Genomic DNA, 105083 nt, shown 5'->3' with positions numbered 1-105083 from the left:
CGCTCGCTACAGCGCTATCGAGGGCGCGCTCGCGAGCGGCTTCGCTACCGCCGAGCTACACCACCTGTAGGGACGCGACCCTCCTCAATTTCGCGCCATTCGGTAGCAACCGCCACCAATGCCGGATTTCGGACCTTGGTGAGCGAAACACTTGTGGCTGTATCTTCAGGCGGACTTCCTATGCGGCCAGCTTTTTGGCCTTGACCTTGAGGTTGACGATCAATCCATCCTCCGACCAGTCATATGCGATCGAGCCGCCAAGCTGGCCTGATACGCTTCGCGCGACCAGTTTGCTCCCGTAGCCTTCTAACCTGCTAGCTTCGACCTCCGGTCCGCCTCGTTCAGTCCAGACAATATTCACGTCCTCGTCGCGCTCGTGGAATGGCAGTCGCCGCCCCCTCGCCAACTCCCATGCGGGGAACCGCTACGCGAATGCGGCCGCTGAATGCTCCCATGTCTTCATATGGCGAGAGCAGAACGGACAGCAGGTCGCCCAGCAGCGCTGCCCGCCCCTGGTGACCCGGAAGCGGGCGCACAAGGTCGTGCGCCCGTCCAAGCGACGTTAGTCGCGTTGTGAGCTCTTTCGCCATTTCGGTGGCCGTGGTCGTGGACCGGGAGGTAATCTGGGTCAGTCAAATCGTCACTGTGAGGGGCGCTTGTCTTAAAGTCGGAACGTTTCGCGAACGCCCGAGTTTACTGCTCGGACTGCCCGCATCCGCGGGTGGCAAAAAAGGTGAAGAATGAGAACGATCAGCGGACTTTATGATACCTATGAACAGGCCACCCAGGCAGTCGAAGCTCTGGAGTATGCCGGGGTTTCAAGCAGCGACATCAGTCTTGTTGCACCGTCCGGAAGTGGGTCGGCAGAGATGCAGGATGCGGACGGCACAGTAGCCGGCGCGAGTGTTGGCGCTGCCGTCGGAGGTGTTGGGGGCCTGCTGGCCGGACTTGGCGCGTTTGCCATTCCGGGCATCGGTCCGGTTGTCGGCGTGGGGTGGCTGGCGACTACCCTGATTGGTGCCGCGGCCGGCGGAGCGGTGGGCGGCTTGCTCGGTTCCTTAACCGACGCAGGAATTGATGAGCACGACGCGCATGTTTACGCCGAGGGTGTCAGACGGGGGAAGACCTTAGTGATTGCCCGCGTTGATGAAGCTCAGGCGGATGCCGCGCAGGCCATATTGGGACAGGCGTCGGATGCAGCCGCACTGAGGCGCGAGTTTGAAGCTGACGGGTGGGCTGGCTTTGATGAATCGGCCGATCCATGGGATGAAGATGCTCGCAGCGAATATCGACGTAGTCAGGACGAAGATCCGATCATCACCCCGTTCCCCCGATAAGGCTCAAACGGAGCGTGAAGCCTGCCTCGTTATTGAGGCAGGCGTCCCCCGCTCCTCCCACATTGTGCCCGCCATCACTGCTGGGTCAAAGCACCGCGTTCCGGGCCTATTGCAAACTGGTGGGTCCTGTACGGTTCGTCGTTGGCTGGATCGTGAAAAGGACATGTTCCGTGGCCGGTTCCTCGACCATGGCGCCACTTCCCCAGCCGGGGCGTACCGGTGGCAGGGGTTGCGTAAAACTGTGGCCGGCCCAAGCTAATCGGCCAAATGAACAGGAGCCGTGATCCTGACCGGAGGCGGAACGCCCGCGGCTCCTAAAGTTGAGCTCTCATCCAGCTCGCGATCCAGTCAGTGAATTTTTCACTGAGCGGTCGACTTTGCCATTCCTGAAGACTGATCTGCCGCGACCGTTTAAGATCGTCCTGAAAGATCGCAATCTGTTCGGCGGCGAACTCCTCCCCGTAAATATTGAGGTTAGCCTCGTCGTTGAGCCGTAGCGAACGCTCGTCGAGATTGGCCGATCCCATGGTTACCCAAGCGTCGTCTACGATCACGAGCTTGGGGTGATACATAGTCGGCTGGAATTCATGTATCCGCACACCGGAACGCAGCAGGTCGCCCCAGAAATAGCGCGAACTTTTCCGCACGATCGGCACATCGGTGTTCTCGCTGGGAACTATGATGTCGATCTCGACGCCGCGTGCCCGAGCCGCAAGCAACTGTGCGAGAGCAACATCATCGGGCACGAAATACGCCATGCCGATCCGGATGTGGCGTTCCGCCGCCGCCAACGCCATCAGCATCATCTGATGCATTGATACCGAACCTTCGGGCTGCCACGAAATGACGACCTGCGCCCCTAAAGAGCCGCCCTCGTCCTGGGCCGGGTAGAACTTGCTGCCCTGCAAGACCTCGCCCGTCGCTTCCAGCCAGTTATCGGCAAACGCCGCCTGCATTGCAGACACTGCCGGGCCGGTGACGCGATAGTGAGTGTCACGCCATTCGTCGGCGTTGCGTGCGTCACCCAGCCACTCGTCGCCAATTCCAACTCCGCCGGTGAACCCGACAGATCCATCAACGATGAGGAGCTTGCGGTGCGTGCGATTGTTCACCCGGTCGAGGGTGTACCAGTGGAGCGGCCGAAAGCGGTGAAACGAAACCCCGGCCTGCTGCATGATGTCGATGAGGCGTTGGTCGAACGGAATGCTCCCCACCCAATCGACGAGGACGCGAACTGGTACGCCCTCCCGCGCCTTGTCGGCGAGAGTGTTGGCGAAGCGCAAAGCGATCTCTCCGGACCAATAGATGTAGGTTTCAAAGTTGACCGAGGACCGCGCTTCCCTGATTGCGCCGAGCATGGCCGGGAATATCTCATCGCCGTTTACAAGCGTTTCAACGCCATGTCCCCGGCGTACTTCGCCGCCGTAGACGGCCTCCATGGTCTCAAGGAACTGCGGGTCGGAAATGCCATAGGTATGTGGAATGCGTTGGCGTACTGCATGCTGCTCGGGAATGAGGTTGAGCGTAAGGACCAGCAACACGAAACCCAGGACGACCCCTATGGGAAGGCGAATGTCGAGCAGCCGTTTCACCCATCCCCCTTTAACTGCACGTGCATCCGCCGCGGAGCGCGGTGAAGCGCGCCTGCTTGCCGTTGGTCGAAATCCCCGGTCATGCGCAACTAATGACAACACAATGCAGTTCGAGAAAAGCGTCCTGTGAAATGACGAACAGTCCTGTTCGTTCCCGGTTTGTGATGCAAACGATTGCGGAGTGATGCGAACGGGCGAGCGAAGTAGTTCGCAAATTGCGCCAGCAATGGACCTCGTCGGGGGTGAGGGCTTCGCCGTCGACGCGAGCCGCGCGGCGGGTGCGGTGATGCAGACCGACTTATGCCGGGCAGACGGTGCCGGTGGTCGACCCTGTTAGCGGCTCATTTTTCCTGGCGCAGATTTTTGTCGCGTTGCTCGGCGCTTCCAATCTGACCCTCGCCTTTGCCAGCTCCAGAAGCTGCCCGACTGGATTGACGGCCGACCGCTTGGTACCCCGAAATGATGGAACAAGTATTGGAGCGGCGGGTTATCAGTGGCCTCCGACACGGCGAGGCTTCTACCAACCCGGAGACGAACACAATGGCAACCACGAAGAAGGCCGCAAAAACGGAAACGAAGAGCCTGGAAGACCTATTCCTCGACGGCTTGAAGGACCTGTATTACGCAGAGAAGAAGATCTTGAGGGCGCTGCCAAAAATGGCAAAGGGAGCAGAATCCGAAGAGGTGACGGCGGCTTTCGAGAAGCACCGCGCCGAGACCGAAGGCCAGGTCGAACGCCTCGAACAGGTGTTCGAACTCTTCGGCAAGTCCGCTCGTGGCAAGACCTGCCCAGCCATTGACGGCATTCTCGAAGAGGGCTCGGATATCCTCGAAGAATACAAGGGTGCTCCGGCCCTGGACGCTGGCTTGGTGGCAGCAGCCCAGGCGGTCGAGCATTACGAAATCGCCCGCTACGGCACCCTCATCGCGTGGGCGGAACAGCTTGGAAAGCCCGAAGCGGTGAAGCTCCTGAAGGCCACACTCCAAGAAGAGACAAAAACAGACGAAGCGCTCTCCGCCCTTGGCGAGCGCGGTGTGAACGAACGCGCATTGCAACAGGCTGCATAACCTGCGGAGGGGGTTGGCCTCGGCAAAGCTTGCGCCGCCAACCCCACGGGTTCTGCGCCTACAATTCAGACCGCCACATCATGGCGAGAGTGTCAGGTTATTGGTATGTCGGAGACCTATCCCCTAACCTACTGACCAATACAAGAAGCGATCTGCGACATCATCGTGATCTCGCGTGTTGCGGCTGCTTCTAAGTTGTGTGGCCATTGCTGCGCGGTTTGAGCATGAGAGCCAACGCAGTAGTTCGGAACAAGAACGCGCAGGAAACATTGTTCCCCGCTTGATCGCAATGCCAATACTACTGGAAGATCAGGCTACCTCTGAAAGGAAGCGGCGTGCCGCCAGCTGAGGTCATCGTCAGGCACGGACCAACTCCGCGTGAGTTCTGGATTGGTCTTGGCCGCGCCTTCGCCGGAGCGTTGATCTTCGCCGTACCGGTGCTGATGACCATGGAAGCCTGGGCGCTGGGCTTTCACCTTCACCCATTGCGGCTCGCCCTCTTGCTGGCTGTCACTTTGCCAATGCTGGTGTTGCTGCACAAGTATGGAGGCTTTCGCCAAACGGTGATGCTCGGTGACCGCATCGCCGATGCTTTTGTCGCCATTCTTGTGGCCACTGTCGCGGCTACTGCGGTGCTCTTTATTTTCGGCATCGTGACCGTCGAAATGCCGCTGCGGGAGGTGATTGGCAAGATTGCGGTGCAGGTTGTCCCAGGCAGTCTCGGAGCATCTTTGGCTCGCGCCCAGCTTGGCCCGGGCTCGTTGGAGGAGGAGCAGATTCCGGAGCCCGGCTACGCCGGAGAACTGTTCCTGATGGTGGTCGGAGCGTTGTTTCTATCGGTGAACATCGCACCGACGGAAGAGGTCGTCCTCATCGCTTACAAGATGCACCCTTGGCAGGAAATCGCTCTGGTGGTGGCAACCCTCGCTCTCATGCACGCCTTCGTCTATGAGTTCGAATTCCGCGGCTCGCACAGCCCCGAGCCAGGCGCTGGGTTCCTCAGCATCTTCTTTCGCTATGCGATCGTCGGCTATGTCCTGGTGATGCTTGTGAACCTCTATATCCTTTGGACGTTCGGCAGGACCGATGGCGTCGGGTTTTCGGAGACACTCAGTGCAGTCGTGGTTCTCTCGTTTCCAGGCGCACTCGGGGCGGCGGTTGCGAGGCTCATCCTGTGACAAAGAATTCCGCAAAGGGCGACAAGCAACAAAAGCAGCAGTCCGACAACAAAGGAATAACACGGAAACCAGGGACTTCGGTCACGGAGTGGATAGTCGCGGGTATAAGCTCCGTAGCCCTGCTTGCCGTGCTCAGCTATCTTGTTCTCGATGGCTTGAGCGGGCGCAACGGGACCGCCCAGATCGTTGTGCTGCCGCTCGAGGTCGCCGCCACCGAGGGCGGCTACGTGGTCGAGTTCGCCGCCGCCAACCGCGCGGGACAGTCAGTTGCTGCTGTCGAGATCAAAGGTGAACTCCGTAGCGGCGACGAGGTCGTCGAGGAGAGCAGTGCTACGCTCGATTATATCCCACAAAAATCCCAGCGGAAGGGCGCGTTGATCTTCCGTCGCAATCCCGAGGCTCATGACCTGCGTCTCTTTGCCAGTGGTTACAGTGAGCCCTGACCGGCCGGGGTACCGGCTGCGTGCCATAGCCTTCGGCAGCCGCACTCACCGTTTCGGATGCCGTGCGCATCCACTTGACCCGCACAGCGAATGAGGGCGCCTTTGCCGCTTGAGCTTGTCAGCAACAGCAATGCCCATGATGCCTGGTTTCGCGCGAAAGTTCTGCAGGGGCTCAAGGATACCCGGCCTGACGTCGACGACGCCGACGACGCGGTCTATTTTGCTTAACGGCGGACGGCAGGTCAGGCTGCGACGTGTGGCCTCGCAAGTTGAACGTCCGCTGTCGCTTTCCCTACGCCGCAAGCAGCCATTCCGCTAACGGCCCCACTCCAGCCATTCGCCACGTCGTCACTAACCTCAATCGGCGCGATCCCCATCGAAATCTGGAGAGCGAACGGCGGCCCAGGTTTTTAATAGGCGTGTCTTTGAGCTCGTTCATGGCTTCGCCCATTTTTCGCAGCGCAGTCGCCCTGCAAATGTGCGATCTTCTGCACGACACTCGGGTTTTGACGTGCGCTTCCCGCGGCAACTGAAACTGTGACCGGTCGCTGATGTTTTGGCCCGATCTTTCGCGAAGGAAGCCAACGACTGGTAGGCCTTGGAGAATCATGGCACGCTGGAGAAATAGGCGTTGTTAGCCCCTAGATACTCGACCCTCTAGGTCCTCTGGTTCTGGCCGGTGGAACAGGCTCAGAAATGGTTTGGCGGACTTAACGTCGTTCGATTTCATACGTAGGCGGCCATTGAAATTATTGAATTTTTTGCTCTGTCAGTTACGCAGTTTGTTACACAACACATTCCAGCTAAGCTGAATCGGAAGGATTCGTTTGTTATCCGCGGCTGCCGGGGGCGTCGCGTCGTCGTGGCCGACCATATGACCATGGCAAATTGCGACCTGCCCCACTCAACTTTCATCCAGCGGCGATCCGTGACCAACTCGATACGTTGCTGGACGAGGCTGCGCGTTCGAAGATGACCTTGCGCGAGGCCATGGCCTTCTTTGTGTCGCGGAGATCGCCCGGCGCAACGAGCGGCGCATCTCCATGTCGAGCAAGCTCGCGTGCGCGAACTGGATGGCTTCGACTTCGATGCCCATCCATCGCTGGATCAGGGGCAGATCAGGGAGCTGGCTACCTGTCGCTGGATCGCCTCTGGCGACACGGTTCTGTTCCTCAGTCCGCCGGGCATGGCAAGCAGAGCGGAAGCTCAACGAGCAAAGATCTGATGGCTGCCATGCGGAGGACTTTGCAGGCATCTGTGAGCCCTACAAAGCACCATTGGGAAGGGAAATCATGGCTTTCATGAAGGTCACGGCATTTCCGACCAGAAAGACTCGATCTTCGGTCAATTCACAATCAAGCCATCCGCCTCGTGCCGACGCCTGAAAAGCCATGAGCCTTTTGCGCCCTAGCCGCTCCCCCCAGTAAGGAACCAGCGTGGCATGAATTGACCCGGTGACTGGATCCTCGGGAATGCCGGCTCCGGGGGCAAAGTAACGGGACACGAAATGCGCTCGCCCGTTGTCGGCTTCCTGCCCCGTCACGACAAGGCCCACACGTCCGAGGCGAGCAATCGAGGCAAGGTCAGGGACAAAGCTACGCACAGCATCCGCGCTGCCGAGATCGGCGAAGATGTTCTCGAAGTTTCGGAAGATGCGGACAGGTGGATTGTCGAAAACACGTGCGATTTCTGCGGGAAGCGTCTCCAATGGCTCCGGGGGCAGACGGGGAAAGTCCAGTCGGTAGCCATGCGGGCCTTGTGTAACTCGCAACTCGCCGACGCGCGTGTGAAAGATAAGCGGAGCTTCGGCCTTGGCCTCGGTCAGTAACACATGCGCGGTTGCCAGGGTGGCATGGCCGCAGAAATCGACCTCATGCGCCGGAGCAAACCACCGCAAATCCCACGCGCCATCCGACCGCGCTTTGGCGAAAGCGGTTTCGGCAAGATTGTTCTCTTGGGTGATCGCAAGCATCAGGTCATCTGGCAGCCAGTCGTCGAGCACCAGAACGGCAGCAGGGTTCCCCGCAAAAAGCCGGTCGGTAAACGCGTCTACCTGATACATGCGCATGGGGACATCCTCGTTTCAGACGGCCGACCTTTTAATTCCGAGGAGCCCTCATCTGCCAGCCGGTCAATGGCAGCTGTGGGTCCATCGCGTCGTCCCATCGTATCGGTTGTCAATGGCCGCAAAGGTCCGAGAGCTGATTTAGGCTTCCGGCGGGTCGTGGTCGCGGCAGCCCCTTCGCCTCTTGCTACCCTCGAGGCGGATCAACGCGCTGTCCGCCTCTTCCGCCTCCTTGGATTTTACAGGTCCCGCCGCGGCGGCACTTCGCTACCGACCGTCACCGCTCGGCAAGGGCTCGTGCCAAGAGCTCGCCGGCCTGACCGGCGGCCTCAAGCCCCCGGCGTGTGCCCTCCAAGTCGGCGGCGTTCTCTTCCTCATTCAGTTTCCATGCTCCCTCGAGGCGCTCGACGCGAAATTCCAGACCGACAATGCCCCGCATCATGCTGTCGATATATTTTTGCGGCGCATCCGACACGCTCCAGGGCGCTGTGCGCGTGGCCTCGTGCCGGTCGGTCAGGTCTTCAACCTGGCGGCGCAGCCAGGCCCTATCCTCAATCGCGGTCAAGGTTCCGTGCGCGTGTATGGCGATATAGAGCCATGTGGGAACGACCTTTCCCGTCCCGCGCTTGGTCGGATACCACTGCGGCGACATGTAGGTGTGAGGGCCCTGAAAAATCGCGAGACTGGCGCTGGCCTCTGATACCCGCCAATGCGCGTTGGCACGCGCGACGTGGGCCGCGAGGACCAGGCCTCCATCCGGAGCCTGCCGCGCGATGGTCGGCACATGCGTGGCCTCGATGCCTGCAGGCGTCGGCGTCACGACCGTGGCGAAGCCGATCTCGCGGATCGCGGCCAGAAGCACATCGGGGCGGTCTTCGACAGATAGACGGGGCCGGTACATCTTAGTTTCTCTCGACTGCGCGGCTTAGGCAGGGGGTGGTCGTATTCAACCCAGCGATTTCGATCTGGGCATTAGGGCACAGCGCCTCAATCACTCCGGTCAGTTGCGCCCCTGCGGCCCTCAGCCGCTCCCCAGGCATGGGCTCGAGCGCTTCGAGCACAAGCCAAAGGGAGCGCGAAGCGGTCGTCACCATAGTCCGCCGCCCCTGCCGCCAGTTCCAGCGGCGGCAGGTGACTCCGGCGTCATCGCACCAGACGACTTCGCCCGGCTCAGGATGCTCGGTGACCGGTTCGCCTTGTTGAACGGTGTCGAACGGCTCGGCCCCCGTCGCGATCAGAAGTCTCGGAAGACCCCGATAGTGGTCGAGGTCTTCACCCCCAACCGGAACGCCGTAGAGCACGCTGACGGCGTTGTAGGCATCGACCAACGGGGAAATCCGTGGCAATGAGCCATCCTTGCGTATCCGCTTGAGAAGCGCCGCAGCCGAGCAGGGTGTTCGATTAGCGTTTGCACCGAGGGCCCTGTAGGCTTCGGCCCAAGCTGCAAGATGCGCATCCCGTTGGGCATCGTCGCCAAGCGCGGCATGTTCCGCTGCCGCGATCACGTCGGCGAGCGCCGGGGCCTGCGGCACGTCGACTTCCGCGTTTCGCACGACGATGCTCAGCAAGTGAAAGTTCGGGTGTCGGGCGTAAATCTCGGGGGCGATCATGGGCGTGAAAGACATGGGCTGCTCCGTCCTGCGGGAAGGTTCTGCGTTGCGGTTCATTCAGGGCGAAGGGAGCGACTTCAAATAGCGAATGCTGCGTCCGGCACTCACCGCCTGCGCTGCATGCGCGATGGCGTTCGCGTCGAGCCCGTGGTGACGATAGAGTTCTGAAATCGTGCCGGTCTCGCCGAAATGCTCGACCCCCAGGGCCTTGACGCGATGACCGTTCACACCGCCGATCCAGGCAAGCGTAGCGGGGTGACCATCGATCACGCTGACGATCCCGCAATCGCGCGACAACGGCGCCAGCAGGCGCTCGATGTGGCTCGTCGCGTCCTCTGTTCCGCACTGCCGGGCACGTTCCGCGGCCTGCCAGCCCGCATTGAGCCGATCAGCGGATGTAATCGCCAACAGCCCGACATCGCGCCGGTCTTCCGCCAGAAGACCCGTCGCGGCAATCGCTTCCGGCGCGACCACGCCCTGGTAGGCGATGATAACGCTGGCGTTCGGTCCGGGCGGGCGCAGCCAATAGGCACCGTTGACGATGTCGCGCGCCAGCTCCGCACCCATGTCGCGATGAGGCTGCTCCAGCGGCCGGGTGGACAGGCGCAGATAGACCGATCCGCCCGTCTGATCACGCAGCCACGTCGTTTCATCGGGATCGCCTTCGCCGTTCCGCTGCATGTAGTCGAAGGCGAAACGCATGATCACCGCGAGCTCATCCACGAAGGCCGGCTCGAAGGCGCAGAGCCCGTCCTGTGCCATGCCGATCAGCGGCGTGCCGATCGACTGGTGCGCTCCTCCTTCGGGGGCGAGGGTCACGCCGGAGGGGGTGGCGACCAGCAGAAAGCGCGCATCCTGGTAGCAGGCATAGTTGAGCTGATCGGCCCCGCGGTAGATGAACGGATCATACACAGTCCCGATCGGCAGCAACCGCACGCCATTCACGGAATGCGACAGCCCCAGCGCCCCGAGCATGATCATGAGATTGGATTCGGCGATGCCGAGTTCGATGTGCTGCCCCTTGGGCCCGAACTCCCAGGTGTAGGTTGAAGGGATACGCTCGGCCTTGAAGGTATCGGCCATGCTCTCGCGAGCGAAGAGTCCGCGTCGATTGACCCAAGGGCCGAGATTGGTCGATACCGTGACGTCCGGGGAGGTCGTGACGATGCGCTCGGCGAGCGGCGTTTCATTGCGCGCAATCTCGTTCAGGATCTGGCCGAAACCCATTTGCGTTGAGACCTGCTTGCCCCCCTGTGCCGGCGCGGGCAGCGCCTCGGGAACCGGAACCCCGGGCGCAGTGAGCCGGCGCTGGCCCTCGCTGAAGAACGGCGCTTGGGCGATGAAGGCCTCTAGTTCTGCCGGAGGCAACGTCGCCGCGGCCCATTTGTCCCATTCCTCGCCGGGCCGGACTCCCATCCGCTGGCGGAAGCCTTCCATCTGGGCGGGCGTCATCTGGCCGGCATGGTTGTCCTTGTGGCCGGCCAGCGGCAAGCCGTAACCCTTGATCGTGTAGCAGATGAAACAGACCGGTCGGTCATGCTGCGAGGCCGCCTCGAAGGCTTCGAGAAGGCTCGGCAGGTCGTGGCCGCCCAAGTTGACCATGAGCGCCTGCAACTCGTCGTCGGAACGGCGTTCGATTAGCTCGGTGACCGGCCCCTGATCACCAATCTCGTCGAGCAGCCGCTTCCGCCAGGCCGCACCACCCTGAAAGGTGAGCGCCGAATAAAGCTGGTTGGAGCACCGCTCGATCCAATCGCGCAGCTTCTCCCCTCCCGGTTCGGCAAAGGCGGCCTGCTGGAGGGAGCCATGGCGAAGGATCACCACTTCCCAGCCGAAGTTCTTGAATATCTGCTCGAACCGCTGCCAGAGACCTTCGCGGATGACCGCGTCGAGCGACTGACGGTTGTAGTCCACGATCCACCAGCAGTTCCGCAGCCCGTGCTTCCAACCCTCGATCAAGGCCTCGTAAATGTTGCCCTCGTCCATCTCGGCGTCGCCGATCAGGCTCACCATGCGCCCCTCGGGCCGACCCTTCATCCAACCGTGAGCGGACACATAGTCCTGCACGAGGGAGGAAAAGAGCGTTTGAGCGACCCCCAGGCCCACCGAGCCGGTCGAGAAATCGACATCGTCCACGTCCTTGGTCCGCGAGGGGTAACTCTGGGCGCCCTTGTAGCCGCGGAAGTTTTCGAGTTTCTCGCGCGTCTGATTCCCCGACAGATACTGAATCGCATGGAAGATCGGCGCGGCATGAGGTTTGACCGCCACCCGGTCCTGCGGACGCAGCGCAGAGTAATAGAGCGCAGTCATGATCGTGCCGAGAGAGGCGGAGGAGGCCTGGTGGCCACCAACCTTGATCTCGTCGCCTTCGCGGACGTGGTTGGCATGGTGGATAGTCCATGCGGCAAGCCACGAGACGCAGCGCTCGATCTGGCTGAGATAGGCGAACTTCGATGTCATCCAAGTCTCCGCAACTGATGCGTCGTACCGGTGCTTGCGGATAGGGCTGTCTTCACAGATCGAGTCTCAGCACGCCGGTTGCGCGCGATATACATGGGATAAAACGATGAGTCCGAGCCTCCTTGGACAGGACAGCATCCCGATGGAGCGGCTGCCCTTCCAGAATTCCGCATTCGCAGGTTCCGCAAACCCCGTTCTCGCACGACGCTATGAGCAGTACGCCGGCGGCGCGCAGCGCTGCCAGTGCCGAGGTATCGGCCGCGACAGGAACGACTGTCCCATCGCGGAGGGTGATCGTGAAAGGTTCGGGTGGCGCACCGTCCTGCTGCGGCGGCTGAAAAGCCTCGAAATGCACGGCTCCTTCCGGCCAGTGCGCGCTCGCCCGCTCCACGGCCGCCATGAAGCCCGGTGGACCGCAATAATAGAGCTGTGCGTCGGAGGAACGCGTCGATAGCAAGGATTCAAGATCCTGTCTGGTGTCCGGTTCGTCGTCGAAATGCAGCCACACAGTGTTGTCGTCGAGCTCCCGCTCGATGACCGACAACAAAGGCATGAGTGCTCGGCTGCGGGTGAAGTAATGCAGCTCGTACGGCTTGCCTTGCCGCTCCAGGGCGCGCGCCATTGCCAGGATCGGGGTGATCCCGATGCCTCCCGCCAACAGCACGGTTGGCCCTTCGCGTGGGGCAAGCGGAAAATGATTGCGAGGAGCAGAAACCGGGAGCGTGCATCCGACGGCCACTGCCTCGTGGATCCACGCCGAGCCGCCGCTACCAACGTCTTCGCGCTTCACCGCGATCGTGTAGCGGCTCAGATCTGTCGGATCGCCGCAGAGCGAATACTGGCGAACTTTCCCATCAGGCAAATGAATATCGACGTGAGAGCCCGGTTCGAACGGCGGCAGCAAAGGCTTGCGCGTGTGTTTCAGGTCGATGACCAGGACGTCGCCTGGCTCCTTGCGGGCGGCGGTCACGGTCAGTTTCATGATGATGCGGGGCGAGGCCATATCGATTTACTCGTCAACTGGAAGAATCGGATCACCGGGGCGGATCACGCCGCCAACCTCGATCGCGCAGTTCAGGCCAGAGCGGTTCAGAAGCCCCTCGTAGAGACCGGGAATGCCGAGCAGTTGCTCGATATACTTGCAGGGAAAATTCATCCGCGCCGCCCGCAGGACGGTTTCCCCGATCCGGAAACGCTTGCCGACCAGATGCCCCAACGGTACGCCGCGCGTTGTCAGGTTCCGCCGATGATCTTCGGGCGCGAGCTTGGCCTCGAAACCCGGAATCTTGGGCTCGCCCTGTGCAATGGCTTCCAGGACTTCGACCTCGATCAGCGTCACTTCGCGCACGTCGGGTTTCGGAGAGTAGGTCCCCGTGCCAAGATAGTATCGGTCCCCAACAATGCCGCGCCCCGCAACGAGTTGTGCCTCCATCAACTCTTCCATCTCGTAGGACGCCGCAGGTGCGACATGGATGTGGAGCAGCGTTCCTTGCCACGTCATGCTTCTTCGCCCTCCATGACCGCAGTCGCGGCGTCCAGCTTCCAGCCGGATCTGAGGATATCCTCGAGATGTCCGTTCGCCATGTTTGCTTCCGCGCTCCGGGGGCAGGGTCGCAGCCTGATCCGGCAAAACCTCTGCCCGGGAACTGGCCTGACTGACAGAGCCAGTTTTTGCGATTTTGCCTGATCCAGTCAGCAATCCCGCAGATCGCCGAACGTCATAAGTCAGGCCCGTTTCGCCGTGCCGGCCGACACCTTGCGTGCAGCCGAAGTGTCCGGAGAGTTCCTTCTCACCCGTTCGACAGCGTCCGTGAGGAATCGAACGCCGTTCTCGATTTGCCGTGTGGTCAAGGCGGAATAGCCCATCACCAGTCCGATCCGGTCGGCGCGGCCTTCATCCGTTTCGCCGTAGAGCGGCGATATTGAATGGACACCCACGCCTTCTCGTCGCGCCTCTTCAACCAGCACGTCCTCCAATGACCGACGGAGGTCCTTGAACCAGACGACGACATGCAGCCCGGCATCAGCGCCTTCGATGACGATGCGGTCTGCGAACGCGCGTCGAAGGGCGGCGAGCAGGGTCTCTCGGCGCTCGCCGTTCAGACGGCGGACGCGGCGCACATGGCTTTCATAGCCGCCGCTCTCGATGAGCGAGGCCAGGGCCTCCTGCTCCGCCACCGGAGAATGCCTGTCCAGAAGCTGCTTGGCCGTCGCGAAGACGTCTTGCAATTCCGGCGGAACCACGAGGTAGCCGATGCGCAGCATCGGCGACAGCGTCTTGGAGATCGTGCCTAGATAGATGACGGAACTGCGGTCCTCCAGCTTGTGCAGCGGGGGCACCGGACGAATGTCGTAGCGGTACTCGCCATCGTAGTCGTCCTCGATCACGTAGGCGTCGTTGCGCCGGGCCCATTCGAGGAGCTGATACCGGCGCGAGACCGGCAAGACGCCGCCGAGCGGAAACTGATGCGACGGCGTGACATAGGCCAGCCGCGCCGTGATCCCCTCAAGCAGCTCCGTCTTCATCCCATCTCCATCGACGGCGACAGAAACAGGCCTCGCGCCTGTGCTGGCAAAGACCTGGCGCGCCATCCTGTAGCACGGGTCCTCGACCACGAAGCTGTCGGAAGGATCGAGCAGCAAGCGCGCGCAAAGGTCGAGACCCTGCTGCGAGCCGCTTGCGATGATGATCTGCTCGACCTCGCAGCTTAGGGTTCGGGCGCGCCACAAATATCCCTGCAGCGCCTGACGCAGGCGAGGCGATCCGCGCGGATCGTCATAAGCCAGGCGCCCAGGGCGTTGCGACATCGCCGTGTTCATGGCGCGCTTCCACATCAGCGCCGGAAAATCGGACGGCGAGAGGTCGCCATAACGGAAATCCACTTTCAACCGGTTGGGCAGGTAATCCGGCCAAGGCGAACTGGCCCGCAGTCTCTCGCCGTAGGCGGAAAGATGAATCGGGCCGGCGCGTTTTGAGACGGTGCTGCTCGCCTGGTGACCGATCAGCGAAGATGCAACGCGAGGTCGTGCGCCTTGACGGACTTCAATGAAACCTTCTGCGGCCAACTGCTCGTAGGCGACGGTGACAGTCGTTCGCGAAACGCCGAGTTCATTTGCGAGGCCCCGCGACGACGGCAACTGACTGCCGGTTTCATAAACACCGCCAAGAATCTGGTCTCGAAGCGCCATGTAAATCTGGCGTGCACCCATCGCGTGCACACGGCCAGCGGAACCGGGATCTTGAGACTGGACCATTTCAATCATCGCCAACTGGACATTTCATATAAACCAGTTTGAGCGCATTCTGCCGAAAATCCAAGAGGACACCACAGACCGATGACCCGCACGACCGATCAAACAAAAATGTATGCTCCGGAGCGGTCGCAGAGCGACGCTGACCTCGGCTTCGCCACCCGCGCAATCCATTTTGGCTATGATCCGGTCGGATTTTCGAACGCAGTCCAGCCTCCAGTCTTCCTGACCTCTACATACGGCTTCGAGAGCGTGGCGGCTAATGAGGCTGCAGCCGCGCTCGGCGGCAAGCTCTATGCTCGCGAATACAATCCGACGACGGAAATCCTTGAAAAACGGCTCGCCAATCTCGAAGGAGCTGAAGCAGGGCTGGTCGTCGCCTCGGGGATGGCGGCTTTCGGCACGCTGATCCTGTCGCTGCTGTCCCAGGGGGACGAACTCATCGTCCACAAGACCCTTTACGCGAACACGCTCGCCATGGTCGAACAGGCGGTCCCGCGTTTTGGGATCAAGGTCGTCGCGGTCGATCTGTCCGAGCCAAACAATCTCGATGGCGCGATCACCGACCGCACCCGGCTTGTTTTCTTCGAGACCCCGGTCAACCCGCTGAGCCGCATCCTCGACATCGCCGAAATCGCCGAACGCGCCCACGCGCGCGGCGTAAAGATCGCGGTAGACAGCACCTTCGCCTCGCCCGCGCTCCAGCGGCCGCTGGAACACGGGGCAGATATCGTGATCCACTCGCTGACGAAGTATATCAACGGCCACGGCGATGCTCTCGGCGGGGCGGTCTTGGGTGACGCGAAAACACTCCACACGCTGCACGAAACCGGTCTGCGCTATATCACCGGTGCAGCACTCTCGCCCATGTCAGCGTTCATGATCCTGCGCGGGCTGAAGACGCTGACGATCCGCATGGAACGCCACAGTGCCACCGCGCTGACCGTCGCTCAGGCGCTCGAGGTTCACCCGGCTGTGGCGTGGGCGAGTTACCCGTTTCTCGACTCTCATCCCGATCAGGCGATTGCCCGAAAGCAGATGTCCAAAGGATCAGGCATGTTGGCTTTTGGCCTCCACGCAGGGTTCGAGGGGGCGCGCCGGATGATGGATCGGCTCAACCTGATCACTCGAGCGGTCAGCCTCGGTGATGCTGACAGCCTCATCTACCATCCGGCCAGTCTGACACGTGCCCGTAAAAGCATCCGCAAGGATGCTCATCTTGCCGATGGCGTCGGCGAGGATCTCATGCGTCTCTCGGTCGGTCTGGAAGACGCTGAAGACCTGATCGTCGATCTGAGGCAGGCGCTGGACGTGCTCAGATAAGCGGGTCCCATCTCGCTTCCAACAATGGCTCTCATGCAGAAATCTGGAGCAACGCAATGGCATTCCTGAGCGGGCTTTCCGCATTCCCCATCACGCCGAGTGATCGTGACGGCCGCATCGATACAAAGGCCCTGCGCAAGCTGGTTACACGGCTTTGCGCCGCAAAGGTCGATTCCATCGGCCTTCTCGGCAGCACCGGCACCTACATTTACCTCACGCGCGAGGAGCGGCGACGGGCCCTTGCCGAAGCTTTGGACGAAGCCGGTGGGCAGACGCCGATCGTGGTGGGCGTGGGCGCGCTGCGCACCGACGAGGCGGTAAGGCTTGCGCAGGACGCCAAGGCCCTCGGCGCTGCCGCGGGGTTGCTTGCGGCTGTCTCGTACACTCCGCTCACCGATGACGAGGTGTTCGAACATTTCTCGGTCGTGGCGCGCGAAGGCGGCCTTCCGATTGTCATCTACGACAATCCCGGAACGACGCATTTCCATTTCACTCCGACGCTTGTTGGCCGCTTGGCCAAGGTGCCGGGGATCGTCGCCATCAAGAATCCAACCGACAAGAGCGATGCGATCGACAGCCATCTGGCCGGGCAGAGGAGCATCGTGCCGGAAGGCTTTTCGATCGGCTGCAGCGGCGATTGGAATGCCACCGAAGCCATGATCGCCGGAGCCGACACCTGGTACAGCGTCCTTGGCGGCATCCTGCCTGAGGTCTGCATAAAGATTGTCAGATCGTCGCAGGCGGGCGATGCGGCCGAAGCACGCCGCCTCGACGCCGCATTGACGCCAATTTGGGATCTCTTCAAACAGTTCTCCAGCCTTCGCGTCGTCTATGTGCTCGCCGAATTGCTCGACATTTGCCGCGCCGAACCTCCGCGCCCGGTCCTGCCGCTCTCTGCTGTAGCAAAGCGTCAGATCGTCGAGGCGCTGGAACGCCTGCCGGCGGGCACTGCTCGATGAACCGCGAAACCGGCCGACAGTGAAGGAACCGTCATGTATGTACCCCCACATTTCGACGAACCCAGCCAAGAGGCTCTCCACGATCTGATCGAGACGAGCGCCCTCGGCGTATTGATCACCCATGGCATGAGCGGGCTCGATGCCAATCACGTTCCCTTCGAACTCAACCGGGCGCAGGGAAGGCACGGCGCTCTGCACTGCCACGTCGCTCGTAACAACCCAGTCTGGCAGGACGTCTCGACCGGCGATGAGGTACTCGTCGTGTTCCGCGCGGCCGACGCCTATATCTCGCCGCAATGGTATCCGAGCAAGCAGGAGTTCCACCGGCAGGTGCCGACCTGGAACTACCTCGTTGCACATGCATACGGACGGATCACCGTCCGTGACGACGAGAGCTATGTCCGTCACAATGTCGCCAGACTGACCCGCAGGCACGAGGCGGCCCACGCTGTCCCATGGAAGATGGGTGACGCGCCTCGGGATTTTATCGACACAATGGTCAAGGCGATCGTCGGGCTCGAGATCGAAATCACCCGTCTAGTGGGCAAGGCCAAGCTCAGCCAGAACAAAGAACCGCGCGACATTCGCAATGCCGGCGAAATGCTGAACGCCCAAGGCGACCGGAGCGTCGGTCAGGCGATGCTTGCAGCCGCTGCCCGGAAGTCCGAACAGGGCTGAGGAAGTTTGCCCCATCGCATCGTGACGAATGTCAGTGAAGCCCTGCTGGCCGCGGAGACCCAATGATGCAAGCCGGCCAGCGCGCTGCCCCGAGCGGCGGTGCGAGCGCAGGAACATCGCACGGCGAGCACAACGGCCCAGAATGCTGAGCGGCGCAGACCCATGGCTGCCGGCGGTTGACACCTCCGAGCAGCGAACCGATATCGCCGCACCACCCACGCCAGTCATCGGGGCTCGTGCGATGGCGCGCACGTGACCGTCTGTTCGGTTGAAAACCTGCTTGACATCATCGCCCAGAGGAAGCCGTCTCGATCCGCCGGCCCTTGTGGTCAGACGAGCACCGGAAAAAGCCACCTTTTCACGGACTGACCTCCAATTCGCGCAACTATCTATGGGAAGCAAATTTTTCGATCAGCCATGCTCCAGCGGGACCTAGGGCCTTTTCCTTCCTGTAGGCGATAACCAATGGGAAGCTTGGCATCAAATCAGAGCCCTCCCAGCTTTCTGGTCTCAGCTCGATCAACCGTCCGGCGGCAATATCCCCCTCAACCCGTGACCGTGGCATTGAACCCCAGCCGACGCCGGCGAGGATGAGGTCGTATTTCGTCTGAAGGTCGTTGACGCGCCACCGGTTGGCTGCATGCACGCCATAGTCTCGCCCACTGTCAACTTGGGGAGCTGGGCTAATAACCAATTGGGTGTAGTCCCGCAGGATCGTTGCGCTGAATGGCCCGTCAATTTTGCCAAGCGGATGCGTTGGTGCCGCGACCGGAACCAGATCGATCCGCCCGCACACCCGCCGCTCGAATTCATCAGGTTGGCGCTCAGCAAGCAAACCCAGGTCAGCTGTTCCATCGCGTAAGGCTTTGGCCGCTGCATCGAAGGTTTCGGTCAAGATGCGAATTTCGACGAAAGGGAAAGCCCGGGTGAATTCCCCAAGCACATGGCTCAGCAGCGTCGCTGGTGCGTAGGAGACAATTGCAAGGGTGAGTTGTGCCTCGAGCCCCTTTGAAATTCCTTGCGCCTGGTGCCGCCAATCTGCGACATCGTCAAGGATTCGCCGCGCGCGCGGTACCAAGGCTTTGCCCGCATCCGTGAGAACCGGACGATAGGCGGAGCGATCAAAAAGAGGGAACCCGCTCTGTTCCTCCAATTTCTGAATGGTGTAGGTGATCGCTGATTGCGCCCGGTTCATTCGCCGAGCAGCTGCGGCAAAGCTGCCTTCTTGGACGACCGTGACGAATACCAGGAATTGGTCGAGGGTGAGTGCGTCCATAGTCATGCCCAAAGATCTGAACGTTTTTCAGAGACGATCCAAGATTCTCACGGTTCAAAATTCTGATGCCGAGTGCGAGTGGCTTCGAGGCCACCTGCCCACAACTCTGCCAGTCGTCTTTGCCTTTGCCTCCGTTGATTGTTGGCCAGGAGCCTCACAAAGAATGGTGCCCGCAGTTCGTCGACATAAGGACGATTCCGCCCGGAACGCCATGAACGGTACCAGCTACTATATCAGTTTATTTGAATGACTACACCGAATTTTAATCACTTTCTTTGGTGGTGTGGCGATCTAAAATCACTCCAACAGGCAGGAAAAAATGCGCCAGCCCGACGTATGTGCTGCTCCCTGCTTGCTCCCCCGAGAGGTGGTGCTTTTCAGCCTATGGAGTTATCAGATGTCAAATACCTTGAGTTTTGCGCCTACACAGCCAGCAGGGAAGCCGCTGAGAGCCGGGCTGTGGGTCGCCCAACTGCTCGTTTTCACGTCCTTTACCCTGTTTGGTGGCATGAAGCTGTTCATGCCGGTCGATCAATTGGCGGCAATGTGGGTCTGGCCCGGCGCTGTGCCCCCATGGTTCCTGCACCTTATGGGTCTCATCGACATTGCGGGTGGATTTGGCGTGCTTTTGCCTGCGCTAACTCGGATTCAGCCACGCCTCACCGTTCTGGCTGCACTCGGTTGTGTGCTGCTGCAAATCGCAGCAACAATCTTTCATTTATCGCGAGGTGAAGCCTCGGTCGTGCCGCTCAACATCATCCTGCTCGCCCTTTCAGCGTTCATTCTGTGGGGCCGCGGTAAGAAAGCTCCCATCCCGCCGCGCGGATGAGAGTCCGAGAGAGTGAAACCGCAAGCTGTCCTATTGCTGCGCCATCATGTCCGGGGTGGCTGACTCCTCGCACCCGGAGTTGAAACCTCAGGAGAGGCGCGCCAGCCAAGTGCGGGCGCGCATTACAGTCCTGAAGTCCTCCAAAACTACGCAGCGCTGGATCTCTTGCCGGCCCCGGCTTCTTCCTGCCGGTGCGCGTCCTGTCGCGCCTGTTTAGACGCCTCCTCCTGGAAGAACTGCAGGCCGCCTATGAAGCGGGCAGGCTGAACTTCTTCGGCGAGATCGCCGATCTTGCGGAGCCCGCCGATCAATCGGCGGCTTGCCGAGGTCCGCCGCCGTGAGTGCAGCGGTTGCCGCGGGTTCGCCAACGGGGTTCTGGCGCATGTCAGGACACCCGGCGGTCCAACAAGCCCTGCGCATACTAATTCGACGAGTTCCGTCTTCCCGTCTCTATGTCTCCGCCCAAGCTTAATTCGGTCGACCCGCCTTGGTACGTGACCCGTATGCCCGGCAGCGGGGGAGGGGCGCCGCCGTGAGGCGTCCGCCATCCGATCAATGTCGGATTTCCGACGGTGTCGGGTTTCCGATTGGACAGAAAATCCTCTAACTCATTGTTTTAATAAAAATTTCGTCTCTGGCACGGTCCATGCGTGGGGGTCTCCGAACGCATCAGCGAGACGCCGTCCCATGATCATGCTCACCGAAAATGCCATCGCCGCAGAGAAGACCGCGCTCTCGGGTCCGCCAGGCCGGCGGAAGGCCGAATACAGGACCTGCACAGGGATAGGGCCGCTTCCGTCGCGGCCGGGAAACAGCCATTCTTACTGTGGGGGCAGCCGCCGGTAGCCCCGTAAGATGCGCCCGACAGCATCACATAGCGGTGCGTGCCAGACCCGGATGACGCCGGCCCGCTGTCGATGTCGCCGACCTTGAGACCGACGGCTCGGAGGCGCGCAGGCCTTTGGCTTACTCGCACATCCGGTCGGACCGCGGCTCGAGAATGCCCGCGAGGGGGAGTAAGCCCAATGGCTATGGCCGATATTCGCCGCGAGCATGCCGCTAAGTTTGGGAAACACCTATAGGAGCAAGACAAGTGGAGTTCTCTTGCGTTGGGGTCGGAGCCGGGCCGTCTAATTTGAGTCTTGCGTGTCAGATACACGAAGAAATTGGGCAAGGGGCGCTGTTCCTGGATCGGCAGGTCGACTTCCGCTGGCATCCAGGCATCGCATTCGATTCCTCGGAGCTCCAGGTCAGCCACTTCAAGGATCTGGTCACGCTGGTGAACCCGCGATCAGCCTACACTTTCGTAAACTACCTGTATGAGAACGGGCGTCTGTACCACTTCCTGAACGCACAGTTCGACGCCGTGCTCAGAGCTGAGTTCGAGCAATACCTGAACTGGGCCTTCCACAGGAACCCACTTGTCCGTGGCGGCGAGAGGGTGCGCGAAATCCGCTTTGACGGCGAGTTTCGGGTGAGGACGGATAACGCGGTTCTCGGCGCCAGAAACGTCGTGGTCGGCATTGGCAAGCAGGCGCAAATTCCGCCTCAGTTTCAGGGCTGGACTGGACGCAACCTGTTCCACTCATCCGTTTTGCTGGACATCCATCCTGAGGTGCGGAAAAAGCATGCCTGCGTGGTTGGCGGAGGCCAGTCGGGAGCCGAGGTGCTGCTGCACCTTGTCGGCCTGCCGAAAGAACGGCGGCCTCAATCGATTACCTGGGTCTCGCAGCGCGAAAACTACCTGCCTCTCGACAACAGCCCGTTCACAAACGAGTTGTTCATGCCCTGCTTTTCGGATCGTTTCGCGGCGATGAGCGAGTCGCAGCGCAAGCTGTTCCTCCAGCGTTTCGTGCTTGCCTCGGACGGCATTTCGGAAAGCACGTTGCGCGCGATCTATCAGGCGCTGTACCGCCACGCATTTCTCGAGCCAAACCGATGCGACATCACACTGCGGCCGGGTTGCAACGTTTCGCGCTGCATCAACGCCGGCGCGGGTCACAGGCTGACCCTGCAGCACGGCATCGAGGTTGAACAAGTCACGGCCGACATCGTCATCCTGGCCACCGGTTACGAGAACGCGGTGCCAGGCTTCTTGGAACCGATCGCGGACCGGCTGGAACAGATCGACAACGAGTTGGCTGTTCGCGAGGATTTTTCGGTGTGCTGGGACGGACCGCGTGAAAGACGCATCTTCGTACAGAACGCGAACCTTGGGCAGCGCGGGCTCGCCGATCCGAATCTTAGCCTGCTGGCCTGGCGCGCGCGCCGCATCCTCGACAGCCTTCTACGGCGCGCGCCATGCGCGAACCCCGAGCATCCTGGCTTCATCAGCCGTACCTCCATCGAGAGCTGGCCCGACCCCGTGGCCGAAGAAATGGGCAGCGGGATATGACTCATCGACTACTGATCATCGGCGGTGGCATCCAAGGAATGATGTCCGCCTCCGATGCGGCGAAGGCCGGAGCCTTCTCCGAAATCATCGTGACTGAACAAGCCTTTGGACCAATCGGCGCATTGCATTATTCTGGGGGCGTGCATTTCCCCTATCTGACGCGATGATCGACATGCATGCGCAAGCAAACAGTCCTCTCGACACTCCTAGCAGGCTGTTGAAAAAGTGCCTCGCAGCGAGGCTGTGAGCGTGATTCAGTGTCTGCGGAAAGATTCGGAGAACGAGGCATGCGCGGCGGCGACGAACGGTCTGGCGAACTGTTCAGTTATGTTGATCTCGAGGCTCGGGTGCGGCGCGATCATCCGTTGCGCCGCATTCGGGCGATTGTGAACGAGGCGCTGGCAGCGTTGGAGCGGGACTTGGCGGCGCTGTATTCGCCGATGGGGCGGCCTTCGATCCCGCCGGAAAAGCTGCTGCGAGCGATGCTGCTACAGGCGTTCTACTCGATCCGCTCGGAGCGGCTTTTGATGGAACGGCTGGAATACGACCTTCTGTTCCGCTGGTTCGTCGGCATCGGCGTCGATGACGCGGCCTGGGACCATTCGGTGTTCTCAAAGAACCGCGACCGGTTGCTGGAAGGTGATATCGCGGCGAAATTCTTAGGCGCAGTGCTGGCGCAGCCCAAGGTGAAGAAGCTTCTGTCTACGGACCACTTCTCGGTCGATGGCACACTGATCGAGGCGTGGGCATCGATGAAGAGCGTCAAACCGAAGGACGGCCCAAGCGGTGGTCATGGCGAGCCGCCGGCTGAAGGGGGCGGGCGAAACGCGGAAGCGGACTTCCATGGCCACAAGCGCTCCAACGACACACATGCCGCGACCACCGATCCGGATGCCCGGCTCTATCGCAAGGGCAAAGGCAAGGAGGCCAAGCTGTGCTTTATGGGACATGGCTTGATGGAGAACCGCCACGGCCTGCTGGTCGACGCCTGCCTGACACTGGCCGACGGACATGCTGAGCGGGTGGCCGCACTGCACATGATCGAACCTCGAGCGGAGCGGCCACAGGTGATCACGCTCGGCGCCGACAAGGCCTACGACGCGGAAGACTTCGTCAATGAGCTGCGCTCGATGAGGGTGACGCCGCATGTAGCGCAGAACACGAGCGGTCGCAGTTCCGCGATCGACGGGCGCACGACGCGGCATGGCGGCTATGCCGTCAGCCAGCGCATCAGGAAGCGCATCGAAGAGGCATTCGGTTGGATCAAGGTCGTAGCCGGCCAGCACAAGACCAGGTTCCGCGGTCGCGACCGTGTCGGATGGGCCTTCACCTTCGCAGCCGCTGCCTACAATCTGGTGCGACTGCCGAAGCTGCTGGCGGTGCCAGCATGAGCGCGCCCGCGGGCTGCCAGCTGGTCGGCCACTGGCGCATCGTCGAGGCCGATCTGTGGGACCGCGGCTATCTCAACCTCTGCGGTCCGGCCACGATCACCATCGGCGATGACAACAACGGCGAGATTGCCTTTGGCGCCCTGCAAGCCGGCCTTGATCTCAGTTACGGCCCATCAATGGTCTTCTTCACCTGGAACGGCTGCGACGAGATGGACGAAGTCACAGGCGATGGCCATGCCGAATTGCTCGACGATGGCTCCATCGAAATCACGTTTGCCTATCACAACGGCGATGAGGCCATCCTCAAGGCCGCGCGACATACTTCTTCAACAGCCTGCTAGACGTGCTCGGTCACCTCGCCCTCGATCGCCAGGCGTGCCCGAGCGCCGGTCCAATCGGCAAAGACCGCGGACGTCACCGGCTTGCGTGGTTACGTACGCCGGCAGGAAGATCAAGGACCGCAAGCACCATATCATCACCGACACCGGGGGGCACCTGGTCGGGTTGAGGGTGCATACGGCGGCTGTCGCTGGTTCAGGGAGAGTCGCTCAACGCGATCTGCCGAGACTTGAAGGTCTCGCAGAAGGGGCAAAGTCCTGCGTTTTGGCGAGACGGAGTTCCGCTAAGAGCGCAAGCTTCAGCCTCGTATCGAGCTACTACGAAGAATGCGATCCGAACTGCAACGTTGATCGGCCGCAATCCTCCATAACTAGCCCGTCATCGGACGGTTCGACAAAGGGCAGCTTCAATCCTGGACGCAGTCGACCCTACCGCTGACGTCGGCTCTGCCGCAGCAGCCATGGCAGGCGCCGCTTCCATCGTTCACCTCGCGGCAAAGGCACATCTTTCTGCCACCGCTTCTTACTGCGGGTCCGTCTGACTCCAGCCGGTGCGTTCGATGCCTCCGGAATCCTTGAATCCTCAACCGCCGGCAGCTCGGGAAGCGATGCGTCGGGCATGATCACGTGCTTGGCGTCGGATACTGCTTCACCGGTCGTGAGCATGGGCTGAGAACGAACATCTTCACCAGGAAAAATCGGCTGCGGCGTCGCTTCAGCGGTCGCACCTGCCATCTTCGTTTCCGCGACATCGTTCGCGATGGCAGCCAGGTCGATGCCACCCCAGATCGACTGTGGCCGCTTCACGAGCCCACGCTTCTGTTTGATCTCGACGACAAAGGGTCGCTGCTGCTGCCTCATGGTGGTGCTCTCGGAGGGCTTCAAGGAGTTGCGAACGTCGTCTAGGCCGATCGCCCGCCTTCGTCCACCCGTCCCCACGCATTTCCAATGGTTTTCGAAGACGTTGCCGCCGTCCGAGCCACGACTCAAGTGGCTTGCCGCCGACGGCCCGCGCTCCCGCTGACCTGTGGCAAATGCTCGCAAATCGGCGTTCCGGACCAACTTCGCGACAAACCGAACGACCGCACCCCACCGATACCGTTAAACGTCACCTCGCATCCGTGGGTCGGGTCGATACGTCCTTTTTTATGGGTTGAGAAGTCGCGACAGGTGACGCTGACCAGGCTTGTTCCGCAACCCTCGTTTGTTTCTCGTTGATCCAGATGGAGCGGGGCACGAGCAGTTGCAGCCGCCGATTACACACAGGTTCCAGGCAGCTTTGCTGCGCTCGGTTTGCCGAAAAGCAGATCGGCGCCTTCTTACTGGTTGCGACGTCTCTCAAACCGGGACGGACGCCTATGCTTCAGACTATGACGCCGACAACAGCCTGATCCTGGTCAATCTCATGCGCGCCAACCGCGGCGCCGGATTGTGGAACCTCTCGCGGGCGGTTTGTACAACAAACACCAGGGTCATCAGATCAAGCAGGAAGTCGTCGATCGCTTGGGCGGCAGGACTATTGCGATGCTCGTCCTGCACTGCGGTTAATAGCGACGCATCCCGCCGTCGTGCGCGTGCTGATCCGCCCGCTGTTGGCGCATCCATGCGGCCTGAACCGCTTCGGTTCTCACGGGATCAGCGTGAGCGTCGTGCTGGCGCCGTCAAGGCCGCTGCGCCGAAGGCCGCGGTTCAGCTGGCCTCAAGCTGAAAATTCGAGTCCTTCACGGGGACCAATTCCCTTGCCTCGCAGAACCTGTTTCCGGCGGATCTGCAAGGGCAACCAGGCTTCGGTCCAATCAAGCATGCTGCGACCGCTCACGGTGCGATCCTCGCACCCAAATCCAGCCGCTTGTGGATCTCCAATGAGGATGGAGGGCTGCAGCAGGACAGAAGCAGAACGGGCCTGTTCTAGAGGCTCGTATTCCTAAGCAAAACATCGCCCTCCACTCCGCGTGGATAGCGGGTCACCAATTCGAACGAAGGCAAAAGATCAAGAATGGCTTGCAGGGACAGCTGCCCTTCATAGAGCTCGTGGTCGCTATATTCCGTGTAGATAAAGCGCGTGTTGCTCAAGGTCTGTCTGCCGCCAGCAATGACATCTGACTCGGCTCCCTGCACATCCATCCAGATGAAATCGATCTTGTTCAGGTTCGCTTCGCTGCACCAGTCGTCAAGCCTTCGAGTTTCAACTGAGATGGGGCGATCGAACCGAACCCAAGCATGTTCGACAAGATGATTCTTGGGTCGGCGTATCGAGCCAGATTGGTCCCATTCCTTTGCGCTTCCTTCTCCATTGCTTGGATGGAAATCAATCGTGCCATTTCGGTTGCTGAGCGCAATTTCAAACAGTTTCACCTTGTCCAGGTACGGATTCATGTTTTTCTTAAAGCGAGCAGCCGCGCGTGGGTCTGGCTCAAAGCAGTAGAGCTGAGCCTTCGGGCAAAGCCTGAGAAAACGTCGCGTATCGGTTCCGTCATTGCAGCCGATGTCCAAGATGACGGGATCGGGTTTTTGCAGTAGTGAAACGATATGCCGATGTACTTTTAATGAAGAGATCGGTTCCTGCATATGTATTTCCATCGAACTTTACCCTCAATGCCTCAATTGCACACGCGACATCCCTGGAAGGTATATCAACCGGAACCCCGGGGCTAGCGCCAGCCAACTGCGATTTGTTTCGAATGATCCCGCCTCGACCGCGCCGGTCGGTCCATGAATCTTTCGGAAGAAGTTGGACAGTTTGACTGGTCGGCGAGTGGCAGCTCGCATTCTCAGTAGACCTGTTCTCCCGGCCGACGTTTTCATATCCGCTATTCTCTATAATTCGTAAAATCGATTGTATTGATGGAACGCATCCGCACGATGGATGTTTGGCAAGCCATGCACCTGTGATTGGCCGGGAGAGGACTACGCTTCGCCGGGTGGCGCTTACGCGGACCTGATCACGCTTCGAGGATGGACTAAGGGCGAATTTCTTCCGGGCCCAGTGTAGTGAGCAAACGCAACGCTGACTTCGACCCATTCCGCGGAGGTGACATTCCGACGGCTTCGCCAAAGGCGCCTAAGGGCGATTGACAGCAAGGGCACCACCGACCTCCGGCTTCATGGGCTTTGGCCACTGTATGGTCCGGCACAGTAAGCAATGTTGTCGTTAGCAACTGCCAATGCTCGAGGGCGGGGCCTCGCGGCCAATCTCTCAGTTAGACGTTGGGCCATGTCCAACCGGAAATCGCGCGCATCCGCATAAACCGCCAACACGCAGAACGACGAGATCGCGGGGGCCTTCAAGCGATCGCCGGGGTGCTCACGTCTTTCCGACTTTTGCAGTGTCATTGATGAGGTTGGCGCTTCCTGCATTGCTCCAGGAATTGCAGGCCCGCGGCGCGATGCCTTCGGGATCAGCGGCGATTCGACCGCGCTTGCGGCAAAGTTGCTGAGCGTTTCGACTTGCGCGGCAGGCGTCGAGATCCGTCTGAGCTAAAGCGTCACCCATTCGACGCACAGCATCAGTGGTATTTCAACGTTGCGAGAACGCTCTCTATAGCTGTCGCCGAAGTTGCAGAGCTAGCGCGACGAGGAAGTTTAGAGCCTCTGCGAGAAGAAACGGATTAAGAAAACCTCCCTTTGCTGCTGAAGTACGGGGACGACATTACGGAATTCTCTGCCTTAGCCTTGCCATTCCAATTCTTCGCAAAATATAAGACTTCACCAGCGAAAAGGTCTAATATTCTATTCCTCCCGGAATGCCCGACTGATTTGGTCGGATAGCGGCTTCACAAGATAGGAAAGCGCCGTACGCTCACCCGTCTGGACCATTGCTTCGGCCGGCATGCCAGGCACGAGCGTCAGGTCCTTAAGCTTTGTCAGTTCCGCATGCGGGACCGATATGCGCACCAGATAATAGGAAATGCCGGTTTTTTCGTCCGTCGCCAGATCGGCTGCGATCCGGCCGACATATCCGTTCAATTCGGGCGTGGTTCTCAGATTGAAGGCTGACATCCGCAGCACGGCCTTGTGACCAAGCTGGATTTGATCGATGTCCTTGGGGGGGATCCGTACTTCCAGCGCGAGATCGTCGCCTTCTGGCACAATTAGCATAATCGGATCGGCGGGCGTGATCACTCCGCCGACCGTATGAAATGCGAGTTGTTGAACGATGCCGGATTGCGGCGCGACAATATCGATCCGTCGCAGCTCGTCTTCAGCCGCCACCTTGCGCTCGACATATTCCCCAACCTGCGCCTGAACCTCTCTAAGCTCCTGGCCGACTTCCGTCTTGAGATCCTGATCGATCTGCAGGATCTGCAGGCGCGTTTCGGTTATGCGGCCTGCCGACTGTGCCTGATAGGCAATCTTCTCACCACGTTCGCCGCCGAAAGTGACAACCTGCGTCTTCAGGCTGTTCAAGCGTTGGTCCGAGACAATTCCTTGTTCGCGCAGCCCACTCAGGGCAGCAATTTCCTTTTGGAGAATCTCGATGCCTTTCTCATAGGCAATCTCCTGCGCCTTGAGTCCCTCCATCTCGTGCTCATATTGGGTAATGCGCTCCGCTAGCTGGGCCTGCCTTCCTTCGCGGGATTGTCTGCGGAATTCGAACAGCCGCGTCTCACTATGTATTGCCGAAGCTACGTCCGGAACATCTCTGCGGGCAAGCAGCCAGCCCGGGAAGGCGATCTCCGCCAGATCGTCACGCTCAGCTTCAAGCCGTGCCAGCCGGGCGGCCAGCTCATCGAGCCGCTTGGTGACGATGGCGAGATTGGCGCGCGTCTGGGTGGCATCGAGCCGCATGACGATGTCGCCGGCTTTTACCTTGTCGCCTTCGCCCACCAGGATTTCTCCCACCACCCCGCCGGTTGGGTGCTGCACCTTCTTCACATAGGAATCGACGACGAAGTGTCCGGAGGCGACAACCGCACCGGAGAGATTCGTGACGGCCGCCCAGACTCCGGCTCCTCCGACAAAGATCACGCTCGCCAGCAGGCCCGCCGACAGGTGCCGGCGAATGGAGCTGGAAACGTCATTGTTCTGATCGATGCCGGACATCGGGATCCTCCATGTCAGTGCACTCTCCCACGTTATCCTGTGTAGACCCGTTGGCCTTGACCCCGGCGCCTCGTGCCATCGCTGCAGCCTTCAAGACCTTGGGAAGCACTTCATCACGCAGACCAAAGGCTCTCTGCCGCCCACCTTCCATCATCAACACGTAATCCACGGCGCGGATGGCACTCGGCCGATGGGCGACGACAACCGCAACGCCCCTACGCTGGCGGACGGAGGCGATCGCCTCAACGACGGCGGCCTCGCCTTCCGCATCAAGATTGGCATTGGGTTCATCAAGCACAACAAGGAAAGGGTCGCGATAGAGAGCACGGGCAAGACCGATACGCTGACGCTGCCCGGCGGAAAGTGCCGATCCGGCCTCACCGATCCGAGTTTCGTAACCGTGCTCAAATCGGAGGATCAGTTCGTGCGTGCCCGCTGCCTTCGCCGCGGCGACAATAGCCTCAGGGTCAGGATTATCTTCAAAACGAGCGATGTTTTCGGCAATGGTGCCGTCGAACAGTTCAACGCCTTGCGGCAGATAGCCGACATGACGGCCTAGTGCTTCCCGGTCCCATTGATCTAGGCTTGCGCTGTCGATGCGAACCTTTCCGGCGGCCGGCGCCCATGCGCCGACGATGGCGCGCGAGAGTGTCGACTTGCCGGAACCCGATGCACCGATGACCCCGAGTGCGCTTCCCGCCTGAACGGCAAACGCAAGGCCGGTCACGGTCGGCTTCCTTTCGCCGGGCGGAACGATTGTCACGCCTTCGACGCGCAGTTCGCGTTCAGGTGCAGGCATTGGCATAACAGGGCCGGGTTCAGTGACCTTTGCCAGGAGGTCCTCCAGCCGGGCCCAACTCTGGCGCGCCATGAGGAAGGGTTTCCAGTTCGAAATGGCCAGATCGACCGGAGCCAGCGCACGCCCCATCATGATCGAGCTGGCAACCATGACCCCGGCCGTAGCCTCCTGCCTGATGACCAAGTACGCGCCGACGGCAAGAATGGCCGATTGCAGCATCACGCGCAGCGACTTTGAAATGCCACCGAGCCCACCTGCGACGTCCCCTGCTTTCCGATTGGCGGCCAGATACTTGGCATTGGCCTTGTGCCATCGGGCAGCGATCCGCTTTCCGAGACCGAGAGCTTGCACGACCTCGGCATTGCGACGTGCTGCTTCCAGTAGGCCATTGCGGACCATATTGTGGGCAATGGTATCGCGTATCGGCCGCTGCGAGAGACCGTTGGTAAGAAATGTCAGAGATATCAGGACGATCGCCCCGACAAGGGCCGTCATGCCGATCCAGAAATGAAAGAGGAAGCAAATGCCAAGATAAAGCAGCATCCATGGCAGATCGAAGAACGCGGTCGGACCGTTTCCACCTAGGAATCCGCGAACATTGTCGAGATCGCGAAGCGGCTGCAAGCCGTCGCCCGGCATGCGCGTTGAAAGCGGAAGGCAAACGATAGCATCGTGAACGCGTCCGGAAAACTGTCCATCGAAACGCTCGCCGATCCGGAGCAGCACGCGGGCGCGCAGAATGTCGAGCATGCATTGGAACGCAAAAAGCCCCGCAGCAAGCACGACGAGCCCCACTAGCGTCGGTACGCTGCCACTTGCAAGAACGCGGTCGTAGACCTGCAGCATGAACAGCGGCGAGGTCAGCGCAAGCAGGTTGACCACACCACTGATCAATAAAACTCCCCAAATAGTGGAAGTCAGAGGGAAGGGTCTCAAAGCTGAAACGTTAAAGGAATGGTTACTCAGGGAGGGCCTCCGTTAACAAGCATTGTGAGGATCTGGCGATCCAGCACCGGATAGTGCTCGCCGAACGGGCCTACGACACCGACCGCATCCGCTCGCTGATTCAGGATCAGTGCTCCCGCCGACTATGTTAACCCGGCATTGATGGAGCGGGTCAACAACACCGTCCGGCTGAAGCTTTGGAAGGGCAATGTCATCGTCGCCGGCCGAAAGGGCCCGAACAGCCTTACCACCTCGACCCTTCAAGGAGGATTCGGTGTACGACCAGCGCCACGCGCATGACTTCATCAATCTTACACGCTGCGCCGGCTCTCGGGCGCCACGGCCAGCCGCAAGTAGCTGAAAAGGAAAGCGCCCGCCGGGGGTGGCGGGGCGCGGGTTCCGTACGGGTTTTCCGGATCAAACGAAGCTGAAGTCCGACGCGGTCAGGCCCATGCCGGCCAGGTCGGCCAAGCTGTGTATACCGCTCAGGTGAACGAACTCCTCCGCGTGGTTCTCGGAGGTGACATAGGCCAAATTCGCCATTCTGTTGATGCCGTCGTTGTAGTGGTAGACGATGATGTCGCCGGGGGCCTCGCCGGAGATCGCACTCGCGGCGGCAGAGGCAGAGGTGAAAGGTTCGTCAGTGATCACCACGACGTGCTCGCCGTTCGCACCCGAGGCCGCACCGCTGTAGAAGCTGCTCACCGGGGAGCCAGACTGTACGCTGGCGTTATTGATGAAGTTCGCCCCAAAACCGTCGTTGTCGAGGCCCACCGCATCGAAGGCGAACTTATCCTCCGTCCGGTCGAAATCGACGATAGTGCTGATGTCCGGCTTCGACCCAGCGTACCTCGGGTCGACCCCAGACATTGGATTGTGGAACTGGAACAGGAACGTGTCATTGTCGGCGCCCCCGATCAGAGTGTCCTCGCCGTCACCCACGTAGAGCACGTCCTCGCCGGGACCGCCGTTGAGCTTGTCATTGTCCTCGCCGACGATGCGTGGTTTGTCGCGGCCGTTGTCGCCGGAGAGATGGTCCCAGCCATCTTCGCCGAAGATGCGGTCGTTGCCCTCGCCGCCGATGGCTTGGTCACTGCCCTCGCCAGCCGAGATTTCGTCGTTGCCGCCACGTGCGTCAATCCAGTCATTGCCCTGGTAACCCCCGATCAACTCGTCAAGCTCGGTGCCGAGGAGCGTTTCGGAACGCGGGCCACCCTCGATAATCTTTACCATCGCAAAAACTCCTTATGATGCAGCCCACCACGCCAGCTGGCGCGCCTTCATATTCGTTATCGGGTCATCAGAGTAATCGTTTGCTTTGATGGAACACATTTACGGAATGGATGCGTTCACGTGCACTTCGCCTCTCTGCTTAGCAGTTGCGGGCCTCCCTGACGGCGGGCGACGCTGTTCGCCCGGGGCAATTCGGATCTGAGGATTCGACGCGTCAGCCGGGCGTGGAAATTCCGAGTCGCGCTGCGCATTTTTACGCCGCAGCCTTCCTGTGAGATGGCCCAGGGCTCCATGCACAAGCTGCCAACCATGATGCTGGTTCCGCGCAATATCGATGTGCCCATCTCATAGGCGCGTCGACTCGGGTCGGCGACAGTCCTGACCACGGCATTACCCGGAACCCCATCCCGGGGGATTTCGCCGGGCTGCGGACAGGCAGGCAGCTGAGCGCGTTTCAGATCATCTGCGTCATGCAGTGGACTTGGCGGGTGGCGCCTCCGTCCTGAATTTGGATAAGGCGAGCCAATGCGAACATGGTGCGTTCCGGCCGCGCCGGTCGGCGCCCTGAACCCGGAGTCCGGCCGCCTTCAACGTCGTGGCAGGTCGCGCGCGGTCCCACGCCGGTCGCCGTCCGCAATATGCCGACGATGACGTTCCCTGGCGTGTGCTAGCGGCCTTATTTGGGGCGAACCGGGCCGTTCGCCGGTATATGAGGGCTTCACGCACCTCTCGCGGCGGCGATGCCAGATTTGAATGGTGCAGGATAGGGGCGTCTACCCGTCAGGACCAGATTCACGAGAGTGCCAGCACTTTCACAAAGTCGGGAGATCTTCGGACGAGTTGTCAATAAACCTCAAACCACCCGGATCGTTCAAATCGAATTCAATAATACGTGGCACGACGAGGCGGGCATAGCGCGAGAAGGCGCTAGTCGGCGGGAAGCGAACCACGGTATCGCATCGCCCGAGGAGGTACATCTCGACGAGAGCAGAAAAACCGCCGTCAACGCCCAGTGCTGCGCTGTGTAATGGCCCGGCCCGATCCGCCTGGAAGTGTTTTGGAATAGTGAAAAGATCGGGAAACACGCCCGACAAGTAATGACGCACCTGCTCACTGTCAGTACACAAGAACACCCTCACAGGTTTTGGATGCGGTAGCGCTTTAGCCTTACGAATGGCCGTGCATACCTGCCGGAAGGCGAGTTCCGGATCAGCCCAGTAGGGAGCGTGCTCCATTATATCTTCGCCATTGCCGTGCCGGACATGCACCCCGATTATGCTGTGCTCCTTAAAGTGCTCCTGGTAGATGGCGTCAATCCGAGCTTCAATTTCAGGCCTCGGTTTGATACTCCGAAAAATCTGTCGTTCGGCATCCATATCGCAACGCCACATCAAGCAAGCATCACACACTACTGTGTTGGCTGCAGTATCATCTTGGGCCTCGAAAAGCTCTCTCAGCTCGTCACGTTCTCGGAAAATCTGTTCATCTGGGCGGCAAACGCAGTCGATCGATGGCTTATTCCACCACGGCGGGAAGAAAGGCCCAGGGAATGAGAGCTGGTTGACCTGGTCATCGCAAATAACCGGTACGCCAGCGATGTCTTGAATTGGCTCGAAGAACACCGGAAAGGCATTGGTGAAGGGTTGATCGAGATAACAGGAGCCACGCCAATCTATGGCTAGCGTCCGCCCCGTCCGCTTAGCGTAGGACCAAGCTGCTGCCAGAGACCACAAGCAATCACCGAAACCGGTACGCCGTCGCGAAACAACGAACCGATCCTCGCCCGATCCAATCATCAGTGATCGCGGTCCTAGCATCTCGTTCTCCATTTATCGTGACAAGAAAGTCCAAATTGGCCTGTCTCAAGACCGTTCGACCTGACCGGGCTGCAATGCCGCTCGCCCCTGCGAACGCCAGTCAGATATCACCGCCTCTACCAATTCTCGTAGGGTTCGTCTGAATCAGCTAATGAGATCAGCCCATGGTCAATCCGGCGTCCCATAACCTGAGATCTTGATTGGGAGACATCGAACCTCCCGTGACAGGCTGACTTTCCTGCTGGAAATGTCGTACGTCAGCTGCAACACGGAGATAGTGTCTTTGAGGTGCTTGCGGCGAATGGCCAACTTTGGCCGGATGATCATGCGCCTTCGCGCGAATTTCGTGGCACTGCATCACGGATCTCCTTCTCTTGGAAGTTATCTCAACGCATTAGGCGCCGGCGAAGCAGCACCATCGAGAGGAAGAACGGCAACACCGCGTACAGGCAAAGCGCACCGATATGCAGGGCGATGCCGCCAGCCGGGCGATCAAGCATTTCCGGACGAATAAGGTCGATCGAATGTGCCAGCGGCAAAAAGTGCGCTACCTGCTGAAAGGTGTCTGACAATTGGGTGACCGGGAAGACCGCGCCTGACAGGAACAGCATGGGTGTGAGGAAGAGCGACTGGTAGAATACAAAATACTGGTAACTGGGCGCAAGCGCGGTGACGACCATCGCCAGGCTCGCAAAGGCGAACCCAGTGAGCGCGATGGCTGGTAGCACATATAGCAGGGACGGCCACGCCGCATAGCCCACCACGGCGGCGACGATCGCAATTGCCGTGCCGGCCAAAAAGGCCTTGGTGGCTGCCCACGCCAATTCACCGAGAACGATGTCGCCGAGGGTAAGTTGTGTGTACAGGATTGCTTCCCAGATGCGCTGTTCGTGCATGCGAGGGTAAGCTGCATAAATTGTTTCGAAGGTCGACGCGGTCATGGCGCTCGTCGCGACCATTCCGGCTGCCAAAAAAGCAACGTAGGACGCATCTTCAACCCGACCTACCATCATTCCGAGGCCAGTACCAAGTCCGAAAAGATAGATCAAAGGATCGGCGAGGTTACCGAGCATTGACGCAAGTGCGATCTTCTTCCACGATAGATAGTTGCGGCGCCATACCGCAACCCAGTTCCACGCGTTGGCGGGTAGAGCCGCTGCAAAATCTTCACCCATCGTTCACTTCTCCATCTCGCGTCCGGTCAGCCGCAAGAAAACGTCCTCAAGATTAGGTGGACGCTCCAGAAGACGCAGACCGGCGCGCCCGCGCAGTTGCACGCGCACCTGCTCCGGATCGGGCGCATAGCAAAAGAGCGTCTCGCCGCTCACCTCGATGCGCTGAACGTATGGCCTGATCAGCGAACTCAGCTCCTGTGGATTGCCGCCGAAGATCTCGATCACGTGACACCCGATATGTTCGTCAATCAGGGCATGAGGGCTGCCTTCGGCAATGTTGCGTCCATGCTCGAGAACGCACAGCCGATCGCACAACCGCTCAGCCTCTTCCATAAAGTGGGTCGTCAAAATAATCGTCTTGCCGCGCGCCAGCAGGAACCGCAGGCGCTCCCAGATCAGGTGTCGCGCGTGCGGGTCGAGGCCCGTAGTCGGCTCGTCCATTACGAGTAGCAGGGGATCGTTGATCAGCGCACGTGCCAGCGTCAGGCGCCGCTTCATGCCGCCCGATAGTTCGGCGACACGTGCATCCGCCTTGCTCTCAAGACGGGCGAACTCGAGGAGCGATGGGATGACCGCTTTGATCTTGCGTGTGCTCATGCCGAAGTAGCGGCCGAACACCAACAGGTTCTCGCGTACCGTGAATTCCAGGTCAAGGTTGTCGAACTGCGGAACCACGCCGATGCCCTGGCGTGCCAAGCGAGCCCGTGCCGGCACTGGCACTCCGAGCACCGTGATCTTACCGGCGTCAGGCCGTGTCATGCCGAGGACCATACGCGCAATCGTGCTTTTGCCCGCACCGTTCGGCCCCAGCAGGCCGAAACACTCTCCCGACGCAACGGTGAACGACAGCTCGTTCACAATGACCTTATTGCCAAATGACTTCGTCACGCCGTTAAGGTCGATTGCTACGTTGGACATGCGTTCATCTCTGCTGAAAGGAGCCGTTCAGCCGGCGGGAGCTCACTTGCGAGCGTTCTGGACAGCAGGCCTTCGCGGTGACGGCCCTTGGGAAAGCGACAGCCGGAGCATTTGTGTGAGACGGTCCCGCTCTACGGATTGCCGTCGAGCCGCCACGGATCGTCTGCGGCCACTTCCCGTTCTAACAATTGAAATATTGTCCAGGTCACGACTTGTGCCCTACGCAGTACACTATCAGTCGCCACTGAAAACGCTCTCAGACTCCACCAACCCGGCGATCGGGTTTTTGATGACGATCTGCTTTTCCCCTCCATTGGGTAGGGTGGCCGCCTTGCGCGACAGCCAATCGCTGTTGCTCAATGTGCACAACGCATAGGCTTTCAGGGGGAGTAAGAGAAAGACGTTGATGAATGTGTGTAGAGAAAAACCGAGAAATCGAAGTTGGCGGGCACGAAACGCTGCCACGCTGCACCGAATGATGGTCATGGATGCAATCATCAGGACTGCCGACCAAGGCACTGTGGCTGTCAGTGCGAGCTGCGCGAGTCCAGCCAGTACCGACAGGGCGAGCAACAGCGGGCCGAGATTCTGTCCGACCACATCCAGCGTTAGATAGCGATCGAGGCTTGGCAATAGGCGCAGCGCAAGCAACGTGTCCCGAAATGTGCTCCGCGCCCAGCGGAGTTGTTGGCGCAGATACGGCCCTAGCCGATCCGGAACGATCGTTGCGGCGATGGCGTCGGGAACGTATTCGGTTCGAAGCCCTGCTTTCAGCATGAGGATCGTGAGATGGCGATCCTCACCGAAGTCGCTTGGCTTCCCCCGAAACAGTTGCGTCTCGTACTGATCCAGCAGCAAAAGGAGTGCGGAACGACGGTACATCGCACATGGGCCGCAGCAGCACATAACGGCACCAAAGCGAGCCTGTGCCGCTCGCTCCTCATTGCAGGCCAGCCAGTACTCCATATCGATCAACTGGGTCAGCCAGGTGTCGCTCCGGTTGCTGGCCACCAACTGGCCCATGGCCGCGCCGACGGCTGGATCCTGCATCTTCAGTGCAAGCTTTGTGACGACGTCGGACGCGAGTGTCGTGTCCGAGTCGACGTTGAGCACCAAATCTCCAGATGAGCGGCGTATCGCGACGATCTGCGCTTTGCGTTTGCCAACATTCTTGTCGAGCAAAATGAAGTTGAATCTCGGGTCGCCCGCAAAGGCACCGTGTACCGGTACGACAACGTCGCGATTTGCAGAACCGTCATCAACCACATAGACCCGCAGTTTTCCGGCATATTGTTGGCTTGCAATGGACGCCAGGCACGCTGAGAGCGCGCTCGGATCCTCGTTGAAGGAGGGGACGATGACATCCACGCTCGGCAGAAGGTCGAAACCAACCAATTCATCCGACACCGGAGAACGGTCCATCGGCAAAGCATAAGTCATCTGCATGCTTTTATAAGCAGCCGAGAGCAGTGCATAGCACGAGACGGCGACAGTACTGGCTGTAGCAAGCAGGTCCATAGGATCTCGCAATTTTCAATGATGTTGTGGAAGGGCGCGAATTTCATATCCGCAGGCGTTTAATGCCGGAATCAGCTGGGACAGCGCCTTGGCGGTCTGGTCGCGCAGTCTGGCTTGAGTGCTCAGTCTCAACTCGTCGGGCGGGCAACCGTCGTGCAGGAGCACGATTGCACCCGGCCGGACAGAGGCGACCACTGCATCGACAATCGCGTCGGTGCCGGGGCGAGACCAGTCTCGCGGGTCTACAGACCAATGAAGCGCCGCCAGCCCGGCGATCTCTGACGCTGTGAATACTTCTTCGCTCCAGGCGCCGTAGGGCGCGCGAATGAAGCGTACCGAGGCCTGTGGACACGCCATCATGATGGCGCCGTTCGCTTCAAAGATTTCACGGCGCACTTCGCCGAAGCCGCATTTGCACAGATCCGGATGAGTCATCGTGTGGTTGCCCACCTCGTGCCCTTCTGCGATCATTCGTTGGATTAGATCCGGGTGCTCTACGGCGTAGGTGCCGATGACGAAGAACGTCGCCGGCACCCGATTTTGCGCCAGCACATCGAGGATCTGCGGTGTGAAAAATGGATTGGGACCGTCGTCAAATGTCAGATAAACGCTGCGACGGCCGGTGCTAGCCCATTCACTCGGCATTTCGCTTATGTAGTCCAGATGTTTCATAGCTCCGGACCGTTCCGATCAATCAGGGTGCCGGACGGCCACTCGCTCATCGAGCGTCCAATCGGCGTAACCAAGACGAGCACATCCTCCAGGCGGGTGGGCGGCAGGTCGGGATACACTTCTGGATGGGTCGAGCGCACGGGAATGCCCGACAACATGGTCGCCAGACCGCCTCGGCAGAACCTCTCAACATGGTTCCGCAGCGCGTGCCGAACCGTGCCGAAAGCGAATGGAACCCCAAGCTGCTGCAACACTGGATACACAAAGCGCATTGAAAAGCTGATTCCGAGTCCCTCAAGATCCGGACGCACCCCGTACAACCCCAGTTCGGCCACTAACAGATCGACCTCGCCAACCTTGATGAAGCGGCGCAGTATGCCAATGTGAGCCGCTATGCCGTGAGCGTCGTAGCCGATTGCGCGGACTTCCGGTCTCGCACCGGCCCAACTACGGCCGCCTTCGAACGGCTTCGCGTTGGAGGCGTTAGTCCGTCCATAGGTCTTTCGGAAGAAGTCGGAGAGTTCGACATGGTCGGCCAGTTGTAACTCATTTTCCCAGCACAACCTCCACCGCACGTCAGAGTGCATGGAAAGACCTCGTATTTGTTGGAATCTTTTGAGGTAAGCGCCTACGCATCGGGGAGCTTCTCGCGTCGAGCCGACGCGATGTAGCTGCGCGGGTCACCGAAGAACCTAGCCGCAATGGACATGCGATCTCGGTTGATGTTCGGCGCACGCCGGAAGGCGTACACCAGAAAATGCTCCTCGGAGCCAACGCAAACATTGAAAAACTTCCTTTAGGACTTCCTTGAATTCTCCCTATGCGACGTTCTGAAAAATTGATAAAATCGTTTGTTTCGATGAAATGCATCCACGCTATGGATAGCTAAGACATGCGTTTCAAAGGGCTTGATCTGAACCTTCTCGTCGTGCTCGACGCGCTGCTGAGCGAGCGCGGCCTCACGGCGGCGGCACGCCGCATCAACCTAAGTCAGCCGGCCATGAGTGCGGCCGTCGCCCGGCTGCGTGACTTTTTCCACGATGAACTATTTTCGATGAGCGGCCGCGAACGCATTCTGACACCGCGTGCGGAAGCACTCGCCCCCGCAGTTCGCGACGCACTGCTGCGCATCCAGAGCTCGATTATTTCTTGGGATCCGTTTAACCCGGCTCAATCCGATCGCCGCTTCAGGATCCTTCTTTCCGATTTCGTCACACTCGTGTTTTTTGAAAAGGTCGTCGAGCGTGTTGCACGGGAAGCACCCGCCGTCAGCTTCGAATTGCTGCCTGTCGACGACACCCCCGATGAGCTTCTCCGGCGCGGTGACGTCGATTTTCTAATTCTTCCGGATTTGTTCAAGTCGAGCGCGCATTCAAGAGTGGCGCTGTTCGACGAAACGCTCGTGTGCGTAGGCTGCGCCGCGAACAAACAGCTGCCACGGCAGCTTACGTTCGAGAGATACATGTCGATGAAGCACGTCGTGGTCAAGTTCGGGCGTATGCTGAAGCCCTCCATCGAGGAATGGTTTTTGCTTGAGCATGGTCTTAAGAGACGTGTCGAGGTCGCGGTGCAGGGCTTCAGCATGATCCCGCCGATGGTGTCAGGCACAGATCGTATAGCGACCATGCCCTTGCGGCTGGTCAAGCATTTCGAAAAAACGTTCCCCCTGCGGATCGTCGAACTTCCGCTGCCACTTCCCGGATTTACCGAGACCCTCCAATGGCCGGCCCTTCACAACAGCGATCCGGCAAGCATCTGGATCCGGGAGATAATGTTGCAGGAGGCGTCCCGCATGGCTACTCCAAGCAAGACCCCGGGACGTCGCACGCGCTCCTAGATTTACTCAGCGCCTCACGCCGACTCTCATGTTCCCTATCAAGACTGAGGCGAGAGATCGGCTGCTCGGCAGGTGTTGCGAGCAGTCGGATCGGCTGAAGCTGCACGGGGCGAGAAGTGGAGTTCAGAACGACGGTTGATCAGACTCTCATCCGCGGTTGGGTACCGCCTTCCGTGTCTTCAGCTCGGGCCTTGGTCTAGGAGCGGGAGTTGTTCGGAACGGGCGCCGGGCGGACTGACTCGGCCACATAACCACCGACGGGAGTTCCCCACCGTGGCTCCGCCCCCGGGCGCTGTGCCGCACGTTGGCTTGAGACCGCTGTGATGGTGAAACCTCTCGCCCGATCGCCCACAATGAGGGGCCATCTCATGCACGATCTTGGGCCAGGACCATCGGTGGCTTCTTGGCGCAGCTACGGCGGTCCTACGGCCGGGCCTGGGCCCTCCCGACATAGTCGCGTAAAGCTTTAGACCCTCGAGCCAAACCCGCAGGGCTCGCTTACCTTGAGGGGCAGCAGTACGTCCAAGCAGCTTCAACAGTTAAGAATTTCGCAAAGACGAGGCACTTGCGGATTGTCCAGCTTTCGCTGCCACTTCCCGCATTACCGGGGCGGTCCAATAGCCCACCATTCACAATAGTGATCCGGCAAGCATCTGGATCCGAGAGAAATGTTAGAAGCGGCATCTCGCATGGCTACACCTGCCTGAATGCCAGAACTGCGTTCAGGCCGCCCATGGCGAAGGCGTTGCTCAGTGCCACCTGCACCTTGCGCTCGCGCGGCACATTGGGGGTGATATCGAGATCGCAATCGGGGTCTGGCTCACGATAATTGGCCGTCGGCGGCACGACGCCCTCGCGGATCGCCATCACGCAGGCGATCATTTCGATCGCGCTAGCTGCGCCGAGGCAATGCGCATGGGTGGACTTGGTGGAAGAGACGGACATCGAATACGCATGGTCACCGAAGACGCGCTTGATGGCTGCCGATTCGATCTGATCGTTGGCCTTGGTGCCGGTGCCGTGCGCGTTGAGGTAGTCCACGTCCTCGGGATTCAGCCCGGCATCGGCAAGGCAGGCGCCCATCGCCGCCTCCGGCCCATGGACCGCCGGCGCGGCGATGTGGAAGGCATCGGCGGAAAATCCGACGCCGGCGATCTCGGCAAGGATCGCTGCACCGCGAGCAGCAGCATGCTCATAGCTTTCCAAAACGGCCATGCCCGCACCCTCGCCCAGCACCACGCCCTTCCTATCGGCGGAGAAGGGCCGGCAGGTATCGGGAGCCAGCACGCGCATTGCCTCCCATGACTTCAGCACGCCCCATACGAGCGGCGCATCGCTTCCGCCGGCAAGCATCACGTCGGCCCGACCGTACCTTATCTGATCCACCGCCGAAGCGATCGCATGGTTGCCGGAGGCACAGGCGGAGGTGATGCCGAGTACTGGCCCGCGCAGCCCGAAGCTCAAGCTGATCTGGGTGGCAGCGGCGCTTGGCATCACCTTTAGTCCAGTGAAGATCTCAGCACGGGTCGCGCCGCCCAAAAGGATGGCGCGGTAGTTTTCCTCGATTGCGTCCCAGCCGCAGACACCGACGCCCACTGTCGCGCCGAAGCGAGCGGCATTTCCTTCATCGCAGGAAAGTCCGGCCTGTCGCATGGCTTCGTGCGCTGCAAGCACGGCGAGCAAGCTGAAGCGGCCCATGGAGACGAGCCGCCCGCGGTCGATGTCGTGCTCCGGCAGCGCCTTGATCTCAGCGCCGATTGTACCCTTCAGCTCATGAAGCTCTGAATTGACGATCGGGCCGATGGCGGAGCGGCCTTCGCGCATCCCCGTCCAGATGGAGGCGGCGTCAGTGCCCAGCCCGCAGAGCCCGCCCATTCCGGTGATGACGACGCGCCTGTCCATTCAAGCCTCCTTAGTGAGCAAGCCGCGGACGGCTTCCACCATGTCGCCGACATTCTGGAGATCCGACCAGGCCTCGGCCGTGTTCATCTCGATCTTGATGCCGTAGGCCTGCTCCAGGTCCCAGAGCACGTCCGCCAATCCCAGTGAATCGATGCCGAGAGAAGTCAGTCCCGTGGCAGTCGTTATCTCGCCGCCCGAGGCAGGCGCTATGTTGCCACCCTCCGCCGCGGCGCGCTTCTTGATCATTGCGATTATTTCGTTGGTCAGTTGATCAGCCATCTTGTTCCTTTCCAGCTTGCGTTTGCGACGTGACTCAATGCCTGAGCCGCGCCGTGTTGCGAAAATTGCCCCTCACCAAGCTTGTGCGACTCACAAAGACCAACTGCTTGTGGAGGCCGGATGAGTTCGGGCTGGTCTGCGGCGTACGCCCCGATGACGAAGAACGTCGCCGGCACCCGATGTTGCGCCAGCACATCGAGGATCTCTGGTGTGCAAAGTGGATTGGGACCGTCGTCCGACCTCGATAACCATGATGAGCGGCGCAGTATGCCAATGTGAGCGGCTACGCCGTGCGCGTCGTAGCCGATTGCGCGGAATTCCGGCCTCGCACCGGCCCAACTACGGCCGCCTTCGAATGGCTTCGCGTTGAACGCGCCAGTCCGTCCATTTGTCTTTCGGAAGAAGTCGGAGAGTTCGACATGGTCGGCCAGTTGCAACTCATTTTCCCAGCACAACCTCCACCGCACGTCAGAGCGCATGGAAAGATTTCTCTTTCGGGCTCTTTTTAACGCACTCGTCACGCGATAGAGGCAGTGGGTGATCGGTGCGCGTCAGGTGCTTTTGTCCATGCAAGATTCCGGGAGATTGATAAAATCGTTTCTGTCGATGAAACGCATCCACGCTATGGATAGCTAAGACATGCGTTTCAAAGGGCTTGATCTGAACCTTCTCGTCGTGCTCGACGCGCTGCTGAGCGAGCGCGGCCTCACGGCGGCGGCACGCCGCATCAACCTAAGTCAGCCGGCCATGAGTGCGGCCGTCGCCCGGCTGCGTGACTTTTTCCACGATGAACTATTTTCGATGAGCGGCCGCGAACGTATTCTGACACCGCGTGCGGAAGCACTCGCCCCCGCAGTTCGCGAAGCACTGCTGCGCATCCAGAGCTCGATTATTTCTTGGGATCCGTTTAACCCGGCTCAATCCGACCGCCGCTTCAGGATCCTTGTTTCCGATTTCATCACACTCGTGTTTTTTGAAAAGGTCGTCGAGCGTGTCGCACGGGAAGCACCCGCCGTCAGCTTCGAATTGCTGCCTATCGACGACACCCCCGATGAGCTTCTCCGGCGCGGTGACGTCGATTTTCTAATTCTTCCGGATTTGTTCAAGTCGAGCGCGCATTCAAGAGTGGCGCTGTTCGACGAGACGCTCGTGTGCGTGGGCTGCGCCACGAACAAGCAGCTGCCACGGCAGCTTACGTTCGAGAGATACATGTCAATGAAGCACGTCGTGGTCAAGTTCGGGCGTATGCTGAAGCCCTCCATCGAGGAATGGTTTTTGCTTGAGCATGGTCTTAAGAGACGTGTCGAGGTCGCGGTGCAGGGCTTCAGCATGATCCCGCCGATGGTGTCAGGCACAGATCGTATAGCGACCATGCCCTTGCGGCTGGTCAAGCATTTCGAAAAAACGTTCCCCCTGCAGATCGTCGAACTTCCGCTGCCACTTCCCGGATTTACCGAGACCCTCCAATGGCCGACCCTTCACAATAGTGATCCGGCAAGCATCTGGATGCGGGAGATAATGTTGCAGGAGGCGTCCCGCATGGCTACTCCACGCAAGACCCCGGGACGTCGCACGCATCAAGACTGAGGTCGAGAGATCGGCTGCTCGGCAGGTGTTGCGAGCGGTCGGATCGGCTGAAGCTGCACGGGGCGAGAAGTGGAGCTCAGAACGACGGTTGATCAGACTCACATCCGCGGGTTGGGTACCGCCGTGCCTTCAGCTCGGGGCTATCCTTGGTCTAGGAGCGGGAGTTGTACGACAAGTTCAGCAAAATGGCCTGGCATTGACGTCGGCGCGCGTTCGCCGCGCAGACTCCTCGTTCACCGCCGAGGCCTAGAAGAGTGGCCGAACAGCTCCTCGGTGATCGCCTTCGCCTCGCATTGCACTCTCCACCAACGCCGATACCAACGCTTTCTTCGAGCGCTGCTAGCGCTCGAACAGCTCCGTCGAGAACCGGCTGGAAGGCACCCGCTATCTCAACATGGAGCATTTGCGCGAACACAAGAAGGAGGAGCTGCGACAGGCGGCCTGAACCGCTTCGTTCCTCACAGGCCCAGCGTGAGCGTCGTGCTCGCGCCGTCAAGGCCGCGTGTTGCGCCGCCTTCGGCGCTGGCCTGCGGCCAACCTTGACCGCGCTGCGCGCGCCGCTCGCCGCAATGCCGTGAGGTCGGGACGAAGGATGGTCGCCGCCGTCGAACAAAGGGATACCCGCTCCCACCATGACGCTTTTGCAGAACTTGACGCACGCAACTCACCTTCAGAGCGGTCGCTCTTCTCTCGTCGCAGTTTCTGGCTGACCCTTCTAACACTATCGGAGAGGGCCCCGCGCGAACTGACTCGGCCACATAACCACCGACGGGAGTTCCCCACCGTGGCTCCGCCCCGGCGCTGTGCCGCACGTTGGCTCGAGACCGCTATGGTGGTGAAACCTCTCGCCCGATGGCCCACAAGAAGGGGCCATCTCATGCACGATCTCGGCCATGACCACCGGTGGCTTCTTGCCGGCAGCACTCAGGCGACTATAGCGGGCGCAGAGCCGACCCTGCGGCTTCCAGACATTGTCGCGTACAGCTTTAGACAGACCCTCAAGCCGAGCCCGCAGGGCCTCGCTTACCTTTTACGGGGCGGCGGTACGTCCACGCCGTTTCAACAGTTAAGAATTTCGCAAAGTCGATACCCCGCGGATCGTCGACCTTCCGCTGCCACTTCCCGCATTCGCCGAGGCGGCCAATGACCCGCCCTTCACAATAGTGATCCGGCAAGCATCTGGATGCGGGAGATAATGTTACAGGAGGCATCTCTCATGGCTTCTACACCTGCCTGAACGCCAGGACCGCGTTCGTGCCGCCAAAGGCGAAGGAGTTGCTCAGTGCCACGCGCACCTTGCGCTCGCGTGGCACATTGGGCGTGACGTCGAGATCGCAATCGGGGTCCAGCTCACGATAATTGGCAGTCGGCGGCACGACGCTCTCGCGGATAGCCATCACGCAGGCGATCAACTCGAGCGCGCCGGACGCGCCGAGGCAATGCGCGTGCATGGACTTGGTAGAAGAGATGGACATTGAATAGGCGTGCTGACCGAAGACGCGCTTGATCGCCGCCGTCTCGATCTGGTCGTTGGCCTTGGTGCCGGTGCCGTGCGCGTTGAGATAGTCGACATCCTCGGCATTCAGCCCGGCATCGGCAAGGCAGGCGCGCATTGCTGCCTCCGGCCCCTCGACAGTCGGGCAGACGATGTCTGAGGCATCGGCGGAAAGGCCGGCACCGGCAATTTCGGCAAGGATGGTGGCGCCCCGAGCCATGGCATGCTCGTAGCTTTCCAGCACCGCCATGCCGGCGCCTTCACCAAGCGACAGGCCCTGGCGGTCGGCCGAGAATGGCCGGCAAGTATCGGGCGAAAGCACGCGGATCGATTCCCATGCCTTCAGCACACCCCATATGAGCGGCGCTTCGCTGCCGCCGGCAAGCATCACGTCGGCCCGGCCGAGCCTGATCTGGTCCACCGCGGAGGCAATCGCATGGTTTGCCGAGGAACAGGCGGACGTGACGCCGAAGACCGGCCCGCGCAGGCCGAGACTCATGCTGACCTGGCCGGCAGCGGCGCCCGGCATCGCCTTGGGTACGGTCAAGAGGGCGGCACGCTTACCACCCAGAAGCATGGCGCGGTAGGTTTGCTCGATCGCATCCCAGCCGCAGCCGCCAACGCCCACCGTCGCACCGAAGCGATAGGTATTTCCTTCTTTGGAGGAAAGTCCGGCCTGACGCATGGCTTCGCGCGCCGCAAGCACAGCGAGCAGGCTGAAGCGGTCCATGGAGGCGAGCTGCTTGCCGTCGATGTCATGCTCCGGCAGCGCCTTGATCTCGGCACCGATCCTGACCCTCAATTCATGGAGCTCGGAGTTGACGATTGGGCCGATGGCGGAGCGGCCTTCGCGCATCTCTCTCCAAATGGCGGCGGCGTCGGTCCCAAGCCCGCAAAGCCCGCCGATCCCAGTAATCACGACGCGCCTGTCCATTCACACCCCCTTGGCGAGCAAGCCGCGCACGGCTTCCACCATGTCGCCGACATTCTGGAGATCCGACCAGGCCTCGGACGTATTCATCTCGATCTTGATGCCGTAGGCCTGCTCCAGGTCCCAGAGAACGTCCGCCAATCCCAGTGAATCGATACCGAGCGAAGTCAGTCCCGTGGCAGCCGTTATCTCGCCGCCCGAGGCAGGGGCTATGTTGCCGCCCTCCGCCGCGGCGCGCTTCTTGATCATTGCGATTATTTCGTTGGTCAGTTGATCAGCCATCTTGTTCCTTTCCAGCTTGCGTTTGCGACGTGACTCAATGCCTGAGCCGCGCCGTGTTGCGAAAATTGCCCCTCACCAAGCTTGTGCGACTCACAAAGACCAACTGCTTGTGGAGGCCGGATGAGTTCGGGCTGGTCTGCGGCGTACGCCCCGATGACGAAGAACGTCGCCGGCACCCGATGTTGCGCCAGCACATCGAGGATCTCTGGTGTGCAAAGTGGATTGGGACCGTCGTCCGACCTCGATAACCATGATGAGCGGCGCAGTATGCCAATGTGAGCCGCTACGCCGTGCGCGTCGTAGCCGATTGCGCGGACTTCCGGCCTCGCACCGGCCCAACTACGGCCGCCTTCGAATGGCTTCGCGTTGAACGCGCCAGTCCGTCCATAGGTCTTTCGGAAGAAGTCGGAGAGTTCGACATGGTCGGCCAGTTGCAACTCATTTTCCCAGCACAACCTCCACGCACGTCGGAGCGCATGGAAAGATTTCTCCTTTCGGGCTCTTTTTAACGCACTCGTCACGCGATAGAGGCAGTGGGTGATCGGTGCGCGTCAGATGCTGTTGTCAATGTAGGATTCAGGAAGATTGATAAAATCGTTTGTTTCGATGAAACGCATTCACGCTATAGATAGCTGAAGACATGCGTTTCAAAGGGCTCGATCTGAATCTTCTCGTCGTGCTCGACGCGCTGCTGAGCGAGCGCGGCCTCACGGCGGCGGCACGCCGCATCAACCTAAGTCAGCCGGCCATGAGTGCGGCCGTCGCCCGGCTGCGTGACTTTTTCCACGATGAACTATTTACCATGAGCGGCCGCGAACGTATTCTGACACCGCGTGCGGAAACACTCGCCCCCGCAGTTCGCGACGCTCTCCTGCACATCCAGTGCTCGATTATTTCTTGGGATCCGTTTAACCCGGCTCAATCTGACCGCCGCTTCAGGATCATTGTTTCCGATTTCGTCACACTCGTGTTTTTTGAAAAGATCGTCGAGCGTGTTGCAAGGGAAGCACCCGCCGTCACCTTCGAATTGCTGCCGCTCGACGACGACCCTGATGAGCTTCTCCGACGCGGTGACGTCGATTTTCTAATTCTTCCGGAATTGTTCATGTCGAGCGCGCATCCAAGAATGCCGCTGTTCGACGAGACGCTCGTGTGCGTAGGCTGCGCCATGAACAAACAGCTACCACGGCAGCTTACGTTCGAGAGATACATGTCTATGAGGCACGTTGCGGTCAAGTTCGGGCGTACGCAGAAGCCCTCCATCGAGGAATGGTTTTTGATTGAGCATGGTCTTAAGAGACGTGTCGAGGTCGTCGTGCAGGCATTTAGCATGATCCCGCCTATGGTCTCAGGCACAGCTCGTATAGCGACCATGCCCTTCCGGCTGGTCAAGCATTTCGAAAAAACGTTCCCCCTGCAGATCGTCGACCTTCCGCTGCCACTTCCCGCATTTACCGAGGCCGTCCAATGGCCGGCCCTTCACAATAGTGATCCGGCAAGCATCTGGATGCGGGAGATAATGTTGCAGGAGGCGTCCCGCACGGCTACGACCTCGGGACGTCGCGGGCGCCCCTAAATCTGCTTAGCGCCTCACACCGGCTCTCGCGTCAATAGCCCCGTGTCGGATGAGATCGATCCTGGCGGCAAGTGCGCCCGCGAGGTCATCCAGCGCGTGGACTTCCTCGACTAGCTCGAACGAGAAGGGGCCGGCATAGCCGCCATCAAGCAGCGCCCGGATCTGGCTGCCATTGTCGGAACCTCCCAGGACGCGATCCGGGTAAATCCAGAAGGTCGGATCGTTCACGCCTGAAATGTGCACGAGACCGGTTAGCTCGCAGGAGAAGAACGTCTCCCCGGCGAGTGTGTGGTGAAACGTGTCGTGCACGAGACGGAAGACGGACTGCCCATCAACCGCGGCAATGGCCTTAGCCGCTTCCTTCTTCGATCGAAGCGAGCAGGTCTGGAAGCCCAGCGGCTCGATGAGACCGATTAGACCGTGCGACTGGAGGATCGGCTTGAGCGCGTTCAAGGCGACGAGCAGATTGTCCTGGCGCTCGCCATTCGCGGGCCACGAGCCGTCGTTGACCGGCACCAGCACGAGCGTCTTCGCCCCGCAGGCCGCCGCATAATCGGCGAGCATGCTCGCCTCGACTTGGCGCGCAGGAGTCCACTCATTGAAGCGCTGCAAGGCGTTGACAGAGATAATCGTGACGCCCGCTTCAGCGGCGGCAGACCGGACGTCCGCAGCCGGCATGCCGGGTACAAAAGGATCGCTGAAGAGACGGATTTGAACGTCGGCCATACCCTGGTCGCGTGCAAGCGCGAAAAATGCCGGAACATCAAGTCGGGACGCCGCCATGTGGTCGAGTGCAAAGCGGGGCGACACCTGGCGCATGGCTTGGCTTTTTCCTTTCATGAAGCGCGGCCGCCGTTCTCAGCTGTTCGGCTTCTGCCGCGTGGCAACCGCTCGTTGATTCAACAGACCGGAATGATAGTCAATCGAGCTTTCTTTCATTTGTGAAAGGAAACTCGACCGCCTATGATAGAATCCATCAGGTTTCATATATTCTCTGGCAGATGGATGTCGAACGGCAGAAATGTCTGCCCGGGCGTCTCCACCGTGCCGGTCTCGATGGCCCGCGCCATCAGCGTCATCAGCTCCTGGCAAAGTCGGCGCAGTGGCGTGGCGACAGCCATCGTGATGATGTTATCTGCGAGCGCCGCACGTGACTCCGGCGTGATTTCATTCACGATCGCGACGAGATCCTGACCTTTACCCTCTTCCCGGAGCGCGGAGATGGCGCCCTCCATGCCTCCGCCGGCCACATAGAAGCCGACGAGCTCGGGTTCCCGCTGCATGAGATCAAGCGTTGCCTCGTAGGTGATCTGCCGTTTCTCTAGGTTCACGAGCGGATCGAGCACCTCGAATGTCGGCGCGTTCTCACGGCAATAGGAGCGAAAGCCGATGTCCCGGAGCTCGTGCCCCTGGAAACGGTGGCTGCCGACAAACACCGCCACCTTTCCGGGCCGTTTTGCGACCTTGGAAAACATCCAAGCGGCCGTCCGCCCGACCTGGCGGTTGTTGAGGCCGATATAGCCCTGGCGCACGCCGGCGGCGAAGTCGGAAAGCAGCGAGAATACTGGAATGCCTTTGGCCTTGAGCTCCTCGACCGCTGCCGTAATCTTCGGGTGGTCCGGCGCCACCATGGCGATCGCGTGGCAGCGGCTCCCAAGATCCTTGAGGAGTGCGATCAGATCGCACGGCACGTGTGACGGCGCGAATTCGATGAGCGGAATGCCGTGGAAGGACTGGGCCAAACTGACCGACGCTTCGACCTCGCGCGCGAAGTCTTGGTAGAAATGCTGGGCCGGTTTTCTTAAGATGAAACCCAGCCGATAGTGCGGCAGGCCCCGCTGCAAGCGCTGCTTGATGAGACCGGCAGCATGATAGCCGATGGCGTAGGCGGCCTCGTGGACCCGCCGCGCGGTCTCTTCCCGCACCGGATGGCGGGCGTTCAGAACCCGATCGACAGTTGCCACGCTGACCCCGGCTTCGCGGGCGAGATCGGTAATTGTGGGGCGCTTGGTCATGGGTCCAATTCTGTTTAGTTTTGCCGGCTGACTCTCTGTCATCCAGCACGTCTCGGCAAAGGTTCCGGGCGGCAAAGTGACCGCATAATTCATGATCGACAGCGTATTCGACGAACAGCAATCCAGGCGTAACCGGGCGCGTATCGATGTACAGTTCGTTTGCTTAGGGAGCCATAATTTTGCACTCGCCGCATTTTGCGCTTCTGATTTCATCGACGCGCGAAGCGCTGTTTGGAGCCTGCGAGTCGATTGGTGCTTGTGACCAGCCCGGCGACTTAACAGGTCGCGAAGCTGCGACCTTACTCGGCGGGGCGTGGCCGGTTAATACTCGGCAAACTGATGACCGCAGAAGGCGGCTTTCATCTGCGCTTGGTCCAATTCGCCTTCCCAGCGGGCGACGACGAGCGATGCCACCGCGTTACCGACGACATTCGTCAGCGCCCGGCATTCGGACATGAAACGGTCGACGCCAAGGATCAGAGCCATGCCAGCAACGGGAACACTGGGTACTACGGCGAGCGTAGCGGCCAGCGTGATGAATCCCGCACCTGTTACACCTGCTGCACCCTTCGAGGAAAGCATCGCAACGAGCAGCAGGAGGACCTGATCGCTAATTGAAAGATCCGTGTTCGTCGCCTGGGCGATGAAGAGGGCCGCCAGCGTCATGTAGATATTGGTGCCGTCCAGATTGAAGGAATATCCGGTCGGGATGACGAGACCCACGACCGAACGCTTGGCGCCGGCCTTCTCCATCTTCTCCATGAGCGAGGGCAGCGCGGCCTCCGAGGAGGACGTTGCCAGGACAAGCAGCAGCTCTTCCTTGATGTAGCGAATGAGAGAAAAGATCGAGAAGCCGTTGTAACGGCAGACCGCGCCGAGAACGCCGAACACGAACAGGAAGGCGGTGAAATAGAACGTCCCGACCAGCATCGCGAGGTTGACGATCGATCCGATGCCATATTTGCCGGTCGTGAAGGCCATTGCGCCGAAAGCGCCGATCGGGGCGGCCTTCATCAGGAGGCTGACGAGCTTGAAAATGGGGGCGGTCAGCGCCTGAAGGAAGGAAACGACAGGCTTGCCCGTCTCTCCGACCATGGCCAGAGCGATGCCGAACAGAACCGAGAAGAACAGGACCTGCAGGATGTCACCTTGCGCGAAGGCGCCGACGATCGTTGACGGGATAATGTTCATCAGGAAGCCGGTGACGGACTGCTCGTGAGCCTTTGCGGCATAGGTATTCACGGCCTGGACATCGAGCGAGGCCGGATCGATGTTGAGGCCGGCGCCAGGCTGAACGACATTGGCGACGACAAGGCCGACGATTAGTGCCAGCGTCGAGAAGGTGAGGAAATAGACCATCGCCTTGCCGGCAACTCGGCCGACCTTCTGGAGATCGTTCATGCCGGCGATGCCGGTCGCAATTGTCAGGAAGATGACAGGCGCGATGATCATCTTGACAAGCTTGATGAAGGCATCACCGAGCGGCTTCAGGCTCCCGCCAATCCCCGGATAGAAATGGCCGAGTGCGACGCCGAGGGCGATGGCGGCAAGCACCTGCACGTAGGGCTTGGCGTAGAAGGCCTTGCGGGGCGCGGGACTCGCGCTGCGGACTTGTGGAGCTAACACCGTTTCTCTCCCTGACCGGATAGGGGGCGGGCTCTTCCTCCCTTCCCAGGCTTCTCCCATCGCGGCGCTCCGGTCGAACGCTGCTGCCATCTCGGGCGCAAGTGCCGTGCCAAATGGAGATCTGCGCCAATCATGCCTTTTCCCGGTTTCGGTCATCTCGCCCAGCGGCCATGTGCGGATTTCCACACTAGCTGCCTTCACGCCGGGCGGAATTCCGCACTAAGGTTCGCCAACGGTCGGGTCTGAACAATTCGCTGGCAAAAGACGGGATTGACAAGGGCGACTTGCAGCTCGCCTTTTGATGTTCGTTGGCAGATCGGCCGCCGGTCGACCTCTCTGGCGTGCGGTTTTGCTCGCACTTCTTGGTGGGACACTCGGTTTTGTCGTCTTTGCGACGGGCCGCATTGCCGGCACCAGAGCGGAGTATTCCCTACGCGAACGTGCTCGGTCAGCGCGCGCCAGGCACCGCAGAGACGCCGGGGGAGACATCTCTGCCGTTCGACATCTATCTGCTCTGCCGTTCGACATCTATCCGCTCGAAAATAAATGATGGAATTCTATCATGTGGCGCCGAGTTTCCTTTCACAAATGAAAGAAAGCTCGATTGACTATCAACCCTCGTTCCGGTCTGTTTAAGCAACGTGTGGTTGCGGCCGGGAGAAGCCTAGAACGGCGGCCACACTTCAGGGAGGAAAGCCAAGCCATGCGTCATGCATCGCCTCGCTTTGCACTCGACTACACGGCGGCGCCCCGACTTGGTCAACGACGGCTCGCGCGCCAATGCCATTTGCCGAGAGCGTCTACGCACCGGACGACGTCGCAGGCGCACATGCCGCGAGCATTGATTTCGCGGCGCGAGATCGAGGATGACATGCTAGACTCAGACAATACTCGCGAATTCGAACAAAGTGCCGGGGAGACGCCGTCATGCTGCACATCGCTTCAGGACGCGAAAAGAGCTAACTCAAAGCCCGAGACGAACAACGCGGTCCCCATTGTGCCGTCGCACGAGAGCGCGCTTACCGGGGTCTTCGAAATATCGAAAGTACTCACCGCCCCCTCCCGGCTCGAAGTCACGCTGGCCAAGGTCGTCGATCTTCTGCGATCGTTTGTGCAGATGCGGTGCGGCATCATCTCTCTCCTCGACGGTGATGGCCAACTGGACATCACCGTAGGCGCCGGCTGGAGCGAGAGCTGCGATGAGCGCTGCCGGATGTACCTGCCGCGGAAGGCAATCGACCAGATTGTGACGACGGACACGCCCCTCGTCGCCGAGAACATAGCGGTGCATTCGGCCTTCAGTGCCGCCGACACGGACGTGCTCGGGGCCTCCGACGCCATACGAGTGTCGTTCATCGGTGTTCCCATTCGCGTCGATGCGAACGTCGTGGGCACGCTGACTATCGACCGCGTGCTGGACAATGGGTCAAGATCTTGGCTCGATTACAACCTCCGTCTGCTACCCGTGATCGCCAACCTGGTGGGACAGACAGTGAAGTTGCGTCGCTCATTCGCGTGCGACCGCGAGCAACCGATGGCGGAGAAGGAGCGGCTGCAAAAGCAATTCTGCGAGCTCAAGCGTCCTGCGCGGGAGCGTAAGAAGGTTTACGTCAAGGGGATGATTGGCGACAGTCCGGCACTACGCGGTCTGCTCGAGAAGGTCGCGGTGGTGGCAGAGGCGAAGATTACGGTTCTATTGCGAGGCGAATCCGGTACCGGGAAGGAACTGATCGCCAAGGCCATTCACGAGTTGTCGCCACGCGCCAAGCGGCCCTTCATCAAGCTCAATTGCGCGGCGCTGCCTGAGACAGTCCTGGAATCCGAATTGTTCGGTCATGAGAAGGGTGCCTTCACCAGCGCGTTCAATTCGCGCAAGGGGCGCTTTGAGCTCGCCGACAAGGGGACGTTGTTCCTGGACGAGATCGGCGAGATCTCGGCCTCGTTCCAGGCAAAGTTGCTGCGCGTGCTGCAGGAGCAGGAGTTCGAGCGCGTCGGCGGCAACCAGACCATTAAGGTCGATGTTCGCGTGATTGCCGCCACGAACAAGAACCTGGAAGAGGCGGTTGCACGGAACGAGTTCCGCGCTGACCTCTATTATCGCATCAGCGTGGTTCCCTTGCTGGTGCCGGCGTTACGCGAAAGGCGCGGTGATATTCCGCTCCTCGCGGCTGAGTTTCTCAAGAATTTCAACGATGAGAACGGCCGTACGCTGACCTTCGATCCGAGCGCGATTGAGGTACTGATGAACTGTGATTTTCCAGGCAACATTCGCGAGCTCGAAAATTGCGTGCACCGGACAGCGATCATGGCGGCGGGACCATCAATCGGGAGAAACGACTTTTCCTGCTACCACGGCCAGTGCTTTTCCGCGGTGCTGTGGAAGCCGGCCACGCCGCCGGCTGAGGCCGCTACTTCGGCCGCCGTTCTGGTCCCGCCTGTCGTCGGCGAGCAGGCACCGCTAGCGCCGGTCGGCGCAGCCCTCATTAATGGTGCGAAGATCATCGATCGCGAGGGTGTCATCGCGGCCATGGAAAGATGTGGCTGGGTGCAGGCAAAGGCGGCGCGCCTGCTTGGACTGACGCCGCGCCAGATTGGCTATGTGCTGAGGAAATACGAGATCGAGATCAAGCGTCTGTGAAAGGACGACTGAGCTGAGACAGATAAAGCGCGTTGGTGATTTGGCGCGCCTTGGCCCGATGACGAGTGGATGCACCCCCCGCGTCGGCGCCAATTCGATCCGATGGAGGACAGCCCGCCGGACCTCACGGCGGTCGGCGTCCCCAACAAAGGTGGCGTGAAGCAGCGCTGTGATCGCCGGTTTGTCGGCCATGTTGCTCTCGACCCTCAGCTCATGCCGGATGCCCTCTGCGACTGAAGACGGAGAAGAATATGTCCGATGCAAAACTGCAAAGTGTGCTTTCGTCACTTTCGCAAGTGGCGAGACAATTAGAGGCTCTGCCATCCGACCGACCAGCGCCGGATGCAAGTTTCGTCAAACTAAACACGAATGAGAACCCATTTCCGTTGCCGACAATCATAAAGCAAAGTGCGATTGCGGCTCTCGAACGGCAGTATCTATATCCAGAAGACGACAACATCACCTTGAGGGAAGCAGCCTCCAATGCCTACGGCGTCTCCAAGGATCAGGTGATCGCCGGTAACGGATCGTCTGAACTGCTCGGGCTCATCTACAGAGCTTTCCTTGCCCCGGGCGACAGCGTGGCGATGATGTCGCCAGGTTTTTCGTTCAACCGCAAACTAGCCATGCTGCAGGGTGCTCAATTTCTCGAAATCGGATGTGGTGAAGCTCATTCCTTGCCGATAGAGCAATTGCTTTTCGGCCCTGCAAAAGACGCCAAGTTCATTCTGTTGGCCAATCCGAACAATCCGACCGGAACGTTTGCTCCGGTGGCCGATATCGAACGCCTCCTAGCACAATCGGACCGCTTGATCGTCCTGGATGAGGCCTATGTCGACTTTGCACCTGATAATGGTCTGCGCCTCATAGATCGTTATCCGAACCTTCTGGTCTTAAGAACATTTTCGAAAAGCTATGCCGCCGCCGGCGTTCGCGTCGGTTTCGGTTTCGGTCACCCCGAAATTATTGGCAGGCTGCGCAACATCCAGAACGTCTTCAACATGAATGTGATCGGGCATGCGGTTGGTATCAGCGTCCTTGCGCATCGCGACGCATATGCAGACAACCACAAACACATCAAGCATGAACGACAGCGAGTGACCTTGGCGCTGTTGCAACTTGGATTCTCAGTAGCACCATCCCACGCGAATTTCGTGTTAGCCCGTGTGCCAGCGGGACAGGACGGCTCATGGTGGCAGGCAGCCTTGGAAAGGCAAAAGATACTTGTGGCCTTTTTTCCTGATAAAGGTTTGCAAAATTACATCCGCGTCAGCATCGGCACAAAAGAACAGATGGATGCATTCCTTGCAGCCGCGAGAGATATTTCTGGGAGCTTAAAGATGCCAAGGTCCAGACGTTGGGCAGCATCAGGCTCTGCTTCCGCGCTACGCGCGCGATAATCCGAGCGATCACACACCTTCTATATCTTTGAATTGCTTGATCATCGCAAGCAAGAGAACTTCCTGCGTTAAACTTGGAGAAATCGAGTGAGAAACGCCTTTCCTTCAACCCTGACCTTCGGCATCTTCGATCACCTGGACGAGGACGGCCGCGATATCGCCCGACAATACGCGGATCGCCTGATGTTGGCAGAGGCGTGCGATCACCTCGGTTTCTATGCATATCATCTGGCAGAGCATCACTGTACCCCGCATGGGAGAGGTCCATCGCCGAATCTGTTCTTATCGAGCGTCGCCCAGCGCACCCAGCGCCTTCGTGTCGGCCCGTTGGTAATGCTACTTGCCCTTTATCATCCGCTGCGTGCGTTCGAAGAGATCTGTATGCTTGACCAATTGAGCGGTGGCAGGCTCGAACTCGGTATAGGACGCGGCTCTTTTCCCACCGAATTGGGTTACTTTGGGATTGGTGCGGACGCGGCGCCAGGCCAGTATGCGGAAGCCAGCGAGATCCTTATTAATGCGATGAAGGGCGGCACGCTATCTTATCAAGGCCGCCATTTTGAACTGAATGGCGTTCCTTTGACGCTAAGACCTCATCAGCGGCCGCATCCGCCGACCTGGATCGCCACCAATCGACCCGAGCCGGCAAGCTGGGCCGCGGCTAATGGCGCAAATATCGCGTGCGTGGGACCTTCCTCTTCTGTTCGCAGAACTACTGATGCCTTCCGCGCCGGTCGAGAGCACAAAACTGAGGCGGACGAGCGAGCACCATTTCTTGGATTGCTCCGAATGGTTGTGATTGGGCGTTCTGAAGCAGATGCGTATTCGCTCGCGGCACCTGCTTACGAACGATGGCTTAAGAGCTTCAAATTCCTTTACGACCTCAATGCCATCCCGACTCCACCAAACCTGCCGCTGACCTTCGATGCAGCAATCGAGAGTGAATTGTGCGTAGTAGGATCGGCAGCTTCTGTGCGAAAAGCTCTGCTTGGGCAGTTGGAAGAGGCAGGTGCCAATTACCTTCTTTGTCAACTGGCATTTGGGGATCTGCCGCTAGATGCTTCCCTATACACCGCAACGACGATTCAATCCGAAATCATGGCTCAAGTCGGGTGACCATGAAATTTGCTGTCTGATTGGAGATCAAAATCGTTGTCGAAGCGCTCCATGACGTTCCCGGTGCAGTCTGGGAGACGACCCTGCGTATAATGCCGGGATTGATATGTCATTGGGATGTTCGAGCGTGGTGTGGGTAAAGGGGACGGGAAGGCAACCGTCGCCCAGGCGCTGGGATCCACATACACCGATCACTTACCGTTCTATCGTCAGGCGCACATCTGAAAGCGGCAGGAACAACTCGACCGCTGGACACTTGCCGACTGGGTCGTTAGTGCCTGCCTGGCATTTTCTTCCCCTGCATCAGCGATGCTCGAACGAAGCTGGTCGCCGACGAGACTACCGCCCCGGTTCTTGAGCCGGAGTGCGGCAAGACCAAGACATAAACGTTGCCGAGGGCAATCCGCCATGCACTGCTACACCACACCACCGGACACGATCTGACGAGGAACCATGATACGCAGTCAAAAAGAGAAGATGCTCGCAGGCGAGCCGTACAGTGCGGCGGATCCGGAGATCCAAGCTGACCTGCTGGCCACCGGGGCTTGGCTGAAGCGGTACAATGACACGTTGGGCCAAACCGCCGAGCAGTGGCATGCGCTCCTGTCCGAGCGGCTAGCAGAGGTTGGGCCCGGAGCGGTCATCCGTCCGCCCTTCTATTGCGACTACGGCTTCAACATCCGCCTCGGAGCCCACGTCTTCCTCAATTTCAATTGCGTCATCCTTGACGTGGTAGAGGTGACGATTGGCCAAGGAACGGCAATTGGGCCTGCCGTGCAGATCTACACCGCAGATCATCCGCATGATCCCGAGCAGCGGCAGAGTGGGCTGCAGTTCGGGCGTCCTGTCCACATTGGCAGCCGTGTCTGGATCGGCGGTGGAGCAATCATTCTCCCGGGCGTCACGATTGGCGATGATGCGGTCGTAGGCGCTGGCAGCGTGGTCACTCGAGATGTTCCCGCAGGGGTCAAGGTCCTGGGAAGTCCGGCTCGGGTGGCCATGACGACCTTGGAGAGTGATAGGCAAGCGCTTCACCGTCATTGAGCTTGGCGGTTTGTGCCGCCCGCCGAACTATGCCGAATGGTTGTGGAAGCAATTGGCCGTTTGCACGTGCTTGCCGCTGTTTTGGTGAGGCCGCTGGTTTCATTCGGCATAGTTCCTCTCTTACAGAGCCCTTCAGGAAGGCGAGCAGGCGGTCGCCTGGCTGGAAGCGGATTGGCTTCCGGCTCGTACGGCTGAAGCTCGCCAGCGCCCGTTTCCTTGAGCGCGAGATGGGCATGCAAGTAGGTCTGCATCGCTTCGATCGACTCATGGCCGAGACACAGCGCCATCATAGAGCAGTCGACTCCCGCTTGCAGCCGTTACATCACCGCGCTGTGCCTCAGTACGTGCGGCGACCTTCCTGGGACGCGAATGATGGACATCTCTCGCTGGCGGCACGCGTTTGCTTGGCCAGGAGCGCCTGCACGCCGTCGGCGCTCAGCCGACTTCCGTGCACGTTGGGAACAAATTCGCTCGCGCCGTGGCGCGCCGGTTGCTTGAGCCATGCCTTAAGGGCGCCCCGCGTGTGCGAGCTCAGCGCGTGCATCGCTCTTTCTATGCTTTGCCGACACCTCGCACATAGGCCCCGGCGCATCTCCCAGGATCAGGTGACGGCCGGGAGCGGATCGTCTGAACTGCTCGGACTCCTCTACAGAGTTTTCCTTGCCCCGGGCGACAGCGTGTTCGTCGGCATTCAGGAATGGCCGCTCCTGCACGAGCGCGCCCATGTGAAGTTCGAACCTCCGCACGTCCCGAAGCATCCTTCATGATCCGACGAGTTCTCTTCTGAACGCTGCCGGCCTCGTCGTTGACGGCGGCCTCAGCGTTCGTCAGCCCGCCTGAAACGGATCATCACGGACAGCACCCATAGATATGCCGGCCACACGTCAGGTCTGCGAGTCTGCTTGTGCGGAGGCATCGAGTTCCTCCTCGGGGATATCATCGAACGAGGCGTAGTTGAGGTTGTAGAGCTTGGAGTAAAGTCCGCCGGCGGCCATTAGCTGGTCGTGGTTGCCGGTCTCGATCACCTGGCCGTTTTGAAGAACGATGATGCGGTCAGCGCCTCGGACGGTAGCGAGACGGTGGGCGATGACAAGCCCGGTGCGGCCCTCGAGGAGTTTGATCAGGGCCTTCTGGATCAGCATTTCCGTGTAGCTGTCGATGTTGGCGGTAGCCTCGTCGAGCACGAGGATCTTGGCGTCGGCAACGAGAGCACGGGCGAAACTGATAAGCTGGCGCTGGCCGAGAGAAAGGTTGCCACCCCGTTCGCCGAGTTGGGCTTCATACCCGTCGGCAAGGCTCATGATGAAGTCGTGGGCGCCGACCGCCTTGGCAGCCTCGATCACCTTGTCGCGCGTGGCTTCCGTCTTATGGTAGCGAATGTTGTCGAAGACTGTCCCGGTGAACAGGAACGGCTCCTGCAGCACCATGGCGACCTGGCGGCCGAGCGATTCCTGTGTGAGATCGCGCACATCATGTCCGCCGACCAGCACTTGGCCCTGCTGAACGTCATAGAAGCGGTGGACGAGGGCCATCGCGCTCGATTTACCGGAGCCGGTCGGCCCGACCAAGGCGACCGTCTCGCCGGGATGGACCCGGAAGGAGACATTTTTCAGCACCGGATGGTTGGGATTGTAGCCGAAGGTGACGTTCCTGAACTCGACCGAGCCGTCCATTTCGGGCGAAAGCGCCCGGGCATCCGGTTTGTCCTGGACATCGATCTTGACGTCGAGCACATCGGTCAGGCGCTTGCCGGAGGCCATGGCGCGCTGCATGATCGAATATTGCAGAGTGAGCGAGCGGATCGGATCAAAGAAGCGCTGGATATAGAAAAGATAGGCGACCAATACGCCCACATCGATGCGGCCATTCATGATCATGGAGCCGCCGACTACGATGACGACGGCCATGGCGAGGCCGGTGAGCCCATCGACGATCGGCACCATGACCTGTGCATATTTGGCAGCAATCAGGTGAGTCCTGAGATTGGCATGGGCCTTGTCGTCATAGAGAATGAAATTGACCTGCTGCCGCTCCATGGACTGAACGGTGCGCACGCCGTGAATGGCTTCGGCCAGCGCGCCGTTGGCGACCGAATTGGTCTCGTGCGCAGCCATGAAGGCGTCGCGCGCACGCGGCAGCCAGAAGATGCGGACGATGAACAGGATCGGCAGGACCGAGAGCGTCACGAGGCCGAGGCGGAAGTCGAGCCACAGCATCACGAAAACGATGCCGAAGAGAAGCGCAATATCGCCTACGGAATATAATGAGTTTTCGAGGAACTCGTGCATGGAGTTGACGTCGCCTTGCAGACGGGACATCAGGCGTCCAACCTCGGTCTTGTCCATGAAGGAGAGCGAAACCCTCTGCAGACGGGCGAACATGGCGCGGCGTATGTCGAAGAGGACATTCTCGGCCGTTTTCCCCACCACGGTTTCCTGTGTGTAGCCGGCGGCGAAATTGACCAAAATCGCGAGAAGGAATGCTCCGGCGGCCGCAAGCAGGTAGGAGTGATCGATGCCTCCCGGAGCCATTCCGTGGTCAATCGCGTAGCGGATGATCAATGGGATGAGAAGCTGCGTGCCCGTGAAGATCAGCAATGCGGAAACCGAGATGAATAGCTTGGCCTTGTAGGGACGCGCGAAGGCCCAAATGCGTCGGATCACGTTCTGGTCGAAAGCCCGGCCGAACATCTCCTCTTCGATACGGTGCGAGCCGACAACCGCGCGGGGAGGGCGTCTGCCGTCGTCACGGACGTTATTGCGTTCGCCTTCGAGTTCGTCGGCGTCCTCTTGGGCCATCAGCGCCCGGCCCCATTCTCGATCATCATGTCATCACTCGGAGCGCATCTGCAGATCGTAAAGGGCCTTATAGCGTCCTCGCTTCGCCAAAAGCTCTTCATGGGTGCCGCGCTCGACGATCTCGCCGTTGTCAACAAAGAGGATCTGGTCGGCGTGCATGAGCGAGCTCAGCCGATGGGCGATGATGATTGTCACCCGCTCCTTAGCGAAGCGCCGCATCGCCGCGCGGATGCGCTGCTCGGTGGCGGCATCGATCGCGGCGGTCGAGTCGTCGAAAACGACGACCGACGGGCGCAGCATCATAGTGCGTGCAATCGTGAGACGCTGGCGCTGGCCGCCCGAGAGAGAAACGCCGCGTTCGCCCACGACCGTCTCGTAGCCTGCTGGGAGGCCGAGGATGTAGTTGTGCAGCTGGGCGGATTCGCTAGCCCGCTCAATCCGCTGTTCCTTCGCCCAGGGATCGCCATAAGCGATGTTGTTCTCGATCGTGGTGGTGAACAGGAAGGCATCCTGCTGTACGACCGCGACCGCCTTGCGAAGAGTTGCTAGGGTGACCTTGCGGATGTCCTGCCCGTCAAGCGTGATGGCGCCCTCGATGACGTCGTAAAAGCGGGGGATCAGGTGAGCCATCGTCGATTTGCCCGAACCCGGCGGACCCACGATCGCGATTGTCTCACCCCTGCGGGCCTCAAAGTTGATGTTCTTCACAATCGGGCGGGTTTCGGTGCTGGGATATGCAAAGGAGACATTATCGAAGCGCAGAGTGCCTTCGCTGATCTCGAGCGGTCTGGCGTCGGGAGCATCCCTGATTGTAATATCCTGGTCGAGGAGACCGAAAAGACGCGAACCGCAAGTGGAAGCGCGGGCAAAGGCATTGACCATCAGGCCGATCTGGCGGACGGGCATTTGCAGGATCGTCATGAATGTCAGGAACGTGGCGAGCGTCCCGACGCTGATCTCGCCGGCGATGATCTTGTTGCCGCCGATCCAGAGGACCAATCCCATGGCGAAAAAGAAGGACAAGGTCATCGCCGACGTGTTGGGCACGTAGATGTCAACGCGGTCATGGGCGAGGTCGAGCGCGCTCTTCGAGGCGCGGTCGAACTTCAGCATCTCATAAGCTTGGGCCGCAAAAGCGCGGACGACGCGGATTCCTCCAAGATTTTCCTCCATCACGCGGCTTAAGACCGAAACCCGCTCCTGCAGGTCGAGCCAGGTGGCTCGCAGTCTAAGCTGTGTGACGGACGAGCGCCAGGCGACGAAAGGCACGAAGCTCAGCGCGACGAGGCCGAGCACCGGGTCGGTGGAGATCAGCATGTAGGCGCCGATCCCGATCAGCATGGTGAGCAGGAGGGCGCGAACCAGGGCGGTGGAAAAATACATCCGCACGCCTTCGAGATCGAGCAGGCCGATGGTAATCAGATCGCCTGAATGCACATGGTCGTGAAAGGAAAAGCTGAGACGCTGGATCTTCTCGTAGCAGGCGAGGCGCAGTTCATATGCGACGTGATGCCCGACCGCTTCGGCAAAATAGTTCTGCATCATCGTGACAAGGCCGCGCAGCGCGCTGACCGCGAGCAGCAGGAGAGCCGAGATCCAGAGCGCTTGTTCTGCCGCGGCCCCCGTGACACCGCCCCGAATGGCTGTCTGGGTCTGGTCGACGGCCTGGCCGAGAAGCTTGGGAATGAGCAACTGGAGGATTACCGCTACCAGTGTCGAGCCAATGGCGAAGGCGACCTGCCACGGGTGCCGCAAATTCATACGGGTAATGCGCAGCAGCGTGCTCAACCCGCGGCCCCAGCCGGCCGCTTCCACATGCGTGAACGAATTCAGAGGCTTCGTCGCGCTGCCAATAGCATCACTGCTCACGGGTGTGTTCCAGACTGAATTGCGCTTTCTGTGCACGCCGGGACGACTCACTATCAAACGCGCCCGCCATGTTTAATCCTGGCCACCATCTGCAGCAGTGCCTGCTCCGACGAGCCGAGCCGCGGCTTGACCTGCCGGCATGTCAATGACCGTGATTGCGCTTTCTGCAAGGAAACGACGTTCGTTTTTGGTGAGCGTTGCCGCATCGATTACCGCAAAATGTGAGCCTTCCGAGCGCTTCATGATCTGTCTGGCGTAGGTGCGCAGCATCTGATCGTCGAAGCGGCAGCCGACGAAGAAGAAGCCACGGTTGAGGCGCCGTTCCTTCACCACGTCAGGGATCGGCGTCTGGATGTCGATTTCGGTCAGGACCTCGACATAGTCGGAATCCGCGACGAGGAAATTTGCGGCCGGCCTAACACTGCCGTGAGGCGTATAGAGAATCGTCTTTGCCGCTGGCCCAGGGTCGAGTTCGTTCCCGGACAAGTCGTAGGTTTTCGTCCAAATGTTACCGATTTCGTTCGCGCGCGTGACGCCTTGTATCTCGACAACGTCCGTTCGGCCGGCCTCTGCGAGGGCGGCTCGCATGGCGCCGTCGTACCAACTGTCGATGATGAGGGAGAGCGGCAGCTTTGCGAGCCAGGCGTGGAGGACGGTCGGCGCCGCCGGCGCTGCGAATATCTCCGCCATCCACGCTTTAAGCGTCCGGCGATGCCGGCGCTGTTCGATGAACTGCGCGACCGACCACATATTGGTCCGAATCTTGGAAGGGGCTGGCGCCCGCGTGTTGAGCACCGCGGCGACGGCTTCCGGGCTGTGCGGTACAGGCGTTTCCGCGGAGCTGAGCCTGAGGAGACCCGGACCGAGATATGGGATCACCGCATCGGCCGCGAGCGCTTCCTTCAGCAGGTCAAGCAGCTTTTCGGCAAAACTGTCCTGGAGGACGACGAGGTGGCGCGGGGTCAGGATCGTGTTCATGCTCGTTTCCTCTCGACGCCCTTATCAACCGGCAGCATCAGTCCTCGTCAGAAAGCTTCCTTGCCTCGACGGTGATCGGCAGACGCGTATGCCGCGGAAGGTCGGGTAGGAGGAGCCGCCAGCCGTTCCTGAGCGTTACGACCCCGCCCCACAAGTCTTCGTTCTCGAGCTTGATGATCGGCTCTTCGAGATCCTTCTTGGGGACATACGCCGACAAGCCGGCATCGGTCCTGCGGATCATTACTTTCATCTGACTGTTCCTTCATTGGCGTTGCTTTCGGCACCGCAGGGAGCCTCGACTTTGTCGAGGCTCATAAGTTCACGCGCTCGCATGCCGACGATCGTGCCGCGATCGACCCATTCGACCGCATAGATGAAGAACTGCTGGAGAAAGGTGCCAATGTCGCGCACATAACCCTCGTCGCCCTTCCGCACGAGGTTTTCGCCGATCTTCCTGCCAGGATAGGTGCCGTCATTCTTTATGTGTCGTGTGGCACGGACCCGCTCACCCGGCATAAATCGTGGAGGCCTGCGGATTTCGACCTCCTGTTCGCGTCCGAGCCACATGGCCGTTCCTTCTTTTCTCGAGGCTGCAGGTTGTGGAGTTCCAGGTGCCCTCCGGAGGCGAGCCCGGCCGTGTCGGTACCGAATTCAGGCAGGAACGCAGGTCTTCGGCACCGGACATACCGAGGCGCATTGCTGCGTGTCGAAGGCCTCCTTGCATTCGGTGCACTTGTCCGGATCGATCACGTACCTCTCGCCCTTGAACTTGATCGCGACGGAGGGACATTCGAACTCGCAGGCGCCGCATTGGGTGCATTGGGATGCGATGATCTTGAAAGCCATTTTAACTCCTGGTTCGATTGGAATGAGACGGCTCAGGCCGTCGCCGCCAGCGGCTGGATCCCAAACTCGGCGGCGTAAAGCGCGCTGATTGCGGTCTCGATGTAGTCATGGCCATAAGCGTCGGTTGCTCGAATTCCAGCTTCCGCGAGCTGATCCTTAGGGCAATTTCCGATCTTGGCGCACAGTACGACGTCTATGCCTTCCAACGCAGCGATAACGCCGTCGAGGGTGGCGTTATCGCCCCGGCCGCCGAGACAATACTGCTCGACCTTGCGATGCCCGACGAAGCTGATCCCTCTCGGCGAGACTTCATAAACCTGGAGTTCCTTCGCATGGCCGAAGTGTTCGTTGACGCGGCCGCCGCCCCTGGTGGCCACTGCGACGAGAAGGGACTTGCCGGAACCCGCTGCCTTGACCATTCCGATCGCCTCGCTCCTGGCCGCCACATGATCATGGCGCTCGCGCGCGACCACCTCTTGATAGGCTTCGCGCCTGCTGGGATCGTAGGTGACCTCGCCGGGAATGCTGTCGAGCGCGAATTCCTGGCCACGATCCTCGCCGAGCAGGCCGACGGCATCGGCCCGGCACTGCCGGCAGTGGCGCATCAATTTGGCGCCGCCTTCGAGACGATCCTGAAGAGTCTTCATCTCCATTGCATTTGGGCCGCGCTGCCCGGTCAGGCCGAAGTGGGTACCGTGCGCCGGGTCGGAAATCAGCGGCATGACGTTATGCAGGAACGCGCCGCGCTCCTTGACCCATCTATTCACCTCGATCAGATGCTCGTCGTTCACGCCGGGGATCATCACCGAATTGATTTTGGTGAGGATGCCGCGCGCGGTCAGCATCTCCAGGCCCAGCATCTGCCGCTCGTGCAGGATCCGGGCGGCTTCGATGCCGACGTAGCGGCGATGGTCGTAAAAGATCCAAGGATAAATCTTTGCGCCGACTTCAGGGTCGACCATGTTGATGGTGATCGTCACGTGATCGACATTCATGTCGACGAGCTCGGCGACATGATCCGGCAGCGCCAGACCATTGGTGGAGATGCACAGCTTGATGTCGGGAATTTCCCCGACAACTCGTTCGAACGTTGCCTTTGTCTTTTTCCAGTCGTAACAGGCATCGCCCGGTCCGGCGATGCCGAGTACGGAAAGCTGCGGCACCTCGTTGGCGACCGCGATCACCTTGCGTAGCGCCTGGTCGGGTGTCAGCTTTTCCGAAACGACCCCAGGCCGGCTTTCGTTGGCGCAGTCATATTTGCGATTGCAGTAGTTGCACTGGACGTTGCAAGCCGGGGCTACCGCGACGTGCATGCGCGCGAAATAGTGATGCGCTTCTTCCGAAAAGCAGGGATGATCCTTGATCTTCTCCCAGACAGCCGGATCCATGTCGTCCGGCTTTCCCGACAAGCCGCAGGTTGAAGATGCGCAGCCACCGGATTTCGCGGTCGCCAGCAACTGGTCGAAGGATGTCGTGCTGGTCAGGCCCTCAAGCGAAATCATCGGTGCGGACATCGAACGGCTCCGTTGCTGGTAACGTCGCAGTTCAAGGCGCAAGAGCTATGCCAGCTCAAAGGGCGGTTTTAGTTCACCTATTGGCTTTCCGTGTCGGATTCTGTCGGTTTGCTCCGGCACAATTTTGTCCGGCTTCCGACAGTGGACAAGCGAACCGGTCGCGAAGGGCACCGCGTCTTGGGGCACGCAGAATGTGAGGAACTCCGGCCCGACGTTTGACGTCATTAGGACGCCTAGAATTTCTTCACCTCGATACCATGCCGGCGCAGAGCGTAGCCGATCTGCCGCGGCGTGAGGCCGAGGATACGAGCCGCCTTGGCCTGAACCCAGCCGGCCTTCTCCATCGCGTCGGTCAGGCGGTCGCGTTCCGTCAGATGCGGGCCCATTGCGGGGCTAGCGGGATCGTTCGGGTAGACAACCTTGACGGGCGTTATGTCGCCTTCCGGGGCACCGATGCGCCGAACCGGCATCGTGTCACGCTGGGAGAGTTCGTCGATGGCATTGCCGCCATGCGAACGGTCGGCTCCTTTCCAGAGGAGCGACGAAAGGCATTGGCTGTTCTTGCAGGCGAAATCCGATGGAGTGATCGTCCTTGAACGCGCAAGTGTAGCCGTCCTTTGCACGCAGTTTTCCAGCTCGCGGACATTGCCAGGGAAATAGCATTGCGAGATCAGATCAAGCGCCGATGGCGCGAAGGCGAGCTCGCGATGGTTCTCCTTGTTGAACCGGTCGAGGAAGGCGTTCGCAAGGCGTGGAATATCGCCGGCTCGCTCTCTGAGCGGGGGCAGGATAATTGGCACAACATTGATGCGGTAGTATAGGTCGGCCCTGAACTCCCCATTTACGACAGCCGTCTCGAGATCCTTGTTGGTGGCGCATATGAGCCGGACATCGACCTGAAGCGTTCTCGTGCCGCCGACTCGCTCCAGTTCGCCTTCCTGCAGGACGCGCAACAGCTTGGCTTGAAAGGCAGGCGAAATCTCGCCGATTTCATCAAGTAGCAGCGTTCCGCCATTTGCCAATTCGAAACGGCCGGCGCGCTGGGAGATAGCCCCGGTGAAGGCGCCCTTTTCGTGTCCAAACAGCTCCGATTCCAGAACGCTTTCAGACAGCGCAGCGCAGTTCAATTTGACGAAAGCCTTCTTGCCCCGAGGTGAAAGCTTATGGATGGCCTGGGCAAAGAATTCCTTGCCGGTGCCGCTTTCGCCGCGCAGAAGCACGGTGGAATTAGTCCTTGCCACGACCGAGACGGTTTCGAGTACCTGCTTGAGTGCAGGACTTTCCCCGATGATCCCGTCGATTTTGACATGCCGATGCCCGGCTGGGTCGGTCCTCTTCTCGTCGAGCCATTTCTCCGGTCTCCGTTGCTCCTCGATGAACCGCTGACGATCCATACTCAGGATATGATGGAGACGGATGGTCCGGCCGACAAGGTTGGCGACCATGGTGAGGAAGCGTACGTCCTCGTCGCAGGGGGAGCTGGTCTCGCCGTCACCGACGCGGTCGATCGACAATATGGCAAGAATCTCGTGCTCAGCCTTTATCGGGATACCGATAAAGGCAATTGGGATTGTGTCGCCGCTCGAAGACGGTTGAAAGTCAGTCTGAAATAGTTCGGACTTGCTAACATCGTGTATGACGAGCGGCGCCCCCGTAGCGACGATCCGGTCTATCGCGGCTTGCGGTATGATGCGGCCAATTTGAGGTGGGTGGGAGCTGCCGGTGGTTGCGGTAATCTCCGGCTCCGCTTCGGCATCCAGGACGACGATTGCTCCATGACGCATTTGCACAAATGAGGAGAGGGTATTCACCACATTCGCAATCGTGATCTCAAGCCGGGTGGGGGCGGTCAGGATCTTCGATATCTCGTAGATTCCCCTGAGCGAGATATCCGCTTCGTGAATGGAGTTGATCCGTGGTTCAGGCAGGATGTTCCGAGGTCCTACTTCATCGACCCGATTTCGCAGTATGTGAACCATGCAAACACCTCAGGGGTTGTCGTCCAGGGTGTGCTCCTCCCAAGCGCCGTTTTGTATTCGAATTCCGAAACCCACACTATTCACTAGCTTCTTTCTAATGTGAGAGGTCATTCTAGCAGCGGCTGACGTGCCGAAACTTCAGGTCCAGTACGATTCACGCTTTTGAAACGATGCGTGCGCCGGTCATCCGAACTTGAAGAGGACACCGAAGCCGCCGCGTGGATAGTCCCACTCGATCTCGCCACTGGTCTCGCACAATATCCGGCAGGTGCCGCACTCCATGCAGCCGTCCGGGGTGATCTCCACTTGACCCTTGTCGTTCAGGTCATAGCATTTCGCCGGGCAGACGTGGGTCAGCGCGAGCAAGTTCGCGCTTGGCCTCTCGTGCGGTCGCACTTTGATATGCGGGCGGCCAGAATCGACCAGGTAGCGGTTCTGGAAAAGCTTGTCCTCGACACGTGACTTCGTCACTGCGATCGTCATCTCGTCTCCCCCTCAGCGCCACGCGAATGCCAGGCGGACTGCGTCGCTGACCAGCCCCCAGCGCGAGCGCGCCTTGATGAAGGCGGCCGTGGTCGCCTTTTCCTTCTCGATCTTCGGCGTGCCGTCGATACGCATGAAGTTCTGCGCGGCTTGCGACATCAACCGCGGATAGGTCGTGAAGAAATTGCAGGAATTGGTGTGGAGCAAGGCCGGCATGTCTTTGTATTTCCTCAAGTCCTTGACCACGAAGGACTTGTCCAGCATGGCGTTGTAGAGGGCGAGGTTGCGTTTGGTCATTGGACCGTTGCGGCTCTTGACCTTGACGATTGCCTCAGCCGCGATGCGGCCGGAGGTCATGGCGAGGTTCGAACCCTCGCGGTGAACGGCGTTGTTCAGTTGCGCGGCATCGCCGACCACGACCCAACCGTCGCCAAAGAGCTGCGGAATGGCCTTGTAGCCGCCTTCGGGAATGAGATGCGCGGCATATTCTTTCACCTCCGAGCCAGCGATCAGCGGCCGGATCGAAGGATGGTTTTTTAAGGCATCGAGCAGGACGTAAGGGCTCTCCATCATCGCGACGAAATCCGAGACGAGGCAGCCGATGCCTAGTGAGATCGACTCCTTGTTGGTGTAGAGGAAGCCGAGCCCGGCCATGCCGCGGGAGGTCGTGCCCACCGCCTCGATCACGCACCCTTCATCGCCCTTGAGGCCGAACCGCTGCTCAATGACCTCTTCGGGCAGGAAATGCATTTCCTTGACAGCGAGCGCCACGGTTTGCGGCTTCGGCATCTCGCGCAGGCCGGCCCGCGTGCCAAGCAGCCCGGACACACCTTCTGCGAGAACGACTACGTCGGCGAAGATCGCTCCGCCGGCCCGGTCTGTGCGGACACCGACCACCTTGTCCTTGGCATCACGGACGAGTTCCGTCACGGTCGTCTCGCACAGAACCGTCGCGCCGGCCTCGCGCACCTTGCGCGAAAACCATTTATCGAACTGGGCACGGATGATCGTATAGCGGTTGGGCTTCGCCTCATTGAAGTCGTCCGACCGATAGTGAATCCCGGTGTGGGATGTTTCGTCCATCACCCAAAGCCGCTGTTCAACCAAATGCCGCTCGAGAGGCGCATCATCCCGGAAATCCGGGATGATCTTCTCCAGCATGTTCGCGTACATGATGGCACCCTGGACATTCTTGGAGCCCGGATATTCACCGCGCTCCAACTGCAGCACGTTCAGCCCATGGCTTGCCATGGTGTAAGCAGCTGCGTTCCCGGACATGCCGGCACCGATGACAATGGCGTCGAATTTTTCCTCGATCATGTCCATCTCCCTTAGCTCGCAAGCTTATCGCGATTATGCGGCGACAGCCGCCGGGTGAAGGCTTCCGTCAGTGCGGGCAGGAAGCGGATCGCATCGGTGACGATCCCGAGGTGGGCGAAATCGAAAATCGGCGCGTTCGGGTCGACGTTGATGGCCACGATGAGATCGGCCCCCTCGACGCCAACCCGGTGCTGGATTGCGCCGGAAATCCCCGCCGCTATGTAAAGCTTCGGCCGGATGGTCTTGCCAGTTTGGCCGATCTGCCGATCAGCCGACACCCAGCCCTTCTGGACCATCGGGCGCGAACAGCCATATTCGGCGCCGATCGCTCGCGCGAGATTCTTCACAAGCTGCAAATTCTCCGCCGCGCCGAGACCGAGACCTCCCGCAACCACGACGTCGGCATAGGCGAGATTGGCCGTTGCCGACTGGCTATCCGGCAGGAAACCGAGGACTTTGGTGACGATCTCGTCCTCGGTTATCGACAGCTTGTGCTGGATGACACGCCCGACCGGCTTATCCGCCCGCTGCGGCATGGGCATGACCCTCGGTCGCACCGTCGCCATCTGCGGCCGATAGTTGAGCGTATAGATCGTGCATAACAAGGAACCGCCGAAAGTCGGACGGGTCGCGGCGAGCGAACCGTCGGTATCCACGTCGAGTTCGGTGCAGTCGGCCGTGAGCCCTGTCTGCAAGGTCGTCGCCACGGAGCCGGCAAGATCCCTGCCGAGTGTGGTCGCACCGAGAAGAAGGATCTCGGGTTTGTGGGTGGCGACCAGATCCGTCATCGCCTTGGTGTAAGGCTCGTTCCGATAGTCGGCGAGCAGTGACGCCTCGACGATGTAGACAAGGTCTGCGCCATAAGCGAAGGCGTCGGCAATGGCGTTCCCGATGGCCTCTCCCGGCGGCCCGAGCACGACGCCAGCAAGCTGGACCTCAAGCTTGTCGGCCAGCTTGCGGCCTTCGCCGAGCAGCTCGAATGATACCGGATGGACCTGGCCGCGTTCGAGCTCGATGAAGACCCAGACGTGCCGGTAGTCCTTGAAATGGTCGGGCAGTTCCTTCTTTATGCCGGCACGGCCGGCGGCAGGGCGAGCGGTTTCTCGGTTCACGGTCGACATTGTCTGCTCCTGGTCCTCACGCGCCGCTGTTGAAGGCAAGCTCATGTTCCAGCGCCGGCTGGCGGGTGAAGATTGCGGCGATGAGTTCGTCAGCGGTATCGCGCAACGTCTTCTCCGCGGTGTCGATTTGCACCGCCTTTTCCGCCCGCGTAGCAGGAGCGAAAACGCGCTTGACGACCGTCGGCGAGCCGCGCAGGCCGCATCTGGTGAGGTCCTCAATGCCGGCATCGGCCGCACTCCACTTCAAGACCCCGCTGCGCGCGGCGCACAGGGCGTCCTCGAGCGAGCCCCGGCGGATCTCGTTTGTGCCTTCCAACATGGTGATGAGGCAAGGGAGCCTGCCCTTCAGCATCTGCGTGCCGCCTTCGGAGCGGCGCTCGACCTTGATCTCGCGCGCAGCGAGATCGATAGAGGCGATCTTCGCGACATAGGTGAGTTGCAAGAGATCAAGGCGCTTGGCTATGCCGGGCCCGACCTGGGCGGTGTCGCCATCGATCGTCTGCTTGCCGGTGAAGACGATGTCTGGCGCGCCGAACGTCTCGCCAACCTTCGCGATTGCCTGAGAAAGAGCGAAGGAAGTCGCCAGCGTGTCGGAGCCGGCAAAATAGCGGTCGGTCAAGAGCACCGCGCGGTCGGCGCCGTAACCGAGCGCCTTGCGCAGCGCGTCCTCTGCCATGGGCGGACCCATAGTGAGCACGGTGACCTCGCCACCATAGGCGTCGCGCAGTCTGAGTGCTTCTTCGAGGGCGAACAGGTCGTAAGGGTTGATGATGGTCGGCACACCCTGGCGCATGATCGTGTTCGTCACTGGATGGACCCGTATCTGTGCCGAGTCCGGCACCTGCTTGATGCAGATTACGATGTGCATTGGCGGTTTCTCTAGGCTCCTATCCGGATGCGGGCTTGGCAGTTCATCTTCTTGGCTGCATCATTCGTGCCAACTGTTTTGCGTGCTCTTTTTTCCAGAAATTCGATTGGTTGCTTCTGAGGGCGCCGTCGTGATGTTCGGATTGTCGGCTTCTCGACATTTTCGCGTCGCAACTGTGTCGCGCTCATTCCTTTCCGAACCGCTTCAGTACGGAGTCGAACGGGACGAAGGCGCGGCCCGGCGTGGCGGGTTTGTTCGGATCGTGATCTTTGAGCACCTTGAAGACCCGGTGCTTGAGCGGCGAGGAAATCTCAAAGTCCTCGTAGGCGCGTTCCAGCGTGGCGCGCACCCGCGCGGCGATTACCTGGTCGGGCAGACCGGAGAAATCTTCTTCGGCAAGGTATTGGCCCACGCGCTTCATGATATGAAGCCGTGAGACATTCAGCACCTTCGGGTCATAGGAGACGCCAAGGACTGCGAAGAACTCCTCCGCAGCCGACAGGCCCTTCAGTCGTGCGAGGATGTCGGTGACATCGATGGGGCGGCTGTCAGCGGAACAATTCATTGCATTCTCCCTGGTCGGAAAACTGTGGTGTCGGTGCGTTCGTCGCAGGGCTGACCTGCGCGCAATCCGCGGTTGGAGGAATGAAATGGGATGAACCAGCCAGGCATGCCTCGCTGGTCATTTTATCGTAGAGCTCGACCAATTGAGTTGCAGTGACGGTCGATTTGGTCTCGGCCGCCTTGCGGCGGACGCGGGCCACCATAGCGGCTGCCAGATCCGGGTCGAGATCGCGGCCGCTTTCGCTCAGCACATGGGCAATTGCCGTGGCACCGGAATGCTTGCCGATGACGATACGCCGGCAGCGGCCCACAAGAGCCGGATCGAGCCCCTGATAGCTACGCGAGTCCTTCAGCAGCCCTGCGACGTGAATGCCGGATTCGTGGGTGAAAACATCGCCGCCGACGACCGGCTTGATGGCTGCTGTCGGCCGGCGGGCGGCCCGCGCCACATGGGCGGCGAGGTCGGGCAATGCGGTCAGGTCGATGCCGGTATCTGCGCCGTCGAGGACGGCCATCGCGGTGGCTACTTCTTCCAGCGCGGCATTGCCGGCGCGCTCGCCGAGCCCGAGGACGGTGACGGAGGCATGGCGCGCACCGGCGCGGATGGCGGCCAGCGTGTTGGCGGTAGCGAGGCCGAGATCGTTGTGGCCATGAAATTCGACGTCGATGGGAGACTGCGCCGCGACCCGAGCGACAATTTCGAAGGTCGAAAAGGGGTCGAGAACACCGACCGTGTCGGCCAGCCTGACGCGGCTTGCGCCGGCGCGCGCGGCCGTCTCGATGACGCGGGCGAGATGATCCCGATCGGCCCGCGAGGCATCCTCGCAGCCCACGGCAACGAAAAGGCCGCGGGCGGCTGCGCACCCGACCATATGCTCGATTATCTGGAGCGCTGCCGTCTGATCGAGGCCGAGCTTGGCGGCGAGTTGGATGTCCGATGCAGGCAGCGACAGATTGACGGCGGGGACGCCGCTCTCGATTGCTGCCTCGAGATCCTGCGACGTCATGCGGCACCAGGCGGTGAGCCGAACCGGGAGACGCTTCGCGACCGCGGCGCGAATTGCTTCGATCTCATCGGCACCCATGGCCGGCGTGCCGATCTCGATCTCTGGGACGCCGGATGCCGCAAGCGACACGGCGATTTCCAGCTTTTCCACCGTAGTGAAAACGACGCCGGGTGCCTGCTCGCCATCGCGCAGGGTTGTATCGTTGAGAAAGACCTGACGCTTCATGAGCGGCTGCCGGTTCTGCTGCCGCTGAGGCCTAGACCGCATTGAAGGTCTTCGGCACTTCGCCTGTCCGGCCCAGAATTGCGAACGCCACGCAGCCTCTCCACGATTGCGGGCATGACCTCAAGCACCCGGTCGACGTCCTCTTCGCCGTTGTCGCGCGCGAAGGAAAAGCGGACGACCCCATGTGGCATGTTCATCGCCCTCAAGACATGGCTCGGCTCCAGGCAGCCGGAGCTACAGGCGGAGCCGGCCGAACAGGCGATGCCCACGCGGCTGAGGAGAATTGGGATTGCATCGCCTTGGATATATTCGAAGGCGATGTTTGCGGTGTTCGGCAACCTCTCCAGCGTATCGCCAGTGACGAAGGTGTTCGGAATGCGCTGGAGAACCCCGTTCTCAAGGCGGTCGCGGAGCGACTTTACCCGTGTGGTCTCATCGTCCATGAATTTCGAGGCGAGTTCTGCCGCCATGCCGAGCCCGACTATGCTGGGCGTGTTCTCGGTGCCCGCACGCCGGTCGTACTCTTGGTGCCCCCCCTTGATCAGCGAGCAGAAGCGCACGCCACGCTTTACATAAAGGGCTCCGATCCCTTTCGGGCCATGCAGCTTGTGGCCGGAGAGCGACAGCATGTCGATTGCGGTCGATTTCAGGTCCATCGGAAGCTTGCCGACCGCCTGCACGGCATCGGTATGGAAAAGGGCGCCAACTTCCTTGGCCATCTCAGCAAGTTGGGCCACGGGGAAGATCGTACCGGTCTCGTTGTTCGCCCACATGATCGAGACGATTGCCACCTGTGGGGTGAGGGTGGCCCTGTAGGCGTCGAGGTCGAGCCGGCCATGGCGATCCACTGGAATTCTGTGCACCTTGACGCCGCGCGTCTTCTCAAGATGCGCGCAGAGCGTCAGCACGGCCGGATGCTCGACGGCGGAAGTCACGATCTCTGTTCGGTTAGGCATCTCCTCGAGCGCCGAAAGAATCGCTGCATTGTCGCTTTCCGTCCCGCCCGAGGTGAAGGTGATCTCATCGTCGAATTCTGCGCCGATCAGCGCTTGCAACTGCCGCCGTCCCTTACTCACCGCCGCACCAACTGAGGCGCCAAAACCGTGCGTCGACGAAGGGTTGCCGAATTGATCCCTAAAGAACGGCAACATCGCTTGAACGACCTCCGGATCGACCCGTGTCGTCGCGTTGTTGTCAAGATAGACAGTCCTCATGCGTGCAATCCTCAGTTGGCCGGAACGATGCGAAGACCGAGGCCGCTCGCATTGAGCCTCCGGCGCATGCCGTTGCTGGTGACGCAGGCGCCCTGGCAGACGCCGACGGTTTGACGTAGACCCGGTCGCCGCCGACATTCACAGTGCCCGCGCCAGCGTCTTCGATCAGTCAAATTTGCTGCAGCGTCGCCGCGGCCGAAGGTCTGGAATTCTGCGGCTTTGAACGTTTCCTTCACCGGATCGGTGCTGATCATTTTAAGCGCATTGCCGCAGGCGATCGCGCCGACCGCACAGGCTGCATTGGCCGTTTCCAGAACGCCGGCATTCTTCGGCCTGAAGGAGTATTCCTTGACCTTGTTGCTATAGTCCAACATGGCCTTCTCGATATCTGGGGCGATCAACTGAAGGACTTGCCGCAGTCGCACTTCCCCCGCGCGTTGGGGTTGTCGAAGACAAAGCCGGAGGATTCGAGTCCGGTTACGAAATCGACGGTCGTTCCGGCGACATGGGGTTGAGAGCCTGCGTCCACGAACATTTTGACCCCGTCTGTCTCGATGATCGCGTCGCCCTCGCGCGAGACGCTCTCCAGGCCCATTGAGTATTTGAAGCCGGCGCAGCCGCCGGCCTGGACCATGATGCGAAAGCCTTCCGCCGGCTCGCTGGCGCGGGAAAGAGCGGTCTTGACGGCGGCAACGGCGTTGTCGGTGAGCGTAATCATGGTTCGATTTCTCCTCAGTCCGTGACGGTTTGCAGATCACCCTGCATGGACCGTGCCAATGGAAAAAACCGTTTCAAAACAGCGCGATCTCTCTAACACTGCGATGAATCTTTGTGCGCCATTGCTGGGAAGACGTCGGGTAGCCGACACGTACTGTCGGGTTTGTCGAGTCTGCGACATGGGACTGCTCGGCCTGAGTTCCTGCTCCACTCTGACGTAAACCATTGAATAGCATGCAGAAGATTTGTTCTGAGCTTGCTTTGGCGCAATTGGCACGACTTTTGAAGCTCCCGTTGGCGAGGCGGCAAGAACCGCCGGCCGATAATCGTCTCGTGGGCGTCCCCTCGCGACGGATGGAACGAAGGAAGGAAAGCAACATGTCAGGTCTGGGTCAGATCCGCTTTCTACGGGAAAGCAGCACCGCCCGCGGAATCCGAATGCCCCATCGGCCGATTGGCGTCGACACCCACAATCGCTCACCACCGCCTGGTGGCCATTGACCGGCTTGAGACGGGATTCGACCGGCATTTGCCGGTTAGTGTCATTGCGTTTCGCCGTTCAGACGGCACGCCCGGCTTCAACTGGATGTCGACGGCGATGCGCACCGTCTCCAGCAACACTCTGTTCCTGGGCGAGCACGCTATTCGGGATCGAGCATTACGGCGCGCTCTATCGGCTGAAGATCACCCGGGCAGGGCAGCTGATCCTCACAAGCGGGCGGATCAGCAACGCAAGTGTGCAGACAGAAGCAGGCAGGTGGACGACATGGACCAGCGCGTGAAACCCTCCCCGGCCGAAATCCGGCGGGCGCAGGAAGACATGCCGAATATACGCGAGCGCGATCTCGCCGCCCTGTTGGGCATTTCGGAAGCGGAACTGGTTGCGGCGCATTGCGGTTTTGGCGCGGTGCGCATCGAGCCCCGCGTCAATGATCTGCTGACCGGCCTCGAAGCGGTCGGCGAGGTGATGGCGCTGACCCGCAATGAAAGTGCCGTCCACGAGAAGATCGGCGTCTACGACAAAGTGGTCACCGGCAACCAGCATGCCATGGTGCTCGGCGACGACATCGACCTGCGCATCTTCCCGGAAGCGTGGGCTCATGGCTTCGCCGTCGAGAAGCGCGATGGCGGCAACTTCAGGCGCAGCCTGCAGTTCTTCGATGCCACCGGCGAGGCGGTGCACAGGGTGCATCTCAGGCCCGCCTCAAACCTCTATGCCTACCAGAAGCTGGTGGCGGAACTCGAATCCTCAAACCAGGAGCCGATCGTGTCGGCTCAGGCGAGCGGAGCCGACGATGACGCGAAGGTTCCGGACCAAGCGGCCACGGTCGAGGACCTGCGCGAGCACTGGAGCCGGCTGACGGACGTGCATCAGTTCTTCGGCATGTTGAAGACGCTGGAGCTCAGCCGCCGCCAGGCGATGCGAATGGTCGGCCAGGATTACGCTTGGCTGCTCGACAACGATGCCGTTGGCGCCATGTTCGAACACGCGGCCGATGGTGAGATGCCGATCATGTGCTTTGTCGGCAATCGTGGCTGCATCCAGATCCATTCCGGCCCGATCAAGTCGGTCAAGCCGATCGGGACCAGGATCAATGTCCTCGACGAGACCTTCCACCTGCATCTCAGGACCCACCACATCCGCGAGGTCTGGGCCGTGCGCAAGCCGACCAGGGACGGCCACGTCACGTCACTCGAAGCCTATGGCGCCGACGGCAAGATGATCATCCAGTTCTTCGGCACGCGCCAGGAAGGCGAACGCGAGCGCGGCGACTGGCGGTTCCTGGTCGAGAACCTGCCGCGCATTCCCAACCCGTCCGCCGCGTGAGGTAAGACCAATGCGTATTGCTTTTCATTTCCACTCAGTGCTCGCGCCGATGCTCGGCGTTCTGCTGTCCGCCGCTTCGCCCGCCGAGGCCAATGAGGGCGTAGCTGTTTTTTCCGATCCGTCACGGATCGCTGGATCGGCGGCTCCATCACCGAGATCGTCTACGCTTGGCGAGGAAAGTCATCTCATCGCTCGCAATTCGACGAGCTACTATCCGAAAGCCGCGCTGAAGGTGACCGATGTCGCCTACACGCGTCAGCTGTCGGCGGAGGGTGTTCTGTCGGTCAATCCGTCCAACATGTTGGCCTTGCACGGCAGCGGCGCGAAGGAAGCGGCCGATCTGTTGGCGAAATCGAACGGGCCTTTCATCGAGCTGCCGGGGCACCACCGCCATAAAGGCATCCTTGAAAAATCCGCGTCGGAGGAAGGCAAAAGCGCCTCACACGGATCAGGATCGGGATCGGCTTGGATCAAGAATGGCTTTCGCCACCGATACAAGGCCGCAAGGCTAGGTCTATGCTTCGCTCAAGCAGCGCCCCCAAAGTACTGACCTTGCTTGTGATCTGTACAAGGGTCCGGAGGCGCCACAGAGAAGTCAGAGGCCACCCATCCGGCGATGGTGTTGTCGCCAGATCAAGAGCTGTTCTCACAGACAGGTAAAGTGCGAACAGAGGATGACGAAAAGGAGACGTTCATGACTGAAGCAACACTCGTTACAGGCAGCGGTGACGTGTCAAGCATCGCGGCTGTCCACCAACCGCCATCAATTGACGACAAACCCGCCACAGGCGCTCCGCACGGATACGCCCAAGAGGACGGGTTCATCCAAGACGCCTTGCGTCGAACCGCAGTCGCGGAACGATTCGATCTTTCTCTTGTGCTCGCGAGGTACCGGAGACAGTACAGCTTCTCACAAGCCGTCGCAGAGGACCATCGACGCGAACTTGTCCGTTTCTTGGCACTCTGCGCGACCGCCCGACAGTATGGCCGCTCATACGGGATGATGGGCGCAGTCGATGAGTTGTGGCACATGTTCGTCATCTTCACTAGAGACTACGCTCGATTTTGCGAAGAGGTGGCGGGCAGGTTCCTGCACCATATTCCCGAACCCGATGGCGTAGCTACGCAGGGTACCATCGACCGGTACCTCGCTTTCCTGGGGGACTACAGAACGGTCTACGGGGAAGAGCCGCCCCCAGCGTATTGGCCCAACCCGAAGCGCTCACCCCACAACACAGATGCTTCCTGCGACGGCTGCAGCGGCTGCGACGCAGCATGCGTTAGCTGAAGCAACACTTTTTAGAAGGAGCGCGTCGAATTGCTCGGCCCCAGATCGGCCGAGCCATTCGGCCGAATACTCAGCTGAGAACGAGGGGCACGGGCCATGCATATTTTGATGTTCGGAAAGATGCCTCCTATCCAGGGGGGTGTTTCCAAGGCAACTTGGGTAGCGGCAACCGATCTTGTGACCGCCGGCCATACGGTAACCTTCATCTCGAACGCCAACAGTATGGGCTACGGATTCCGGCAAATGGGATCGGCATCCAGCATAGAAGCGACGGTTGCTGGCTTCGCGGGAAAGCTTGAGATTCGGCAGCTTGAGGCGGTGCCAAGGCTCTCTTACATTCCATGGGCACCGCCGTACCTTAGCCAACTTTTGGGAAACGCCATCGCAGCCGCAAAATCGCGTACGCCCGACTTGGTGATTGGATGGTATCTTGAACCCTATGGTGTTGCGGCTTCGATCTTTGGTCGATTGGCCGACACACCGGTCATATTGCGGCACGCCGGAAGCGACCTGGGTCGATTGAGGAAAGTTGCCGATTTAGGGCCACTCTATGACCACTGCTTAGCGTCGGCAAGCCGTGTGGTGGCGAGCAAAAAGCAGGATGCGGTGCAGATTGTCTTGGATGCGGGCGTCAGACGAGAAAGCCTGGTCCAAGCTCGCGGCAGGAGGCTCGATGATTCCTTCTGGGAGCCTACTCGATTTGACTTTGAGGCACTTGTCGAAGAGGCGGAGGCTTTCTTCAGCAACTACGGTTTCGAACGCGACTTCCTGAAGATGCTGACCGATTGGAATAGGGAAGGGTTGAGGTGCTCAGATCCGATTGTCGGCAGTTACGGGAAAATCGGGATAGCGAAAGGAACCTACAGCCTAATTGATGCGCTGGACCTCCTCGCGGATCGAAACCTCCCGGTCGCCTATCGCGCGCTCTGGAGTGCCGCGCCTGATCGCTTTGCTCATGCATTCAACCACCTTGCGTCAAAGAAACGGCTGCGGGGTCGAACGATCATTCTGCCACCGCTTCCGCCGTGGGAAGTTCCGGCTTTCATAAGGTCCTGCTCAGTGATCACATTCCTGGAAAACAATTTTCCAATCACGTTTCATGGGCCTCAGATTCCGCGTGAGGTGCTGGCATGTGGTACACCGCTCATATTGAGCGGTGAGATTTGTTCGAAGGTGTCTTTCGCCGCCGAGCTGGCGGATCGGACAAACGTCCTGCGCGCCGAAGACCCCAACAATGTGGCCGAGTTGGCGTCGGTCTTAGAGCTGGCAATTACAGATCGCGAAATGCGAGCGAGCCTCTCACATCACGGAAAGACTCTCTCGCGCACAATAGAATCGACCGCTCTTCCGCATGATCCACTGATTGACGTGATCAGATCCATGTAAATGCTCGATGCCACACTGTCCAAACATACATGACGCAGACGTTTAGGACTGCAGGTTTGTGCATGGACCGCGTCAGAGCTGCTTCGCGATGTTCTTGCTTCCCTTCCTGGAGCGACGAAGCTGCGATTTGCCTCCACGACTGTCGAGCGGATAGCCGGAGTACAAGCATGGAGCGCCCGAGCTTTTTGAACGCCTCGCAAGGACGCGCGCGCTATCGGCGGATCGCCGACAGCGCGTCCGCCCTTATTCTCCGGTCGTCCACCTTACGGCCTTCTTGCCCTTTCTTGGCTGGGTGGTCGTCGCGGGAGATTGGCACCAAGCGATCGCAATCGCTATCGCCGTTCTGATCCCCATCATGGCTGCACTGACGTAGACAACCTAGTTGAGGATCACCGCCCTACCTGCTCGCCGTCAAGGCCAACGAGCCGACGCTCAGAGCCGAGATCGAGCGCTATTTCGACGACGCTCCCTCACCGATTGCCTCGACAGCTTCGTCGATCTCGACAAGGGCCATGGCCGCATCGAGGAGCGCACCGTCACCGTCTCGCGCGAGACTGGCTGGCTCGAAGGCCAGCGCCGCTTTCCCGGTGAACTGCGCCTGCCAGACGCCACAACCATCGTGCGCGTCATCTCGCGCACTGGACTGAAGGACAAAAGCCGCTTCGACACGCGATACTTCACCGCCTCCGCCGAGCTGACGGCTGAACGGGCCGCTCATGCCATGCGCGGCCATTGGCTGATCGAGAACGCTCTGCACTGGACCCTCGACGTCGTCTTCAACGACGACCAGTCGCGTCTCAGAAAAGACCTCGGCGCTCTCAACATGGCCATCGTGCGCCATTTCGCTCTCAACCTTGGCAGAGCTGTCAGCGACAGGCACTCCATCAAACTCAGGCGCAAAAAAAAGGCCGGCTGGGATCCGAACTACCTCGCCGCAATCCTCGGCGGCCTACGCCGTTAACCTGGATTCGGCGCCCTGCGCGCACTCGTGCCTTGCCAGCCGCCCGCCGTTACTTCGCCGTAGGAAGGGCATTGTCTGTGGCAAAAGCCGGCCAGTATTTCGAAATTGCTCGCGTGGCCCCGATTGAAGAGAAATGGCCATAGTCGAAATAGAGGAACTGGCCCGCGTCGGCGTAGGAGCAGCGTCCTGCGCTACAGAGGAAATTCAGCGGATCGATGAAGGTGGCGCCCTTGGTAAATGAGCGCACACGCTTGTTGATGTCGGGATCCATGGCCATTGGCCACGATGTATCATCGAGATTTTCGCGCTTTGCGAAGAACGCGATTTTCCGAACATCGGTTATGAACTGCGGGGACTGGCCGATGACAAACACGCGCACACCCAGACCACGAAGCGTATCGATCGTTTGCTGGAGACCGTCGAAACTTCTGGCCTCGTAGTCGGTCCACCGACCGCTGAGTACAACCGTCTTGATGCCGGCGTCCTGGACGATCTTCAGGGCTTGCTGATTGAACCGCATGCAATCCGGGCGTGCATAGGAGAAGTAGGAGAGGATCGGTGGACAGCCTGCGTAAGTATATTCCACGATGTTGGCTTGAAGCTGATTTATGTTGGCGTCCAGGCCTGAAACATAGTGGGCGGCGAACGAGTCGCCCCACAACAAAACGGTTGTAGGGAAGCCGCGAGTGCGCGTGCAATCCTCGATATTCCAGCTTTCGATCCGGCTGGAGCCCTCGTTGAAACAGGTGCCATTGCCCCAGTCCCCGACAGGAATCCGCTGTTGGGCATAGTCCGGAAACCTTTGCGGAAAGCCGTTGCCGAGCGCCCCCGCCGCCCCGCCAACGCAAAGAAGAGCGATCGCGCCCGCTGAAAAGGCGAAGATGGGCACCGGGGCGGTGAAGCTCCTTTTCTGCCGAAACGGCTGCTCGATATACTTCCAGGAAAATGCAGCCAATGCGAGGCTTGCAACCGTCATCGCAACGGTCATCAACGGGTCGAGTTTTTGTAACGAAAGATAGTGCGCGAACGCATTGATCGGCCAGTGAACAAGATACAGCGAATAGGAGATGAGACCGATCCAGACCAGCGGCCGGACTTCGAGTATGCGGGTAGCGGTCGTCGAGGGGCTATTTTGGCCAACATAGATAAGGAGGGCCGTTCCCAGGCACGGATACAAAGCGTTGTAGCCCGGGAACGGGTCGCTCTCCGAGATCGCAAAGAACCCGATGGCGAGAAGGCCAAATCCGGCCAGCCCGACCAGTTCCATAAGGAACCGGTTGCTCAAGGGCGGGGGCCGTTTCAGCATGAGCACCGCGCCCAGCATGAGTTCCCAGACTCGTGTCGGCAGCAGGTAGAATCCCGCGTTTGGCGCCAGCCATGTCGCCATGACCGCCAGCACGAAGCTGCCGAGAATGATCGGCAGGAGTATCGTCAGCCAGCGCTTGGCAAAATAGCGATAGATCAGGAACATCAGAATTGGGGCAAAGATATAGTACTGCTCCTCGACCGAAAGCGACCAGGTGTGCAACAGCGGTCGGAGCTCGGCATCGATGGAGAAGTAATTTGACGTCTTCCAAAAATAGACGTTCGACCAGAAAGTCGAGGCCGCTATGACGCTGAGACTGAATTCGTGCAGATCCGACGGCAGAAGAATGAACAATGCCGCAATGCAGGTGAGAAGCGTGACAAAGATCAGAGCCGGCAGGATGCGCCGGGCACGGCGCCAATAGAAGCTGATGATCGAAAACTGGCCGCGTTCAAGGTCGTCCAGAAGGCTTCCGGTGATCAGATAGCCGGATATGACGAAGAAGATATCGACGCCGGTAAAACCGCCTGGAATTGCCGAGATTCCGAAATGGAAGAGTACGACCGGCACCACCGCAACGGCCCGAAGGCCATCGATATCACGCCTGTATCTCATTCAAGAAGTCCTGTGTTCGCAGGTCACGGCGAGACTCGCAGTCCGTCCATAGCCGGGCGATACGGGTGAGTCTGGCAGATCGATATCAACTGGTTACCCTCTATCGTCTTTTGCTGCGCTGCAACATAAGTGTCAAGGCTGGCGAGCAGACAATCAGGGCTACGAACTCGGGTTAACGCGCTTTTGGGATTTCGGTTGATCTGGTTCCATGGGGCTTCGATGGTTCGAAGGCCCTGCCATGATGTCATCCACCCTGTCCCTGCGCGCTGGGACTTGCGGTGCCGATCGTGTAGGCGATGGCGGCAAGGCGCCTGTTCGAGAACGGCATCATGGCAAGGACGGTTTCGCTCTGGAGCGCGTGGCAGAGACCGAGACTGTCGTCTTCGACAAGACCGGTCCGCTGACTGCGGCGCGACAATGAGGCTGGCGAATGCGGCGGAGATCGGCGCCGTTGGCAACCGCAGCGGCGTTATTGCGCGAGCGAGGCTGCCTTTCCTCGGCCTTGTCGCCTTGGGTTTGATGAGGCGCCGGTCCTGATGGACGAGAGCGATGAGCCTGGTTCATTCCAGGTGAAGTCGGTGACGGTGGCGGTGCCAAGGCTGAGGATGAGCATCAGGCGTTCTCTCCACCGTCATCAGCATGACATCACGTTCTGCGATGGTTGCTGACATCGGCCTTTTCACGAAATTGAGCCGTTCAAAAAATTCGAGGGATTGATGAACGCCACCACATTCAGCAGCCCCGTTTTCGTGAAGGACGGGAATTGCATTGTGCGAGAAATTGTCAGCATCGATGGCGCCATTGATTTTCTCGAACAATGGCCCGAAAGCCGTCGAGATTTGATCCACGAGACTGCCCTCAAAGCGTGCTACGACGCGCACGATGGCTACAGGCCGGTTAGCGTGGTGCGTAAGGCGTTCATCAGCTTCGCCAAGCGGGCCTGCATACTGGAAGACCCGACTTCTGTAGTGCCTTGGATCGCACCCTCCAAATCGGGCAGTGGAACGGTAGGGGTGTAGGCACATTCGATCAGTGGTGCCGGGCCGGGTCGAAAATCCGCGAAACAGGGCAACCAGCGGCGGGCAAACTGTCCCGATCTGTAAATGTCCGACGCCGGCAAACTTAGCCGGCGCATCCGGCAGCTCTTGAGGTATCGCCGTCCCGCGCCGCGCAAAGGTGGCGGCGATCGCTCGTGGCAACCTGTCGTCGTCGAAGTTGAAGGACCGGCTGAGAATCCAGATGTCGTAGAAGTCCTTCATCCGGGTATTCGCCCGCCCCAGAGCCACCATCGTCTGGAATTTCTCGGCACCAGGCGACGCCAACTCGCGGAAAGCCTAAACCGGCAACATAACGACAACGGTTGAGTAACGACCGTGGCTCACGGGCGAACTCGAGGAAGGTGTGTCAGGCCCAACTTGGCACCGCATCCACGCTGTGTCACCCAGCCGACCGAGATGAGGCCGACCCCGGTCGCGGCAATCGCCGGCCCTGTCCTGGGTCTTACACGGCAGGACGCCCCGGTTACCGCGCGGCCGCCGACCATCGCCACATCGTCCACGCAATAACTCGCCCGCGGTCCATTGGCATATTGATCCTCGGAAATAATGGGAACGATGCCCTACTCCCCTTCGCCAATTGAGCGTACTTGCATGGAGACGACCCGGCGCTCAGGCACGGATGTGATCAATGCACCGACAATGATGGCCAATGCCGCGAGCATTCCTGGTCCCGTCAGCCATTCGCCGAAGAACATGGCTGCGAAGAGGGCGGAAAAGAATGGCTCGCTCGATTCGATGACCTGCGTCTTGTAAGCCTCGATATGCTGAAGGGCGAGGATTGTGCAGTAGAAACCGCAGAACGAGGGGATAACCCCGAGCGCTAACAAAGTTGGAAAGGTGTTCACTGACGGGATTGGTGCGCCGCTCCAGGCATAGGGAACAGCGAGCATGACAAAGCCATAAGCCAGGAACCACCAGAAGGTTTCTAGGGACGAGCGAAGTTTGAAGAACTTCCAAGCGAAAATAAAGCTGGCATAGCCTAGCCCTGCGATAAGGGCGAGGCTGATGCCGATAATGCTTCCAGCCATCATGCCGTCGCCGGCAATCAGGAAGTAGCCTCCAAGGAAAACCATGGCCATGGCGAACGCCTTTCGCGTGGTCACCCTTTCCTTAAGTATGAGGATGTCGAGCGCGATTGCACCAAGGCCGCCAGTAAAAACAAGGACGGCAACAAGTGGGATCGGCGCGTAGGCGAAAGCTTGGGTTTCGAAATGATAAAGCGTGAAGATGCCAAGCGTAGAGCAGACGGCGATCTTCCACGTGAATGCGGCGAGGAGTCGAGCCAAGCCCCCAGACCTCAAAAGGATGATGATCGAGAGTATCGAAAGCGCAATGCCGCAACGCCAGAATGCGACCGCAGTGGGGTCGAGCCCTTCATAAAAGGCGGACCGGGAAAGCACCCCGACGGTTCCATTGGACAGAGCTGCGAGGAGGGCGAAACCGGCTCCAAGGATCGACGACAGATAAGCATTCTTCATGGCTGTAACTTTGTTCCTATCATGTGCGAGCGGCAGGCTTCGCCGAATGCACGGAAGATTTCGACGCTGAGTGGATCCTCTGCGTGAAACCATTCAGGATGCCATTGCACGGCGGCGGCAAACGTTGCCGCGCCCTTTACGGAGACAGCTTCGATGACGCCGTCCATGCATCGCGCATCGACCTCAAGGCCATCAGCCAAACGCGCGATCCCCTGCCGATGCAAGGTGTTGACCAGGACTGGATTCTGTTGCGAGCGACGGATGCACCGGGCAATGTAACCGCGGCCTTCGGCTAGAATTGCATGCGAGCGGGCGTATTGAAGGTCGCGCGGGAGTGTGAGGTCTTCCACATGGGTGATCCGACCTTCACCTTCCGAAGGTTCACATGAGAGGGTACCGCCAAGCGCGACGTTGAGTTCCTGCAACCCACGGCAGATTCCGAACAGCGGAACGCCCGACGATAGAGCAATCTTGATCGCAGCAATGCTTGTCCGGTCCCGGTCGAGATCGAGCGTCTCTGGACAAGCTTCTGGCCCCCCATAGAATGAGGGCGAGACATTCGACTCCGCCCCGGTCAGCAGCACCCCGTTGAGGACCGAAAAGCAGGCCTGCAAACTTTGTTCCTCAAGTCCGCCTGGGATTACGAGCGGTAAAACACTCGCGGTCGAACACAGGGCTTCGAGATAACGGACGCGCACGGTCTCATAGCCGACGCCGTCCACTGTCTGGCGGTTGGAAACAACACCAACGATCGCCGGACTGCTGTCTACCATCGAGGCCACAATCAGGCGCCCTCAAGGGCTTGCCCGATATCGGCGATGATATCATCAATATGCTCAAGTCCGACGGAGATGCGGATTGTTCCATCGCGAACCCCGGCAGCAAGGCGCGCCTCGCGGGGAACCGAAGCATGAGTCGTCGAGGCTGGATGCGTGGCGAGCGTTCTCGCGTCGCCAATATTTGAGACGTGGTAGGCGAGTCGCAAGCGCTCGATAAAACGGCCCCCGGCCTCGATGCCTCCAGCGATCTCGAACACGATCATGGGGCCGCCATGATCGCCCATGTTCTGCACGGCGCGCTGCCGCTCAACTGTTCCGCCAAAAGGCGGATAGGTCACGTCGACAACACCAGGATGCGCCTTGAGATAGTCGGCGAGCTGCCGGGCATTGGAGCAATGTCGTGGCATTCGCAAAGGCAGCGTTTCCAGGCCTTGGATGCAGAGAAAAGATGCGAACGGCGACGGGCAGGGTCCGAAGTCACGCATGAGCGTGTTGCGCATCTTGAGCAGAAACGGGCTGGCCCCATAGGGGCCGGGCAGATCGCGCGCCGCATCGAGCCAGAGAATATTGCCATGGGAGGTATCAGGACGCGTCATCAACGGAAAGCGCTCGGAATAAGCGGCCCAGTCGAAGGTGCCGCCGTCGACGATAATGCCGCCGATCGTGGTGCCGTGGCCGCAGATATATTTGGAAGTGGACTGCACGGTGACATGGGCGCCAAGCTTGAGAGGGCGTGAAATGAGAGGGGTCATCGTGTTGTCGATGATCAGCGGAATTCCGAGTTCATGCGCGATCGCCCCCACTTCGACGATCGGGAAGGGGCTGAGCTTCGGATTGGGAAGCCCTTCCGCAAACCAGCAGCGCGTGCGGTGGTCCGAGGCTTCGCGGAAGCGCTCGGGATCGCTCGGATCGACGAAGCGCGTTTCGATCCCGAGCCGCTGAAACGTGGTGGCGAGCAGATTGATTGTCCCGCCATACAGATGCTCGGAGCTCACGATATTGTCCCCGGAAACGGCAATGTTCAGGATCGCAAGCATAATCGCGGCCTGCCCCGAGGAGGTTGCCAAGGCGGCGGCGCCACCCTCCAGAGCCGCAACACGTTGCTCGAATATATCCGTCGTCGGGTTCATTAACCGCGAATAAGTGCGCCCCTGCCGGCGCAGATCGAAGATGTCCGATGCGTGATCAATGGATTCGAACGCATAGGCGTTCGAGAGATAGATCGGCACAGTCGTCGCCAGAGTCGCCGGATCACAGCGATAGCCCCCATGCAGAACCGTCGTTTCCGCATGAAGGGCCGGCGTTGGCTCCAATCGTGTTGCAGAGCCATTTTTCTGGAGTTTGGTCAACTTCGAGTGCTCCGGGGACACATTGTTCTCGGTACGTAGCGTTCAGGCCCGCAATCCCGCGCTTGCGGCAAAGCGCTTCCGGTTCTGGTCGCGGATCAGTTTCAGGATCGAAGGCTCGCCATTTGGGCCAGACTGGAAGATCCCGCCCGCTTCGGAACAATGCGCCGCATAGACAGGGTCCCTCATGCGGATGGCATGTGCTTCGGGCAAGCGCCAGAGCGGGGTCGCTGGATCCAGATGATGATCGAGATGATAGTTGTCGCCGTTGATCGCGGTCAGCCACTTCTCGATATGACGGCTGCGGCGGTTCCGGGTCATTTCCAGGTCCACGGTTCGGCGGTCAATGGAGCTGCAATGCTCAGACATCTCGATGAACCAGCCGATGATGTGAAACGAGGTGAGGTACGGAACAACCCAGAGAAGGACAAGCTCCTGGAAGGAGCCGTAGGCCAGAGCTAGCGTTACGACACACGCCCAGAACGCGTAAAAGCCCCAGCAATCGAACACGTAACGCCATGTCTCTTCGCGTTTCACCCGCGTTGAGCTCTCCTTGCGAGAGAGGGTGTCTAGGATCATCCGGTATCTGTTGCGGAGCAGATACTTCAGATATGCGTAGGTTTTCGATCCAAGCAGGGGGAAGATGATGATCTTCCAAACGAAAGAGCGATCCGTTTGGGGTGTGAAGACACCTTCCGCGATGAAAAACCCGAGGTCAGGATCGGCATCGGCTCTCCCGAGGTAGGGGTGATGGCTGTGGACGTGGGACTCCTTGTAGGCGAAGTGGCGTTGAAACAGGGGCCAAGCCGTCAGCAGCGTGCCAAGCAGGAAGTTCAGCCCACGATTCTTTGTCAGCACACCGTGCGCACAATCGTGCAAAATGGTGGAGATGCCTCGCTGACGCGCTCCGATGACTATCACAGCTAGGGGATAGAACCACCAGCTTGCTCCGATGACCAGCCACGCGAAGGCGGCGATCACCGCATAGTCCTTTATGATGTAAAGAGGCCCATGCCAATTGTCAGTCTCAAGTGCCTTGATCTCGTGAGTGATGGATCGATCGAAGCGGTAGTGGATGTAGCGTTTTGGCGCTTCGATGCCGTGATACTGGGGCTGTACATGAGCGTTCATGAAAACACCTTTTGCCGAGAATTGCAGGGCCACTCGGCGGTATAGTCGCCGACGAAGCGGTCAATGAGATCAGCTTTGACGTTTGGCATGACAATCGCATGGGCGTAGTTGCCATGACATGCGAGCTGGTATTCGTTAACGAGCCTCTCGGACGGTTTCGGAAACACAACCGTCAAGGAGCACGGATTGAGCAATACCGGCACACTGGCTGAGCGTAGTGCTCCCGCAAAGCCATCCGCACGCCCGATGCAGGTTCGGGCAAAATGACGGAAACCGGCGATACCGAGGCGCGTCAGCCGGTTCCATATCGCGAGAACGGCGTGGCCGTTTCGCGATCCCATCAAGGTAGTATCATCAGAGCGCAAGTAGCTCACGGTGGAGGCCACTCGACGGACATGTTCGCGTCGGACTACGAGGACGCCGCAGGGCATCGGCGTGCCGATCATCTTGTGGCCCGAGGTTGACATACTATCGATCCCGTGCCGGAAGGAGGGACGGATACCACTCGGTAAGCCATCGACGAAGGGAAGGACCATTGCATTCAGGGCGCCATCGACGTGGACGAAGCGCCGACTCGGATCGATCCCGACTTGGTCCAGAACGCTGATGCAGGACGCGATATCATCGTGCGCCCCTTTCATGGTCGTTCCACAGGTCAATGCGAGAATGACGCAGCGATGGCGATTTGCCTGGACAACCTCCCGCAGAGCATCCGGACAGATGGCGCCGGTATGGTCGGCCTCGCACGTCAAAGCCTCGATCCGGAGGATTTTCGCCGCCTTTGGAACCGAATAATGCGCCTCTGTGGAGTGTATCAGAACCGGATTACCAAGAGTCTCTCGCGCAAGATATAGGGCCCACAGATTGCCCTCAGTTCCGCTCGCACCCACAGCTCCCCAGTATTCTTCTGGATCGGCACATTCCCAGACCCGAGCGAACCAGTCGACCACCTCGCGCTCTACGCCACAAACCTCAGTCGCATAGTGTGAACCGACATAGGGGTCGCCCAAGTTATTGATCAGAAATTTGCAGAACTGAGAGATTGGCCAGGCATCAAAGTCGAGATTGTACGGGTATCCCAGGTGTTTTTCGCGCCTATCGGCAAATTTATTGCTTAGTTTATCCAGAGTCGCATTGATAACGGCCGGAGTACTGAGACGAGTGTCCAATATATCGCACGTAAGCTTCACGCATATGCTCCGCTATAGCCGCCCAGGGAAACGGCAGGCAAGGGTGACTCAAGACCCGCTCCAATCAGCCCGCCACCACCCCGCCTCCGGCTCGGCGTCACTGATCCGGTAGACCGGGCGGCGACTTCGGCGAGATAGCCGTCCACGGCCGTTTGGGCGGTCGGTGCGCCGGGAACGACGGAATTGTCACCACGACGAGAATATCGGTTCGGCAACTCCCGAAGCCTCGCGACGAGAAAGCCTCAAAAATCGTGCCGACATCGCAGAAAGTCCTCAAAAAGAGCGTTCCCTATATTATTCAATGGTTTAACAAGGTGCAGTAGGCCAAACAGCCCCGCGTCGCGGACCCGACAGAGCGACCGTAAATGTCGGTTGTTAGACGTTGTCCTGGGAATGCTGGACAGGTGCTTATTAACGGCGGCGAGCCGAGGCATCGGTTTCGAGCAGCCGTTGCGGCCGCGGTCTTCCAGCCGGTCAAAGGGGCGGTCCAGACCCCACCTTGATCGTGCTAGCACCCCGTCCATTTCGACAATTGCGGCGGCACCCTCGGCAAGCGCGAACGCTATTGGTTCCGCGCCAAGAACGCGATCTCGGCTGCCGCCTCTGTGGGGTGTCTACCGCAAACCTTGTGTCCAAAGCTGAACAAGAATGTCGCAAGCTCGCCCAAAGGTCGCCAGGGCCGCCACCGCTTGCCGAGCAAGCTGTGTAACGCAGACGGAGCGCCGAGTCGGCACGCAACTTGCTTCGATGATTTCGACGCGCGAGATCGGCCTCGCCGTCGTTACGCTCGGCGGCGGCGCACGGCCGGAAGACAGCGTCGACCATTCGGCATCACCCGGCTGCTGCCTCTGTCGGCGCGGAGGCGGCGCCGCTGCAGCCACCGCCGCGAAGCCGCCCATGGTGAGCATCCCTGCATCCCTTTGCGCGTGATCATAAAGGTCTTCCGAGTATTGCTGGCTTCGAAGCCAAGACGCACCCGCTCAGGGCACTTGTCCGACGCGCCCTGTCCAAACGACAATCTTAGAAGGTGGCTTCGCTGCGACTAGCCGCCAAGGAGGATGGCAGCATGACAAAGATCGCCTTCATCGGACTCGGATCGATGGGCGGGCCCATGGCCCGAAATCTCCTCAAACACAGCTTTGAGGTTCAGGGCTTCGATATTGCCGCAAAGAGCCTCGCGGATCTACAAGCGGCGGGAGGCACGCTGGCCGCCTCGGCTGCCGGAGCCTGCGCGGGTGCGAATTTTGTCGTGCTTATGGTGGTCGATGCGGCGCAGGCGCAATCGGTGCTCTTCACCGATGGAGCGCTCGCGGCAGCCCCTCCTGACGCGACCGTCTGTCTGATGGCGACCTGTCCGCCGAAATCGGTCGAATCTATCGCCGCGCGTGTTACCGCGACCGGGCGAGGATTTATCGACGCGCCGGTCTCGGGCGGTACTGCCGGGGCAACAGCCGGGACGCTGACGATCATGGCGGCTGCGCCGCAGAGCATCTTCGAGGCAGCCCAGCCGATCTTCAAGGCGATGGGCGACAGGGTCTTCCACATAGGCGAGCACCCCGGCCAGGGAGCAGTCGTCAAGACCGTCAACCAGCTCCTCTGCGGCGTTCACATCGCTGTAGCGGCCGAGGCCTTTTCGCTCGCTGAGAAGGCCGGTGTCGATGCCGCGCGCATGCTCGACATTCTCTCGGGTACATCAGCCTCGAGCTGGATGCTGAAAGATCGCGGGCCGCGCATGATCATGGTGGACGACCCGGAGGCCTTCAGCACAGTCGATATCTTCGTCAAGGATCTCGGCATCGTGCTCGAGGCGGGCCGAGAAACCAAGGCGGCGCTGCCGTTCGCCGCTCTGTCCCACCAGCTCTTCCTTTCCGTTTCCGGCCACGGCGACGGCCAAGTCGATGACAGCCAGGTGATCCGCGCCTATCGCGCGCTCAACGGTGGGTGAGCGCGATCAAGCAGCCCCCAAACCTTAATCAACGACTATTGGGTGCTCGGCAACAAGCTCGCCTTCACACGTCTTCCGAAGGATATCCAGGAGATCGTCAGCCGCGAGCTCGACCGTTCCGCGCTCGATCAGCGGGCCGACGCGCGTCTCAGCCAGAGCTTGCCCAGCGACCTGACGGCCAATGGGATCTCATTCATCGAGGTTGACCGGGAGGCGTTGCGGAAAGCATCGCCGCTTCCTGCAGATGTGCAGCCATTATCTGGTTCGCCTGCACGCCGGCCTCGGGCTGATTCAGGTCGAGAACCAGGTCGGGCTGGCGCGCGAGCGCTTCTTCACGCCGCGACTGCGCTTCAAGACCTACGAGAAGCTGAACGCCTGCCTGCATGACAAGTGCGTCGCCTACGCCAAGGCGCATCGTCACGTCGAGCAGCCGGAACGAATATCTGGAACGTGTTCGAGGAGGGGGCGCGGCAAGCTGATTGAAGACTGCGGTTCCTTCGACGGGTTCCATACAAAGCCGGCCTCGGTCTGAAGGCCGGCGAGGTGCCGGCCCTGGTCATGCCCGATCGGAAGCCGCCGCGGAAGAGTCAGTGCCGCGATCCAGGCGGCTATACGATTGGCGAGAAGAAGCCTGCAACCGCCAAAGTAATCGTGCGCAGGATCGCACCGCGCGGCTGATGCGATTGCATCTTTCGCCGCACCGCACTGAGGGCTTCGTCTGTCAGGCGGTCTAGGTTTCGCGCGGGCCGAGCACTAGCACTGTCAGGACGGCGAGGAACGTGGCAACCGCGCTGTAGGCAAAGACACTGGCAATCCCGGCATTATCCACCAGTAGTCCGCCGAAAATCGCGCCGGCTGCGATGGCCACTTGGAACGTTGCGGCCATCAGCACACCGACGCTTTCGGCCTGCTCGGGAGCGGCGCGCAGCACCATCCACGTCTGTAACCCCACTGGCACCGCGCCGAAGGCAAAGCCCCATACGGCAACCGCAATCGCCGAGGCCGATGCCGATGCCGATGCTCCCACCGTCAGCAGCGAGACAGCGGCTATCGCTATGAGCAGGGGCGGCAGGGCCGCGACTGCCTTGAGGCTGTGCTTGGCCAGGAATGCGCCGGCAAAATTGCCGAAGAAGCCGCCGACGCCAGAAGCGAGCAACACTAGCGAGATCGTTTCGATGTCGAGCGCGGGAACCTTCTCGAGAAAGGCACGGATGTAGATGAAGCTGGCGAAGTGCCCAGAAGCGACCAGCAGGACGACCAAATACGCGACCCTGATCGTCGGATTCTTGGCCACATCCAGCAGACTGCGGAATGTAGCCACTTCAACCGGAGGCAGCGTCGGAATGGTTATGAATTGGACCAGCAGTGTAGCGGCATTAACGACTGCGGCGATCATGAAGGCGGCTCGCCATCCGCAGATCTCGCCGACATAGGCGCCGATTGGAGGCGCGCAAACGGTAGCGACGGAAACGCCGGTGAGGATGATCGACATGGCGCGCGGAAGGAGGTGACTTGGAACGAGCCGCATCGCCAGCGCTGCCGAAATCGACCAAAAGCCTCCGAGCGCTATGCCGAGCACGACGCGTGCCATCAGGAAAATAGGCAGCGACCAGGCGACCTCCGCCAGAACGTTGGACAAGATCTGCAGCAGCGTCATCGCCCACACGACGATCTTGCGGTCCAGGCGCTTTGTAATCATGGCCATCGTTGGCGCCGAGATCGCCGCAGCGATCGCGGTGGCTGTCAGCGCCTGTCCTGCCGCACCCTTGGTGATACCAAGATCATGCGCGAGTGGCGTCAGCACGCTGGCAGGCAGAAACTCTGCCGTCACCAGCCCGAAGGTGCCCAAGGCAAGCGAAATGACCGCACCCCATGCAGGACAAGACCGTTGATTGGGCTTTTCTGGGTCGTGCAGAACAACCTCCGTGAAGCCTGTCGCCGATTCGGTCATGAATAAGCTCTTCAGTTTGAATGCGCTGCAACATGGGGTGGCTGCGTCGACCCGCCTTAAAGCCAGAAGCGCCGCCTTTCCCGGCGGCGTTGCACGGGGAGGGGATGTTCATAGCTTCGCGACATGTTGTGAGGGTGCGGCGTGCAATATCGATGCCGTTTCCTTGAGCCGGACGACGCTGTCGTCGAGGAGGGGACAATGTCCCGACGTTCGACGGGAATGGGCACGGGCTCCTTGGCCGCTCGTATGGAGCTTTGCGTCTCAGCCATAGTTTGTAGCTCTCTTCGCTTTGATGGGCTCTAACGATGAGCAAGCGCCATGCCATTTCACTTGAGGGCACCCAATCGACTACTTTTTTGCAGAGACCCGTTTGGCTTGAGCAGGAGCACCGTGCCTCCGCCGAGACCGAGCGCCCCGCACAATCGGTCACTAGGACCGAGAAGGGTGCTGTATGGTCGGGGTAATCAGCACTTTCGCGCCGACTCGGGAAACACGAAAACCGTTCCAGACAGGCGGCCGATGCATTGCCGTACACCGGCGGGCACGGCGGCGATCGAGTAAGGCTTTGTCTCTACCGCGTTCTTGCGTGCGCAGGCACGGCGATCCGCGAAGACACCGCTGTCGCAGCATGTACGACCGCGCGCTGTTGCCACTCCCGCCCTGTCGAGGAAGGTCTTTGATATCTTCCAGCCCCTCAGCAAGCGCACACCGCTCCGGACGCGGTGAGGATCGAGTTCGGCTCGGGTCGCGGCGTTTGCATGCTTCAGGTCCCTTTCATTTGCTCCTCCGTGCGTCTCTATCCGCAAACCTTCTGTGTCCGAAGCTGAACAAGAATGTCGCAAGCCCGACCAAAAGGCCGACAAGGCCGGGCCACCGGTACCGGGCAAGTGGTGCAATGCAAACGGTGCGCTAATCGGCACGCAACTTGCTCCGAGAATTTTGTCAGGGTGGGCGTCAGCAGTGCTTCATGGAGCTCAGCGGTCATTGACCAATCTATACGGCGCCTGAGCCGGGACGATGCTGGTAGTCGACCTTGTGACCAGCCGTGCGATCCAATCGAGCGCAAGAACGCCTGACGTTCAGGAGAAACCAAATGGCGATTAACCCGGTTCCAGATCATGTGCCGTCCGAAATGGTGAGGGACTTCAGTCTGTTCACGTCGCCTGGCATGGCGCCGACGCCCAACGGGGATCCGCACGCAGCTGTCGCTTGCGTCCATGCCGGGCCGCCGATCTTTTATTCGCCCTGCAACACGCGCGGTGGCCGGGGTACCTGGGTTATCACTCGCGCCAGAGACCAACGCCGTGTGCTGCAGGACACCGAAACCTTTTCCAGCCATCGCAGCATCTTCTCATCCGCGCTGGGCGAAAACTGGCCAATGATCCCGCTTGAACTCGATCCACCGGCCCATGGCGTCTTTCGCTCACTGCTCAATCCGCTGCTTTCGCCAAAGCGGGTGATGGTATTGGAGCCGGCTGTCCGCGAGCGAGCGATCACTCTGATCGATAGGATCGCCGCATCGGGCACAAGCTGCGACGTCATGAAGGATTTTGCCTTTCCTTTCACGGTCAGCATCTTCCTTCGCCTTCTGGGGCTGCCGGATCACCGACTCGATACATTTGTCGGCTGGGCGAAAGATCTGCTCCACGGCGACGATGTGAAGCGACCGGCGGCGGCCCGGACGATTGTGGCCTTCATCGACGAACTTGCAACCAAGCGCCGCAAGGAACCGGTCGACGATTTCATGACCTTCATCGTGCAGGCACAGGTCGGGGGCCGCCGGCTGACCGAGGAGGAAGTCCGTGGCATCGGCGTGCTCGTGTTCGTCGCGGGGCTCGACACGGTCGCGGCAGCTATAGGCTTTGGCCTGGCTTATCTCGCGCGCAACCTCAAAGATCAGGAATTGCTGCGGCGCGAACCGGACCGGATCATGCTCGCAGCCGAAGAATTGCTGCGCGCCTATCCGACCGTTCAGATAATCCGCGTGGCAACAAAAGATATCGACTTCGAAGGCGCGCCGATCCGCAAGGGGGATTATGTTTCCTGCGCCACGATGATTGCCAATCGTGACCCAGCGGAATTCGAATGCCCCAACACGGTCGATCTGGCGCGAGAGGAAAACCGCCACGCCGCCTTTGGCTATGGTCCCCATCGTTGCCTTGGCTCACACCTTGCCCGGCGGGAGATTGTCATTGGCCTGGAGGAGTGGCTGGCGCGCATCCCGGCTTTCCGGATCAAGAAAGCTACGGCACCCATTACCTCTGGCGGCCATGTGTTCGGGCTCGAAAATCTGATCCTGGACTGGTCCTGACCAAGCCCGGTCCCGAGCCGGGCACAGACATTGGAGGTAGCGCCATGCGCATTATTGTCCACAAAGCCAAATGCCAGGGTCACGCGCGATGCTCGGCGCAAGCGCCGGACGTCTTCAAACTTGATGACGAGGGCTACATCCTGCCCGGTGACATTGAGGTTGCGGAGGGGGAGCAACGGCTTGCGTCACGCGGTGCGCGATCCTGCCCCGAACGTGCGCTGGAACTCGACCGTACACCCGCTGCGCGGGGTTGAGCACGACGTCATTGAACCGAGAATCTGGCGGGCTTGAATGGGGGATCGGCCATGTGGCCGCACACTGGAAGAGCGGCACGCGGCCTCTCCCCACCCGTCCTCGTCCAACTGCGCAAGGGCATCCCCGGCATCGAGGTGCTCCCATGATGCGCAAACGGCGGGCGGGGCTCGCGAAACATCTCTTCCTATCACCCAATTTGCGGCAGAGACGATGGACCAGGCAAAAATTACCGAATTACTCGACCGTGAGGCGATCCGCGACTGCCTCTATCGATACTGCCGCGGTATAGACCGCGCGGATGAGGCGGCGTTGCGCGGCGCGTACTGGCCCGATGCGCATGACCATCACGGGGCCTATTGCGGCTCGGCAGAGGGCTTCATCCGGTTTGCGCTCGGTGTCTTCAATACCGGGCCTCGCAACATCCATCAGATCACGAACATCCTGATCGAATTCATCAGCTCGGCAAAGGCCGCGGTCGAGAGCTATTTCACAGCGTTGCAGCGCGGACCGGACAAAGACGGAGAAGTACGCCAGACGCTCCTCTGCGGCCGTTACTGCGATCTGTTTCAGAAGAGGGAAGGGGAGTGGCGGATTGCCGAACGGACGGTGGTCTACGATTGGATCGAGGAGCAGATCCCACCCGCGGTCCTTGAGGCAGAACGGTTCGGCCCGCGACAGCCGATTGGAGCACCTTATCCGCACGATCCGGTCTACGCGCTCGGGACGCGTCGCATTCCTTTTCGCCATGATGCCTTCAGAGATTTCGAACGGGAGATCCGCATCGGCAATGGGGACAACAGACTATGACAACTTTGCAATGTTACAGCGACCTCGGCGATAGCCTGCGCAGTGAAGATGCGGCCGACAGGGCTGCCTTTCTGCTCCGCGACAGCGTGAGCGTGAAAGCGACCTGCTCTGTCGCCACGAGCCCGCCGACGACGCTGGTGCGCATCGACTTGCGGGACCCCGGCAGAGCCGCTCATCGAGGCAAGCGCCTGTCCTCGGCGGGTCCCTCACCAGCTTCGACTGCCAAATCGAGAGTTGGACCGCTGCCGGAACGCTCGACGTCTATCTGGGGCCGCAACTGGCTGTCACCCGGGCGTGCTGCTTTACCTCATTCCGCCCAACGGGTGATGGGCTGAGATCGCTGAGGCTCGTCGCGGAGAAGTTCTCATGAAGCAGGCAGGACGCATCGTCATCATTACAGGCGCCGCAGGCGGGATCGGCCGAGCACTGGTCGATCTTCTTGCCGGGGATGGAGACAGTGTTGTTGCGGTGGACCTTCCGGGCAGCGGCGTCGTTGAATTGGCCCGTGGTCTCGGCTACCCGCATCTCGGCCTCGAGTGCGATGTCTCGCGAGAGGAGGATATTCTCGCGCTTTACGGCCGGGTCGAAGCACAGTTCGCTGAGATCGGCGTCCTCATCAACAACGCAGCGGTGGGACCCACCATGGCCGCGACTGTCGACACCGGCGTCGACGCCTTCCGACGCGGCCTGGCAGTAAACCTAATTGGGCCGTTCGTCATGGCTCGCGAAGCGGCGAGACGCATGAGGCAAGGCGGTGCCATCGTCAACGTCGCTTCCATGGCAGGCATGGTCGGCAATCCCAAGCGCAATGCCTACGCAGCCTCGAAAGCAGGCCTGATCTCGTTGACGAAGTCGCTTGCATGCGAGTGGGCGTCTCGTGGCATCCGCGTGACGGCGGTAGCACCGGGCTACGTGCGCACCCCGATGGTCGCAGAACTGGAACGCGCGGGCAAAATGAACCTCGCCGCGGTGCGCCGCCGTGTGCCGATGGGGCGCTTGGCGCGGCCCGACGAGATCGCCCGCGCCGTGCGTTTTCTGGCCAGCACGCAGGCGCGCTACATCACCGGATCGGTGCTCGCGGTCGACGGCGGCTGGATGTCATTCAACCAGCCGGGGGATGCACACCCACCGGTGGATGGGACGCCCCGAGCCGAGCTCTCCTGTCCGGCCGAACGCACCGACGCGCGAATCGTGCTCATCACGGGCGGCGCGAACGGCGTAGGCGCGGCCGTCGTTCGCCGCTTTGCCGCCAACGGCGATACCGTCGTGATTGCTGATAAGGATGGCGCTGCAGCGGCAGAGCTCGCTGGATTGCTCGACGGCAAGACCCCGGCCAAATCCGTGAACGTGGCAGCCGAGGGTGATGTGGTGGCGCTATTCGAGGAGTTGCGGGGACGCTTCGGGCGCATCGATGTCCTCGTCAACGGTGCTGCTGTCGCCGACACTTTGTTGTCGGGGATCGAACAAACACCGGAACAGATCGAACACGTCCTGGAGATCAATCTCACCGGAGCCTTCACCTGTGCGCGCGAGGCGATCAAGGCGATGTGCCCTGGCGGCGTGATCCTCAACCTCGGATCGATCACCAGCTTTCTGCCATTGGCGCCGCGCCATGCCCACGGCGCCTCCAAGGCGGGGATGGACATTCTGACCCGATGCATGGCGGCCGAACTCGGGCCGGTGGGGATTCGGACAGCCACCGTCGCTCCTGGCTACATCCGCACGCCTGCACTTGCTCAGTTGGCGAAAGCCGGCCGCATCGACTCGACAGCAATCGGACGACGCATCCCCATGGGGAGGATGGGACGGCCAGAAGACGTCGCAGATGCAGCGTTCTTCCTTGCTTCGTCTGACGCCTCATACATCAACGGCTCGATCCTCTACGTGGACGGCGGCTGGACCTCGTTCGGTGATGCGGGAAACGCCAGCGAACTCTATGACGACTGTTTTGCGGAGGCCGCGGCTTGATTATCGACCATTCGCCAGCCGACGGGCTGCGGCTCATCGAAGCCGAAGAGGTCCAAGGCTTCAGGCTTGGGCTGCGCGCCGCGCCCGAAGCGATTCCTGCGATCGAGCATGTCATCCTCGGCCATGACGAAAACGTCCTCATCGCGGTCGAAGCGGTTCCAACCGCTCGGGGCGCGCCTGCAACCGCCGAATGGCGAGCGGTTTGCCGCAAGACTACGCCGCCGCCAAGGGCTGGATCGACGCTGCGGCCAATACCTTCTGTGCGCATGCCGAGCGCATCCCCTGATCGGCAAACTCCCTCTGTAAACAAGGAAGCACCATGGAATTCGCGACCTTCATCCTGGCGGCCCAGCGCGGCTATCATCAATCGTCCGACAGCGTCATCCGCAACTCCATTGAACAGGCTGTCGCTTCGGAGCAGGCTGGCTTCAACACCGCGTGGTTCGCGGAGCACCACTTCAACAATTACAGCCTGATTCCCTCGCCCTTGATGATGGTGGCGCACTGCGCCGGCGTGACGAGCACCATTCGCCTTGGCACCGCCGTCTGCGTGCTGCCGCTTTATCAACCGCAGCGCCTGCTTTCCGAGATCGGCTTCGCCGACATCGTTGCAAACGGCCGTCTCGAGCTCGGCGTTGGCCTGGGATACCAGCAATTCGAGTTCGAGCGCTTCGGCGTAAATATCGATGAGGCGCCGGCCGTCTTCTCGGAATACCTGGACATCCTTCTGAAGGGCCTCAACCAAGACATCTTCGAGCACGACGGCCAGTATGAGAACATACCCCCGACAGCGATTTCGGTGCGCACCGTCCAGAAGCCGACACCGCCGATCTGGATCGCCGGCGGGTCCGCGCGCATGCGCCGGGCCTATCGTGAGGGACACAATTTCTTTGTCACAGCATTCCACAATGGCTTGGAGACTTTGAGCACGCTGCGCGAATCCATCAAGAGGGCGGCGGCTTCCGCAGGTAAGAATGTCACGGACGCCAAGATATCGCTGCTGCGCTGCTGCTATGCCAGCGACGACGAGGCAGAGATCAACAGCTATCTCGACAATGCCCGCTTCCAGCGCCGGCTGTCTGAAGCACTGCATCAGCGCCGCCAGCAGAGCCTGGACGGCTATCTGCTGCAGGAAACGCCGACGCAGCAGGATCTGTCATTCGAGACGATGCGCGAGAACCTGCCGATTGGCAGCGTGAATCGCGTGATTGATCGCCTATTGGAAGAGGTGGATATCTTGAAACCGGACCAGATCGCAATTCAGACCCAATTGGGGGATTTCGACCAAAAGACGATGCTGCGCCAGATCGAGCTCTGGGGAGACAAGATCATCCCGGCGGTCAACAAGTCGCTCGCTCATGCGAGGGGTTGAAATCCGCAACGGCTGAACTCTCACCTCGGCTGGTTGGTCGTTTCGAAAGGCAGAAGCGCGCGGTCAACAGCAGGGACGGAGCCGAGGTCGCTCGCAGCGACAGGTTCAGGGGACCTATGTCGAAGGTCTGTCAAACGAATGCCTTGCCCCGGCTTCCATCGCCGTTGCAACGGCCTCCGGCCGGAACGCAGCGTTCACCGTGCCGCCCGCACAGTGACGACGCAGCTTCAGCATGGCGGCGGCACGATGTGCGCCCAGCAGCTGCAAGAAAGCTCGCTGTGTTGGAGAATTCCCGACGAGCGGTTTCATCACCCGCGACGGCTCCAGATGGATGCCGGAGTATCTCACCGCTATCGACGGCACGACCTGCATCGGCTGCGGCTGCTGCTTCAAGGTCTGCTCGCGCGAGGTCATGCATCTTTACGGCATCGATGACGCGGGTGAAATCCTCGGCGTCTGCGACGGCGAGGACGATGACTTCGACGGCGAGCTCAATCGCATGATCATGGTCGTCGACCATGCCGGCTGCATTGGCTGCGGAGCCTGCGCCCGCGTCTGCCCGAAGAACTGCCAGACGCATGTTGCGGCCGACAAGGTCGCCGCATGCTGGCGGACAAACCAAGAGAACGCCACCATATTCGCCAATCACAATTGCCGGTTCAGCGCCTGCCAATGGCCGCGCATCGAGCTGGAGAGGAGGTTCGACCAGCATGTGCTTGCCTGCGTGCTTTCGCGTGCGCTCGAGGAGGTCGAGGCCGGCGAGGCGACGGCGACAGAGGCGACCGGCCTTTCGCGCGCCGAGCTGCGCGACGTCTTGCCCCGCGGTTTCCCCGCTGCCGCTGTCAACGCCTTCGCCTTGGAAGAGGTGAGCGACCCCGAGCCAGACATGGAGGAAGAACTTCTGCGCGGCCTGCTGCTGGCGCATGCCCGGCCGGGCGACCCGGCGAGCGCCCGCTTCGCCAAGATCGTCGCCCGCCGTGCCATGCGCAATGACCATCTCTGGCAGGACCTTGGCCTTCTCAACCGGGCCGAGCTCAGCCGCCTGCTTGCCACGCATTTTCCGACGCTGGCGGCCGGCAACACCCAAAACATGAGATGGAAGAAGTACTTTTACCGCAAACTCTGCGAGGCCGAAGGTTTTTCGCTTTGCACTGCGCCCAATTGCCGGCAATGCAATGATTTCGAAAGCTGCTTCGGCCCGGAGGAAGGCGAAAGTCGCCTCATGCGGGTCAAGAACGGGATCGCATTGGATTAAGGGCCGCTTTCGTCAGGGTTACGAGGCCTTCAGGCCTTGGTCGCCGTTGAGCCATAAGCGCTTTTCCCGGCGCCGTTGTATCGAGGAGGGGATGTTCATCGCCTCGCGATATTTTGTGACGGTGCGGCGAGCGACATCGATGCCGGTCTCCTTGAGCCGGACAGCAATGTCATCGTCGGAAAGCACGTCATCAAGCGATTCTTCGGCGACTATTGCCTTGATCCGATGGCGGACAGCTTCGGCGGAGTGCGCGTCACCGCCTTCGGAGGAGGCGATCGCGACAGTGAAAAAATACTTCAGTTCGAACACCCCGCGCGGGGTAAGCATGTACTTGTTCGAGGTCACCCGGCTTACCGTCGACTCGTGCACGTTGATCGCGTCAGCGACAGTCCTGAGATTGAGAGGCCGCAGGTGGGCGACGCCATGTTCCAAAAAGGCATCCTGCTGGCGCACGATTTCAGTCGCAACCTTAAGGATCGTCTTGGCCCGCTGATCGAGGCTGCGGATTAGCCAGTTCGCATTTTGCAAGCATTCGTTGAGAAAGGCCATATCTTTCGAATTTTGGCCGGCCCGGCGTGAGACTTCCGCGACATAGCTTTGGTTGATCAGCACCTTGGGCAACGTGTCTGGATCAAGTTCGATTTGCCATCCACCGCCGGGCGAGGGCATGACCCAGACGTCGGGTATGATGGATTCCGACGCTCCGGATTGGAATCGGTTTCCAGGCTTGGGATCGAGCGCACGGATTTCCTGCAACATGTCGAGAAGGTCTTCTTCATCGACACCGCAACGCTGCTTCAATGCCTGAAAATCGCGTCGCGCAAGCATTTCAAGATTGGCAACCAAAGCTGCCATCGCCGGGTCGAACCGGTCTCGCTGGCGCAACTGGATCTCAAGGCATTCGCTGAGCGTTCGCGCGAAGATTCCTGGTGGATCAAAGTGCTGCAAGGTTCCGAGAACCCGTGCCACATCAGCCCCCCGGATGTTTAAGCTCTCTGCCAGCTCCAAAAGGTTTGCCCGAATGTAGCCAGTGTCTTCCAGATGAGCGGCAAGCTGGCCAGCAATCAGCCGCTCCTGTGGTGTGAGCGCAGTGAGGGCGATCTGGCGAGCGACATGGTCGTGCAATGTTTCGGTGAGGGCGGCAAACTCGTCGAAGGCAGGGCGATTGCCCGGCGGGTTGTTGCTCGTGTTGCGAAGTGATTTCCATTCCCCGAGCCGTTCGGGGGATCCGGCCATGGTCGGCCTTGCAACGTCGTTTTCGCGTGCACCGATGTACTGATCCTCCCCCGAATTCGGCAAAACGTCGCCAAAAGCCTCGCCATCGTTTGAAGCAGGCTCCAAAAGCGGATTCTTCTCGAGTTCCTGCTCCACGAACTGATGCAGTTCGGCATGCGCCAGTTGCAGCAAGCGTATCGACTCAATGAGTTGAGGCGAGGCGACCATAGATAGCTTCTGGCGCTGAAGCAGGCTTGCTGATGATTGCATGGTGAGCTCGATAATCCTGTCGAGGAGGCTCTTGGCCGTGCGTAATGGGAACTAGGTCATGCGGCGGCCTTCAGCTTTTCAAGAACGTTCTGTGGGGATGAGACGCCATAGGGGTCGGTCTCGCAGTTGTCGGAGAAACCTTCCTCCTCGAACCACTGCTCCACCACGCCATTGTTGATCAGGGCGGCGTAGCGCCAGGAGCGCATACCGAAGCCGAGATTGTCCTTGGCGACCAGCATGCCCATTTTGCGCGTGAACTCGCCTGACCCATCCGGGATGAGCTCGACCTTCTGCAGAGCCAAGGACTTCCCCCACGCATTCATGACGAAGGCATCGTTGACGGAGACGCAGTAGATCGCGTCAATTCCCTGCTTCTCAAATTCGTCATAGAGCTCTTCGAAATTGGGCAGTTGGTAGGTCGAGCAGGTCGGGGTGAAGGCGCCAGGCAGCGAGAACAGTATGACGCGCTTGCCGGCAAAGTAGTCGTCGGATGTTCTTTCTTCCCAGCGATATGGATTTGGCCCCTGGACTGACTCGTCGCGAACACGCGTGAGAAAGGTAACGAAGGGAACCTTCTTTTGAACGGTCATCAAACTGCTCCTCTAGAAAAAACTGGCGCACTGGATTTCAGCTGGGGCTGGCGCAATAGCGAGCTAGGGCCCGCGTGCCAGGCAGGAGATGAGGCCCTCGCGGCTCTCAACCTCCTTTTTCCATCCGGATGTATGGGAACGTCCTGGCTCCTGGTCTTCGTTGCCCGAACGCCATCGATATGAGTGAGCTGGAAGCCTCCGAGCCGCTTGGGCAATCTTTCCACGGCTATGGCGCCGGAAGCGGCATCGATCACCCGCTGCTCGTGCCCTGGAAAAAGTGATAGCACCCGGAAGTAGCCAGTATCGAAATAAGCGTGTGAAGCCGCAAATGTGTTTTCACACAAGAGACCCGCGTCACTGAACTGGTTCAGCGCATCGTCGAGACTTGCCAGTGACGCGCTGACCTTGGCTTGGGCGACCCTTTGATAGGGCTCTTGGGCGCTCACATGCTGATCAGAACCGGTAAACGGCAATTGCGCGAGTGCCACGTGTTGGCGTGTCGGCATCGGACCAGCCATGCTCAAAGCAGCTATCAAGCACGGACCTCCGAAGCGGACGATATCCCGATCTGCAGCGGGAGTGGGCACCGTCGCCTCGGACGATCGTATAGAGGTTCGCGTGTCAGCCATGGTTCGGTAGTTGCTTTCTTCGTGCTTTGATGGGCTCTAAACCACGAGGAGCAAGCGGCATGCCATTTCAATTGAAGATACCTTTGCAGCGACCCTTTTGGCTTGAGAGAACCGTGTCTTCGCCCAGACCGGGCGCGCGCTATAACCGCTTGGTCACCACAGCAACAAAGGTGCTTTATGGTGCGGATATTCAGCGCTTCCGCACCGGCTGGCGAAAGACGGACCGAACAGACCGAGCCGATGCAATACCGCACACGGGCGGCACTGCAGCGATTGCACAGTGTCTGCCGCTAGCGTGTTCTTGCGTGCGCAGAGGCACGGCTATCGCGAACACACGCCTATAGCAGCAACCGTGAGCGCGCTCTTCAGCAAGCGCTCTGGTCCGGATTCGGTGAGGATAGAATTCGGCTCGGGTGCGACGTTTACATGCTTGAGGTTCATTTGGTCCCCCCGAGCGTGTCTATCGGCAACCTTTTTATGTCCGAAACTGGACAAGAATGTCGCAAGCCCGACCGAAAGGCCGCGATCGTGTCCCAGGGAGTGGTGTAGCTGACGGCTTGGTCGCCGCGCTCTCCGGCATGGGGGCCGGGCTGATCAGCGTGCC

Annotated in this window: 90 protein-coding genes and 16 pseudogenes; 42 read left to right on the top strand and 64 right to left on the bottom strand. The window is 60.1% G+C overall.

Translation table 11 applies throughout. The features are described from left to right. Positions 1 to 178: 178 nt before the first annotated feature. On the bottom strand, positions 179 to 361 hold the full coding sequence (locus CIT26_RS37515) for a hypothetical protein (RefSeq protein WP_245319339.1): 183 nt from the start codon (positions 359 to 361) through the stop codon (positions 179 to 181). Continuing rightward, complete coding sequence (locus CIT26_RS37510; protein ID WP_245319334.1) at positions 342 to 590, bottom strand: hypothetical protein; 249 nt, start codon at positions 588 to 590, stop codon at positions 342 to 344. The genes CIT26_RS37515 and CIT26_RS37510 overlap by 20 nt, the downstream gene beginning before the upstream one ends. A gap of 150 nt (positions 591 to 740) precedes the next feature. Between CIT26_RS37510 and CIT26_RS10550 the strand changes: the two genes are divergently transcribed. Continuing rightward, entirely contained in the window at positions 741 to 1337 is a 597-nt protein-coding gene (locus CIT26_RS10550; RefSeq protein WP_095492518.1) for a general stress protein, read from the top strand. 314 nt (positions 1338 to 1651) lie between these two features. Here CIT26_RS10550 and CIT26_RS10545 read toward each other — a convergent pair whose 3' ends face one another. Continuing rightward, positions 1652 to 2929: a phospholipase D-like domain-containing protein gene (locus CIT26_RS10545; RefSeq protein WP_245319333.1), complete on the bottom strand. Its 1278-nt coding sequence runs from the start codon at positions 2927 to 2929 to the stop codon at positions 1652 to 1654. A 540-nt stretch (positions 2930 to 3469) separates the two neighbouring features. Here CIT26_RS10545 and CIT26_RS10540 point away from each other — a divergent pair. The 5 genes and pseudogenes from CIT26_RS10540 to CIT26_RS10520 form a co-directional block, all read left to right on the top strand. Then, on the top strand, positions 3470 to 3997 hold the full coding sequence (locus tag CIT26_RS10540) for a YciE/YciF ferroxidase family protein (protein WP_095492517.1): 528 nt from the start codon (positions 3470 to 3472) through the stop codon (positions 3995 to 3997). 335 nt (positions 3998 to 4332) lie between these two features. Continuing rightward, the gene (locus tag CIT26_RS10535) at positions 4333 to 5175 is read left to right on the top strand and encodes a TIGR02587 family membrane protein (protein ID WP_095492516.1); all 843 of its coding nucleotides are present in this window, start codon (positions 4333 to 4335) and stop codon (positions 5173 to 5175) included. Next, complete coding sequence (locus tag CIT26_RS10530) at positions 5172 to 5618, top strand: TIGR02588 family protein (RefSeq protein ID WP_095492515.1); 447 nt, start codon at positions 5172 to 5174, stop codon at positions 5616 to 5618. Before CIT26_RS10535 ends, CIT26_RS10530 begins: the two co-directional genes overlap by 4 nt. 44 nt (positions 5619 to 5662) lie before the next feature. Then, positions 5663 to 5846: pseudogene (locus CIT26_RS10525) on the top strand (type II toxin-antitoxin system RelB/DinJ family antitoxin); the annotation flags it as partial. 660 nt (positions 5847 to 6506) lie between these two features. Beyond that, a pseudogene (locus tag CIT26_RS10520) lies at positions 6507 to 6804 on the top strand (ATP-binding protein); the annotation flags it as partial. A gap of 78 nt (positions 6805 to 6882) precedes the next feature. On the opposite strand, the gene CIT26_RS10515 reads toward CIT26_RS10520, so the two are convergent. The 7 genes from CIT26_RS10515 to pdxR form a co-directional block, all read right to left on the bottom strand. After that, a complete protein-coding gene (locus tag CIT26_RS10515; protein ID WP_095492514.1) occupies positions 6883 to 7686 on the bottom strand; it encodes a PhzF family phenazine biosynthesis protein in 804 nt (267 codons plus the stop codon). Between the two features lie 274 nt (positions 7687 to 7960). Beyond that, complete coding sequence (locus tag CIT26_RS10510) at positions 7961 to 8584, bottom strand: FMN-binding negative transcriptional regulator (protein WP_095492513.1); 624 nt, start codon at positions 8582 to 8584, stop codon at positions 7961 to 7963. Between the two features lies 1 nt (position 8585). After that, on the bottom strand, positions 8586 to 9308 hold the full coding sequence (locus CIT26_RS10505) for a B3/B4 domain-containing protein (RefSeq protein ID WP_095492512.1): 723 nt from the start codon (positions 9306 to 9308) through the stop codon (positions 8586 to 8588). Between the two features lie 42 nt (positions 9309 to 9350). Continuing rightward, the gene (locus CIT26_RS10500; RefSeq protein ID WP_095492511.1) at positions 9351 to 11753 is read right to left on the bottom strand and encodes a transketolase; all 2403 of its coding nucleotides are present in this window, start codon (positions 11751 to 11753) and stop codon (positions 9351 to 9353) included. Between the two features lie 52 nt (positions 11754 to 11805). Further along, positions 11806 to 12756, bottom strand: a complete 951-nt coding sequence (locus tag CIT26_RS10495) for a PDR/VanB family oxidoreductase (protein ID WP_095492510.1) — start codon at positions 12754 to 12756, stop codon at positions 11806 to 11808. Positions 12757 to 12762: 6 nt separating this feature from the next. Continuing rightward, positions 12763 to 13254, bottom strand: coding sequence for an MOSC domain-containing protein (locus CIT26_RS10490; RefSeq protein ID WP_095492509.1), 492 nt, complete (start codon positions 13252 to 13254; stop codon positions 12763 to 12765). 224 nt (positions 13255 to 13478) lie between these two features. Next, positions 13479 to 15017, bottom strand: coding sequence for a MocR-like pyridoxine biosynthesis transcription factor PdxR (pdxR, locus tag CIT26_RS10485; RefSeq protein WP_095492508.1), 1539 nt, complete (start codon positions 15015 to 15017; stop codon positions 13479 to 13481). Between the two features lie 72 nt (positions 15018 to 15089). On the opposite strand from pdxR, the gene CIT26_RS10480 reads away from it, so the two are divergent. The 3 genes from CIT26_RS10480 to CIT26_RS10470 are packed head-to-tail and all read left to right on the top strand — an operon-like array spanning position 15090 to position 17965. Beyond that, positions 15090 to 16328 carry a trans-sulfuration enzyme family protein gene (locus CIT26_RS10480; protein WP_095492507.1) on the top strand — a complete coding sequence of 413 codons (1239 nt, stop codon included), beginning with the start codon at positions 15090 to 15092 and terminating at the stop codon, positions 16326 to 16328. A 56-nt stretch (positions 16329 to 16384) separates the two neighbouring features. Further along, positions 16385 to 17287, top strand: coding sequence for a dihydrodipicolinate synthase family protein (locus tag CIT26_RS10475; RefSeq protein ID WP_095492506.1), 903 nt, complete (start codon positions 16385 to 16387; stop codon positions 17285 to 17287). A gap of 33 nt (positions 17288 to 17320) precedes the next feature. Beyond that, complete coding sequence (locus CIT26_RS10470) at positions 17321 to 17965, top strand: FMN-binding negative transcriptional regulator (protein ID WP_095492505.1); 645 nt, start codon at positions 17321 to 17323, stop codon at positions 17963 to 17965. Between the two features lie 385 nt (positions 17966 to 18350). Here CIT26_RS10470 and CIT26_RS10465 read toward each other — a convergent pair whose 3' ends face one another. Beyond that, a complete protein-coding gene (locus CIT26_RS10465) occupies positions 18351 to 19241 on the bottom strand; it encodes a LysR family transcriptional regulator (RefSeq protein ID WP_167391360.1) in 891 nt (296 codons plus the stop codon). A 397-nt stretch (positions 19242 to 19638) separates the two neighbouring features. Between CIT26_RS10465 and CIT26_RS10460 the strand changes: the two genes are divergently transcribed. The 7 genes and pseudogenes from CIT26_RS10460 to CIT26_RS38700 all read left to right on the top strand — a co-directional run. Then, on the top strand, positions 19639 to 20070 hold the full coding sequence (locus CIT26_RS10460) for a DoxX family protein (protein ID WP_095492526.1): 432 nt from the start codon (positions 19639 to 19641) through the stop codon (positions 20068 to 20070). A 151-nt stretch (positions 20071 to 20221) separates the two neighbouring features. Then, a pseudogene (locus CIT26_RS37505) lies at positions 20222 to 20372 on the top strand (transposase); the annotation flags it as partial. Between the two features lie 791 nt (positions 20373 to 21163). Continuing rightward, positions 21164 to 22465 (top strand): lysine N(6)-hydroxylase/L-ornithine N(5)-oxygenase family protein, encoded by a 1302-nt coding sequence (locus tag CIT26_RS10450; RefSeq protein WP_095492503.1) that lies wholly within the window; start codon positions 21164 to 21166, stop codon positions 22463 to 22465. Further along, a complete protein-coding gene (locus tag CIT26_RS38705) occupies positions 22372 to 22632 on the top strand; it encodes an FAD-binding protein (RefSeq protein WP_143747825.1) in 261 nt (86 codons plus the stop codon). Before CIT26_RS10450 ends, CIT26_RS38705 begins: the two co-directional genes overlap by 94 nt. Positions 22633 to 22752: 120 nt before the next feature. After that, on the top strand, positions 22753 to 23856 hold the full coding sequence (locus CIT26_RS10445; protein WP_095492502.1) for an IS5 family transposase: 1104 nt from the start codon (positions 22753 to 22755) through the stop codon (positions 23854 to 23856). After that, the gene (locus CIT26_RS10440) at positions 23853 to 24197 is read left to right on the top strand and encodes a hypothetical protein (RefSeq protein WP_095492501.1); all 345 of its coding nucleotides are present in this window, start codon (positions 23853 to 23855) and stop codon (positions 24195 to 24197) included. The genes CIT26_RS10445 and CIT26_RS10440 overlap by 4 nt, the downstream gene beginning before the upstream one ends. Before the next feature lie 51 nt (positions 24198 to 24248). Then, a pseudogene (locus tag CIT26_RS38700) lies at positions 24249 to 24384 on the top strand (IS5/IS1182 family transposase); the annotation flags it as partial. Between the two features lie 239 nt (positions 24385 to 24623). Here the strand turns inward: CIT26_RS38700 and CIT26_RS10435 are convergent. From CIT26_RS10435 to CIT26_RS10375, 13 genes and pseudogenes are all read right to left on the bottom strand, one after another. Further along, positions 24624 to 25055, bottom strand: coding sequence for a hypothetical protein (locus CIT26_RS10435; RefSeq protein ID WP_095492500.1), 432 nt, complete (start codon positions 25053 to 25055; stop codon positions 24624 to 24626). A gap of 1047 nt (positions 25056 to 26102) precedes the next feature. Further along, positions 26103 to 26750: an FkbM family methyltransferase gene (locus tag CIT26_RS10425; RefSeq protein ID WP_095492525.1), complete on the bottom strand. Its 648-nt coding sequence runs from the start codon at positions 26748 to 26750 to the stop codon at positions 26103 to 26105. Between the two features lie 36 nt (positions 26751 to 26786). Continuing rightward, a complete protein-coding gene (locus tag CIT26_RS38695) occupies positions 26787 to 26963 on the bottom strand; it encodes a hypothetical protein (protein WP_425350341.1) in 177 nt (58 codons plus the stop codon). A gap of 960 nt (positions 26964 to 27923) precedes the next feature. Then, positions 27924 to 29237, bottom strand: a complete 1314-nt coding sequence (locus tag CIT26_RS10420) for an HlyD family type I secretion periplasmic adaptor subunit (protein ID WP_095492498.1) — start codon at positions 29235 to 29237, stop codon at positions 27924 to 27926. Continuing rightward, entirely contained in the window at positions 29212 to 30972 is a 1761-nt protein-coding gene (locus CIT26_RS10415; RefSeq protein ID WP_245319331.1) for a type I secretion system permease/ATPase, read from the bottom strand. Before CIT26_RS10415 ends, CIT26_RS10420 begins: the two co-directional genes overlap by 26 nt. Before the next feature lie 426 nt (positions 30973 to 31398). Continuing rightward, positions 31399 to 32214 carry a calcium-binding protein gene (locus CIT26_RS10410; RefSeq protein ID WP_095492496.1) on the bottom strand — a complete coding sequence of 272 codons (816 nt, stop codon included), beginning with the start codon at positions 32212 to 32214 and terminating at the stop codon, positions 31399 to 31401. 812 nt (positions 32215 to 33026) lie between these two features. After that, positions 33027 to 34043: a nodulation protein NodZ gene (locus CIT26_RS10405; protein WP_425350338.1), complete on the bottom strand. Its 1017-nt coding sequence runs from the start codon at positions 34041 to 34043 to the stop codon at positions 33027 to 33029. Positions 34044 to 34417: 374 nt separating this feature from the next. Then, positions 34418 to 35206, bottom strand: coding sequence for an ABC transporter permease (locus CIT26_RS10400; protein ID WP_095492494.1), 789 nt, complete (start codon positions 35204 to 35206; stop codon positions 34418 to 34420). Positions 35207 to 35209: 3 nt separating this feature from the next. Beyond that, entirely contained in the window at positions 35210 to 36124 is a 915-nt protein-coding gene (nodI, locus tag CIT26_RS10395) for a nodulation factor ABC transporter ATP-binding protein NodI (protein ID WP_095492493.1), read from the bottom strand. A gap of 81 nt (positions 36125 to 36205) precedes the next feature. After that, a pseudogene (locus CIT26_RS10390) lies at positions 36206 to 36369 on the bottom strand (SAM-dependent methyltransferase); the annotation flags it as partial. Beyond that, positions 36359 to 37642, bottom strand: a complete 1284-nt coding sequence (gene nodC / locus CIT26_RS10385) for a chitooligosaccharide synthase NodC (protein ID WP_095492492.1) — start codon at positions 37640 to 37642, stop codon at positions 36359 to 36361. The pseudogene CIT26_RS10390 and the gene nodC, both read right to left, overlap by 11 nt. Positions 37643 to 37657: 15 nt before the next feature. After that, a complete protein-coding gene (gene nodB / locus CIT26_RS10380) occupies positions 37658 to 38314 on the bottom strand; it encodes a chitooligosaccharide deacetylase NodB (protein WP_095492491.1) in 657 nt (218 codons plus the stop codon). Beyond that, on the bottom strand, positions 38311 to 38901 hold the full coding sequence (locus tag CIT26_RS10375) for a NodA family N-acyltransferase (RefSeq protein WP_095492490.1): 591 nt from the start codon (positions 38899 to 38901) through the stop codon (positions 38311 to 38313). Before CIT26_RS10375 ends, nodB begins: the two co-directional genes overlap by 4 nt. A 305-nt stretch (positions 38902 to 39206) precedes the next feature. Between CIT26_RS10375 and CIT26_RS10370 the strand changes: the two genes are divergently transcribed. Continuing rightward, on the top strand, positions 39207 to 40151 hold the full coding sequence (locus tag CIT26_RS10370) for a LysR family transcriptional regulator (RefSeq protein ID WP_095492489.1): 945 nt from the start codon (positions 39207 to 39209) through the stop codon (positions 40149 to 40151). A gap of 693 nt (positions 40152 to 40844) precedes the next feature. Here CIT26_RS10370 and CIT26_RS10365 read toward each other — a convergent pair. Further along, a complete protein-coding gene (locus CIT26_RS10365; RefSeq protein ID WP_095492488.1) occupies positions 40845 to 42053 on the bottom strand; it encodes a beta-ketoacyl-[acyl-carrier-protein] synthase family protein in 1209 nt (402 codons plus the stop codon). After that, positions 42054 to 42299, bottom strand: coding sequence for an acyl carrier protein (locus CIT26_RS10360; RefSeq protein WP_425350340.1), 246 nt, complete (start codon positions 42297 to 42299; stop codon positions 42054 to 42056). Here CIT26_RS10360 and CIT26_RS38690 point away from each other — a divergent pair. Continuing rightward, a pseudogene (locus CIT26_RS38690) lies at positions 42264 to 42365 on the top strand (hypothetical protein); the annotation flags it as partial. The gene CIT26_RS10360 and the pseudogene CIT26_RS38690 overlap by 36 nt on opposite strands. A 26-nt stretch (positions 42366 to 42391) precedes the next feature. On the opposite strand, the pseudogene CIT26_RS37500 reads toward CIT26_RS38690, so the two are convergent. Next, a pseudogene (locus tag CIT26_RS37500) lies at positions 42392 to 42811 on the bottom strand (polysaccharide deacetylase family protein); the annotation flags it as partial. Positions 42812 to 42971: 160 nt separating this feature from the next. On the opposite strand from CIT26_RS37500, the gene CIT26_RS10350 reads away from it, so the two are divergent. Both CIT26_RS10350 and CIT26_RS37050 read left to right on the top strand, forming a co-directional pair. Next, positions 42972 to 43919, top strand: coding sequence for a LysR family transcriptional regulator (locus CIT26_RS10350; protein ID WP_095492485.1), 948 nt, complete (start codon positions 42972 to 42974; stop codon positions 43917 to 43919). A 1094-nt stretch (positions 43920 to 45013) separates the two neighbouring features. After that, positions 45014 to 45156 (top strand): annotated as a pseudogene (locus CIT26_RS37050) (LysR family transcriptional regulator); the annotation flags it as partial. Here the strand turns inward: CIT26_RS37050 and CIT26_RS10335 are convergent. Next, complete coding sequence (locus CIT26_RS10335; RefSeq protein WP_095492484.1) at positions 45143 to 46348, bottom strand: beta-ketoacyl-[acyl-carrier-protein] synthase family protein; 1206 nt, start codon at positions 46346 to 46348, stop codon at positions 45143 to 45145. The pseudogene CIT26_RS37050 and the gene CIT26_RS10335 overlap by 14 nt on opposite strands. Beyond that, positions 46349 to 46594: an acyl carrier protein gene (locus CIT26_RS10330; protein WP_425350339.1), complete on the bottom strand. Its 246-nt coding sequence runs from the start codon at positions 46592 to 46594 to the stop codon at positions 46349 to 46351. Between CIT26_RS10330 and CIT26_RS38685 the strand changes: the two are divergent. Continuing rightward, positions 46559 to 46660 (top strand): annotated as a pseudogene (locus CIT26_RS38685) (hypothetical protein); the annotation flags it as partial. The gene CIT26_RS10330 and the pseudogene CIT26_RS38685 sit on opposite strands and share 36 nt — an antisense overlap. Before the next feature lie 26 nt (positions 46661 to 46686). Here CIT26_RS38685 and CIT26_RS38680 read toward each other — a convergent pair. Beyond that, positions 46687 to 46899 (bottom strand): annotated as a pseudogene (locus tag CIT26_RS38680) (polysaccharide deacetylase family protein); the annotation flags it as partial. Further along, positions 46885 to 47148, bottom strand: a pseudogene (locus CIT26_RS38675) (GNAT family protein); the annotation flags it as partial. The pseudogenes CIT26_RS38675 and CIT26_RS38680, both read right to left, overlap by 15 nt. A gap of 119 nt (positions 47149 to 47267) precedes the next feature. Here CIT26_RS38675 and CIT26_RS10320 point away from each other — a divergent pair. Next, complete coding sequence (locus CIT26_RS10320) at positions 47268 to 48203, top strand: LysR family transcriptional regulator (RefSeq protein WP_095492481.1); 936 nt, start codon at positions 47268 to 47270, stop codon at positions 48201 to 48203. 6 nt (positions 48204 to 48209) lie between these two features. Here the strand turns inward: CIT26_RS10320 and CIT26_RS10315 are convergent, their stop codons facing one another. From CIT26_RS10315 to CIT26_RS10305, 3 genes are all read right to left on the bottom strand, one after another. After that, positions 48210 to 49022, bottom strand: a complete 813-nt coding sequence (locus tag CIT26_RS10315; RefSeq protein ID WP_095492480.1) for a TIM barrel protein — start codon at positions 49020 to 49022, stop codon at positions 48210 to 48212. Positions 49023 to 49186: 164 nt separating this feature from the next. After that, entirely contained in the window at positions 49187 to 50218 is a 1032-nt protein-coding gene (locus CIT26_RS10310) for a LacI family DNA-binding transcriptional regulator (RefSeq protein WP_167391357.1), read from the bottom strand. A gap of 321 nt (positions 50219 to 50539) precedes the next feature. Next, on the bottom strand, positions 50540 to 51844 hold the full coding sequence (locus CIT26_RS10305; protein ID WP_280951105.1) for a dicarboxylate/amino acid:cation symporter: 1305 nt from the start codon (positions 51842 to 51844) through the stop codon (positions 50540 to 50542). 829 nt (positions 51845 to 52673) lie between these two features. On the opposite strand from CIT26_RS10305, the gene nifA (CIT26_RS10295) reads away from it, so the two are divergent. From nifA (CIT26_RS10295) to CIT26_RS10280, 5 genes and pseudogenes are all read left to right on the top strand, one after another. Next, the gene (gene nifA, locus CIT26_RS10295) at positions 52674 to 54482 is read left to right on the top strand and encodes a nif-specific transcriptional activator NifA (protein WP_425350337.1); all 1809 of its coding nucleotides are present in this window, start codon (positions 52674 to 52676) and stop codon (positions 54480 to 54482) included. 251 nt (positions 54483 to 54733) lie between these two features. Then, positions 54734 to 55882: a histidinol-phosphate transaminase gene (gene hisC / locus CIT26_RS10290; protein WP_095492477.1), complete on the top strand. Its 1149-nt coding sequence runs from the start codon at positions 54734 to 54736 to the stop codon at positions 55880 to 55882. 87 nt (positions 55883 to 55969) lie between these two features. Then, positions 55970 to 56998 carry an LLM class flavin-dependent oxidoreductase gene (locus CIT26_RS10285; protein ID WP_095492476.1) on the top strand — a complete coding sequence of 343 codons (1029 nt, stop codon included), beginning with the start codon at positions 55970 to 55972 and terminating at the stop codon, positions 56996 to 56998. A 150-nt stretch (positions 56999 to 57148) separates the two neighbouring features. After that, positions 57149 to 57381, top strand: a pseudogene (locus tag CIT26_RS37495) (IS66 family transposase); the annotation flags it as partial. A gap of 70 nt (positions 57382 to 57451) precedes the next feature. Next, the gene (locus CIT26_RS10280) at positions 57452 to 58042 is read left to right on the top strand and encodes a sugar O-acetyltransferase (RefSeq protein WP_095492475.1); all 591 of its coding nucleotides are present in this window, start codon (positions 57452 to 57454) and stop codon (positions 58040 to 58042) included. Between the two features lie 884 nt (positions 58043 to 58926). On the opposite strand, the gene CIT26_RS10270 is transcribed toward CIT26_RS10280, so the two are convergent. From CIT26_RS10270 to CIT26_RS10190, 17 genes are all read right to left on the bottom strand, one after another. Then, a complete protein-coding gene (locus tag CIT26_RS10270; RefSeq protein WP_095492473.1) occupies positions 58927 to 60840 on the bottom strand; it encodes an ABC transporter ATP-binding protein in 1914 nt (637 codons plus the stop codon). A gap of 33 nt (positions 60841 to 60873) precedes the next feature. Further along, positions 60874 to 62709, bottom strand: a complete 1836-nt coding sequence (locus CIT26_RS10265; RefSeq protein ID WP_095492472.1) for an ABC transporter ATP-binding protein — start codon at positions 62707 to 62709, stop codon at positions 60874 to 60876. 72 nt (positions 62710 to 62781) lie between these two features. Next, complete coding sequence (locus CIT26_RS10260) at positions 62782 to 63687, bottom strand: SIR2 family NAD-dependent protein deacylase (RefSeq protein WP_095492471.1); 906 nt, start codon at positions 63685 to 63687, stop codon at positions 62782 to 62784. Between the two features lie 37 nt (positions 63688 to 63724). Then, positions 63725 to 63937: a putative nitrogen fixation protein NifT gene (gene nifT / locus CIT26_RS10255; RefSeq protein WP_095492470.1), complete on the bottom strand. Its 213-nt coding sequence runs from the start codon at positions 63935 to 63937 to the stop codon at positions 63725 to 63727. Then, positions 63934 to 64254, bottom strand: a complete 321-nt coding sequence (locus CIT26_RS10250) for a nitrogen fixation protein NifZ (protein ID WP_095492469.1) — start codon at positions 64252 to 64254, stop codon at positions 63934 to 63936. Before CIT26_RS10250 ends, nifT begins: the two co-directional genes overlap by 4 nt. A gap of 84 nt (positions 64255 to 64338) precedes the next feature. Beyond that, positions 64339 to 64533 (bottom strand): 4Fe-4S binding protein, encoded by a 195-nt coding sequence (locus CIT26_RS10245; RefSeq protein ID WP_095492468.1) that lies wholly within the window; start codon positions 64531 to 64533, stop codon positions 64339 to 64341. Positions 64534 to 64565: 32 nt separating this feature from the next. Continuing rightward, a complete protein-coding gene (gene nifB, locus CIT26_RS10240) occupies positions 64566 to 66047 on the bottom strand; it encodes a nitrogenase cofactor biosynthesis protein NifB (RefSeq protein WP_095492467.1) in 1482 nt (493 codons plus the stop codon). Between the two features lie 233 nt (positions 66048 to 66280). Then, complete coding sequence (nifA, locus tag CIT26_RS10235; RefSeq protein WP_095492466.1) at positions 66281 to 68026, bottom strand: nif-specific transcriptional activator NifA; 1746 nt, start codon at positions 68024 to 68026, stop codon at positions 66281 to 66283. A gap of 183 nt (positions 68027 to 68209) precedes the next feature. Further along, entirely contained in the window at positions 68210 to 68509 is a 300-nt protein-coding gene (locus CIT26_RS10230; RefSeq protein WP_095492465.1) for a ferredoxin family protein, read from the bottom strand. A 12-nt stretch (positions 68510 to 68521) separates the two neighbouring features. Further along, on the bottom strand, positions 68522 to 69829 hold the full coding sequence (locus CIT26_RS10225) for an FAD-binding protein (RefSeq protein ID WP_095492464.1): 1308 nt from the start codon (positions 69827 to 69829) through the stop codon (positions 68522 to 68524). A gap of 11 nt (positions 69830 to 69840) precedes the next feature. Further along, complete coding sequence (locus CIT26_RS10220; RefSeq protein WP_095492463.1) at positions 69841 to 70950, bottom strand: electron transfer flavoprotein subunit alpha/FixB family protein; 1110 nt, start codon at positions 70948 to 70950, stop codon at positions 69841 to 69843. A 16-nt stretch (positions 70951 to 70966) separates the two neighbouring features. Continuing rightward, positions 70967 to 71818, bottom strand: coding sequence for an electron transfer flavoprotein subunit beta/FixA family protein (locus CIT26_RS10215; RefSeq protein WP_095492462.1), 852 nt, complete (start codon positions 71816 to 71818; stop codon positions 70967 to 70969). Positions 71819 to 72002: 184 nt separating this feature from the next. Beyond that, entirely contained in the window at positions 72003 to 72383 is a 381-nt protein-coding gene (gene nifW, locus CIT26_RS10210) for a nitrogenase stabilizing/protective protein NifW (RefSeq protein WP_095492461.1), read from the bottom strand. Next, positions 72367 to 73614: a homocitrate synthase gene (nifV, locus tag CIT26_RS10205; protein ID WP_095492460.1), complete on the bottom strand. Its 1248-nt coding sequence runs from the start codon at positions 73612 to 73614 to the stop codon at positions 72367 to 72369. Before nifV ends, nifW begins: the two co-directional genes overlap by 17 nt. Then, complete coding sequence (gene nifS / locus CIT26_RS10200) at positions 73611 to 74828, bottom strand: cysteine desulfurase NifS (RefSeq protein ID WP_095492459.1); 1218 nt, start codon at positions 74826 to 74828, stop codon at positions 73611 to 73613. Before nifS ends, nifV begins: the two co-directional genes overlap by 4 nt. A gap of 11 nt (positions 74829 to 74839) precedes the next feature. Next, a complete protein-coding gene (locus CIT26_RS10195; RefSeq protein WP_095492522.1) occupies positions 74840 to 75202 on the bottom strand; it encodes an iron-sulfur cluster assembly scaffold protein in 363 nt (120 codons plus the stop codon). 23 nt (positions 75203 to 75225) lie between these two features. After that, positions 75226 to 75546, bottom strand: coding sequence for a HesB/IscA family protein (locus CIT26_RS10190; RefSeq protein WP_095492458.1), 321 nt, complete (start codon positions 75544 to 75546; stop codon positions 75226 to 75228). Between the two features lie 538 nt (positions 75547 to 76084). Here CIT26_RS10190 and hemP point away from each other — a divergent pair. From hemP to CIT26_RS10165, 5 genes and pseudogenes are all read left to right on the top strand, one after another. Beyond that, on the top strand, positions 76085 to 76327 hold the full coding sequence (hemP, locus tag CIT26_RS38670) for a hemin uptake protein HemP (RefSeq protein WP_425350336.1): 243 nt from the start codon (positions 76085 to 76087) through the stop codon (positions 76325 to 76327). Then, positions 76312 to 77373 (top strand): hemin-degrading factor, encoded by a 1062-nt coding sequence (locus tag CIT26_RS10185; RefSeq protein WP_095492457.1) that lies wholly within the window; start codon positions 76312 to 76314, stop codon positions 77371 to 77373. Before hemP ends, CIT26_RS10185 begins: the two co-directional genes overlap by 16 nt. A gap of 10 nt (positions 77374 to 77383) precedes the next feature. After that, positions 77384 to 77923, top strand: a complete 540-nt coding sequence (locus CIT26_RS10180; protein WP_095492456.1) for a TroA family protein — start codon at positions 77384 to 77386, stop codon at positions 77921 to 77923. An 834-nt stretch (positions 77924 to 78757) separates the two neighbouring features. Further along, on the top strand, positions 78758 to 80047 hold the full coding sequence (locus CIT26_RS10170) for a glycosyltransferase family protein (RefSeq protein ID WP_095492454.1): 1290 nt from the start codon (positions 78758 to 78760) through the stop codon (positions 80045 to 80047). Positions 80048 to 80445: 398 nt separating this feature from the next. Then, positions 80446 to 81008, top strand: a pseudogene (locus CIT26_RS10165) (ISAs1 family transposase); the annotation flags it as partial. Between the two features lie 49 nt (positions 81009 to 81057). On the opposite strand, the gene CIT26_RS10160 reads toward CIT26_RS10165, so the two are convergent. Next, positions 81058 to 82929, bottom strand: coding sequence for an acyltransferase family protein (locus tag CIT26_RS10160; protein ID WP_095492453.1), 1872 nt, complete (start codon positions 82927 to 82929; stop codon positions 81058 to 81060). Between the two features lie 238 nt (positions 82930 to 83167). Between CIT26_RS10160 and CIT26_RS36510 the strand changes: the two genes are divergently transcribed. Next, entirely contained in the window at positions 83168 to 83350 is a 183-nt protein-coding gene (locus CIT26_RS36510) for a hypothetical protein (RefSeq protein ID WP_167391353.1), read from the top strand. A 709-nt stretch (positions 83351 to 84059) separates the two neighbouring features. On the opposite strand, the pseudogene CIT26_RS10150 reads toward CIT26_RS36510, so the two are convergent. The 6 genes and pseudogenes from CIT26_RS10150 to CIT26_RS10120 form a co-directional block, all read right to left on the bottom strand. After that, a pseudogene (locus CIT26_RS10150) lies at positions 84060 to 84236 on the bottom strand (nucleotidyl transferase AbiEii/AbiGii toxin family protein); the annotation flags it as partial. Between the two features lie 311 nt (positions 84237 to 84547). Further along, positions 84548 to 85465, bottom strand: a complete 918-nt coding sequence (locus CIT26_RS10140) for a DMT family transporter (RefSeq protein WP_167391356.1) — start codon at positions 85463 to 85465, stop codon at positions 84548 to 84550. Beyond that, positions 85462 to 86238, bottom strand: coding sequence for a gamma-glutamyl-gamma-aminobutyrate hydrolase family protein (locus tag CIT26_RS10135; protein ID WP_095492520.1), 777 nt, complete (start codon positions 86236 to 86238; stop codon positions 85462 to 85464). The genes CIT26_RS10140 and CIT26_RS10135 overlap by 4 nt, the downstream gene beginning before the upstream one ends. An 11-nt stretch (positions 86239 to 86249) precedes the next feature. Further along, on the bottom strand, positions 86250 to 87593 hold the full coding sequence (locus tag CIT26_RS10130) for an O-acetylhomoserine aminocarboxypropyltransferase/cysteine synthase family protein (RefSeq protein ID WP_095492451.1): 1344 nt from the start codon (positions 87591 to 87593) through the stop codon (positions 86250 to 86252). A gap of 42 nt (positions 87594 to 87635) precedes the next feature. Next, positions 87636 to 88721 (bottom strand): fatty acid desaturase family protein, encoded by a 1086-nt coding sequence (locus tag CIT26_RS10125; RefSeq protein ID WP_095492450.1) that lies wholly within the window; start codon positions 88719 to 88721, stop codon positions 87636 to 87638. After that, positions 88718 to 89911: a histidine decarboxylase gene (locus CIT26_RS10120; protein ID WP_245319328.1), complete on the bottom strand. Its 1194-nt coding sequence runs from the start codon at positions 89909 to 89911 to the stop codon at positions 88718 to 88720. Before CIT26_RS10120 ends, CIT26_RS10125 begins: the two co-directional genes overlap by 4 nt. 1066 nt (positions 89912 to 90977) lie before the next feature. Here CIT26_RS10120 and CIT26_RS10110 point away from each other — a divergent pair. Both CIT26_RS10110 and CIT26_RS38665 read left to right on the top strand, forming a co-directional pair. After that, the gene (locus tag CIT26_RS10110) at positions 90978 to 91856 is read left to right on the top strand and encodes an NAD(P)-dependent oxidoreductase (protein WP_095492447.1); all 879 of its coding nucleotides are present in this window, start codon (positions 90978 to 90980) and stop codon (positions 91854 to 91856) included. Between the two features lie 36 nt (positions 91857 to 91892). Continuing rightward, positions 91893 to 92084: pseudogene (locus CIT26_RS38665) on the top strand (TRAP transporter substrate-binding protein); the annotation flags it as partial. On the opposite strand, the gene CIT26_RS38660 reads toward CIT26_RS38665, so the two are convergent. Both CIT26_RS38660 and CIT26_RS10100 read right to left on the bottom strand, forming a co-directional pair. Continuing rightward, positions 92050 to 92367: a hypothetical protein gene (locus CIT26_RS38660; RefSeq protein ID WP_143747820.1), complete on the bottom strand. Its 318-nt coding sequence runs from the start codon at positions 92365 to 92367 to the stop codon at positions 92050 to 92052. The pseudogene CIT26_RS38665 and the gene CIT26_RS38660 overlap by 35 nt on opposite strands. A 219-nt stretch (positions 92368 to 92586) precedes the next feature. Beyond that, a complete protein-coding gene (locus CIT26_RS10100) occupies positions 92587 to 93807 on the bottom strand; it encodes an MFS transporter (protein ID WP_095492446.1) in 1221 nt (406 codons plus the stop codon). Between the two features lie 1093 nt (positions 93808 to 94900). Between CIT26_RS10100 and CIT26_RS10095 the strand changes: the two genes are divergently transcribed. From CIT26_RS10095 to CIT26_RS10080, 4 genes are all read left to right on the top strand, one after another. Next, positions 94901 to 96118 carry a cytochrome P450 gene (locus tag CIT26_RS10095; protein WP_095492445.1) on the top strand — a complete coding sequence of 406 codons (1218 nt, stop codon included), beginning with the start codon at positions 94901 to 94903 and terminating at the stop codon, positions 96116 to 96118. A 44-nt stretch (positions 96119 to 96162) separates the two neighbouring features. Next, on the top strand, positions 96163 to 96372 hold the full coding sequence (locus tag CIT26_RS10090; RefSeq protein WP_095492444.1) for a ferredoxin: 210 nt from the start codon (positions 96163 to 96165) through the stop codon (positions 96370 to 96372). Positions 96373 to 96583: 211 nt separating this feature from the next. Next, the gene (locus tag CIT26_RS10085) at positions 96584 to 97180 is read left to right on the top strand and encodes a nuclear transport factor 2 family protein (protein ID WP_095492443.1); all 597 of its coding nucleotides are present in this window, start codon (positions 96584 to 96586) and stop codon (positions 97178 to 97180) included. A gap of 366 nt (positions 97181 to 97546) precedes the next feature. Beyond that, positions 97547 to 99148, top strand: a complete 1602-nt coding sequence (locus CIT26_RS10080) for an SDR family oxidoreductase (RefSeq protein ID WP_095492442.1) — start codon at positions 97547 to 97549, stop codon at positions 99146 to 99148. Here CIT26_RS10080 and CIT26_RS36505 read toward each other — a convergent pair. Then, the gene (locus tag CIT26_RS36505) at positions 99115 to 99273 is read right to left on the bottom strand and encodes a hypothetical protein (protein ID WP_167391355.1); all 159 of its coding nucleotides are present in this window, start codon (positions 99271 to 99273) and stop codon (positions 99115 to 99117) included. The two genes, CIT26_RS10080 and CIT26_RS36505, sit on opposite strands and share 34 nt — an antisense overlap. Before the next feature lie 194 nt (positions 99274 to 99467). Here CIT26_RS36505 and CIT26_RS10075 point away from each other — a divergent pair, with 194 nt between their 5' ends. The 3 genes and pseudogenes from CIT26_RS10075 to CIT26_RS10070 all read left to right on the top strand — a co-directional run bounded on the left by CIT26_RS10075 (position 99468) and on the right by CIT26_RS10070 (position 101775). Further along, on the top strand, positions 99468 to 100520 hold the full coding sequence (locus tag CIT26_RS10075; RefSeq protein ID WP_095492441.1) for an LLM class flavin-dependent oxidoreductase: 1053 nt from the start codon (positions 99468 to 99470) through the stop codon (positions 100518 to 100520). A gap of 331 nt (positions 100521 to 100851) precedes the next feature. Beyond that, a pseudogene (fdxB, locus tag CIT26_RS37475) lies at positions 100852 to 101124 on the top strand (ferredoxin III, nif-specific); the annotation flags it as partial. 30 nt (positions 101125 to 101154) lie between these two features. After that, the gene (locus CIT26_RS10070) at positions 101155 to 101775 is read left to right on the top strand and encodes a nitrogen fixation protein NifQ (RefSeq protein ID WP_245319336.1); all 621 of its coding nucleotides are present in this window, start codon (positions 101155 to 101157) and stop codon (positions 101773 to 101775) included. Positions 101776 to 101793: 18 nt separating this feature from the next. On the opposite strand, the gene rpoN is transcribed toward CIT26_RS10070, so the two are convergent. The 3 genes from rpoN to CIT26_RS38655 are packed head-to-tail and all read right to left on the bottom strand — an operon-like array spanning position 101794 to position 104356. After that, positions 101794 to 103260, bottom strand: coding sequence for an RNA polymerase factor sigma-54 (gene rpoN / locus CIT26_RS10065; RefSeq protein WP_095492440.1), 1467 nt, complete (start codon positions 103258 to 103260; stop codon positions 101794 to 101796). A 56-nt stretch (positions 103261 to 103316) separates the two neighbouring features. After that, positions 103317 to 103850: a peroxiredoxin gene (locus CIT26_RS10060; RefSeq protein WP_095492439.1), complete on the bottom strand. Its 534-nt coding sequence runs from the start codon at positions 103848 to 103850 to the stop codon at positions 103317 to 103319. Beyond that, positions 103850 to 104356 (bottom strand): transcriptional repressor, encoded by a 507-nt coding sequence (locus CIT26_RS38655; RefSeq protein WP_167391354.1) that lies wholly within the window; start codon positions 104354 to 104356, stop codon positions 103850 to 103852. The genes CIT26_RS10060 and CIT26_RS38655 overlap by 1 nt, the downstream gene beginning before the upstream one ends. Between the last annotated feature and the right edge of the window lie 727 nt (positions 104357 to 105083).

Origin of the sequence: Mesorhizobium temperatum (genome assembly GCF_002284575.1) — a bacterium.
In the GTDB taxonomy this organism is placed as follows: domain Bacteria; phylum Pseudomonadota; class Alphaproteobacteria; order Rhizobiales; family Rhizobiaceae; genus Mesorhizobium; species Mesorhizobium temperatum.
This window is presented reverse-complemented; position numbering and strand designations above follow the sequence as displayed.

Bases quoted from the DNA above. Each gene is read 5' to 3' on its own strand.
- CIT26_RS10215 (WP_095492462.1), bottom strand. From the start codon at position 71,818: ATGCACATCGTAATCTGCATCAAGCAGGTGCCGGACTCGGCACAGATA.
- nifW (WP_095492461.1), bottom strand. From the start codon at position 72,383: ATGAATTGTTCCGCTGACAGCCGCCCCATCGATGTCACCGACATCCTC.
- nodC (WP_095492492.1), bottom strand. From the start codon at position 37,642: ATGGACCTGCTTGCTACAGCCAGTACTGTCGCCGTCTCGTGCTATGCA.
- CIT26_RS10160 (WP_095492453.1), bottom strand. From the start codon at position 82,929: ATGAGATACAGGCGTGATATCGATGGCCTTCGGGCCGTTGCGGTGGTG.
- CIT26_RS10190 (WP_095492458.1), bottom strand. From the start codon at position 75,546: ATGATTACGCTCACCGACAACGCCGTTGCCGCCGTCAAGACCGCTCTT.
- CIT26_RS10540 (WP_095492517.1), top strand. From the start codon at position 3,470: ATGGCAACCACGAAGAAGGCCGCAAAAACGGAAACGAAGAGCCTGGAA.
- CIT26_RS10475 (WP_095492506.1), top strand. From the start codon at position 16,385: ATGGCATTCCTGAGCGGGCTTTCCGCATTCCCCATCACGCCGAGTGAT.
- CIT26_RS10090 (WP_095492444.1), top strand. From the start codon at position 96,163: ATGCGCATTATTGTCCACAAAGCCAAATGCCAGGGTCACGCGCGATGC.
- CIT26_RS10310 (WP_167391357.1), bottom strand. From the start codon at position 50,218: ATGACCAAGCGCCCCACAATTACCGATCTCGCCCGCGAAGCCGGGGTC.
- CIT26_RS10185 (WP_095492457.1), top strand. From the start codon at position 76,312: ATGGACCAGCGCGTGAAACCCTCCCCGGCCGAAATCCGGCGGGCGCAG.
- CIT26_RS10365 (WP_095492488.1), bottom strand. From the start codon at position 42,053: ATGGACAGGCGCGTCGTCATCACCGGAATGGGCGGGCTCTGCGGGCTG.
- CIT26_RS10370 (WP_095492489.1), top strand. From the start codon at position 39,207: ATGCGTTTCAAAGGGCTTGATCTGAACCTTCTCGTCGTGCTCGACGCG.
- CIT26_RS10335 (WP_095492484.1), bottom strand. From the start codon at position 46,348: ATGGACAGGCGCGTCGTGATTACTGGGATCGGCGGGCTTTGCGGGCTT.
- CIT26_RS10170 (WP_095492454.1), top strand. From the start codon at position 78,758: ATGCATATTTTGATGTTCGGAAAGATGCCTCCTATCCAGGGGGGTGTT.
- CIT26_RS10080 (WP_095492442.1), top strand. From the start codon at position 97,547: ATGAAGCAGGCAGGACGCATCGTCATCATTACAGGCGCCGCAGGCGGG.
- nifA (WP_095492466.1), bottom strand. From the start codon at position 68,026: ATGGTTCACATACTGCGAAATCGGGTCGATGAAGTAGGACCTCGGAAC.
- CIT26_RS38695 (WP_425350341.1), bottom strand. From the start codon at position 26,963: ATGCGAGCTGCCACTCGCCGACCAGTCAAACTGTCCAACTTCTTCCGA.
- CIT26_RS10405 (WP_425350338.1), bottom strand. From the start codon at position 34,043: ATGGAGAACGAGATGCTAGGACCGCGATCACTGATGATTGGATCGGGC.
- nifS (WP_095492459.1), bottom strand. From the start codon at position 74,828: ATGAGGACTGTCTATCTTGACAACAACGCGACGACACGGGTCGATCCG.
- CIT26_RS10480 (WP_095492507.1), top strand. From the start codon at position 15,090: ATGACCCGCACGACCGATCAAACAAAAATGTATGCTCCGGAGCGGTCG.
- CIT26_RS10180 (WP_095492456.1), top strand. From the start codon at position 77,384: ATGCGTATTGCTTTTCATTTCCACTCAGTGCTCGCGCCGATGCTCGGC.
- CIT26_RS10400 (WP_095492494.1), bottom strand. From the start codon at position 35,206: ATGGGTGAAGATTTTGCAGCGGCTCTACCCGCCAACGCGTGGAACTGG.
- CIT26_RS10060 (WP_095492439.1), bottom strand. From the start codon at position 103,850: ATGACCGTTCAAAAGAAGGTTCCCTTCGTTACCTTTCTCACGCGTGTT.
- rpoN (WP_095492440.1), bottom strand. From the start codon at position 103,260: ATGCAATCATCAGCAAGCCTGCTTCAGCGCCAGAAGCTATCTATGGTC.
- CIT26_RS10460 (WP_095492526.1), top strand. From the start codon at position 19,639: ATGTCAAATACCTTGAGTTTTGCGCCTACACAGCCAGCAGGGAAGCCG.
- nifT (WP_095492470.1), bottom strand. From the start codon at position 63,937: ATGAAAGTAATGATCCGCAGGACCGATGCCGGCTTGTCGGCGTATGTC.
- CIT26_RS10280 (WP_095492475.1), top strand. From the start codon at position 57,452: ATGATACGCAGTCAAAAAGAGAAGATGCTCGCAGGCGAGCCGTACAGT.
- CIT26_RS10125 (WP_095492450.1), bottom strand. From the start codon at position 88,721: ATGAACGCTCATGTACAGCCCCAGTATCACGGCATCGAAGCGCCAAAA.
- CIT26_RS10225 (WP_095492464.1), bottom strand. From the start codon at position 69,829: ATGATCGAGGAAAAATTCGACGCCATTGTCATCGGTGCCGGCATGTCC.
- CIT26_RS10360 (WP_425350340.1), bottom strand. From the start codon at position 42,299: ATGATCAAGAAGCGCGCCGCGGCGGAGGGTGGCAACATAGCGCCTGCC.
- nifV (WP_095492460.1), bottom strand. From the start codon at position 73,614: ATGAAGCGTCAGGTCTTTCTCAACGATACAACCCTGCGCGATGGCGAG.
- nodI (WP_095492493.1), bottom strand. From the start codon at position 36,124: ATGTCCAACGTAGCAATCGACCTTAACGGCGTGACGAAGTCATTTGGC.
- CIT26_RS10435 (WP_095492500.1), bottom strand. From the start codon at position 25,055: ATGAGGCAGCAGCAGCGACCCTTTGTCGTCGAGATCAAACAGAAGCGT.
- CIT26_RS38705 (WP_143747825.1), top strand. From the start codon at position 22,372: ATGCGCGAACCCCGAGCATCCTGGCTTCATCAGCCGTACCTCCATCGA.
- CIT26_RS10470 (WP_095492505.1), top strand. From the start codon at position 17,321: ATGTATGTACCCCCACATTTCGACGAACCCAGCCAAGAGGCTCTCCAC.
- nifB (WP_095492467.1), bottom strand. From the start codon at position 66,047: ATGTCCGCACCGATGATTTCGCTTGAGGGCCTGACCAGCACGACATCC.
- CIT26_RS10410 (WP_095492496.1), bottom strand. From the start codon at position 32,214: ATGGTAAAGATTATCGAGGGTGGCCCGCGTTCCGAAACGCTCCTCGGC.
- CIT26_RS10075 (WP_095492441.1), top strand. From the start codon at position 99,468: ATGGAATTCGCGACCTTCATCCTGGCGGCCCAGCGCGGCTATCATCAA.
- CIT26_RS10270 (WP_095492473.1), bottom strand. From the start codon at position 60,840: ATGGCCCAAGAGGACGCCGACGAACTCGAAGGCGAACGCAATAACGTC.
- CIT26_RS10550 (WP_095492518.1), top strand. From the start codon at position 741: ATGAGAACGATCAGCGGACTTTATGATACCTATGAACAGGCCACCCAG.
- CIT26_RS10095 (WP_095492445.1), top strand. From the start codon at position 94,901: ATGGCGATTAACCCGGTTCCAGATCATGTGCCGTCCGAAATGGTGAGG.
- CIT26_RS10350 (WP_095492485.1), top strand. From the start codon at position 42,972: ATGCGTTTCAAAGGGCTTGATCTGAACCTTCTCGTCGTGCTCGACGCG.
- CIT26_RS10515 (WP_095492514.1), bottom strand. From the start codon at position 7,686: ATGCGCATGTATCAGGTAGACGCGTTTACCGACCGGCTTTTTGCGGGG.
- CIT26_RS10420 (WP_095492498.1), bottom strand. From the start codon at position 29,237: ATGTCCGGCATCGATCAGAACAATGACGTTTCCAGCTCCATTCGCCGG.
- CIT26_RS10230 (WP_095492465.1), bottom strand. From the start codon at position 68,509: ATGACGATCGCAGTGACGAAGTCACGTGTCGAGGACAAGCTTTTCCAG.
- CIT26_RS10250 (WP_095492469.1), bottom strand. From the start codon at position 64,254: ATGTGGCTCGGACGCGAACAGGAGGTCGAAATCCGCAGGCCTCCACGA.
- CIT26_RS10085 (WP_095492443.1), top strand. From the start codon at position 96,584: ATGGACCAGGCAAAAATTACCGAATTACTCGACCGTGAGGCGATCCGC.
- CIT26_RS10440 (WP_095492501.1), top strand. From the start codon at position 23,853: ATGAGCGCGCCCGCGGGCTGCCAGCTGGTCGGCCACTGGCGCATCGTC.
- CIT26_RS10465 (WP_167391360.1), bottom strand. From the start codon at position 19,241: ATGGACGCACTCACCCTCGACCAATTCCTGGTATTCGTCACGGTCGTC.
- CIT26_RS38660 (WP_143747820.1), bottom strand. From the start codon at position 92,367: ATGGAACCCGTCGAAGGAACCGCAGTCTTCAATCAGCTTGCCGCGCCC.
- nodB (WP_095492491.1), bottom strand. From the start codon at position 38,314: ATGAAACATCTGGACTACATAAGCGAAATGCCGAGTGAATGGGCTAGC.
- CIT26_RS10315 (WP_095492480.1), bottom strand. From the start codon at position 49,022: ATGCGCCAGGTGTCGCCCCGCTTTGCACTCGACCACATGGCGGCGTCC.
- CIT26_RS10220 (WP_095492463.1), bottom strand. From the start codon at position 70,950: ATGTCGACCGTGAACCGAGAAACCGCTCGCCCTGCCGCCGGCCGTGCC.
- CIT26_RS10195 (WP_095492522.1), bottom strand. From the start codon at position 75,202: ATGTTGGACTATAGCAACAAGGTCAAGGAATACTCCTTCAGGCCGAAG.
- CIT26_RS10245 (WP_095492468.1), bottom strand. From the start codon at position 64,533: ATGGCTTTCAAGATCATCGCATCCCAATGCACCCAATGCGGCGCCTGC.
- CIT26_RS10135 (WP_095492520.1), bottom strand. From the start codon at position 86,238: ATGGTAGACAGCAGTCCGGCGATCGTTGGTGTTGTTTCCAACCGCCAG.
- CIT26_RS10445 (WP_095492502.1), top strand. From the start codon at position 22,753: ATGCGCGGCGGCGACGAACGGTCTGGCGAACTGTTCAGTTATGTTGAT.
- CIT26_RS36510 (WP_167391353.1), top strand. From the start codon at position 83,168: ATGATGTCATCCACCCTGTCCCTGCGCGCTGGGACTTGCGGTGCCGAT.
- CIT26_RS10110 (WP_095492447.1), top strand. From the start codon at position 90,978: ATGACAAAGATCGCCTTCATCGGACTCGGATCGATGGGCGGGCCCATG.
- CIT26_RS10375 (WP_095492490.1), bottom strand. From the start codon at position 38,901: ATGCACTCTGACGTGCGGTGGAGGTTGTGCTGGGAAAATGAGTTACAA.
- CIT26_RS10320 (WP_095492481.1), top strand. From the start codon at position 47,268: ATGCGTTTCAAAGGGCTCGATCTGAATCTTCTCGTCGTGCTCGACGCG.
- CIT26_RS10100 (WP_095492446.1), bottom strand. From the start codon at position 93,807: ATGACCGAATCGGCGACAGGCTTCACGGAGGTTGTTCTGCACGACCCA.
- CIT26_RS37510 (WP_245319334.1), bottom strand. From the start codon at position 590: ATGGCGAAAGAGCTCACAACGCGACTAACGTCGCTTGGACGGGCGCAC.
- hisC (WP_095492477.1), top strand. From the start codon at position 54,734: ATGTCCGATGCAAAACTGCAAAGTGTGCTTTCGTCACTTTCGCAAGTG.
- CIT26_RS36505 (WP_167391355.1), bottom strand. From the start codon at position 99,273: ATGGCCGAGGATGACATGCTCGATCGCAGGAATCGCTTCGGGCGCGGC.
- CIT26_RS10490 (WP_095492509.1), bottom strand. From the start codon at position 13,254: ATGACGTGGCAAGGAACGCTGCTCCACATCCATGTCGCACCTGCGGCG.
- CIT26_RS10260 (WP_095492471.1), bottom strand. From the start codon at position 63,687: ATGAACACGATCCTGACCCCGCGCCACCTCGTCGTCCTCCAGGACAGT.
- CIT26_RS10140 (WP_167391356.1), bottom strand. From the start codon at position 85,465: ATGAAGAATGCTTATCTGTCGTCGATCCTTGGAGCCGGTTTCGCCCTC.
- CIT26_RS10495 (WP_095492510.1), bottom strand. From the start codon at position 12,756: ATGGCCTCGCCCCGCATCATCATGAAACTGACCGTGACCGCCGCCCGC.
- pdxR (WP_095492508.1), bottom strand. From the start codon at position 15,017: ATGATTGAAATGGTCCAGTCTCAAGATCCCGGTTCCGCTGGCCGTGTG.
- CIT26_RS10330 (WP_425350339.1), bottom strand. From the start codon at position 46,594: ATGATCAAGAAGCGCGCCGCGGCGGAGGGCGGCAACATAGCCCCTGCC.
- CIT26_RS38655 (WP_167391354.1), bottom strand. From the start codon at position 104,356: ATGCCGACACGCCAACACGTGGCACTCGCGCAATTGCCGTTTACCGGT.
- CIT26_RS10500 (WP_095492511.1), bottom strand. From the start codon at position 11,753: ATGACATCGAAGTTCGCCTATCTCAGCCAGATCGAGCGCTGCGTCTCG.
- nifA (WP_425350337.1), top strand. From the start codon at position 52,674: ATGCCGCGAGCATTGATTTCGCGGCGCGAGATCGAGGATGACATGCTA.
- CIT26_RS10510 (WP_095492513.1), bottom strand. From the start codon at position 8,584: ATGTACCGGCCCCGTCTATCTGTCGAAGACCGCCCCGATGTGCTTCTG.
- CIT26_RS10505 (WP_095492512.1), bottom strand. From the start codon at position 9,308: ATGTCTTTCACGCCCATGATCGCCCCCGAGATTTACGCCCGACACCCG.